Genomic DNA, 115,038 nt, shown 5'->3' on the forward strand with positions numbered 1-115,038 from the left:
GCTGTCTGCTCACCTTCACCATCCGTGCCGCGGGGAGCGCACATGCCCAATGACGAGAACGTGCGGGGATCCGGTCAACTGACCATCCTCTACCTCGGATCGCCGTCCGTCGGAGACGACGCGACGGATGAGACGGTGGCCCGGCTGGAGGCCGAGGCACGACACCGGGCGGCCGCGTTTCGCCTGCGGCTCCTGACGAGGACCGCGCGCACGGAGAGTGAAGCGGACGCGTTGCTCGTGGAGCACCCGGACGCGGCGCTCATGGTCCACCCCGGTGAGGAGCCGCCGGTGCCTCGCCCGGAAGCCGACGCGGCTCTGTGGAATCTCCTGCGCACCGGGGCGGTGCTGCGCCGCTGCGACGCCGGGAGCGTGCCCGCCGACGGCGGGGAGCGGCCCCGCCCACCGTCGTCCGGCTCCCTTCCGGCCTTCCTGGTGGTCGACTTGATGGGTCGGGCCACATCCGGGCTGCGCCGTTCCCGCCGCGACCGGCGGCGTGAGGCGGACTGCCGCGCCTTCGCGGCGGCACGCGGTCTGGACGTCCTGGGCGTACTCACCGGCGACCACGCCACCTGGGACGCGGCCGGCCTGGCCACCACCGGGAACCCCCGTTGGTCCAGGCCCCCGTTCTACATCGTGGTTCACCCCGACATCACGGCCCCGGACCCGGACACCCCGGACGGCCTGTTGTGGCGGTGGCTCGGACAGGGCCGGACGATCCACTCGGGGCGCCCGGGGTTCTGGGGTCCCGGACGGGCTGCCACCGAGGCACCTGGAGGCGAGGGACTGGCTGCGCTGCGCCATCCGGAAGGGTTCCGGATCGGGGAAACCCTGGGGCTGAGCATGCCAGAGGCGGGCTCGGAATTGTCGAGCCCGCCACCGCCGGCCTCGACATTGCCGGGCGCGCCACCGCGGGCCTCCCTTGGCGGGGGCGCCGTGGGCCGGGGCATCGTGGGCTCTGCCGCGGCGGGCCGCGGCAGAAAAGCCACCGGTACGGACGCCCGCGAGCTGCGCAAAACCGGGAACCGGATCAGCAACGGCACCTTCCCCGGCAACGTGATCCAGGCAGGATCCATCGGCTCCCTGAGCTTCCACGCGACCCCGGGCGGCCCCCTCCGCCCTCCCCGCGACACCACCCAGCCCCTCCCCCACGACGGCCTCTTCATCCGGCGCAACAACGCCTTCGGCACCCGCTCCGCACTCGGTGTGAAGGACCTCATCGAGCAGGGCGTCATCGTCGGCCAGGAACAGATCAGGTTCGACGACTTCGTGGCGGCACGGACCGACCAGGTGCCCGGTCCCGGCGCCGGTGAGGCCATCGCCGTGAGCCACGGACTCGCCGCCGTACAGGGCGAGTTCAAGGCGAACGAAGCCACGACCCACTTCGTGGAGATCACCCTCAAGGCGGGCGACGCCCACCCGGTGGACTCCGCCACCGCCGAGCCGCTCCCCGTGAACTTCGTCTTCGTGGTGGACGTCAGCATCTCCATGGAGGGCGAGAAGCTCGACAGTGTCAGAGCCGCCCTGCGGGCCATCCACGGCGAACTGCGCCCCGCCGACTGCCTGGGCATCATCACCTTCAACCACGGTGTGCGCACCGTCCTGTCGGCCGTCGCCAAGAAAGACCTGTCCCCCAGCCAGTTCGCGGACGTCGTGGACGGACTCACCGCCGAGGGCGGGACCGACATCAATCGGGGTGTGCAGTTCGGAATCGACGAGATCGGCCGGAACTCCGTGGACGGCCGCACGGTCAACTGCCTCTATCTCTTCTCGGACGGCGACCCGACCTCCGGCGAACGGGACTGGATCACGATCCGTACGAACATCGCGGCCAAGCTGCGCGGCGACCTCACCCTGTCCTGTTTCGGTTTCGGCTCCGACGCCCGGATGCCGGAACTGGCGGCGCTCGCGGGACTGGCCGGTGGACATGCGGCCTTCGTGACCCACCCGGGGCAGGTCACCGCGGACCTGCTCGGTGACCTGAGCAGGCGCGACCACCTGGCCGCCATCGACATCCAGCTCAAACTCGACATCGACCCCGCGGTGGAGATCCGGCACCTGTACGGACACGACCTGGTCACCGACCCCCGCGCACGCGCCGCGGTACTCCGCGAGGCACGACAGGCCGGTGAACAGGCCCGCGAGGACTACGGAGCCGAGCCGCTGCCCGACATCGTCACCGAGGAGAAGGGCATCCGGATCTTCGCGCCCGACCTCGCCTTCGAGGAGACGTACTGGGTCGTCCTGGAGGTCCGGGTGCCACCGGGCCGTGAGCTGTCGGGGCTGGGCACGGCCACCGTGCAGTACGTCGACACCGTGGCCCGCGAGAGCCGACGGCACGAGATCGACCTGTCCGCGGCGCACACGCTCGCCGAGGAGACCGTCACCGTGCACGCGGTCGGCCTCTGGACCAGCGAGGTCACCTTCTACGCGCTGGACGACCTGTACGACCGTGACAGGGACGCGGCGACGAACCGGCTCACGCACCACATCAAGATCCTGAAGGCCGCCCACAGCAGCGTCCCCGCCAAGGAGTTCCGCGACGACCAGGTCACCTTGCGGAAGCTGATCACGCTCGCCGGAACCCTGGGCTCCGCGGTCTCCTTCAGCGACATTTCCCACGGCTCCGGCTTCGCCTCCGCGACGACGGCGATGAACGACTTCGGCAGGGTCCGGTCGGGTTTCTGGCCCCGCTACTGAAACGGGCCTGGCCACTGACACGGTGTCACCGCACGCGGAAGACCGGCCCCCGCGCGGTGAACGGCAGCGATGAGCCCTGCGGGATCAGGTAGGCGTGCTCGCGCCGGACCCGCAGGACATCGCACCAGCCGTCCGTGATGACCAGGACCGGGGCGCTCGGCGGGAAGTCCTCGGCGCGGTGCAGCAGGTCGATGCCGGGCTGGAGGATGGTGCCGCCGCGACCGTGGACGCGTACCCGGCCCGCGATCTCCGTGACGGGGAGGAAGCCCGCGTCGTGCGGGGCCGCGTCGCAGAAGACGACCCGGGCGGCCGGTACGTCCCGGGCCTCGGCGTACGAGGCGATCGCGCCCAGGGCCTTGCCCAGGAGGGTGCGGTCCATGGAGCCGGACGTGTCCAGGACGACACCGAAGGTGCAGCGGGCGATCTCCTCGGGCGGGAAGTAGCGTCCGGCGCGCGGGATGTCAGGCGTGGCCGCCTGGCGGCGGGCGGGGCGCGCGTACGTCCGTACCGGCTCGGGGCGGGGTACGAACTCGTCGAACCAGCGGGCGAGTTGGGCGTCCCAGGGCAGGGGCGGGTGGTTGAGCGCGCGGATCTCCTCCACCAGTCCGCCGGGCAGGAAGCCGCGGCTCTGCTGCTGGTGCAGGTCGAGGCCCTGGCCGAGGCCGCGGCGGTAGAACTCGTCGAGGTCCACGTAGTCGCGCGGCGAGCCGAGCGGGCCGCCGAGGATGTCGCCGACGCCCTTGCCGCGCAGGGTGGCGAGCCGTCGCATGCGGCGCAGGTCGGTGGCGATCCGGTCGTAGACCTCCTCGGCGGAGAGGTCCTTCAACTCCTGGTCGTACAGCAGCCCTTCGGGCATCGTGCCGACCTGCATCTCGACCAGCCAGGCGTTGATGACGTAGTCGCAGGCGACGTTGAAGAGGTACGGGTCGCGGGCGCCGCAGCGGTCGCCGTGGCGCAGCGCGGCGTGCAGCATCTCGTGGGCGAGGACGAACCGCCATTCCTCGTCGTCGAGTTGGCGCAGCGGGTTGACGTAGATCTCGGCCGCCCCCGCGTCGACCGCGGCGACGGAGATGTCGTGCGCGCGGGCGAGTTCGGCGTCCGCGACGATCGTGATGCCCGCCGCGATGCCGCCGAGGAGGGGGTAGGAGGAGACGAACCAGCTCAGCGCCCGCTCCCAGGGCTGAAGCGGGGTGCGACCGCCGCGCATCGAGTCCCGGCGGCCGCCCGCCATGTCCAGCGCGACGGACACCGTGCGGGTCAGCTCGTGCGCGAAGGCGAGCTGCCAGTCCGGCGGCCGGCCGCCGAGCCAGCTGTCCCACGGCACCAGCATCTGGTCCGGCTCGCCGCCCGCCGTGCCGCAGCGCTCGTACGCGGCCGGGATGCCGTCGCGGCGCCAGCGCGCGGCGAGCCGCTCCTCGTCGCCGTCGGGGTACGTCATCGGCAGGTCCGCGGGGGTCTGGCCGATCGGGAAGCCGAGCAGGAAGCGGTTGACGACGACGCAGCGGGCGGCGAGGTCGAACCGGTCGGGCTGGACACGCGCGCCGGTCGCCGCCGTGACGTGGCCGAAGCCGAGGTGCAGGGCGCCGTGCGCGACTGCCCAGGCCCACTCGACGGGGGCGGCCCAACTCTTGGGGTGGACGTGCAGCACGCCGTCGGAGTCGACGCGGACGAGTCCGTCGCGCGGCGACTGCTCGCAGTCCTCCTGGCGGCAGGTGCTGAACCCGATCGCGGCCAGCGCGCGGTTGGCCCGCACCATCCGCATCCCCTCGGCGAACGCCTCCGCGGCCAGGTCCTTCTTCTCGGGCTGCCCCTGATGACGCGTACGGCTCATCGCGCAATCCCCTCCCGGCCGGCGGACGCGGCGGACACCAACGTGAGGCGGCAGGGCGAGGGTCGCGCCGGGCCGGACCGACCGGCCGTCGCCGCCTCGCCGGGCCCGGCGACAGCCGCCTGCTCGCGCGAGGTGCTCCTGGCCTGGCGCGAAGTGCTCCCGGCCTGGCGCGAAGTGCTTCCGGCCTCGCGCGGGGTACTCGCCGTCCCGCGCGGAGTGCTCACCGTCGTGCCTCCACCAGGCGGGGCATGTCGCGGGCCGCCTCCACCAGGAACCACGCGGGCAGGACGGGGTTGCCGTCCTCGTCCGAGGCGATGACGCTCTGGGCGACCTCGACGGAGATCTCGGCGAGCTGCACCAGCAGGGACTTCGCGCGGTACGCGGTCTGGCGGCCGTTCGCCGAGGCGTGTTCCTTGACGGCGGGGAGTTCCTTGACGAGACGGCCCCGGAAGGACTCCGCGAGGTAGTAGAGGAGGTCGCGGTCCTCAAGGCCGCTCGGCCAGCGGGCCTCGCCCTTCAGGATGGCCTCGATGCCGAACCGGCTGCGGACGATCTTCACGTAGCCGCAGAAGGCGACCGCGTGCGCGGGCGTCAGCGTGCCGTGCGCGATCACCTTCAGCGTCGGCTCGTCGAGCGTCGGGCCGAAGGAGTGCAGCGCGTCGGAGAGCATGTGCCAGGAGCGGGGCGTCGAGAAGGGCTCCTCGGTCTTCGGCGGCTTGGACCACAGGTGGTCGGGACGGTCGACGAGGTGGTCGAGCACCCACGGGTGGATGCCGTTCGCGCCGGCCCACACCAGCCAGTCCTTCGGGGACGCCTCAAGGTGCACATGCGCGAGGCGGTTGACCAGCGCCGACGCGATCGGGCGCGCGAGCGCGTTGTCCGTCGAACGGTTGCCCGCGCCGATCACGATCGAGCCCGCCGGCAGTTCGTAGTTGCCGATGCGCCGCTCAAGGATCAGCGAGTAGAACGCCTTCTGGACGTCCGGCGTCGCCGCGTTCAGCTCGTCCAGGAACAGGCAGTACGGCTCGTCGCGGGCGATCGCCTCGGGCGGGCAGAAGACCGAGCGGCCGTCGCGGATCTGCGGTACGCCGATCAGGTCCTCCGGCGCCAGTTGCGTACCCAGCAGACTCACGCACTCAAGTCCCAGTGACTCGGCGAACTCCCTTACCAGGGAGGACTTTCCGATGCCTGGGGCGCCCCAGATGAAGACCGGCCGCACGGTCGCGAGACCGAGCAGCAGTTCCGGTATACGGGCGGGAGTGACGGTGACGGCTGCCTGCACGCAGTGGCTCCTGGGCTGTGATCGAGCGGGGCGCGCCGGTGCGCGATGTTCGATGTGTGTGATGTCCGACGTGTGTGATGTCCGACGTGTGTGATGTCCGATACGAACAGTGTGGGCGGTTCGCACACAGGACCGCAGCCCATTTTCCTCAGGCGGCCCGCCGCTGCGGGCCGGTCTCGATGGGGACCTGCGGGCCGTCGCACTCCCGCAGCCAGCGCCGCAGTACGCGGTGCACCTGCTCGGCACCGACCAGGACCTCCCCCTCCTCTCCGTCCTCTCCCTCCTCTCCGTCCTCTCCCTCCTCTCCGTCCTCCGCGTTCTCGACGGGCGCGGAGAGCGTGAGGGGCGACATCAGGAAGGGCCGCCCCTGCGCTCCGCCGAGGCCGCCGTGCGAGCCGATCTGCTCCTCGAACGCGAGGACCTCGCCCTCCTGGGGGTCGTACCAGGAGTTGACCATGATGTCCGCGGTGTGCGGGAACGCGTGCGTGCGGCGTACGGCGTCGGCGGCGCCCGGGCCGAAATCGGCGAGCGGGCCCGGGTTCTCGTCCAGTTCGGACAGGGGGATCTCGGTGCCGTGCGCGCCGAGCACGAGCCCGCCGTGCTCCTCGCTGCGCACGAGGACGAAGCCGATGCCGGGGTGGTTGGCGAGCGTGGTCAGCAGGGCCGGGTGCCGGGCGTCGATCTCCTCGCGGCTCATCCGGTGCGGTACGTCCGGGAAGGACACGAGGCCCAGGTTGCCGGAGGCCAGCACGAGCGGCTCCGAGTGGCGGCGGGACGGGCGGTACTCCTCGCGGCCCTCCTCGACGGGCCTGTGCAGCGCGGCCAGCACGGCGGCCTTGGCCTCGGCGCCGCTGTGGGTGCGCCGCGCCTTGCGGGGCACGGGCAGCCCGCAGCCGGCCCGGACCAGCTCGCCGAGGCCGAGTCCGTAGCGGGCGCGGAACGTCTCGCCGGGGCTCTGGCCGTGGTCGGACAGCAGGACTATGCGGTACGCGCGCGGGGCGTGCTCGGCGACCTGCGCGATCAGGGCCAGCGAGCGGTCCAGGCGGTTCAGGACCTTCTCGGTGTCGCGGCTGCGCGGGCCCGAGTGGTGCGCCACCTCGTCGTACGCCACCAGGTCCGCGTAGACCGAGGCGCGCCCGGCGAGCATGTCCCCGATCACCGCGGCGACGACGACGTCCCGCTCGATGACGGTCGCGAAGGCGCGGATGAACGGGTAGAGGCCGCCGCGACCGACGCGGGGGCGCCGCTTCTTGAGGCGGGCCCGGGTGGACTCGCCGACCTCGCGGCCGACCTCCGCGACGAAGGACATGGCGGTACGGACGGCGTTTGCGGGGTCGCAGAAGTACGCGAAGTAGCCGGCCCGGGAGCGGTTCTTCCGGCCCCTTCTGGCGGCCACGGAGAGCACCAGGGCGAGCTGGTCGGCGCCGCCGCTGAAGAGGTTGCCCCGGCTGGCGCCGTCCACGGTGAGCAGGCCGCCGTCGCCGGTGCGTGCGACGGCGCGGCGCTGGAGTTCGGCGGCGCTGGTGGGGCGGTTGCAGACCATGACCTCCCGGGTGTCCTTCTCGTACCAGCGGAAGGCGGGGATGTCGTGGTTGGAGCCGTGCAGGATGCCCAGCTGGCTGGCGCCGGTCTGGCTGGACCAGTCGGTGCGCCAGGGGGTGAGCCGGTGGGTGGTGCGGTGCGTGGTGCGGGTCCCGGGGCCCTCACCGAGCCAGACGGCGACGGTGGGCATCAGACCGCGTCGGACCGCCTCCAGGAGTACGTCGTGACCGACGCCGTCGAGCTGGAGGAAGACCGCGCCGGGGGTGGAGGGTCCCGCTCCCGGCAATGGGCCGGCCCGTCGGCGGCGGTCGGAGAGCCGGTACAGCCTGCGCCGGTACGCGTCGTCGTCGCGGACGGCGAGGGCACCGCCGGTGGCCGAGGCGACGGCCGACATCACCGCGGCGACCACCACGGCGGTCTCCGGGGCGGCCTCGCTCTCGCCCGACGGGATGATGCGCAGCGCGAGGAGCAGGAGCGAGCCGTTGAGGAAGAAGACGAGCAGGCCCAGGACGAGGGCGGGGACGAGAAGCATGGCCCTGACGAGGAGCGGCCACACCACGGCGGAGAGCACGCCGAACGCTCCGGCGCCGAGTGCGGCCGTGATGGCGATACGGGTGGCGCTGTCCCCGTCGGCGGACTGGATTCTGAAGTCCGGCAGGATCCCGGCGAGCACGAGCATGGTGACCGTGGACACGGCCCACACGGCGATACTCCGCCAGACCGCGCTCACCAGGCTCCGCCATCGTCCCTTGCCCACGTCCCGCCCGCCTCACGTCCACGCCCGCCCTCCCACTGACGGACCCGTGCCCCAACCCTGTCACAAGAGGGCAATCCACTTCGGCGGCGCACAAGGGCACGACGACGGCCCGGGACAGGGGGGTGGGGGCAGGGGTCGGGGTCGAGGTCGGGGGCCGGAGCCAGGTGTCAGCGGCCGTCGTAGCCCGCCGTCGGCATCGACAGGCGGCGGTGGACCTGGGCCTTCATCTGGGCGTCGTACGCGGGCTCCGCGTGGCCGACCGTCTCGACGCCTACGCCGCGCCGGGCGCACTCGGCGGTGAACTCGTCGACGGAGGCGAGCGCCCGCTCCAGGACCCGGCGGCTGGGCGCCACGAACAGGTCCACGAGGCCCGCCTCGACGTCCTCCCAGAGCGCGCAGTGGTCGGGCCGCAGCCCTCGTACGAGCAGCTCGCGGGTGACGACGTAGCCGCGCTCGGCCGCCCAGCGCGCGCACATGGCGTGCTGGCTGCGCGAGTCCACCAGGAAGGGGTCCGCCTCCAGCTCCTCCAACGGCGTCAGACTCGCGATCGTCGTCACGCGAAGCATGCCGGAGGCACGGCGTGTGTCTCCCATGGCGTCCCCCCTCACCTCCGGGTTTCGTCGCCGACCCTACTCCTGCCCGTAGGCTCGGGGGGAGTCGCGCGAGGGAGGCAAAGGAGTGCCGGTGGAGATCACTTGGTGGGGTCACGCCACTTGCACCGTCGAGGACTCGGGTGCACGCGTGCTCACGGACCCGCTCTTCGCGCGCCGGCTCGCGCATCTGCACAGGCGCCGGGGGGCGCCGCCCGCGCCCGAGGCGGCGGTGGCGGATGTGGCCCTGGTGTCCCATCTGCACGCCGACCATCTGCACGTCCCCTCGCTGGCGCGGCTCGCCCCGGGCACCCGGCTGCTGGTGCCGAAGGGGGCCGCGCGGGCCGTTCCCACGCTGCGCAGACTCGGCCATCTGCGGATCACCGAGGTGGTGCCCGGCGACCGGACGCGCGTCGGTGACCTGGAGGTACGGGCCGTTCCCGCACGGCACGACGGGCGGCGGCTGCCGGTCGGGCCGCACCGCGCGCCCGCCCTCGGCTATGTGATCGAGGGCGAGGCACGGACGTACTTCGCCGGGGACACGGGCCTCTTCGAGGCGATGGCCAAGGAGGTCGGACCGGTCGACGTGGCACTGCTGCCGGTCGGCGGCTGGGGACCGTACCTCGGCGAGGGGCACCTGGACGCCGGGCGGGCCGCCGAGGCGCTGGCCCGCTTGCAGCCGGGGAGCGCGGTGCCAGTGCACTACGGCACGTACTGGCCAATCGGGCTGGACGCCGTGCGCCCCCATGAATTCCATGCGCCCGGCGAGGAGTTCGTGCGCCTGGCCGCCGAGCGTGCGCCCGCGGTGGCGGTGCACCGGCTGGAACACGGACAGAGTGTGCGGCCCCAGGTCGCGGGGTACCCGTCATCCCCTGGGGACGCGCCGGCCGGCCGGGGCGACGACGAGCGGGAGGGCGAAGCCCGGTGAGACATGTGCTCGCCGCCGCGGTCACGACCGTGCCGCCCGAGTCCACCCAGCAGGCGATCGGCTATCCGTCGCTGTTCCTGCTGGTGCTGATCGGGGCGCTGGTGCCCGTCGTGCCGACGGGTGCCTTGGTGAGTTCGGCGGCGGTGGTGGCCTTTCACCAGACGGCGCCGTTCTCGATGGTGCTGGTCTTCGTGGTGGCGGCGTTCGCGGCGTTCCTGGGGGATGTCGCGCTGTACTGGCTCGGGCGCCGGGGCATGGACTCGAAGAACGGTTCGCGTTGGCTGGCCGCGATCCGGGACCGGGCGCCGGAGGACCGGCTGGCGCAGGCGCAGGAGAAGCTCGCGGGGCACGGGGTGACGGTGCTGGTGCTGTCCCGGCTGATGCCGGCGGGGCGGATTCCGGTGATGCTGGCTTGTCTGATGGCGAAGTGGCCGTTGCGGCGGTTTGCGCGGGGGGATGTTCCCGCGTGTCTGGCCTGGGCGGCGACGTATCAGCTGATCGGGGTGCTTGGGGGTTCGCTGTTCAAGGAGCCGTGGGAGGGCGTTGTGGCGGCGGTTGTGCTGACCCTGGTGATCAGTGTGGCGCCCAGTGTTTGGCGCCGGATGCGCAGCGCTCCGCGGTGAGCGGGGAAGGTGAGACTGCCGTCTGATGGCTGCGGGTGGTTTGTGGCTGGTCGCGCCCCGCGGCGGAGCCGCATGTCGATACAGCCCCGCGCCCCTTAAAAGCGGCGGTTGCCCGTGCCCTGAGTACAACCGTTCCGCGCGCCCCCAAAGACCGTTCCGCGCGCCCGCAAAGAGAAGGGCGCTTCAGTTGAGCACCTTTGAAGCGCCTACCGGCAGGTCCCACAGGTTTTCCCTCGCCAGGCCCGCCTTCTCCCATGCCGTTCGTACTCGCGTGAGGGGTTCCAGGACCGGCTCCGCCGAGAGGACGAACGTGCCCCAGTGCATGGGGGCCATGCGGCGGGCGCCCAGGTCCTGGGTGGCGCGGACCGCCTCCTCCGGGTCGCAGTGGACGTCGCTGAGCCACCAGCGTGGGTTGTACGCGCCGATGGGGAGGAGTGCGAGGTCGATGCCGGGGTAGCGGGCGCCGATGTGGGAGAACCAGTGGCCGTATCCCGTGTCGCCCGCGAAGTAGACGCGTCGGCCGTCGGCCGCGGTCAGCACCCAACCGCCCCACAGGGTGCGGCAGGTGTCGTGCAGGCTGCGCTTGGACCAGTGGTGGGCCGGTACGAAGTCCAGGCGGACTCCCGCCCGTCGCCCGCCACCACCCTCAACCGAGGCGCCTGCGGCGCCGCCCCTCGGATGCAGTTCGGCCGCCTCCCACCAGTCCAGCTCGGTGACGTGCGAGAAGCGGCGGCGCCGGAACCAGCGGCCGAGCCCGGCCGGGACGAACACCGGGGTGTCGCGCGGGAGTCGGCGCAGTGTCGGCGCGTCCAGGTGGTCGTAGTGGTTGTGGCTGATGACGACCGCGTCGATGCGCGGCAGAGCGCTCCAGGCCACGCCGACCGGTGTGACCCGGGCGGGAGTTCCGAGGATCTTGCGGGACCACACCGGGTCGGTGAGCACGGTGAGACCGCCGATCCGGACCACCCAACTGGCGTGCCCCGCCCAGGAGACGGCGACCGTGCGCGCGTCCACCCGGGGCAACGGGCCCGGCTCGTACGGCAGTCGGGGAATGTCGGCGAGCCCCTCGGGACCGGGCCGCAGCGCGCCCTCGCGGGCGAACCGGGCGAAGCCCCGCAGGCCCGGCAGCGGGGCGGTCAGCCGGTCCGCGAACGAGCGGGGCCAGACGCGCCGTTCACCGAGCGGGCGCGGTTCGGCGAGAGGGGTTCCGGCGCCGGGTACGAACGTGGGTGAGGACAGAGAGGAGGACAGAGGTGAGAACGGCGCCGGGTCTTCGGCGCCCGTGGACGTGGTGGTCGTGGTCGACTCGGACTGCTGCGTCATCGAGGGGACTCCCGTCGCCGAGCGTCATCGTCATCGCGGAGATCGGCGAAGGCCGACCCCAGCAGACTCAACGCACGTTCCACATGCGCCAATTCCAGAGGTTCCGGTGACGTGAGAGACGCCATTCGCTCCTCGTGGGTTGTGCCGAGGAACGGTCCGGTGGCCAGGCGTACGCGCAGCGCGCCCAGGTCGTCGCCGAAGCGGTGGCCGCCGGGCGTAGGCATGCCGAGGCGGTCGGTGAGGAAGTCCTCCAGTTCCTGGGCGTCGCCGACACCGCGCGCGGTGAGCGCGGAGCGCAGCGGGCCGAGGTCCACGTACAGATGGCGGCCCGCGCGCGGGGGCCGGGCGAGGGCGCCCGCGTCCACGACGATCCGGTGCGCGGCGGTGGCCACGCGCGCGTGCAGGCGTACCGACGCGGCGAGGCGGTGCGTGATGTCGTCGGGCTCGGCGAGCGCGTAGGCGGCTGCCGCGGCGGACGGAGCCGCGATCCGGGCGTCGAGCGCCGTCAGTACGTCGAGGACGCGGTCGCGCAGCCCGGTGCCGGTGTCGTTGGCGGGGAAGCGGGCGATCGCGGCGGGCCAGCCGGGCGGCAGGAAGGGTCCGGCGAGGTCGGTCAGGACCGTGACGTGCTCCGGCAGCATCTCGGCGGGGCTCAGCAGCACGGTGTCGTGCGGTTCGTGCAGGGTGTCGCGCCAGGTCTCGTCGCTGACCAGGTGCAGCCCCTCGCCCACGGCAGCCTCGATCGTCTCGTGAACCACCTCGGGCGGCGCGACGGTGGCGGTGGGGTCGTCGGCCACGGACAGGACGAGCAGCCTCGGGTCGCCGCCCTCGGCGCGCACGCGGCGCACGGTCTCCAGGAGGGCGTACGGGTCCGGGACGCCGCCGCACTCGGCGGGTGTCCCCACGTGGAAGACCGAGCTGCCCAGCAGGCGTGCCTGCGGCGCCCACCAGGCCGCGCAGGGGCGCGGCACCAGGACGTCGCCACCGAGCGCGGCGGTCAGCGCGAGGAGCAGTACAGGGGCGCCGGGCGCCGCGGCCGTCCGGTCACGGTCGGCGGGCAGTCCACGCCGGGCCCAGTAGGCGCGGGCCGCGTCCAGGAGCGCGGGTCCCCCGCCGGTGGGTTCGGTGTGCGCGCCCGTCGCGGCGACGGTGAGTCCGGGCGGCACCGGCAGGCCCTGGCCGGGGAGCGGTGGGCCGTAGCGGACAGGTCCGTGGCCCTCCGGATCGGTCCGCCGCATGCGTGCCTCCGCGCAGTGATCCGTGGACCGTCGTGGTGCCCACGGTGCCTGTCGTGCCCCTGTGCTCCGATTACCCAGGGCTCTGCGTACCCAGGGCTCTGCGTACTCGGTGGATCGCCTCGCCGGCTCAGCCGTTCGAGGACGACTCCCGGCGCCGCAGTCGGTGGACGGCTGCGCCGACCGCGCCCGCGATGAGGACACCGCCCGTGACCAGGGCGATGGTGGAGTCGGTGAAGGCGCCGCCCTCGCCCGCGCGCACCCCGCGCAGGACCTCACCAGTGTGGGAACCGTCTTCGGAACCCCCGCGGGACACCGTGAAGGAGGCGCTCCACTGCTTTCCCTGGCCGCCGGGCGCGGTCGGGCAGGTCCCGTCGACGCTCCACTCGGATTCACCGGCGACCACGGCGTGGTCCTTGCCGGCCGCGCTGTCGTTGCCGACGGCTTCGTCGTCCTTGCCGACCGCGCCGTCCGTACCGACCGTTTCGCCGTCCTTGCCGACCACGCCGTCCGTACCGACCGTTTCGCCGTCCTTGCCGACCACGCCGTCCGTACCGACCGTTTCGCCGTCCTTGCCGACCACGCCGTCCGTACCGACCGTTTCGCCGTCCTTGCCAACCGCGGTGTCGTCCTTGCCGACCGCGCCGTCGCTACCGACCACTGTGTCCGGCGTGTCCGGCGTGCCCTCCTCGAAGTTCGCGGCGGGTGCGATGCGGGCGGTGCCGCTGTAGGCCGTGCCGCCCGCGGCGTTCTCCTTGTCCGTGGCCTTGTGCAGTTGGACGGTGCCGTGCTCGAAGGCCTTCGAGGTGGCGTCGATGGTCGCGGGCGCCGCCCCGCCCGTCGGTTCGCAGGAAACGGAGACGGTGGCCGTGCCGCCGGGGGCCACCGTGCGGGGGCTGACCTCCGCCGTCGAGTTCGCGGCGGCGGCCGCCACGGTGGTGCCCAGGACGGCGGCGGTGAATGCGGTGGCGGACAGGACGCGGACGGTACGGCGCATGGGCATGGGCTCGGGCTCCTTCGGCCGGTGGCTGGGGACCCCCACGCCCGTGGACGGAGGCAGAGGCGGGGCACGACCGACATGCCCCGCAGCCCATCAGAGCCCGGCCGCCGCCCGGGCGCGCGCGGCCGGACACCATTCGTGCCACGCGGACGCCCGAGCGGGTGAAGCCACCGTCAGTTCGACAGGGAGACCAGTTCCTGTTCCAGTCCGCGGCCCCGTGACTCCACGAGCGCCGAGGCGACCTCGGACAGTTTGCGGTTGGTGTCCTGCGAGATGCGGCGCAGGACCGCGAAGGCCGCGTCCGCGTCGCAGGCCAGTACGTGCATGACGATGCCGCACGCCTGGTCGACGACGGGGCGGGTGCGCAGCGCGGTGCCGAGCTGGTCGAGTTCGGTGAGCGCGGCGCGGTAGGAGCGGTCACGCACGAGACAGGTCGCGGCGAGGTCGCCGAGGGCCCGGGCGGGTCCGTGCGGGGCGTCCCCCAAGCTGCCCGGACGGAAGCTGTACAGGCTGAGCGTGACCGTCAGGCCCGACCGGCGGAAGGGGATGGTGACGCTGGAGCGTACGCCCGAGTGGAGCGCCATGGCCCGGTACCGCGGCCAGCGCTCCTCGCGCAGCAGGTCGCCGGACTCGACGGGCTCACCTCGCTCCAGTGCGGCGGGGATCGGCCCGTCTCCGGAGCTGAGCTGCATCGAGACGAGTGCCGCGAGATCCGGGTGGGTCACCGCGGCGGGCCGCTCCGCGCCGCCGTCGGAGACCGTGGTGCCCGCGCCGCAGCAGTCGGTGGTGCAGCGGACGGCCTGCTCTGCGAGCTCGGACAGCCGCCGACCCGGAAGTGCGGACTCCGGGGATTCCGTCCCCCGAGGGCCAAGACGTTCGGTTTCCGGCATGCTTCACGCCTCCTCATTCTTCTCCGCCTTCCCGCTCACCTGCGGAGAAAACGAGTGGGAGGGGTTCCGCCCCCGGCCTCCCCGGGCACGCTGGTGAGGAGCTACGTTCGTCGCATGGCGCAGACGGAAGAATTCGGTGAGGAACTTGCGGATTTCGTGCGTCGTGTCGCGGAGTTGAAGACGGCGCGGTCCGTGCCGCCCGACGAACTGACCACCGTGCTGGACGCGGCGATCTTCGAACTCGACCATGTGGCCGGTCAGTTGTGGCCGTGGTACGAGCGACTGACGGCCACCGGCACCACGAACACGTCCTCCGCCGACCGCCAGGAGCAGCAGCTCCTGAAGTCGATCTTCCAGCGGCTGCCGCTGCCCGTCGCGCTGATCGACCGCGAGACGGTGGTCCGCAGGCTGAACTTCGCGGGCACCAACTTCACGGGGGTCAGGGCGGGTTACGCGACGGGCCGCCCGCTGTCCGGCTTCCTCGCGCACGCGGACCGGGCGGCGTTCCGCTCGCAGACCGCGGCGGTGGCGCGCGGTGACGGCGACCGCAGTCTCACGGTCCATCTTCAGCAGCGCCCGTCCGTTCCCGTGCACGCGACGCTTACCGCACTGCGGCCCAGTGGCGAGCCGCGGCCGGCCGTACTCGTGGTGCTCCAGCCCGCCGGGGCGCGGGTGCCGTCGGCCCAGGGCGGGCCCGGCCCCGTACCGGACCTGGGCGAGACGACCCGGCACGCGGCGCTGATGGACCTGCTGGACGGGATGACCACGGCACTGCTGAGCGAGCCCACCAAGACCCGGGCCGCCGTGCTGGAACGGGCGGCCCGGGTGCTGCACGGGCGGTTCGCCGACTGGGTGGTGGCCGACGAGGGGGCCGCGCGCCTGCGCCGTACGACCGCCCTCGGACCGGCGGACGACCAACAGGACATACGGCCCGGGGACCTTGAGGCGCAGGACCCTGCCGCGTGTCCTCTCGTCGTCGAGGCGGCACGCGGCGGTTCCACGGCTCTCCAGGTACGCCCGGAGGACCCGGAGGCCTTCGGCCGCGACGCCTCGGACGCTCCCGTCCTGGTCCGCGCGAACGTCACGTCCCTGCTCTGCGTCCCCCTCACCGCCGACGGCACGGTCCAGGGCGTCCTCACCCTCTTCCGTACGGGTCCCCGCGTGGCCTTCTCCATGGCAGAGGCCCAGGCCATGGACATGATGTCCCGTCACATAGCTTTGGCGCTGGCCGACTTGGGCCGGCGGTAGCCCGCCCACAGGGCTACGCGACGTCTTGCAGAACCTGGTCCCGCAAGCGATCGCAACACCGGCTGATGAGCCGGGAAACGTGCATCTGCGAGATCCCGAGCTGCTCGGCGATCCGGCTCTGCGTCATGTCGCCGAAGAACCGCATGTACAGGATGGCCCGTTCGCGCTCGGGCAGCGCCCGCAGCCGCGGTTTGACGGCCTCGCGGTCGATCACGACGTCGAGCGCCGGATCCGCCGAGCCGAGCGAATCGCTCAGGGAGTATCCGTCCTCGCTGCCCGGGAGTTCGGCGTCGAGCGAGAGCGCCGTGAAGCTCTCCAGAGCCTCCAGACCGGCGCGTACGTCGTCTTCGCTCATCTGCGCGTACTCGGCGATCTCGGCGACCGTGGGCTGTCGGCCCGGGATGGTCTGGGCCAGGTCCCGGCCGGCGAATCGGACGCGGTTGCGCAGGTCCTGGACCCGGCGCGGCACGTGCAGGGTCCACATGTGGTCACGGAAGTGACGCTTGATCTCTCCCGTGACGGTCGGTACGGCATAGCTCTCGAAGGCGTTGCCGCGCTCGGGGTCGTAGCGGTCGACGGCCTTGACCAGGCCGAGGGCCGCGACCTGGCGCAGGTCGTCGTAGCTCTCGCCACGGTTGCGGAAACGTCCGGCCAGCCGGTCCGCCATGGGCAGCCAGACCTCGATGATCCGGTCGCGGAGGGAGTCGCGCAGCTGGCCCTCAGGCAGCGAAGCGAGCCTGCGGAAGTCCTCCGCGGTGTCGGGGGCGTCGTCGTGGGGATGGTGCCTGGCGCTCACGTGAGTTCGCATGGTGCGTGCAACTCCCTTGAGTGGTGCCTTGGTTGGACGGTTCAACCGTGGGAGCGCACCCGAGCCGGACGGGCACACCCGTGGTGGGAAAGACACCGCTCCCACGGACGTGCCTCCTGTCCGAAGCACTGTGTCTTCGCCTGCCCCTCGACATGCCCGGCAAACACACGCGGTTTCCCCGGGGGCGGGCGGAGGCGCCCGAAGGGGCCGCGTGGGACGCATGGCGCGCCGTCTCAGGGGTACTGCGGCAGACGTCACGCCGCAGTACCCGTACCCCTTCGCCGGGGAACGCAGGAAAGGCCCACAGCCATGGCTGTTTTCGTGAGGGAAGTCATGACGCCAGGCGTCGTCGCGGTCCGCCCGGACGCCTCGCTCGTCGAAGCCGCCCAGCTCATGCGCGCCCAGGACATCGGCGATGTCCTGGTGGCGGGCGACCACGACCTCATCGGCGTCCTGACGGACCGCGACATCGCGCTGCGCGCGGTCGCGGACGGTGTCGACCCGCTGACGGTGAGCGCCCGGTCGGTGTGCACGCCCCACCCGGTGGTGGTCGGCCCCGACGACGCGGTGTCGGCGGCGGTCACACTGATGCGCGACCACGCCGTCCGCCGACTCCCGGTCGTCGAAAACGGCCAGGCCGTCGGCATGGTCAGCCTGGGCGACCTGGCCATCTCGGAGAACCCGGATTCGGCCCTCGCGGAAATCAGCCGCGCCACACCGGACGGCCACCAGGCGTGACAGGACTGACCAGGGGCGAAACCCTCAGGAGCCCTCGGGAGGGAGCCCTCAGGAGCCCTCAGGGACTCCGAGGAGTTCTCACCTGGTCACGTCCGGCTGTCTCTCCCGCGCTCCCGCCCGCGTCCTGCCCAGGTCGACCGGGCGGCGCGGGTTTCTGCGCAGGTATTCGCCCTCCAGTTCCGCCATCCGGACGTTGTGCGTGCGCAGCGCGTCGTTCGAACCGTGCAGCAGCGTGTCGTGGCGGGTGCGGTGGATCGTCTCCAGCTCTTTCATCAGCTGCTGATCGTCCAGGAGGTTCGGGTCGACTCCGGTCATGGCGCTACCCCGATCGTCGTGTCTCCCTCCACTCTACGAACATCCCGCGTCATGGCGCCCTGCAAGGGGCGCGGGGAACTGCGCGCTCAGCCCCAACGAACTCGCACCCGACAAAACACACCGCAGCCCACCCAGCGGAGAGCTACCGAACCCGCTCCACCCGCCGCTCGTCCCACACCGGCTCCGCCGACTCCCGCACACGACCGTCGCTGCCGAACACCAGATAGCGATCGAACGAACGTGCGAACCACCGGTCGTGCGTCACGGCGAGCACCGTGCCCTGGAAGGCCTCCAGGCCCTCCTGAAGGGCCTCGGCAGACTCCAGGTCGAGGTTGTCCGTGGGCTCGTCGAGGAGCAGGGCCGTGCAGCCCTCCAGCTCCAGGAGGAGGATCTGGAAGCGGGCCTGCTGGCCACCCGAGAGCCGGTCGAACCGCTGCTCGGCCTGGGCCGTCAGCTCGTACCGCCGCAGCCGCGACATCGCCGCCCCACGGTCCTGGGAGTGCTCGGTCCACAGGATGTCGAGCAGGGGACGCCCTTCCAGCTCGGGGTGGGCGTGGGTCTGCGCGAAGTGGCCGGGCACGACGCGCGCGCCGAGCTTCCACTCCCCCGTGTGCCCGACGTCGCCGCCGGCGAGGAGCCGCAGGAAGTGCGACTTGCCGGAGCCGTTCGAGCCGAGCACGGCGACGCGCTCGCCGTAGAAGACCTCCAGGTCGAAGGGTTTCATCAGGCCGGTGAGTTCGAGTCCCTTGCAGGTCACGGCCCGTACGCCGGTACGGCCGCCGTGCAGGCGCATCGTGATGTCCTGCTCGCGCGGCGGCTCCGGCGGCGGTCCCGCCTCCTCGAACTTGCGGAGCCTGGTCTGCGCGGCCTGGTAGCGGGAGGCCAGCTCATGGCTGATGGAGGCCGCCTGCCGCAGGTTGAGCACCAGTTTCTTCAGCTGGGCGTGCTTCTCGTCCCAGCGCCGCCGCAGTTCCTCGAAGCGCGCGAAGCGTTCGCGCCGCGCCTCGTGGTACGTGGCGAAGCCGGCGCCGTGCACCCAGGCGTCGGCTCCGGCGGGCCCTGGCTCCACGCTCACGATCTTCTCGGCGGAGCGGGCGAGCAACTCCCGGTCGTGGGAGACGAACAGGACCGTCTTACGGGTCTCCCGCAGCCGCTCCTCCAGCCAGCGCTTGCCGGGGACGTCGAGGTAGTTGTCCGGCTCGTCGAGCAGCAGCACCTCGTCGCTCCCGCGCAGCAGCGCCTCCAGTACGAGCCGCTTCTGCTCACCGCCGGAGAGCGTGCGCACCTCGCGGAACTGCGCCTTGTCGTACGGGACGCCGAGCGCGGCCGTGGTGCAGATGTCCCAGAGGGTCTCGGCCTCGTACCCCTGGACCTCCGCCCAGTCGGAGAGCGCCTGTGCGTAACTCATCTGGGCGGCCTCGTCGTCGACGGTCATGATGGCGTGCTCGGCGCGGTCGACGGCCTCGGCGGCCTCCCGGATCCGCGGCTGGGCGACCGACACGAGCAGGTCGCGTACGGTCGACTCGTCCCGTACGGATCCCACGAACTGGCGCATCACGCCGAGCCCGCCGCTCACCGTGACGGTGCCGCCGTGCGGCTTCAGTTCGCCGGAGATCAGCCGCAGCAGTGTCGTCTTCCCGGCTCCGTTGGGCCCGACCAGGGCGACCACGGCCCCTTCGCCCACCCGGAAGGACACATCGCCGAGCAGCGCCCTCCCGTCGGGGAGGTAGTACTCCAGGTGCGCGGCTTCCAGATGTCCCATGGTTGCGCATTGTCCGGGGCGAGCGGGCCACGCGGCAAACGGGTTACCCGGCGGGCGGCGCGCAGCGGGTGCCAGGCGGTCCGGACGGGAGCCCGCCCTCCGCGGACGGAGCGGCACCAGACGCATCGCACGAGCAGCCGGGCAAGGCCGCGTCGCACAAGCGGCCGACGGCCAGCGGCCGCCGCGGCCTACGAGCGGCCGACGTCCACTGGCAGCCCGCAGCGCACAAGCAGCCAGCGGCCGCCACGTCGTACGAGCGGTCTGCGGCAGCCGCGTCGTACGAGCCGTCTGCGGTAGCCGCAGCGCACAAGCGGCCGACGGCAGACGCCTCGCGCTAGCAGCCGGCGGCAGCCCGAATGCGCGATCCGGGCCCGCCCGGGTACACGATGGTGCATGACCGCAGACCTGGACCTCACCGTCACCGAACCCGGCCACGCCCTGCGCGACCGGCTGCTGGCGCTCGACTACCGCATCTTCGAGGCCGTGGCGGCCCGGCACTGGCCGGGCGCCGACCCGCTGTTGCCGAAGCTGAGCCGCAGTGCGAACCACGGCCTGCTGTGGTTCGGCGCGGCGGCGGCGTTCGCGGCCACGCGCTCGCCGCGGGCCCGTCGCGCGGCCGTCCGCGGTGTCGCCTCGCTGGCGCTGGCCTCGGCCACCATCAACACCCTCGGCAAACGTTCGGTGCGCCGCCAGCGCCCCCTGCTGGACTCGGTGCCACTGGTCCGGCAGCTGAAGCGGCAGCCGATCACCACGTCGTTCCCGTCGGGGCACTCCGCGTCGGCGGCGGCCTTCGCGACGGGCGTCGCGCTGGAGTCCCGCCCCCTGGGCGCGGTGGTGGCCCCGGTGGCCGCGGCGGTGGCGCTCTCCCGGATCTACACGGGGGCGCACTTCCCGAGCGACGTGCTCGTGGGGGCGGCGTTCGGCGCGGGCGCCGCCTTCGCCGTACGCGGCCTCGTGCCGACCCGCGACCAGCTGCCGCCGCCCGGCCGGCCGCGCGCGGACGCGCCGGCGCTGCCGGACGGGGAGGGCCTGGTCATGGTGGTCAACAAGGCCGCGGGCAGCTCGGACCGTGTCCGCGCCCTCGGTGACGCCCTGCCGCACGCCGAGCTCGTGGAGTGCGAACCGGCCGATCTGCGGGCCGAGTTGGAGAAGGCGGCGGCCCGCGCCGAGGTACTGGGCGTCTGCGGCGGCGACGGCACGGTGAACGCGGCCGCCACGGTGGCGCTGCGGCACCGCCTCCCGCTCGCCGTGCTGCCCGGCGGCACGCTCAACCACTTCGCGCAGGACCTGGGCGTGGAGGACGTACGCGACCTGAGCCGGGCCCTGCGGGCGGGCGATGCCGTACGCGTCGACGTGGGCAGTTTCTCCTCCGGCGACACCGAGGGCTGCTTCCTCAACACGTGCAGTCTGGGCGTCTATCCGGAGCTGGTGCGTGAGCGGGACCGCTGGTCGAAGCGGATCGGCGGCTGGCCCGCGGGCGTGGTCGCGACCCTGCGCGTGCTGCGCGCCGACCGGCACCCCCTGCGGGCCGAACTCAGCGGTGAGGAGCGCCCGTTGTGGCTCCTGTTCGCCGGCAACGGCATGTACCACCGGATGGGCCCGGTGCCCGCCCGCCGCTACGACCTCGCGGACGGCCGCCTGGACGTCCGGGTGGTGCACGGGGGCCGCTTCCCGGCCGTACGCCTCTTCGCCGCGGCCGTCGCCGGTCCGCTGACCCGCTCCCCGGTGCACGCCGCGGTCCAGGTCGGCGCACTCCGCGTGGACGGCGTCGAGCCCGGCACCCCGCTGGCGTACGACGGTGAAGTCACCACGGTGGACGGCGAGGTGACACTGCGAAAGCTGCCCGAGGCCCTGACGGTGTACCGGCCGCTGCGGCACCACTGATCGCCCACCCCTGATCACCCACCGCCATTCACTCGTCAGTCCACATGGCAAGACGCGGGTCTCATCATTCGGCATGGCGGCGTACGGTGACAGGTATCGCTCGCGGAGCGGCTCCGCAGGCCCGGCCCGGTCGAGGGTCACGAGTCGAGGTTACGAAGGGATGGGGACGCCATGTCGAAGGAGACCGCCGTCTACACGCACGGCCACCACGAGTCCGTGCTGCGCTCGCACACCTGGCGCACGGCCGCCAACTCGGCGGCCTACCTCCTGCCCTCGCTGAAGCCGCACATGAAGATCCTGGACATCGGATGCGGGCCCGGGACCATCACCGCCGACCTGGCGGAACTGGTCCCGGACGGACACGTCACCGCCGTCGACCACGCACCCGGCATCCTGGACCAGGCCCGGTCCACGGCGGCCGAACGCGGCCTGGAGAACGTCGAGTTCGCGGTCGCGGACGTCCACGCGCTGGAGTACCCGGACGACACCTTCTGCATCGTCCACGCGCACCAGGTGCTCCAGCACGTGGGCGACCCGGTGCAGGCGCTGCGCGAGATGTACCGGGTCACGAAGCCGGGCGGCTTCGTGGCCGTCCGCGACGGGGACTACGCGGCGATGACCTGGTACCCGCCATCGCCGGGCATGGACGACTGGCTGGACCTCTACCGGCGCGTGGCCCGCGCGAACGGCGGTGAGCCGGACGCCGGGCGGCGTCTCAAGTCCTGGGCGCTGACGGCCGGTTTCACCGACGTCACCGCCTCGTCGAGCACCTGGTGCTACGCCACCGCCGACGAACGCGCCTGGTGGAGCGGCCTGTGGGCGGACCGTACGGTCGCCTCCGCGTACGCGGACCGCGCCACGGAGGGCGGTCACGCGACGGCGGAGCAGTTGGACGCGGTCTCGGAGGCGTGGCGGGCGTGGGGGCGGCAGGAGGACGGGTGGTTCTCGGTCCTGCACGGGGAAATTCTCTGCCGGAAACCGGTCTGATTTCCGCGCTCCGGGAAACCTTCTGCGTGAACCGGGGCCCGCCGAGCCCGTCTCCGGCCGGTGCACCTCGACCGCGCGCCGACCGGCCCGCACGGACCGTGTACCGGCCATGGTCACTCCTTCCGGGCCTGCGGTGCGGCGCGGGTCAGCGCACGACCGCGTGTTCCACCAGCAGCTTCGCCGAGGCCGCGATCGACTCGGCGTCGATGCCGACGGCGTGCAACTGCTCGTCGGGCGTGGCCGAGCCGGGCATCGTACGCACGGCGAGGCGGACCAGGCGGGGCGTGGGGCGGCCGTCGATGAAGGCGTCGAGGACCGCGTCGCCGAGGCCGCCCTCCTCGTGGTGGTCCTCCACGGTCAGCAGGCAGCCGGTGTGCTCGGCGGCCTCGCGCAGGGCGAGCCGGTCGACGGGCTTGACCGAGTACAGGTCGATGACCTGCACGGAGATGCCGTCGGCGGCCAGCGCGTCCGCGGCCTTCAGCGCCTCGTGCACGCTCACTCCGGCGGCGACGACGGTCAGCCGGTCCTGCGGGGAGACCCGCAGCACCTTGCTGCCGCCGACCGGGAACTCCTCGTTCGGGCCGTACAGGACCGGCATCTCGCCACGCGAGGTCCGCAGATAGCGGACGCCCTCGCAGCCCGCCATCGTGGCGACGAGCTTGGCCGTCTGGTTGGCGTCGCACGGATACAGCACGGTCGAGCCGTGCACCGCCCGGAACATCGCCAGGTCCTCAAGACCCATCTGCGAGGGCCCGTCCTGGCCGATCGCGACACCCGCGTGAGAGCCGACGAGGTTGATACCGGCCCCGCTGACGGACGCCATCCGGACGAAGTCGTGGGCGCGCGTGAGGAACGCGGCGAAGGTCGACACGTACGGCACCCAGCCGCGCGCGGCGAGCCCCACCGCCGCCGCGACGAGCTGCTGTTCGGCGATGTAGCACTCGAAGAACCGGTCGGGGTGCTCCTTCGCGAAGAACTCGGCGCGCGTCGAGTCGCTCACCTCGCCGTCGAGAGCGACGACGTCCCCGCGCGCGGTGCCGAGCGCGGCGAGTGCCTGCCCGTACGCGTCACGGGTGGCGACCGAGTCGCCGGTCTCGTAGCGCGGCAGTTCCAGGTGTCCGGCGCGTACGGCGTGCAGCATCCGGGCAGGGGGCGGCGGCTGGACCTCGACGCGGAGGTCGCGCACCCCGCCGAGTTCCTCGATGGCCTCGTCGGCGTCGGGCAGCGGCTTGCCGTGCAGGCCCTCGCGGTCCTGGACGGATGCGACGCCCTTGCCCTTGAGGGTGCGGGCGAGGATCGCGGTGGGCTGTCCGACGGTGGAGGCCGCCTCGCCGTACGCGCGGTCGATCGCGTCCACGTCATGGCCGTCGACCTCGATGGTGTGCCAGCCGAAGGCATGGAAGCGGCGGGCGTACGCGTCGAGGTCGTGGCCGTGCCGGGTGGGGCCGCGCTGGCCGAGCCGGTTGACGTCCACGATCGCGGTGAGGTTGTCGAGGTGCTCGTATCCGGCGTGCTCGGCCGCCTCCCACACGGACCCCTCGGCCAGCTCGCTGTCGCCGCACAGCACCCACACGCGATAGCCGACCCGGTCGAGCCGCTTGCCGGACAGCGCGATGCCCACGCCGACGGGGAGCCCCTGCCCGAGCGACCCGGTAGCCGTCTCCACCCACGGCAGCCGGCGCGGTGTCGGGTGCCCTTCGAGGCGGCTGCCGAGCTTGCGGAACGTCATCAGCTCGGTGTCGTTGAGCGCCCCGGCCGCCTTGTACGCGGCGTACAGCAGCGGTGAGGCGTGGCCCTTGGAGAGGATGAAGCGGTCGTTGCCGGGGTGGGCGGGACGGTCGAAGTCGTAGCGCAGATGGTGGGCGAACAGGACCGCCAGGAGGTCGGCGGCGGACATCGAGGACGTGGGGTGCCCGGATCCCGCCGCGGCGGCGGCCCGCACACTGTCCACACGCAACTGCTGCCCCAGTTCGGTGAGTTGACGGGTGTTCATGACTCTCCTTCCACGGGGCTGCGGCAGGGCCGCGAGGCGTCGGGCTGCCAGGGGCCGCGCCCGCCTGCCCGGGGCGAGCGCCTCCGGCGGAGTCGATCGTTCGGGGGCTTTCCGCGTCCCCCTGGCCGGGACGCCCAAACGTCGGTGTCCCCACCGACGACGTTTCGCACCGGGCGACCACTCGGCGGGCCAGTGGTCGGTGGTCACGGGGACCGGTCGGGCGCGGTTCCGGCCGCGCGGTTCCGCGGCCGGGTGATCCGTGCCCGGACCGGCGTCTCCTCCCCAATTGTCCGGGGCGCGGCCCGTCACCGCATCCCCCGCGACGGAGGCGCACCGGTTGGGTACGCCTCCGCGGGTCGGCGGGGCCGGTGCTACGCCTCCCCGGGGCACCCCGCTCACACCCACTAGGCTCGTCCGCATGGACATTCTGGGAGCCACGCTGCGCATCTGCGTCGACGACCTGGAGACTGCGGTCCCCTTCTACGAGAAGCTGGCGGGCGGACCGGCGCTCCGCTTCGAGCGAGGCGGCGTCTCCGTCGCCGCCGTCGGCTGCTTCTTGCTGATGAGCGGACCGGAGTCGGAGCTGGAGGTGCTCCGCAAGGTCTCGGCGACCATCGCCGTGAAGGACGTCGACGAAGCCCACCGGGTCCTCACCGACTCGGGAGCCCGCGTCCTGGCGGGCCCGGTGGCAACCCCCGTCGGCCGCAACCTGATCGCGATGCACCCGGACGGCTACGTGTACGAGTACGTGGACCGCCGCGCGGCCGAGTAGGCCACCCGGCGCCCACGCCCAAGTCACCCCGCGCTGTCGGCGCCGGGCGGTCGCATCCGGAAGTCGTAGCGCTCGGGCAGCGGTTCGTCGGTGATCCGGGACCAGAGCAGCCCGATCGCCTCGGCTCCTTCACGCAGGTCGGCCACCTCGAAGCCCGCGTCGAAGACGGCCCGTGCCGCGTCCTTGTCACCCTCGGCGAGCAGCAACTCCGCCTCGATCAGCTTGAACCGGCCGCGAATGGGGGTACCTCCCACGCCCTTAAGGCAGTGGGGGAGGGTCACCGGGCGCAGCCGCTCCCACACGGAGCGCGCGTCCGCCGTGCGCCGCACCGCGAGGAGCGCGGCGATCGTCTCCCGCCCGAGCGCGGCCGTGGCGGCCGTCCAGGCCTCCCCGTCGTCGCGCCGCTCCCGGCACAGGTCGTCGAAGGCGTCCGCGTACCGGTCGGCGGCCCGCTCCCGGTTGCCCGCCTCCTGGTCGGCGACGGCGAGACAGCGCAGCAACGGCCAGAGGGACGGGGCGAGTTCAAGCGCCCGCTCCCAGCTGCGTACGGCCTGCGCCCGGTCACCGGAGTGCCACTGGGCGACCCCCAGGTGGTACTCGGCGAGCGGCTTCGCGGGCGCCGTCTCCAGCATGTCCCGCCAGTGCCGGGCGACGAGCGTCTCCCCGGGCGGTGCCACCCGGCGCGGCTCCGGGAAGGCCCCGGACCGGAGCAACTCAGCCCAGGGTGCCTGCGCGTCCCCGAGCGTGGCCTCCTCGAAGGGCGTACCGGGCAACTTCAGTGCACCGCACAGGACTTCGAGCGCGCCCCAGCCCGATCCGACGGCGAGGACCTCACCGGGTTCGGTGTCGGCGGACGCCCGCCAGTTCTCGTACGCGGTCTCGAACTCCCCGCGCGGCAGCACCTGTTGGAGCCGGTCGGCGACACCGGAACGCGCTGCGGCCCAGTCGGTGCCGTGCACGGTCTCGGCGTCGGCCGTCAGCGGGCCGTACGCCTCCAGCCACGCCACCTCGCTCTCCGCTTCGAGGCGGCCGTGTTCCAACTGGGTGCGGGCGAGCCCGGCCTGGATCTCGCAGTAGCCGCCGGTGCCGGGCTCGGTGAGCCACTCCTGCCAGCGCCGCCCGCCGGTACCGGACCCCCACACGAAGAGCTTGCGTCCGCGGAGCACGTCGGTGGACGTCTGCACGAGCCCCTGCCCGGTCTCGTCCAGGGCGGCGATCCAGCGCCGCTGCCCATCGGGCACCTCGTAGAAGTAGTCGGCCGGGTACTCGCCGCGCGGCGGATACGTCCGGTCGACACCCGCGTACGCCGGAACCGGCACCCGGCGCAGCCGTCGCTCGTAGCCGAAGTGCCAGGCCTCCTCGGCGGGTACGAGGACCCGGCGTTCCTCGGGGACGGCGGTGTTGGACCACCAGTACAGCGGCGCGGCCTTCTCGTGCGGATTGCGGACGCGTACGCCGACGTACAGGAAGTCGGAGCCCTCCGGCAGCCACAGGTCGACCTGGAACGGCAGGTCGCGCAGCCGTTCCCACTCCCACAGGCGCAGCATCTCGCCGCCGTCGGGCGCGGTGACGCGGGCCGCGTGCAGGGGTGCGCAGGCGAGGGTCGAGTGGCCGGTGGCGCCGATGTTCCATTCGATGCCGCCGGAGAACCAGGCGCCGTTGAGCGCGAAGTCGGCGGGCTGCAACACCGGGTTGCGATAGAGGAGTTCGCGGTCGGACGGCTTGTGGAAGAGGGAGACGACACGGCCGCCGTAGCCGGGCAGCACGGTCGCGCGCAGCCGGTCGTTCTGGATGACGAGCGCCTCGACCTCACGCGGAGCTCGCGTTCTCCCGTATCCGTCCCGGACGCGCTCGGGCAGGAGGCTGCGCAGCGGCTCGTAGCCGATCTGGCGGGCCATGTCGCGGGGCAGGCCCTCGCGTTCCCGCTCGTCCACGTGGTGTGTCTCGTCGAGCGGACGCAGTGGAGGGAGTGGGTTGCTGGGGCCCAACTCCGCGACCGGAAGCGTCAGTACGTCACGTCGGATGGTCGTCACGTCGACCATGGAACAGGGTGGACGGCGAGCCGACCAGGGGCACTCCCGGTCAGGATTGCGCAAAGGCCGCGACGACGATGTCGGCGAGCAGGGCGCCCGCGCTCCCGTCCGGGTCCAGGTCGGGGTCGGGGTCGGGGTCGTAGATGGTGACGGTGAAGCCCACGCAGTGCGGGGAGTTCACCAACGGCCGCAGCAGCGCGGTCAGTTCGTCGGGCAGCAGTCCGCCGGGGTCGGGGCTGTCGACGGCGGGCATCACGGTCGGGTCGAGCACGTCGGCGTCGAGGTGGACCCAGAAGCCGTCCAGTTCCGGCACGTCGAAGGCCTGGGCGGTGGCCCGCGCCAGGGCGTCGGCGCCCCACTCGCGCACCTCGCCGACGGTCACCGTGGGGATCTTCAGCGCGGCGAGTTCGGCCCGGTCCTCCTCGAAGGCGTCGCGGATGCCGAAGAACCGGACGTCCTCGTCCCGCAGATCCGCTGCTCGCGCAGAGCGCCCGCGAGCTTGTAGCAGCCGGGGACGGTGCCCGGGGCCGGCGGGCGAAGGCCCAGGTTCGACGGGGCGTCCAGGACGACGAGGTTCCGCATGGGACTCACGTTCGAATCATATCGGCGGTGATGGCCCAGCGTTCGTGGTCCCGCCAGGCCCCGTCGATGAAGAGGAACTCCGGCGAGAAGCCTTCGAGACGGAAGCCGCAGTGGCGGGCCAGGGCGATCGAGGCGGCGTTGTCCGGCTGGACGTTGATCTCCAGCCGGTGCAGTCCGAGCCTGCCGAACGCGTACCGCACCACCAGGTCGAGCCCCTCCCCCATCAGCCCGCGTCCGGCCGCGTGCGCGAAGGCCCCGTACCCGAGCGCCCCGCACTGGAAGGCGCCCTCCACGATGTTGTTGATGTTGATGAACCCGGCGATCCCCCCGCCGTCCTTCTCGCAGACGAGGAACCCGGCCTTCGTCGGATCCTCGGTCAGCCGTCCCGCGTACGAGGCGTAGGCGACAGCGCTGACCGGCGGGAACAGCCAGGGCTGGTGCAGCCCCTTGCTCTCGCGCACCCGGGCGACGAACTCGGCGCAGTCCTCGTGGGTGTAGTGGCGTACACCCACGCGGGAGCCTTCGGCGAGGTATTCGGTGGAGCCATGCATCCCGCCACGGTAGCGCTCCGCTGGGAGCGTGGTGATGTGTCCGCGGGTCCGGTGGGGGCTGAGCGCGCCCACGCGGCGGAGCCGCATATCGATACAGCCCCGCGCCCCTTGAGGGGGCGCGCCCCCTCAAGGGGCGCCCCGGCCGCTCAGCTTCGGCGCCTAATGAAATACGCCCCGCACAGCGAGCCGATCACCGCCGTGGCGAGCAGGGCCATCCACAGGGGCATGGTGACCTCGGGGATCAGGAGGCGGATCTTGGTGGCGCGGGTGTTCTCGAAGATGAAGACCAGCCCCAGCACGGCCAGGGCGATGACCGACACCCGCCCGGGCGTCATCAGGTTCCGGCCGCCGGCCTTGCCGCCGCCACCACTGCTCTCCGAGATCTTCGGGCTCATGCGATCAGCATGGGCTCGGGAGTGCGGGGAGCGCGCGGTGAGGGGTTCCTCCGGGTGAGGGAGGGGGTGGACGAAGCGACCCCGGAAGAACCCCTCAGGCGTCAGACCAACGCCGGCACGTCCAGCGTCAGCGTCCCCGCCCCGGCGTCCAGTTCCCCCGGCACCCCGAACGGCAGCGTCAGTGCCCCCTCACAGTGGCCGAAGCCGAACTCCTCGGCGATCGGCACGCCGAGCCCGCCGAGCCGGTCGAGGACGAGCGCCCTGATCCGGTCGTACGGGTCGCACCGCTCCCAGGAGCCGAGCAGGACCCCGGTGACGCCGTCGAGCCACCCGGCGCGCAGGAGCTGCGTGAGGTAGCGGTCCAGGCGGTACGTCTCCTCGCCCACGTCCTCCAGGCAGAGGAGGCCGCCGCGTGCCGAGGGCCGCGCGTGGGGTGTGCCGAGGTCGGCGGCGAGCAGGCTCAGGCAGCCGCCGAGGAGGACGCCCCTGGCCCGCCCCGGCACCAGCGCGCGCCCGGCCGAGGTGAGGGTCCGTACCGACTCGGGCTCGAAGAGGGTCGCCCGCAGGTGCTCCTGGGCCCGCGCGTTCTTGATGAAGTCGATGCCCGCGGCCATCGGCCCGTGCAGCGTCACGAGCCCCAGCCGGGTCGCGAAGGCCTCGTGCAGCGCCGTGATGTCGCTGAAGCCGAGGAGCACCTTGGGTCCCGCGGCCCGCAGAGCGTCCCAGTCGAGCAGTTCGACCATGCGCTGCACGCCGTAGCCGCCGCGGGCGCACAGCACGGCGTCCACGGTCGGGTCGCACCAGGCGGACTGGAGGTCGGCGGCCCGGTCTGCGTCGGTGCCCGCCAGGTAGGCGAACGTCCCGTGCCGGTCGAGGACATGGGGCGCCACGACCGGCTCCAGGTCCCAGCCGCGCAGGATGTCGAGGCCTGACTGGAGCCGCTCCTCGGGCACCGGGCCGCTCGGCGCGACGACGACGACACGGGCGCCGGGAGTCAGCCGCCGGGGTCGTGCGAGTTCCTTCACTTGGCGAGCTCCAGGGTGGGGATGCCGGGCGGATTCAGGCCGAACACCTGGGCGTACAGGGAGAGTTCGGACTCCAGGGCCCGCACCATCGTGTCGGCCCGCCGGAAGCCGTGCCCCTCGCCCTCGAAGGCGATGTACGCGTGCGGCAGCGGCCGGGCCCGCTCCGCCAGCCTGGCCAGGAACCGCTCGCACTGCGTGGGCGGGCAGACGGCGTCGTCGAGGCCCTGGAGGAGCAGGAAGGGCGCGGTGACGCGGTCGGCGTGCTCGGTGGGCGAGCGCTCGGCGTACCGGCCGGGGACCTCGGCGAGCGGTCCGACGAGCGTCTCCAGGTACTGGGACTCGAAGTCGTGGGTCTCGCTCTCACCCCAGCCCACCAGGTCGAGGACGGGGTAGAGGATTGTCCCGCAGGCGTACACATCGGTGCTCACCAGGGACGCGGCCGTGGTCCAGCCGCCCGCGCTGCCGCCGCGGATGGCGAGCCGGCCGCGGTCGGCGGTGCCCTCCTCGGCGAGGGCGAGCGCGACGGCCGCGCAGTCCTCGACGTCCACGACACCCCACTGCTCGCGCAGCCGGTTGCGGTACTCGCGGCCGTACCCGGTGGATCCGCCGTAGTTGACCTCGGCGACTCCGATGCCGCGCGAGGTGAAGTACGCGATCTGCAGGTCGAGGACGAGCGGGGAGCGGGCGGTGGGGCCGCCGTGCGCCCAGAGGACGTACGGCGGGAGTTCGTCGCCGGGGGCGACCTGGCCGGGGTGGTGCGGCGGGTAGATGTGCGCGTGGATCTCACGCCCGGCGGGCCCGCTGAACGTACGGATCTGCGGTTCCGGGTAGTACGCGGGGTCGACCGGGTCGTCGTGCGGGGCGCCGACGACCCGCGCCCGGCCCGTGCGGGCGTCCAGTTCGACGACCTCGTAGGCGCTGCGCGGGCTGGCCGCGACGGCCGCGACCCGGCTGCCGTCGGTGGCGAGCGTGGCCGCGTACTCCGTCCAGGGTCCGGCCGCGTCGACGACCTCGCCGGTCTCCGGGTCGAGGATGCCGAGCGCGCCCGCGCCCCGCCCGTGCACGACGGCGATCAGCCCGCTCTCCAGCGGCGCGAACCAGCGCAGCCCGACCTTCCACAGCGGCCCGCCGAACTCCTCCTCGCGCGTACAGAGGGCCTTGCCGCCGCGAACGTCTCGGCCATCGCGGTCGTCGTCTCGGCCGTCGTCTCGGCCGTCGCCACTGTCCCGGTCATCGCGGTCGTCGCGGTAGAGGTTCCACCAGCCGGTGCGGTCGCTCGCGTAGAGCAGGGTGCCGTCGGCGGACCAGTCGGCCTGGGCGATCGACTCGTCCGGGCCGCCGGCGGCCTTCCGGGCCTGCCGCAGCGTCCCGTCGGGGCCGACGTCGGCCACCATCAGTTCGGTCCCGTCCCACGGCATCCGCGGATGGTCCCAGACCAGCCAGGCCGCGCGCCGCCCGTCCGGCGAGACACGCGGCCCGGTGACGAACCGGTGCTGCCCGTCGGTGAGTTCACGTACCGCGTCCTGGTCCTGCGCGGCCGAGCCGTCCAGCGGCACCGCGGCGACGACCCGGCGCACGTCGGTCGGCCCGTCGCCGGTGAACTCCTCCAGTACGCACCAGACTTCGCCGAGTTCGACGCGCAACCGCGGGTCCACCCAGCGCAGTCCGCCGCCCACCGGCGACACGGGCGTCAGGGGGCGCGGCCCCTTGTCCGGGTCGCCGGGCTCGTACGCGTACAGCCGCTGGTCGGCAAAGTCGACGAAGACCACCAGCGGGCCGTCGTCGCCGACCACCCCGGTCCAGGGCTGTCCGCCGTACTCCATGACGCGGCTGCGCACGTTCCACGGGGCGGGCAGCACCGACTCCTCGGTGCCGTCGGCGCGACGGCGCACCAGGGTGCGGCGGCCACCCTCGGCGGGCCGGGGCTCGGTCCACCAGACCTCGTCGCCGACGAAGCCGACGAAGTCGGGGTGGCCGTCGTGCGCGGCGGCGAGCGACGCGTCGATGGGCGAGGGCCAGGAACCGTAGGCCAGGGTCTGCACGATGTCCCCCATTTTTCCCTAGGCCGTGCGCAGAAAGCGGTCGAGTACCCGGACGCCGAAGTGCAGCGCCTCGACGGGCACGCGCTCGTCGACACCGTGGAAGAGGGCCTGGTAGTCGAAGCCCGGCGGGAGCTTCAGCGGCGCGAACCCGTATCCGGTGATGCCGAGGCGCGAGAACTGCTTGGCGTCCGTGCCGCCGGACATGCAGTACGGCACGACATGCCCGCCGGGCGCGAACTCCTCAACGGCGGCACGCATGTTGGCGTACGTCGTCGAGTCCACCGGCGCCTGGAGGGCCACCTCACGGTGGTGGAACTCCCACTCCACGTCCGGCCCGGTGAGCTGGTCAAGGGTCACGCGGAACTCGTCCTCGGTGCCGGGCAGATAGCGTCCGTCGACGTACGCGACGGCCTCCCCCGGAATGACGTTCACCTTGTAACCGGCGTTCAGCATGGTGGGGTTGGCGCTGTTGCGCACGGTGGCCTCGACGAGCGAGGCGGCAGGCCCGAGCTTGTGCAGCAGGGCGTCGATGTCGTCGAAATCGGGCTCGATGCCGTACACCGCGGCCATTTCGGTGAGCGCGGCGCGGACCGTCGGGGTGATCCGTACGGGCCACTCGTGGGCGCCGATCCGCGCGATGGCGGCGGCGAGACGGGTCACCGCGTTCTCCCGGTTCACCTTGGAGCCGTGGCCGGCCCGGCCGTGTGCGGTGAGCTTCAGCCAGCCGGTGCCGCGCTCGCCCGCCGCGACGGGATACAGCTCGCGGCCGGAGCCGTCGTGGAAGGTGAAGGCCCCGGACTCGCTGATGCCCTCGGTGCACCCCTCGAAGAGCCCCGGGTGCTCGTCGGCGAGGAAGCCCGAGCCGTCCTCGGCACTCGCCTCCTCGTCGGCGGTGAAGGCGATCACGAGGTCGCGCCGGGAGCGCACGCCCGCGCGTGCCCACTGCCGTACGACCGCGAGGATCATCGCGTCCATGTTCTTCATGTCGACCGCGCCCCGGCCCCAGACGACCCCGTCGCGGACCTCCCCGGAGAACGGGTGCACGCTCCAGTCCTCCGCCTGCGCCGGTACGACGTCCAGGTGACCGTGGACGAGCAGCGCGTCGGCGGACGGGTCGGTGCCCTCCAGGCGCGCGACGACGTTCGCCCGCCCCTTCGTGCGCTCCAGGAGCGTCGGCTCCAGGCCCGCCTCGGCGAGCAGCGCGGCCGCGTACTCGGCGGCCGGCCGCTCCTGGCAGTCCCCGCCGCCGCGGTTGGTCGTGTCTATCCGGATGAGGTCGGAGGTGAACCGGACGACCTCGTCGAGGGCCTGCCCGTCGACCGTCCCTTCCCGCACCGCCTGATCCTTGGCCGTCCCCTTCTTGGCGGCCTGGTCCTTGGCCACCTGATCCTTGGCCGTCCGGTCGTCGTCCGTGCTCCGGTCAGCCATAGCTCTCCTCCACGGCGGCCGAGACGATCGTGGTGACCGCCTTGAAGGTACGAATCCCCTCGTACATGGTCGGGCTGGTGTACGCGACCTTCCGCTCTCCGGCGCGCTCGACGCCCGGGACGACGGTGCCCGCCATCGCGAGGTGTTCGGCGTCGAACTCCAGGGCCACGGTGAACGGGCCGCCGTCCACGGGCTCGTGCCGCACCGCGAGCCGCGTGGCCTCCTTGGCGGCGGCCCGGATGTCCGACGCCGTACGCGCCGGTGTGCGGCACACGGCCGCGTACCGCGAGACATGGTCCTTGACGGCGACCTTCAGCGCCTCTGGGGCGTAGCCGAGCGCATCCTCACAGGCCACGTCGTCGCCGGTGACGAGGACGACGGGGACGCCGTACTCGGCTACGACATGCGCGTTGAGCAGGCCCTCGCTGGCGCGTACGTCGTTGATCCAGACGCCGGTGATCGAGTTGGCGAGGTAGGTGTGGGCGAGGACGCCCTCCATGCCCGCTCCCGCGTGGTAGCCGACGAACGCGATGCCGTCGATGTCGCCGTGCTGCACGCCCTCCACCATGGACAGCGACTTGTGCCGCCCGGTGAGCATCTGCGCCCGTTCGTCCAGCTGCTCCAGGAGCAGGTTGCGCATGGTCCAGTGGGCCTCGTTGATGAGGACCTCGTCGGCGCCGCCGTCGAGGAAGCCGAGGACAGCCGCGTTCACGTCCGAGGTGAACATCGACCGGCACCGCTCCCACTGCGGTGTGCCCGGCAGCACGTCGGCCGGCCAGGTCACCCCGGTGGCGCCCTCCATGTCGGCGCTGATGAGGATCTTTACCATGCTCCAGTTGTATCGCAGTCGGGAGGAGCCCCACAGGGGAGGCCACTCAGCCGGACGAACCATCGAAGCCTTCACTCGGCCGCCCACAGCCCCCGTACGTGTCCGAGGTGACGGGTCATGACGGCCCGTACGGCTTCTTCGTCGCGGGCGATGAGCGCGTCGAGGATGTCCAGGTGCTCCGCCGCGGACGCCTCCAGGCGGCCCGCCTCGACCAGTGCGTGCAGGCCGTAGAGGCGGGAGCGCTTGCGGAGGTCGCGGACCACGTCGACCAGGTGGTCGTTGCCCGCGAGGGCCAGGAGTCCGAGGTGGAAGCGCATGTCCGCCTCGACATGTGCGATGAGGTCACCGGTCGCGGCGGCCGTGACGCTCTCCTCCGCGGCCGGACGCAGTGCCTCCAGCGCGGCCGGGTCGGCGCCGACGGCGAGGGACACCGTCGTGGGGATCTCGATGAGCGAGCGGATGTGCGTGTACTCGTCGAGCTGCTTCTCGGACACGGCGGTGACCCGGAAGCCCTTGTTCGGCACGGTGTCGACCAGGCCCTCCTTGGCGAGGTCGAGCATGGCCTCGCGGACGGGTGTGGCGGAGACACCGAAGCGGGCGGCGAGGGCCGGCGCGGAGTACACCTCGCCCGGCCGCAGTTCCCCGGCGATGAGGGCGGCCCGCAGCGCGTCCGCGACACGCTCGCGGTAACTGGGCTTCTTGCCGCCCAGCGTGGGCAGGACGGGGGCGGTGGCGCGCTGGACGGGCATCCGGGATTTCCTTGTCGTGTTCGTGTTCGTGGTCGTGGTCGTGATCGTGGGCCTCAGAGGACGAAGCCCGCCGGGAACGGGTCGCTGGGGTCGAGCAGATACTGGGCGGTGCCGGTCACCCAGGCGCGCCCGGTGAAGCTCGGCAGGACCGCCGGGATCCCGGCGACCTCGGTGGTGCCGAGGAGCCGGCCGGTGAAGTGGGTTCCGATGAAGGACTCGTTCACGAACTCGGTGTTCAGGGGGAGTTCGCCGCGCGCGTGCAGCTGCGCCATGCGTGCGGAGGTGCCCGTACCGCAGGGCGAGCGGTCGAACCAGCCGGGGTGGATGGCCATGGCGTGCCGCGAATGCCGGGCAGTCGAGCCCGGGGCGGTGAGCTGCACATGATGACAACCCCGGATGGACGGGTCCTCGGGATGAACGGGCTCCCCCTCGGCGTTGACGGCGTCCATCAGCGAGAGCCCGGCCGCGAGAATGTCGTCCTTGCGGGCCCGGTCGAAGGGCAGCCCGAACTGGTCGAGCGGCAGGATCGCGTAGAAGTTGCCGCCGTACGCCAGGTCGTAGGTCACCGTCCGCCCGTCGGCGAGCCGGATCTTGCGGTCGAGGGCGACGGAGAAGGACGGCACGTTCTTGAGCGTGACCGCCCTGGCGGCGCCGTCCTCCACCGCCACCTCGGCGACGACGAGCCCGGCCGGGGTGTCGAGGCGGATCGTGGTCACCGGCTCGACGACCTCGACCATGCCGGTCTCCACGAGGACGGTCGCGACCCCGATGGTCCCGTGCCCGCACATCGGGAGATAGCCCGACACCTCGATGTAGATGACGCCGTAGTCGCAGTCGGGACGGGTCGGCGGCTGGAGGATGGCGCCGCTCATCGCCGCGTGCCCGCGCGGCTCGTTCATCAGCAACTGCTTGATGTCGTCGCGGTGTTCACGGAAGTACAGCCGCCGCTCGTTCATGGTCGAGCCCGGGACCGTGCCGATGCCTCCGGTGATCACGCGGGTCGGCATGCCCTCGGTGTGCGAGTCGACGGCGTGCAGGACGAGTTTGCTGCGCATGGGTCTCCCTGAGGGGTGAGGTCTCCCGCGAGTTCGCGATCGCCGGTGTACCGCCGGTGTTTCGCCGATGCGGTGGGACGGACTCAGGCGAGCCCTGCGGCGACGGCCCGCTCGGTGGCCTCGCGCACGGCCTGCTCCTGCTCGGGAAGAAGCGGCACGCGCGGCGCCCGTACGGGACCGCCGTGCCGCCCCACGATGTCCATCGACAACTTGATGGCCTGTACGAACTCGGTCTGCGAGTCCCAGCGCAGCAGCGGATGCAGCTGGCGGTAGAGCTTGCCCGCGGTGTCCAGGTCGCCCGCGACGGCGGCGCGGTACAGCGCGACGGACGCGGCGGGCAACGCGTTCGGGTAACCGGCCACCCAGCCCTTGGCTCCCGCGACAGCCAGCTCAAGCAGCACATCGTCGGCGCCGATCAACAGGTCGAGTTCCGGGGCGAGTTCGGCGATGCGATAGGCACGGCGCACGTCACCGGAGAACTCCTTGACCCCCTGGATGTGCCCCTCGCCGTGCAGCTTCGCGAGCAGTTCGGGCACGAGGTCGACCTTGGTGTCGATGGGGTTGTTGTACGCCACGATCGGCACGCCCGCCTCGGCGACCTCCGCGTAGTGGGCGAGGACCGAGCGCTCGTCGGCGCGGTAGGCGTTCGGGGGCAGCAGCATCACGGAGGCGCAGCCCGCGTCGCGTGCCTGCTCGGCCCAGCGACGTGCCTCGGCGGAGCCGTACGCGGCGACTCCGGGCATCACGCGCTGCCCGCCGATCGCGGCCACCGCGGTCTCGACGACCTTGGCCCGCTCCTCCGGGGTGAGCACCTGGTACTCGCCGAGCGAGCCGTTCGGTACGACCCCGTCACAGCCGTTCTCGACGAGCCAGGCGCAATGGTCGGCGTACGCGGCGTAGTTGACGGAGAGATCGTCGTTCAACGGGAGGGCGGTGGCGACGAGGACGCCGCGCCAGGGCCGATGGTCGGTGACGTCGCTGTCGGTGACGTTGTTGTCAGTCATGAGGGGTCCCATCCAGTGGTAGAGGGTGACGTGTCATGAGGTTCACCAGGCTCACGCGCGAGCACCCCGAGGGGCACCGGCCGCGCGAACGGCCGTCGAGAGGGTGTCTCCGGACAGCGCGCGAGCCCCGCCACCGCCGGACCGCACATCCGCCCCTGGCACCAGCCCATCCCGGCCCGGGTCAGCAGTTTCACGGTGCGTACGTCCCCGGCGCCGAGCTCGTCGACGGCCTCCCGGACCGCGGAGGCGGTCACCTCCTCGCACCGGCACACGACGGTGTCGTCGGTGACGTGCTCGGCCCAACGAGCGGGCGGGACACAGACGGTATCGACGGCGGCGAAGAACTCCCGCATCCCAGCACGCGCCTTGGCAGCAGAGGCGTAAGAACTCCTGTCAGGAATACGGGAGTTGAGCCGAGCCGCGATCGAAACCCCGGCGATCCCGCCCTCGGCACCCGCGAGGGCCGCGCCGCCGATTCCCGTGGTCTCACCGGCGGCCCAGACGCCGGGCACGTCGGTGCGCTGTTCGTCGTCCACGGCGACGTCAACGCCGTCGAGACGGCAACCGAGCGCTTCCGCGAGATCGGTGTGCGGGAGCATGCCGTGACCGACGGCGAGGGTGTCGCAGGGGATGCGCCGTTCGGTTCCCGGCCGGACCCGTCCGTCCCCGTCGAGGGCGGCGACGGTCACGGCTTCGAGCCGACCGGTGCCGTGTGCGGCGACGACCGTGTGACGAACCCGGGTCCGGACTCGGTACCGCGCCAACTCGGCCGCGTACCAGGCACCTTCGGCGAGTTTCGCGGGATGGGCGGCGAGCACGCGGGCATGCCGGACGAAGGCCCTGGGGTCGGCGGACTCCACGAGGGCCGCGACCTTCGCCCCGGCCGAGGCGAGCCCGACGGCCACGGGCAGCAGCAACGGCCCGGTCCCGGCCACCACGGCGGTACGCCCCGGCAGCACGAGCCCGCCCTTGAGCATGGCCTGCGCCCCACCCGCGGTCACCACTCCGGGAAGGGTCCAGCCGGGAAAGGGGAGGACCTTCTCGTACCCACCGGTGGCGAGCAGCACGGCGTCGGCGTGGACGGTGACGGGCTCCTCCTGCTCGGGTCCGAGCAGAGCGTGGACGGTGAAGGAAGCGGGGGCTCCGCCGGTGGTGCCGGACTGCCGCTCCACGAACCACACATGATGATCCGTCAGACTCGTAACCCGACCCGCGGCGACATGCCCCGCGAGTCCGTCACGGAGCCGTTCCCAGGTACGCCACTGGTGGTGCAGGGCCTGGGGGCGTCGGGCTCCGAGCCCCGGGGCGGTCTGGCGGTAGAACTGCCCACCGGCCTGGGCGGCGGAGTCGACGAGGGTCACCCGCACACCGCGCGCGGCAGCGGCGAGGGCGGCCGTGAGCCCGGCGGGACCCGCGCCGATCACGGCGAGGTGGGGTCGGCCGTCCGTTCGGTCAGTCATGGTGACCGGTCCCTTTCTGCGTGCGGATCACGTCCCCGGCCTCGGCGGGTACCAGACAAGCCCGTTGGTTCACCCGCCCGTTGACGCTCACCAGACAGTCGAAGCACACCCCGATGCCACAGAAGACACCGCGCGGCTCACCGCTCCCCCGGGTCGTACGCCAGGACGTGATGCCCGCCGACCAGAGTGCGGCGGCGATCGTCTGACCGGGCAGGACGGTGATCTCCCGGCCGTCGAAGGTGACGGTGAAGGCGGGGCCGCGCCGGGCGTCGACCAGGTCGAGCGGAGTGCGGGGCGTCATGGAGCCTCCTCGGTCACGGGATCCGGAAAGCGGTCGGGGCGGAATGGCGCGAGGTCCAGGTCGGGGGCCTTCGCCGCCAGCACCTGCGCGATCAAGTGGCCCGTCCCGGTGGCGAGTCCGATGCCCGCGCCCTCGTGCCCGCACGCGTGGAAGAGCCCGGGCACGCGCGCGTCCGGCCCGATGGCGGGCAGGTGGTCGGGCAGGTACGGACGGAAGCCGAGGTAGGCGCGCATGGCCTTGACCCCCGCCAGGAAGGGGAACAGCCGAGTGGCCCCCGCCGCGAGCGCCCGGGCGACGGGCAGGGAGAAGGAGCGGTCGAAGCCGACCCGTTCCCGGCTCGCCCCGATCAGTACCGGTCCCGCCGCCGTGCCCTCGACCACGGGGGAGGTCTGCAGCGCGGCCGAGTCGCTGGCCACGTCGGCCACGTAGTCGGCGGCGTACACCTTGTGCCGCACCCGGCGGGGCAGCGGCTCGGTGACGAGGACGAAGCCGCGCCTGGGCAGCACGGGCAGGGACACCCCGGCCAGCGTGGCCACCTCCCCGCCCCAGGTCCCGGCGGCGTTGACGACGGCGGGCGCGTGGACGTCTCCGTGCGAGGTGCGGACTCCACGCACCGCCCCCGCCGCCGTGCGCAGCACCTCCGTGACCGTCCAGCCGGTCCGCAGGGAGGCACCGGCCGCACGGGCGAGCCGTACGAGATGGGCGGCGGCCAGCGTCGGCATCACCTGGGCGTCCTGCGGATAGCGGACGCCGCCCGCGAGCCCCTTCGCCAAGTAGGGCTCCAGATCATGGAGTTCACCGGCGGCGACGGACACGGCCGCCACTCCGGCGGAGCGCTGCCCGGCGGCGAGGCCCTCCAGAGCCGCGAGCCCCTCCGGCGCGGACGCCACGACGAGCCCGCCCTTGACCTCGTACTCGACGGCCGCGGCCACTCCGGTTTCGGCAGCCAGATCGGCCCACAACCGCCCGGAGAGCAGAGCAAGTTCGAGTTCGGGCCCGGGTTCCTTGTCCGAGACGAGCAGATTGCCTTCACCCGCGCCGGTAGTACCCCCGGCCACCGGCCCCCGGTCCACCAGAACGACACTCAGCCCTGCCCGAACCGCGTACAGAGCACTAGCGGCCCCGACCATCCCGGCTCCAACAACGACAACATCGCAGGTCAGCGACTTGGTCACGCCAGTACTATGTCACATACCTCTGTACGGGCCAAGGGTGCCGTGGGGCTGCTCTGAGGCGAACGGCACCGATCAAACCCCGGTCACAGCCCCGCCCAGGGGCGCGGGGCTGTGACATTGTGCGGCTCCTCCCCCACCGTGGGCGCGACCAGCCCCCAGCCACCCGCACCCAACACTCAACGTTCAATCCCCATCCCCAACTGAGGATCACGCGAAATCTCAGACCCGCCCCACAACAACCCACTTCGACGGCAACTCGATCCGCGTACCGTCCGCCAAATACTCCGTCGTGACAAGCGGCAGCTCCCCACTCGCCAGAACAACAAGCCCAGCGGCCCGCAGATATTCCGGCACGGCGGCATCAGCCACCTCCCCCGGCGCAATGCCATGCCGAAACACGGGCGCCAGCTTGGCCGGCGGCCCCCCGGGCCCCTGGGCGAGACCTCGCAACAGCGGCCCCGCCGCCTCGGCAAGCTCAACAACAAAGGCACGCCCCCGGTCACCCACAAGCGTGGCGAGCCCATCCACCAGCGGCTGCCGATCATCCGGCTCGCACTGATGCAGAACTCCCCGCATATACACGTTCACGTCCCCGAGCTCTGCGTGCAGCGTCTCCGCCTCGACCTTCTCGGCCGCGTCGAACAGCCGGTAGGAGGCCTGCCCCGCCGGGTCCGCGAGCCGGGCGTGATCGAGGGCCGCAGCCGAAAGGTCGGCACCGACGACCCGCGGATAGCGGTCGGCGAGGAACCGCGTCTGGGTCCCGTTGCCGCACCCGAGATCCACGAGAGGCAGGCCGGGAGCCGCCAAGTGCGGTTCGAACAAACCGAGATGGACCCCGGCCGTGACCGAGGGCTCGGCGTCCCAGAAGACGGCCCCCTGCTCGCCGGGGGCCTCACGCCAGAAGCCCTCCCAGGCCTCTCTGTACCGAGTCGTCACACTCATGCCAGCTCCCCAGGACGCGACAGCGGACCGCCGAAAAGCGACGGGCAGTCCGGTTTATCGCGCCCGGAGTGAAGCGACAAGCACGCGGCGCACACCTTCACCGCTCATTCGGCAGCCGCACGCCGATGTGCGCCCCTCGTGCCCCTCGCTCCCCAAGATCCGGTCAGCGAGGCATGGCCGAGCTGAACTGAGCTGAGCTGAGCTGACAGGCCTAACGGCCCGGGATGGTCAATTCGAACCACACCGTCTTGCCGGAACTCGTCCGACTGGTCCCCCACTCCCGCGCCAGCGCGCTGACCACACGCATCCCGCGCCCGAACTCGTCGAGCCGGCGCGCACTGAGCAACGTCGGCAGGGTGTGGTCGTCGTCATCCACCTCGCACACCAGCGTCTCGCCTCGCACGAGCCGCAGCTCGATCGGGCGGCTGTGGGAGTGCCGTACGGCATTGGTGACCAGCTCGCTGACCATCAACTCGGCGTTGTCGACAAGGGAGTTCAGGCCCCACACGTGGAGCTGTTCGCGGACCACGGCACGTGACCTGCTGACCTCCATCGGGTCGTGGCCGATCCGCCACCGGGCGACGTCCTCGGGCTCGATGCCGTTGAGCCGTGCCATCAGGAGCGCCACGTCGTCCTTGCGTCCGCCGCGGGTGTTGAGGGCGCGGATGATGGTGTCGCAGGCGTCGTCCATGGAAGCGGCCGGGTGCGCGGCGGACTCGCAGAGCGTGGCGAGTCCGACCCCGATGTCCTCACCGCGGACCTCGACCAGGCCGTCGGTGCACATCACGAGCCGGTCGCCGGGCGCCACCCGGACCGCTACGGACTCGAAGGGCACCCCGCCGACGCCGATGGGCGCACCCGTGGGCAGGTCGAGCAGATCACTGCGGCCGTCCTCCGCGCGTACCAACACCGGTGGGATATGGCCCGCGTTGGCAATCTGCAGCTCGCTCGCGATGGGGTCGTACACCGCGTACAGGCAGGTGGCGAGGTAGTGCTCGCCGAGGCGCTGCGCCAAGTCGTCGAGGTTGCGCAGGAGTTGGGCGGGCGGCAGGTCGAGGGCGGCCATGGTCTGGACGGCGGTGCGCATCTGCCCCATCATCGCTGCGGAGTTGAGGCCGTGACCCATCACATCGCCGACGACGAGCGCGGTCCGCGAACCAGGCAGCTTGACCGAGTCGAACCAGTCACCGCCGACCCGCCCCAGCAACGTACCCGGCAGATAGCGGGTCGCGATGTCGCAGCCCGCCATGCGCGGGGCGATGTGCGGCAGCATGCTGTCCTGGAGGGTCTCGGCGACGCTCTCCTGGTACGTGTACATGCGGGCGTTGTCGAGGACGAGCCCGGCGCGGGCGGCGAGTTCGGCGCCGGTGACGCGGTCCATGTCGTTGAACTCGACGCGCTCGGGGTGGCGGAGCAGGATCATGAAGCCGAGAACCACGTTGCGGGCCTTGAGGGGCACGACGAGCATGGAGCGGCCCGTGATGAGGGGCCGGATGTCGCGCTTCTCGAACTGCGCGGCGATCATGTGCCCCATCTGCTCGCTGATGCGCGGCACGAGCACGGGATCGCCGGTGGTCATGCACTGGAAGAACGGGGTGTGCGCGGGGAACGGCATGGCCTCGCCGACCGGTACGACGTCGTCCCAGCGGCCTGGTTCGTCCGTGTGCTCCACGGCGACCCGGTGCCACATGGTGGTCGTGTCGGGCACGCCTTCGGGGAAGCCCTCGCCTGCGACGACCTGTTCGCGCAGATAGGTCCCGGCCACGTCCGTGAAGCGCGGGACGACGGCCCGGCTGACCTCGACGATGGTGCGGGACAGGTCGAGCGAGGTGCCGATCCGCCCGCTGACCTCGTTCAGGAATTCCAGGCGCTCGCGCACGGCGGCGTATTCGAGGTCCTCGCCCTCGTCGTCCGCGGCCTGCGGCAGGGGCGCGCCGGAGGCCGCCGCCGCGGCGGCCCGCTCCTGGCGCGCCTTGCGCTCGGCGCGCCGCGGCACGCCCCAGTCGGGGGTGACGGGCACACGGTCGTTCTGGCTGAACTCCAGGACGGGATAGCCCAGTTCGAGGACCTGGGCGACGATGCGGGCGCCCTCGCCGACGCTCATGCTGGGGAGGATCTCGGGCAGCCTGCGGGCCAGTTCCTCGGCGCCGGGGAAGTCGGTGTGCAGCGCGAACCCGGGCGCGATGCGCTCCACGCCCACGCCCACGCCCACGCCGGTGTCCTCGTGGTGCAGTCCGCCCGCGTCGGCGGCGAGCACGAGCAGCCGCTCGGGTCCTGGCCCGACCAGCGGATACGCCCACCACAGCACGTCGATCCGGTCATGGTCACGGTCGCTGTCGGACGCCGACAACCGCGCGCGTCCCGCCGCCGGATAGGACAGCCGCCCGTCGAGGGAGGACTCCAGGTCGGGCCCGAGCCCGTCGTACGCCGAGTAGGCCCCGTAGGGGGCGGTCTCGTCGTCGTCGGGCAGAGCGCCGGAAACGGGCAGCAGATCGACGGCGGGCCGCCCGACCGCGTCCTCCTTGGCCGCGCCGAAGAGCCGCCGGGCGCCCCGGCTCCAGTGCGAAACAAGACCATCACGGTCGACGAGCACGACGGCCAACGGAATCCGACCCGCCGCGACCCCGTTAGCGACCGCACGGCCATGAGCTGTGCCCATCTCGGTGCCACGGTCCATGGCCCAGGCCCTCTCTCCCCACGGTCCGCAAGATCTGTACCGCCACAACCACGGTACGTCCGCGCCTGGTTGCCATGTGTGGCATTGAGGGAATTGACTCCGGCGCACACCAGCGCCCCGATAGGGGCGCGGGGCTGTGACATTGAGCGGCTCCGCCGCGTGGGCGCGACAAGCCCCCATAGCCCCGCATCCAACAACGCCCCCTCATCCCTCAGTCTTCATGCCCCAACTGAAGATCCCGCTCGGTCCGCCCACCCCCGGCCACCTGCAAAACGGTAGCCACCGGCGGGTACCCCGCAGCGATCACCGTGTACTCGCCCGAAGAAAGATCAACAAACCGGAACGTTCCCTCACCCCCGGTGGTCAACGTGTCCACCACATTCCCCGCCGCGTCAAGCAGCGTCACCCGCGCATCCTCGACCGGCCGCCCCCCACTGGCCCGCACGGTCCCCCGCAGCACCGCCCCGCCCGCGAGCTCGACATCCTGCCGAGTCTCCCTGGCGGCCTGCACGCTCACCGGCAGCGCGGCGGGACGGAAGGCCGGCGCGCTCCCCGCCAGCGTGTACTCCCCCGCCACCAACTCCGTGATGACGTAACCCCCTTCACGCCCACTGCGCGTCGCGGCGACCACCTCACCGTGCACATTGGTGAGCGTGACGGTCGCGTCCCGCACGGGCGTCCCGTCCGCCGTCACCACGCTCCCGGCCAGCCGTCCGGCACCGCCGAGCACGACGTCCAGCTCGACCGCCCGCTCCCCGACGGTGACGCTGACGGCCTGCGGCTGATGCCCGCCGGCCGCGGCGATGAGGACGTACGACCCCGCCCCGGGCGTCGACAGGGCGTACCGTCCGTCGTCCCCGCTCGCGCCCCGCCCGATCTGCTGTCCCGCGACGTCGATGAGGGTGAGCGCGGCGCGGGGCACGACGGTGCCGTCGGGGTGCTGGACGGTGCCGCAGACGGGCACCCCGGCGGCGTACGTCGAACGGGCCTGCGGGACGGCGGTGTTGAAGGGCGCGGCGGTCTCGGGGGCGGCGGGGGTGTAGTGGGACACCAGCGGTTTCTCCTTGAGGAAGAAGGCGACGAGCAGGCCCAGAACGAGCACCGGCACGAGGTAGAGGAAGATCCGCGGCATGGCGTCGGCGTACGCCGCGATGTAACCGTCGCGAAGCTCGGCGGGCAGTGCGTGGACGAGCTGCGGGGTGATGGACTCGGGGTCGGGCAGGCCCGCCCCGGCGGGCAGCCGGTCGGCGAGGGAGTCGGCGAGCCGGTCGGCGAAGAGCGTGCCGAAGATCGCGGCGCCGACGCTGCCGCCGATCTGCCGGAAGTAGTTGTTGGCACTGGTCGCGGTGCCGAGGTCGCGGGGCTCCACGGAGTTCTGCACGGCGAGGATCAGTACGGGCATGATCAGGCCGATCCCGGCGCCGAGGACGGCCATCCAGACGCTGTAGTGCAGCCGGGGCGTGCCGGCTTCGAGCCGCGACAGGAGCCACATGCCGAGGACGGACAGGGCGCCGCCGAGGATCGGGTAGATCTTGTAGTGGCCGCTGCGGCTGATGAGTTGGCCCGAGACGACCGAGGCGCCGACGATGCCGGCCATCATCGGGAGCATGAGGAGTCCGGACTCGGTGGCGGTGGCGCCGTCGACCATCTGCAGGTACGTGGGCAGATAGCTGGCCGCTCCGAAGAGGGCGACCCCGACGATCACGCCCACCAGAGCGGTGACGTTGAAGACCCCGTCGCGGAACAGCCGCAGGGGGATGAGGGGTTCGACCGCGAAGTGCTCGACGACGAGGAACAGGGCCGTCGAGGCGACGGCTCCGACGCCGAGCCCGAGGATGACCCGCGAGTCCCACGCGTACTCGGTTCCGCCCCAACTGGTCAGCAGGACCAGGCAGGTCGAGGCGGCGGCGAGCAGCAGGGCGCCGAGGACGTCGAGGCGAGGCCGGGGGGTCGGCTTCGGCAGTTTGAGCACGACGGCGACGACGGCGAGGGTGACCAGGCCGAAGGGCACGTTGATGTAGAAGCACCAGCGCCAGGACAGGTGGTCGGTGAAGTAGCCGCCGAGCAGGGGCCCCGCGACCGACGCGAGGCCGAAGGCCGCGCCGATCAGGCCCATGAAGCGGCCGCGTTCCCGGGGCGGCACGATGTCCGCGATGATCGCCTGCACGCCGATCATGAGTCCGCCGGCGCCGACGCCCTGGAGTGCGCGGAAGGCGATCAACTGGTCCATGGTGCGCGACCAGCCGGCCAGCGCGGAGCCGATCACGAAGACGACGATCGCGAACTGGAAGACGCCCTTGCGGCCGTAGAGGTCGCCGAACTTGCCGTAGACGGGCAGTCCGACGGTGGCCGTGAGCAGGTACGCGGTGATGGCCCAGGACATCCGGTCCAGGCCGTGCAGCTCCCCGACGATCTTCGGGAGCGCGGTGGCGACGATCATCTGCTCCAGCGCGGCGAGCAGCAGCGCCAGCATCAGCGCGAAGAACACCATCCGTACGCGGCCCGGGCTGAGCGCATCGAACTGCGGTGGTTCCGGCGGCCCTTGGGGTGTGTCAGGGACAGGAACCGAAACGCCGCGCTCGCCCGTCGCCAGAGTCGTCCCGCCCACGTGCTGCTCCCCTCGTCGCGCCTGCGCGGCCCATTTCTCGCATTACGCGACAACTGGGAGCAAGCGCGACGAGTCGCACGTCAGTGGGGCTCAACGGACGTAACCGCCGGTGGGAGCCCTACGGCGGACGGCGGAGCCATACCGAAAACCACTCGAAACGGTGAGCGTGAGAATCGCCCGGCCGAGCGTCTCCGCACACCCACGGCGACCGCCCGAAGGGTCACTTCTCCACGGCGACCGCCCGGAGGGCTACTTCTCCACCTTGAGCGCCCGGAGGGCTACTTCTCCACCTCGGTGGCGAGCTTCGCCAGCACCTCGTCGTAGATCCGCCCGAGGCCCTTGGGCGCGAAGGTCTTCTCGAAGAAGCCGCCGATGCCGCCGGCGCCGTTCCAGACGGTGGTCACGACGACCCGGGACTTGCCCTCGCCGGCCGGGGTGACCCGCCAGGTGGTCACCATCGTGGAGTTGCGGTCCTTCTCGACGAGCTCGCCGTCGGTGGGCTCGCTCACTTCGAGCAGGCAGTCGCGGACGCGCTTGCTCGTGGCCTGGAGCTTCCAGTGGACGAGGCTGCCCTCGCCGTCACCGCCCTCGCGCACCTCGTACTCGCTGAAGTGCCCGCTCAGGAGCTTCGCACGCGTGCCGGTGTAGTCGGCCAGCGCATCGAACACGTCATCCGGCTGAGCCGCTACGACTCGCTCCGTGGTGGCCTCGACCTGCGCCATTGCGTTCCTCCAGCACTCGGGATCTCGGGGGTCAGCGCTCAGCCAACCATCAGGCGGGCGAGCCGCCCAAATCGGGGTCCCCTCAGGGGCCCGGAGCCCCGGACGCCACGCCGATCGAAAATGAGTTCGCACGATCAAGGGAACATGTGTTCTATTCTGTACCCAGTGCTATCGAGGAGGCCTCATGCGCTGGGAGAACCTCACAGTGGAGTCCGGCGGGAACCCGCCGAGGGATGCCGCGCTGTTCGGCGCGGACGCGGTGACGACACGTACGTTCGACACCCCGGAGTTCCGTGGAATCACGTTCCACGAGATCCGGGCCAAGTCGATCGTGAACCGGGTGCCGGGCGCCTCGCGCATGCCCTTCGAGTGGACGGTCAACCCCTATCGGGGGTGCACGCACGCGTGTGTCTACTGTTTCGCCCGCAAGACCCACAGCTATCTGGACCTCGACACGGGGCTCGGCTTCGACAGCCAGATCGTGGTGAAGGTGAACGCCCCGGAGCTGCTCCGACGGCATCTCGGTTCGCGGCGCTGGCTCGGCGACCACATAGCGATGGGCACGAACGTGGACTGCTACCAGCGCGCCGAGGGCCGCTACCAGCTGATGCCCGGCATCATCGCGGCCCTGCGCGACCACGCGAACCCCTTCTCGATCCTCACCAAGGGCACGCTGATCCTGCGTGACCTCGACCTCCTGAAGCAGGCAGCCGCGGTCACCGAGGTCGGGATCTCCGTCTCCGTGGGCTTCACCGACCGCGAGCTGTGGCGGACCGTGGAGCCGGGCACGCCCGCCCCCGAGCGCCGCCTCGACGCCGTCCGCACGCTCAGCGACCACGGCATCGACTGCGGGGTCCTGATGGCCCCGGTGATCCCCTTCCTTGGCGACGACCCGTCCCAACTGCGCGCCACGGTACGGGCGATCGCGGCATCCGGCGCGACCTCGGTCACCCCGCTCGTGCTGCATCTGCGGCCGGGGGCACGCGAGTGGTTCATGGACTGGCTGCGGCACCACCACCCGTATCTGGTGCGCCGCTACGAGCGGCTGTACGCGGAGGGGGCCTACGCCCCGAAGTGGTACCAGCGCCGGATCACCCGTCAGGTCCACGAACTGGCCGAGGAGTACGGGATAGGCCCCACGCGCGCGGGGATGCCCCGCAGGATCCCGGCACTCGAACCGGCCGTTCCGGAGCCCACCCAACTCACGTTCCTCTGACCGGAGCGCCTACCTCTGACCAGCCCCCTGCCCCCGACCGGCACCCCCACCTCGTCTGACCAGCGCGTCTCTTCGGCATCCGGGCGCATCACGCGATCCGATCGGGTCAAACTCTTGCCAGAATCGGTCCTTCCGGGCGCCCGCTCCGGGACGATACGGCGAAGGCCGTGACACGTGCACGGCCCGATCCCTCCGTCCTGGGAGGTCCCATGCCGCATCTCCCCGGGGGGCAACCCCCGGACCCCCGGCCCGAGGAACAGGCCGGAATCCCTGCCCGGAACATCCATGCGAGGCGATTCACCGTGAACCGACGCGCAGCCGCTCTGTGCGGTGCCGCCGCTGTGGTGGCCGGAATGATCACCGCGGTCCCGGCCGGCGCGAGCGCGGGCTCCACGACCGCGACAGCGACCGCTCCGCGCACCACGCTCTCCGCCGACTCGGCGAAGCTCACCTGGAAGAAGTGCGGCACCACCAGCTATCCGACGCTCCAGTGCGCGTCCCTGAAGGTGCCGCTCGACCACGCGAACCCGCGCGGCGAGCGCATCACCCTCGCGCTGTCCCGGGTCCCGCACACCGCGAAGAAGTCCCAGGGGCCGCTCCTGGTGAACCCGGGCGGCCCCGGCGGCAGCGGTCTCACGCTCGCCGGGTTCGTCGCGGCCTCGCTGCCGAAGGCGGTGGCGTCGCAGTACGACGTCATCGGCTTCGATCCGCGCGGCGTCGGCGCGAGCAGGCCGGCCCCGAACTGCAAGCCCGGGCACTTCGCGCCCGTACGCCCCGACTCGGTGCCGAACACCCCCGCCCTGGAGAAGGCCAACCTCGACCGGGTCGAGGCCTTCGCGAAGGCCTGCGGCACGAAGTACGGGAAGCTGCTTCCGTACCTCGACACCGTGAGCGCGGTCCAGGACATGGACGCGATCCGGCACGCGCTCGGCGCCAAGAAGATCAACTACTTCGGGTACTCGTACGGCACCTACCTGGGCGCGGTCTACGCGAAGCTCTACCCGGATCGCGTACGGCGCATGGTGCTCGACTCCATCGTCGACCCCACCGGGGTGTGGTACGACGACAACCTCGCGCAGGACTACGCCTTCAACGACCGTCACCAGGCCTTCATGGCGTGGGTCGCCAAGCACAACGCGACGTACAAGCTCGGCACCGATCCGGAGAAGATCGAGGCCAAGTGGTACGCGATGAGGGCGGCGCTGGCGAAGAGGCCCGCGGACAAGACGGTGGGCGCCTCCGAACTGGAGGACACGTTCGTGCCCGGCGGCTACTTCAACGGCTTCTGGCCGTATCTCGCGGAGGCGTTCGCGGCGTTCGTGAACGACAAGAACGACGATCCGCTGGTCGAGGCGTACGAGAACTTCGGTGCCGTCGACGCCGCGGGCGACAACAGCTACAGCATCTACACCTCGGTGCAGTGCCGTGACGCGTCCTGGCCGCGCGACTGGGAGCAGTGGCGCGAGGACAACTGGAAGGTCCACGAGAAGGCGCCCTTCATGACGTGGAGCAACGCCTGGTACAACGCGCCGTGCGCGTTCTGGCCGACGGACTCCCTGGAGCCCGTGGACGTCTCCAACGACTCGGTGCCGCCGGTGCTGCTGTTCCAGGCGACGGACGACGCGGCCACTCCGTACGAGGGTGGCGTCACCGTCCACCACCTCCTGCGCGGCTCCAGCCTGGTGGTCGAGCAGGGAGGCGGCAACCACGGCATCACGCTGAGCGGGAACGCCTGTCTGGACAAGCATCTGGCCACGTATCTGACCAACGGCAAGGTGCCCCGCGGTGGCGGCGCGATCGACGCGGTGTGCAAGAAGCTGCCCGATCCGTCACCGATGAGCACGAAGGCGTCGCCCTCGCGCGGCGCGACTCTGCACGGGCTGCTCGGCTTCCGGGGCTGAGCCCCGGAAGCCGAGCGGAGGTGAGCGGCGGTTGTCCGTCGGGGGCGTTGTCAGTGCCGTGGTGCAGGATTGATCCATGGCCGAACTGACGCGCATCACAGCCCCCGACGGGGTCGCCCCCGCCGCCGCGTACACACACGTCGTCATGGGCTCGGGCCGCTTCGTGGCGATCTCGGGCCAGCTCGCGCTCGACGAGGACGGCAAGCTCGTCGGCGAGGACGACCCGGCGGCCCAGGCCCGCCAGATCTTCGAAAACCTGCGACGCTGCCTGGCCTCGGCCGGAGCCACTTTCGCAGACGTGGTCAAACTGACCTTCTTCGTCACGGACATGGCCCACATGCCGGCCATCCGCGCGGCCAGAGACACACACATACCCCCGACCCACCTCCCAGCCGCCTCGGCCGTCCAGGTCACGGCCCTGGTGAGCCCAGAGTTCCTGATGGAAATCGAGGCGTACGCGGTGCTGCCCGAGTGATCGACAGGTCCGCCGAAATTGGCGGGCTCCCTGGCCCGCGGCCTCCTAGGGTGCCGCCATGGACGACCGCCCCCGCAGCCCCTCCCCCTTCCTCTCCCCCTCCCCCGCCCTTCGCGTCCGCGAGATGGCCCTGGCCGACTGTCCCCGCGTGGCCGGGATCCGCGTACGCGGCTGGCAGACCGCGTACAAGGGATTGATGCCGCAGGCCTACCTCGACGGGCTCGACGTGGCGGACGAGGTCGTGCGTCGGCGGAGCCACTTCGAGCAGGCCGGTGAGGGTGTGGTGAACCTAGTCGCGGAGTGGGACGGCGACATCGTCGGCTGGGCCTGCCACGGGCCGTACAGGGAGGGTGAACTCCGCACCCCGGACGCCGAGTTGTACGCGATCTATGTGGACCCCGACCGGCTCGCGCGCGGGGTGGGACGCGCCCTGTTGCGGGAGTCCGCGGCCCGCTGCACCGCCGCGGGGCACGGCCGGATGCTGCTGTGGGTCCTCCAGGAGAACGCGAACGCGCGTCGCTTCTACGAGAAGGCCGGTTTCGTACGGGACGGAGTCGAGGAACCCTTCGAGGTGGACGGAGTCGAGGTGCCCGAGGTGCGGTATGCCCGTGTGCTGGGCGGCTGCTGAGGGAGGCTCACGGGCTGGGGCTCGTGCCCTTGGGGCCTGTGTGCTGGGGACTCGTGCCCTTGGGGCCTGTGGCCTGGGGCAGGGTCACGCAGAAGATGGCGCCGTTCGGGTGGCCGGGCTCGTACCAGGCGTCGCCGCCATTCGCGCGGGCCAGGCTGCGGGCGATCCACAGACCCAGCCCTGTGCCCTCGGTGGCCGCCGCCGTGGCGGGGTCGCGGCGGTAGCGCTCGAAGAGGTGCGGCACGAACGCCCCGGGGACACCGGGGCCGTGGTCCGCGACGCGCAGCTCGACGCGTCCGCCGGTGGCATGCGCCGTGATCTCCACGGGCTCCCGACCGTAGGCGAGGGCGTTCTCCAGGTAGTTGGTGAAGATCTCGGCGAGGCCCACCCGGTCGACCTGTGCCACCAGGTGCGGTGAAACGGCCAGTCGCAGATCACGGCCGCGGGCCGCGGACTCGGCGAGCCGATCCCGGATGAAGTCCAGCACCTCCACCGCTTCCGGCACACCCTGCTGCCAGGCCCCGTCGATACGGGCCGCGGTGAGCAGCTTGCGGACGAGCGACTGAAGACGGGCCGTGCGCTCGGCGATCCGCTCGACCAGTTCCGCCCGCCGCTCGTCCGTCAGATCGGGCGGGGGTTCCTTCAGTACGTGGACCAGGGCGCCCAAAGCGGCGAGCGGGTTGTGCAGTTGGTGCGCGGCCACCGCGACGACCACGCTCTGGTGTTCCAGGGCGGCCTGGAGGACGTGGTCGGCCTGACTGCGGCGGGTCCCGTCGCGCAGCGCGGCCACGTACAGCCGGCGCTCGTCGAGCCGGGCCAGGGTGACCCGCATCTCGACGACCTTGCTGCGGCCGTTCGGCAGGACCAGTGTGACCTCGGTGGCCTCCCCGTGCACGAGTGGAAAGCCGAATACTGAGCCGATCAGCTCGTCCGCGGGCCGCTCCAGCAGTGCCGCCGCGGCCGGGTTGCAGGCTCGTACGCATCCGTCGGCGTCCACCGCGACGATGCCGTCCGGCGCGGCCAGCATCATGGCCTCGTACAGATCCCGCGGCCCGTCGTCCGTCATGGTGATCGCCCCCGCCGCCCCTACCCTTTCCCGTCCCTTACTCGGGGGCTCCGCCCCCGAACCCCCGCTCCTCAAACGCCGGAGGGGCTGATGATTTCGCAGCCCAGGCCGACAAGCGGGGGCCTGGGGGCGCAGCCCCCAGAAAGGGACGGGAATGGGAAGGGGCGGCGGGGGCGAAAAACTACGTCTCCAGCCCCAACTCTGGACCGTGACAACGGCGTTGGGCCAGACACAGGGCACACAATTCCGCGTACGGCCGGGTCCCGACGGAGTCGTACGGCACTACGCTCGAAAGCACATCGCCACCACCGGCCCGGAGAAAGCCGGCCATCCGGAGGGGGAGGATCCGGGATGATCCGCGTGCTCGTGGTCGAGGACCAGCGCGCGCTGGCCGACGCCCTGGCCATCGCCATCGCGGCGCAGCCCGACCTGGACTGCGGTGCCGCGGTGGGCACGGTCGACGAGGCGTTGCGGGAGGCGGCCCGTCGGCCGCCCTCCGTGGTGCTCATGGACATCCATCTGCCGGGCAGCAAGGACGGTATCGAGGGCACGCGGCTGCTGAAGGCCGCTCATCCCTCGACGCGGGTGGTCGTCCTCACCGCGGACGCGACCCCCGGCCAGCTGGCGCGGGCGGTGACCGCGGGCGCCTCGGCCTTCCTCGCCAAACACAGCGCCTTCGGGGACATCCTCACCGCGATCCGGACGACGGCCGACGGCAAGCTCCTGGTGGAGGAGTCCACGCTGGCGGCCCGGCTGCCCGAGCAGCAGTGGGAGCGGAGCGGGCTGACCCGCCGGGAGCACGAGGTGCTGGCCCTGCTCGCTCAGGGCCACGGCCTCAAGACGATCGCGGACCTGCTCGTCCTCAGCCGGCACACGGTACGCGGGCATGTGAAGAGCGTCCTGGTGAAGCTGGGCGCCCACAGCCAGCTGGAGGCTGTGGTCACGGCAACGCGCCTGGGCATCCTGCCGCGCCCGACCACGTAGCACGGCCCAACGCCTAGCACCGCCGGACCACAAAACACTAACCATGAACCTCTTCCAGAAGCACGTGTGTCACGTATGGATAGGCACATCCGCCGACATCCGCCACATATGCCCATCCGCCCCTACTCCCGCGGCGCCCGCTGCGCCGGCAGCCTCTTCAGCGCACCGGCCGCCGCCTGCGCCAGCGTCGGATGGGCGAGGGCCTCGTTCAGGACGGGGCGGGCACGTTCGTCACCCAGCACCCCGAGCCCCTCCACACACGCGACGGCGACACGCCTGTACGGGTCGTGCGGGCGGAACCTGCGGGCGAGGGTCGTGATCAGCGCGGGTACGGACTCGGGGGCGCGCAGCTCGACCAGAAGTCGTACCGGATGGAGCGCGTAGGCGACGCGCAGTTCGTTGGTGGCCAGGGCCGCCGCCGCACGGGCGGTGCGCGGGTCGCCGAGCCGGGCCAGGGCGTGCGCGGCGGACGCGCAGCGCTGCGGGTCACGGTGGTTGAGGAGCAGGACGAGCGCCTCGAAGGACCGCCGGTCTCCGGCCAGTCCGAGCCGGAAGGCGGCCAACTCCCGTGCCCAGAGCTGCTGTTCGGGGGCGACGAGCACGTCGGCCAGTTCGTCGAGGTCGCCGGTCGAGACCAGCCGTTCGTACGAGAACGACGCCGCCGCGCCCGCCTCGTGCCGTAAGCGCTGGGTGAGCGATCGCAACTCTTCGTCCATATCGCCCAAGCCTATCGGCGACGTACGTCACATTCACCAGGGACTGGCGCGCTCGTTACCCGCAAGTTAAGCTCAATCGAGCGAGTTACCCACTCGTGGACTTGCCCGAGGTGGCCTGGTGACGCAGCCGCCGCGGGTGCTGGTCGGTTCGGTACTTCGTGTACCTCAGTGTGCAGTTCAGTACGACACGGCTCCGGGACAGGGCCGGTCGGGTCTTCCTCACCATTTCGCGGGCCGGTGTTCCGGTCCGCTTCGGCACCGGGCGTGTGCGCGTTCGTAGCCCGGTATCACCCGCAAACACCGCACCGCGTGCGCCCGTTGGCGTATCCGGACGCGTCCCTCAGTCGTCACTCATTCCTGGAGTCCCGCGATGGCCACTCCCGTGTCCGACCCCTCCCTGTCCGGCTCTTCCCTGCCCACCCCCTCCTCCTTGCCCTCTCCGTCGCCCTCCGCGTCCCCCCTCAAGACCGTCGCCGTCGTCGGCCTCGGCACGATGGGGACCGGTATCGCCGAGATCCTGGCCAAGGCCGGCCGCGAGGTCGTGGGCATCGACATCGACGAGGCCGCCGCCGTGCGGGCCGCCGCCGCCCTGGAGTCCTCGACAGCTCGCGCCGTGCGGCGCGGGCGCCTCACCGAGCAGGAGCGCGACGACACCCTCGCCCGCTTCCGTACGTCCACGGACCTGCGAACCGCGGCCGACGCCGATCTGGTCATCGAGGTGGCGCCTGAGTCGTACGACATCAAGCACCAGATCTTCCGCGAACTGGACGGCATCGTGCGCCCGGAGACGATCCTGGCGACCGGCACCAACGCCCTGTCCGTCACGCGTCTCGCCGCCGACTCGGCCCGCCCGGAGCGGGTCCTTGGCCTGCACTTCTTCAACCCGGCCCCGGCGATGAAGCTCGTCGAGGTCGTGTCGTCCGTGCTGACCGCGCCGACCGCCGTCGCCGCCGTCACGGACCTCGCCCTCGAACTCGGCAAGGAGCCCGTCGCGGTCGGCGACCGCCCCGGTTTCGTCGCCGACGGACTGCTCTTCGGCTACCTCAACCAGGCCGCCGCGATGTACGAGGCGAAGTACGCGAGCCGCGAGGACATCGACGCCGCGATGCGACTGGGCTGCGGCCTGCCCATGGGCCCGCTCGCCCTGCTCGACCTGATCGGCGTCGACACCGCGCGTACGGTCCTGGAGGCCATGTACGCCGAGTCCCACGACCGGCTGCACGCGCCCTCCCCCATCCTCAAACAGCTCAGCGAGGCGGGCCTGACCGGCCGCAAGGCGGGGCGCGGCTTCTACACGTACGACGCGCCGGGCGGCTCGACCGTCGTGCGGGACGCGCTGACGCCCCTGGAGGACGCGTCGTCGGCGCCCGGCCGTACCGTGCGCTCGGTCGGCGTCGCGGGCTCCGGCACCATGGCGTCCGGCATCGCCGAGGTCTTCGCGAAGGCCGGGTACGAGGTGGTGCTGGCCGCGCGCAGCGAGGAGAAGGCACAGGCCGCCAGGGCCCGTATCGGCAAGTCGCTCTCGCGCTCTGTCGACAAGGGCCGGATGACCGCGGAGGCCGCCGCCGAGACGCTGGAGCGGATCACTCCGGCGGGTTCGTACGACGCCTTCGCGGACGTCGACCTGGCCCTGGAGGCCGTCGCCGAGGACCTGGAGATCAAGCGGCAGCTGTTCGCGACCTTCGACAAGGTCTGCAAGCCCGGCGCGATCCTCGCCACCACCACCTCCTCGCTGCCCGTCGTCGCCTGCGCCCGCGCCACCTCGCGGCCCCAGGACGTGGTCGGCATGCACTTCTTCAACCCGGCCCCGGCGATGAAGCTGGTCGAGGTCGTGCGTACGGTCCTGACGGCCGACGACGTGCACGCCACGGTCCGGGAGGTCTGCGCGAAGGTCCGCAAGCACCCGGTGGACTGCGGCGACCGGGCCGGTTTCATCGTGAACGCACTGCTGTTCCCGTACCTGAACAACGCGATCAAGATGGTCGAGGAGCACTACGCCACGCTCGACGACATCGACGCCGCGATGAGGCTCGGCGGCGGCTACCCGATGGGCCCCTTCGAGCTCCTCGACGTGGTCGGTCTGGACGTCTCGCTGGCCATCGAGAAGGTCCTGCACCGCGAGTTCCGCGACCCGGGCCTCGCCCCTGCGCCCCTCCTGGAGCACCTGGTGGCCGCGGGCTGCCTCGGCCGCAAGACGGGCCGCGGCTTCCGCGAATATGCACGGCGCTGAGCCACGCGACCTCCGGGCCGACCTCCAGGCCGACCTCCGGCCCGGAGACGGCCCCGCGGGCTGGGGCGGGCTGCTCGATCCTGCTGCCGCTCCCGCCCCGGTCCCGGACGGTGAAAGACCCGGTCATGAGCACTCCGATGCGTCCATGCAGTACGTTCGGGGCATGTCCCAGCCCGCCAAGTCCTCCCGTACACCAGCCACGTCCGACGTTCCGGAGAGTGCCGCGGGCAGCCGTGCGGCCGCGCAACGGCTCAAGATGCGCCGAGAACTGGCGGCCGCCGCGATGGAGCTCTTCGCGACGAAGGGGTACGAGGCGACGACCGTCGACGAGATCGCGGCCGCGGCCGGGGTCGCCCGGCGCACCTTCTTCCGGCACTTCCGCTCCAAGGAAGAGGCGATCTTCCCGGACCACGACGACACGTTGATCCGGGCCGAGGCGGTGCTCAACGCGGCGCCGGCGCACGAGCATCCGCTCGACACGGTGTGCCGCGGCATCAAGGAAGTCATGAAGATGTACGCGGCCCAGCCGGAGATCTCGGTGTCGCGCTACAAGCTCACCCGCGAGGTACCGACCCTGCGGGAGGCGGAGATCGCGTCCGTGGCGCGGTACGAGCGGCTGTTCACCCGCTATCTGCTGGGGCACTTCGACGAGCACGCCCACGACGACGACGCCAACGACGACCCGCTGCTCGCGGAGGTCGCCGCGTCCGCCGTGGTCACGGCCCACAACCACGTCCTGCGGCGCTGGCTGCGGGCGGGCGCCCAGGGTGATGTCGAAAGGCAGCTGGATCACGCCTTCGCGATCGTCCGGAAGACCTTCGGTACGGGGATCGGGGCCGGACGGGAGACGCCTCGGTCGGCACCGGCGTCCGCCGCATCGGTCGAGGGCGAGGTGCTGGTGACCGTGGCCCGCGTGGACGCTCCGCTGGACCAGGTGATGCGCACGATCGAGCAGGCGCTCAAGGAACGGCCGTAGCAGCACTCCGCGAAACCGCGGCCGAGCCGCTGTCCTCGCCAATCGCCGGACGAGCTCAATGTGAGCGCGTCCGGCACCTTTTTGCCCACATTCAGGCGTTTCCGGGCCCAGCTTGATCGATCATCGCTCACTTGTTACGTAAAGATTTCACCTGAGCGCAACTTCTGGCACTCCGTGCCTTGCGACATGACACGGCGTGCCATACGTTGAAGTAGTCCGGGCGGCCGGCGTGCAGAGACCCCTCGTACGCCGGCTGTCCCCGCAAGCCAATGGCCTGCGCGCCCGGACGCCTGCGTCACAGGCAACCTTCCGCGCCACCACGCGCTGCCGAGCCCCACCCTCCGCCGAACCGACGGCACACCTCACACCAGCAGCACCCACGCCGACGTAACCCTCAGCGTTCCCCTCAGACGCTCATCGCCGGAGGCACCATCGTGAAGGAAATCCTGGACGCGATTCAGTCGCGGACGGCCACGTCCGCCGACTTCGCCGCGCTGCCGCTCCCCGAGTCGTACCGCGCGATCACCGTGCACAAGGACGAGACGGAGATGTTCGCCGGGCTCACCACCCGCGACAAGGACCCCCGCAAGTCGATCCACCTGGACGACGTGCCGGTGCCGGAGCTCGGCCCCGGCGAGGCCCTGGTGGCCGTGATGGCCTCCTCGGTCAACTACAACTCGGTGTGGACCTCGATCTTCGAGCCCATGGCGACCTTCGGGTTCCTGGAGCGCTACGGCAAGCTCAGCGACCTCACCAAGCGCCACGACCTGCCGTACCACATCATCGGTTCCGACCTGGCGGGCGTCGTGCTGCGCACCGGCCCGGGCGTGAACGCCTGGCGGCCCGGTGACGAGGTCGTCGCGCACTGCCTGTCCGTCGAGCTGGAGTCCAGCGACGGGCACAACGACACCATGCTCGACCCCGAGCAGCGCATCTGGGGCTTCGAGACGAACTTCGGCGGACTGGCAGAGCTCGCACTTGTGAAGTCCAACCAGCTGATGCCCAAGCCGGATCACCTCAGCTGGGAGGAGGCCGCCGCTCCCGGTCTGGTGAACTCCACCGCGTACCGGCAGCTGGTCTCCCGCAACGGCGCCGGCATGAAGCAGGGCGACAACGTCCTCATCTGGGGCGCGAGCGGCGGACTCGGCTCGTACGCCACGCAGTTCGCGCTCGCCGGCGGCGCCAACCCCATCTGTGTGGTCTCCAGCCCGCAGAAGGCGGACATCTGCCGTGCGATGGGCGCCGAGGCGATCATCGACCGCAACGCCGAGGACTACCGGTTCTGGAAGGACGAGCACCACCAGGACCCGAAGGAGTGGAAGCGCTTCGGCAAGCGCATCCGCGAGCTCACCGGCGGCGAGGACGTCGACATCGTCTTCGAACACCCGGGCCGCGAGACCTTCGGCGCGTCCGTCTACGTCACGCGCAAGGGCGGCACGATCGTCACCTGCGCCTCGACCTCCGGGTACAACCACGAGTACGACAACCGCTACCTGTGGATGTCCCTGAAGCGGATCATCGGCTCGCACTTCGCCAACTACCGCGAGGCCTGGGAGGCCAACCGGCTGATCGCGAAGGGCAAGATCCACCCGACGCTCTCCAGGGTGTACTCGCTGGAGGAGACCGGTCAGGCCGCGTACGACGTGCACCGCAACCTCCACCAGGGCAAGGTCGGCGTCCTCGCACTGGCGCCCGCCGAGGGCCTCGGCGTGCGCGACGAGGAGAAGCGCGCCCAGCACGTCGACGCCATCAACCGCTTCCGGAACGTCTGAGGGCCACCCATGACTGAGCGCCAGAAGGACCGGCCGTGGCTCATGCGCACGTACGCCGGTCACTCCACGGCCGAGGCGTCCAACGAGCTGTACCGGCGCAACCTCGCCAAGGGCCAGACGGGTCTGTCGGTCGCCTTCGACCTGCCGACGCAGACCGGCTACGACCCCGACCACATCCTCGCCCGCGGCGAGGTCGGCCGGGTCGGCGTGCCCGTCTCGCACGTCGGTGACATGCGCCGGCTGTTCCAGGACATCCCCCTGGAGCAGATGAACACCTCGATGACCATCAACGCCACCGCCATGTGGCTGCTGGCGCTCTACCAGGTCGTCGCCGAGGAGCACGGTGCCGACATCACCGAGCTCCAGGGGACGACCCAGAACGACATCGTGAAGGAGTACCTGTCGCGGGGGACGCACGTCTTCCCGCCGGTGCCCTCGCTCCGTCTGACGACGGACATGATCTGCTACACGGTCAACAACATCCCCAAGTGGAACCCGATCAACATCTGCAGCTACCACCTCCAGGAGGCGGGAGCCACCCCGGTCCAGGAGATCGCGTACGCGATGTCGACCGCGATCGCCGTCCTGGACGCGGTGTTCGCGTCCGGGCAGATCGCCGAGGACCGCAGGGGTGACGTCGTCGCACGCATCTCCTTCTTCGTGAACGCGGGCGTCCGCTTCGTCGAGGAGATGTGCAAGATGCGGGCGTTCGGCCGCATCTGGGACAGGATCACGCGCGAGCGGTACGGGATCGAGAACCCCAAGCACCGCCGCTTCCGGTACGGGGTCCAGGTCAACTCGCTCGGCCTGACCGAGGCCCAGCCCGAGAACAACATCCAGCGGATCGTGCTGGAGATGCTGGCCGTGACCCTCTCGAAGGACGCACGCGCGCGTGCCGTCCAACTGCCCGCCTGGAACGAGGCGTTGGGCCTGCCCCGCCCCTGGGACCAGCAGTGGTCCCTGCGCATGCAGCAGGTGCTCGCGTACGAGAGCGACCTGCTGGAGTACGCGGACATCTTCGACGGCTCGCACGTCATCGAGGCCAAGGTCTCCCAGCTGGTCGAGGACTCGTTCGCCGAGATCGACCGGATCCAGGAGATGGGCGGCGCGATGGCGGCCGTCGAGTCGGGCTATCTGAAGTCTCAGCTCGTCTCGTCGCACGCCGAGCGCCGGGCCCGTATCGAGTCCGGTGACGAGAAGATCGTCGGCGTCAACATCTTCGAGTCGACCGAGCCGAACCCGCTCACCGCCGACCTGGACGCCGCGATCCAGACGGTCGACCCGGCGGTCGAGGCCAGGGTCGTCGCCGCCCTCAAGGACTGGCGCGACACCCGCTACCAGCCCCCCTTCAACCACCCGCGCCCCTGTAAGGCGCTGGACCGGCTGAAGGAGGCCGCGAAGGGCACCGACAACCTCATGGAGGCCACCCTGGAGTGCGCCCGTGCGGGGGCCACGACCGGCGAGTGGGCCGGTGCCCTGCGCGAGGTGTTCGGTGAGTTCCGCGCCCCCACCGGTGTCTCGTCAGCGCCCGTCGCGGTGACCGCCGAGGAGGGTACGGCGATGGCCCTGGTCCGCCGCAAGGTGGAGCTGACCGCGAAGGAGATGGGCGTCGGCAAGCTCCGCTTCCTGGTGGGCAAGCCGGGCCTGGACGGGCACTCCAACGGCGCCGAGCAGATCGCCGTACGGGCCCGGGACGCCGGGTTCGAGGTGGTCTACCAGGGCATCCGGCTCACGCCCGAGCAGATCGTGGACGCGGCCGTCGCCGAGGACGTACACGGCGTCGGGCTCTCCATCCTGTCCGGCTCGCACGCGCGGCTGGTGCCGGATGTGCTGGAGCGGCTGCGCGAGGCCGGTGCGGCCGACATCCCGGTGATCGCGGGCGGGATCATCCCGAACACGGACGCCGAGCAGCTCAGGGCCGCCGGAGTGGCCGCGGTCTTCACCCCGAAGGACTTCGACATCACGGGGATCATCGGCCGTATCGTCGACGAGATCCGGAAAGCGAACAAGCTCGACCCACTGGAGGTCACCGCATGACCAGCCCTGTCAACCGTCTGCGTCCGCGTCGCTCCTGCCTCGCGGTGCCGGGCAGCAACCCCCGCTTTCTGGAGAAGGCGCAGGGCCTCCCGGCCGACCAGGTCTTCCTGGACCTGGAGGACGCGTGCGCGCCGCTGGCCAAGCCCGAGGCGCGGCACACCATCGTCAAGTTCCTCAACGAGGGCGACTGGACGGGCAAGACGCGGGTCGTGCGGGTCAACGACTGGACGACCGAGTGGACGTACCGCGATGTCGTCACCGTCGTCGAGGGTGCGGGCCCCAATCTCGACTGCATCATGCTGCCGAAGGTGCAGGACGCCCAGCAGGTGGTCGCGCTGGATCTGCTCCTGACGCAGATCGAGAAGACGATGGGCTTCGAGGTCGGCAAGATCGGTATTGAGGCGCAGATCGAGAACGCCCAGGGCCTCAACAACGTCAATGAGATCGCGTCTGCCAGTCAACGTGTCGAGACGATCATCTTCGGCCCGGCCGACTTCATGGCGTCGATCAACATGAAGTCGCTGGTCGTGGGCGAGCAGCCGCCCGGCTACCCGGCGGACGCCTACCACTACATCCTGATGAAGATCCTGATGGCCGCCCGCGCCAACAACCTCCAGGCGATCGACGGCCCCTACCTCCAGATCCGCAACGTCGACGGCTACCGCGAGGTCGCCGGCCGTGCCGCGGCTCTCGGTTTCGACGGCAAGTGGGTTCTGCACCCGGGCCAGGTCGAGGCGTCCAACGAGATCTTCTCGCCCTCCCAGGACGACTTCGACCACGCCGAGCTGATCCTGGACGCGTACGACTACTACACGTCCGAGGCGGGCGGCAAGAAGGGCTCCGCGATGCTCGGCGACGAGATGATCGACGAGGCCAGCCGCAAGATGGCCCTGGTCATCTCGGGCAAGGGCCGGGCCGCCGGCATGGAGCGCACCAGCAAGTTCGAAGCCCCGGAGGCCTGAGCACCATGCAGTTCGGACGCACCTACGAGGAGTTCGAGGTCGGCGCGGTCTACAAGCACTGGCCCGGGAAAACGGTCACGGAGTACGACGACCACCTCTTCTGTCTCCTGACGATGAACCACCACCCGCTCCACATGGACGCCAACTACGCCGAGAACACGACGGACTTCGGCAAGAACGTGGTGGTCGGCAACTACATCTACTCGCTCCTGCTGGGCATGTCCGTGCCGGACGTGTCGGGCAAGGCGATCGCCAACCTGGAGGTCGAGTCGCTGAAGCACGTGGCGCCGACCTTCCACGGCGACACGATCTACGGCGAGACCACGGTCCTCGACAAGACCCCGTCGAAGTCGAAGAACGACCGCGGGATCGTCCACGTCGAGACCAAGGGCTACAAGCAGGACGGCACGCTGGTCTGTGTGTTCCGCCGCAAGGTGATGGTCCCCACCGAGACGTACATCAAGGAGCGCGGCGGCGAGCAGCCCGGCCGCCCGCCCGTCTCCCACCATCACCCTCAAACGACGCCCCTGCGGGGCGATACCCCTGATTCACAGCTCAAGGAACAGGTGAAGTAGCCATGGCGCGACTCGCCCAGACCGCAGGTCTGACCGACGTCCAGCGGGAGATCCTCTCCACTGTCCGGGACTTCGTGGACAAGGAGATCATCCCGGTCGCGACCGAACTGGAGCACCGCGACGAGTATCCGCAGCAAATCGTCGACGGGCTCAAGGAGTTGGGCCTGTTCGGCCTGATGATCCCCGAGGAGTACGGGGGTCTGGGCGAGTCCCTGCTGACGTACGCGCTGTGTGTCGAGGAGATCGCCCGGGGCTGGATGTCCGTCTCCGGGATCATCAACACGCACTTCATCGTGGCGTACATGCTCAAGCAGCACGGCACGCAGGAGCAGCGGGAGTACTTCCTGCCGCGGATGGCGGCAGGCGAGGTGCGCGGCGCGTTCTCCATGTCGGAGCCGGCACTCGGCTCGGACGTTTCGGCGATCACGTCGAAGGCGGTGAAGGACGGCGAAGAGTATGTCCTGAACGGTCAGAAGATGTGGCTGACGAATGGCGGTACGTCGACGCTCGTGGCCGTTCTGGTGAAGAGTGACGAAGGCCACCCCGAGGGCACGGCGCCCCACAAGTCGATGACGACCTTCCTGGTGGAGAAGGAGCCCGGTTTCGGTGAGGTCCGCCCCGGCCTGACCATCCCGGGGAAGATCGACAAGATGGGCTACAAGGGCGTCGACACCACCGAGCTCATCATGGACGACCTGCGCATTCCGGCCAATCGCGTGCTCGGCGGGACCACCGGCCGAGGGTTTTACCAAATGATGGACGGAGTCGAGGTCGGCCGCGTCAATGTGGCGGCACGTGGCTGCGGTGTCGCTCAGCGTGCATTTGAGCTGGGTGTCTCCTATGCCCAGCAGCGTCACACTTTCGGCAAACAGATCGCCCAGCACCAGGCCATCCAGTTCAAGCTGGCCGAGATGGCTACCAAGGTCGAGGCCGCCCATGCCATGATGGTGAACGCGGCACGCAAAAAGGACTCCGGGGAGCGAAACGACCTCGAGGCAGGGATGGCGAAGTACCTCGCCTCCGAATACTGCAAAGAGGTGGTGGAAGACGCCTTCCGAATCCACGGCGGCTACGGCTTCTCCAAGGAGTACGAGATCGAGCGCCTCTACCGCGAGGCACCGATGCTGCTCATCGGCGAAGGTACCGCCGAGATCCAGAAAATGATCATCGGACGCAGGTTGCTCGAAGAGTATCGGCTCCAGGGCTAGATATACCGATTCGGGGTGCTTTCATCGAGAAGAACATCACACCCCGTCAACGCTCTTCGGACGCCGACTCGGCTTCTCGGCTTGCCCAGTTGTGGCCCGCGACCGGTACGATCCCGGGAAAGCCGCCGTCCCCCGTTGCAGCGCGGCATCATCCGCTACGAAGGTCATCCATGCCCCACAGCCAAACCTCTGCACCACGCGACAGCCTGGCAGGCGTACGTATTGCGCGCGGAGCATCGCCGTGGCTCCTGCCGACCGTCGCCACCGCAGCCCTCAGCCTGGTACGCGCGCGCAAGTCCGGCGCCGCCAAGGCCGTCGCCGTGCCCGCCACCGCACTGGCGGCGGGCATGCTGTGGTTCTTCCGCGACCCCGAGCGCGAGATCGCCCCGGGCCGGGTGATCTCCCCGGCCGACGGTGTGGTGCAGAGCATCATGCCGTGGAAGGACGGTCGCACCCGCGTCGCGATCTTCATGAGCCCGCTGAACGTCCACGTCAACCGTGCGCCTCTCGCCGGCACGGTGACGTCGGTCGAGCACGTCCCCGGCGGGTTCGTTCCGGCGTTCAACAAGGAGAGCGAGAACAACGAGCGCGTTGTCTGGCACTTCGACACCGAGCTCGGCGACATCGAGATGATCCAGATCGCCGGTGCGGTCGCGCGGCGTATCGTGCCGTACATCCCTCAGGGCACGAAGGTCGAGCAGGGCGACCGGATCGGGCTGATCCGTTTCGGGTCGCGCGTCGACATCTACCTCCCCGAGGGTGTCGAGGTCGACGTGGAGGTCGGTCAGAAGACCGTGGCTGGGGTGACTCGAATTGACCGTGATTGATCCCGAGACACAGGCCGGGTGGGTGCCCGAGGCAGACGAGGTGGACGACGAGGAGGAGATGCCCCTCTCTCTCCGCCTCTCGATAGCGGACACCCTCACACTCGGTAACGCCACCTGCGGCTTCATGGCGGTGTACTTCACCACCACCGGCATCCTGATCCCGCACCTCACGGGCAGCCAGGAGACGGGCATGGCGCGGCACAGCGCAGCCACCGCCGTGATCCTGATGCTCTGCGCCGCGGTCTTCGACCTGTTCGACGGACTGGTCGCCCGCAAGCTGCGCTCCTCCCCCATGGGCGCGGAGCTGGACAACCTCTCCGACCTGATCAGCTTCGGTCTGGCTCCCGCGTACTTCGTGCTGGTCTACGGCATGGTCGCCGACGACGCACACCAGCGGGTGGCGGCGGTGGGGGCCATCGTGGTCCTGCTGGCTGTCGTGCTCCGGCTCGCGAGATTCTCCTGCGTGACGGTCAAGGACGGCACGTTCCAGGGCATGCCGTCGCCGTTCGGCGCGCTGACCGTCGTCTCCATCGTGCTGCTCGAGCTGCCGTTCGTCGCCACGCTCATGGCGATCATCGGCACCGCGTGGCTGATGGTGAGCCGGGTCGAGTACCCGAAGCCGCGGGGGCGACTCGCCGTGGCGATGCTCTCGTGGATCGTCACGAGCATGGCGCTGCTGGCGGCCTGGGCCTTCGACGCGCCCGGTGGGCAGCTTCTGCTTCAGACGGGCTGTGCGCTGCAGCTGGTGACCGCTGCGGTGATTCCCCTCTTCGCTACCGCTCGGAGGGTGAACAATTTTCGTGACAATCGGCGGGAGGCGCGGGCTGCGCAGCTGCCGTAGGTGTTTTTTGGTGTGACTCGAAGGGCCCCGAACCTGTTGGTTCGGGGCCCTTCGTGTGGGGTGACTTCGGGTGCGTGTGCGGGTGCGGGTCGGTGGGGGCTTGTCGCGCCCACGGTGGGGGTCCCCCCGCTCGAGCGAAGCCGAGAGTGGGGGAGGAGCCGCAAAATGTCACAGCCCCGCGCCCCTGAAAGCCAACAGCCAGGGCCGTCTCTTAGGTACCCGGTGTGTACTTCGCCGCCACGTCCGACGCCTCCGCGTCCCTGACCACCTTCATGCCGCCTGTCACCGTTTTGTCGGGCTGGAGGATGACGCTCTGTTTGGAGGAGGGGGCATTGGGGTCGGTGAAGTCCTGGGGGATGCCGAAGCCCGTGTCGAGGGAGTTGATCGTGAGGAGGGCCTTGTCCACGCCCTCGCGGGTCAGGTCCTTGGACTCGCAGGCCTTCTTGAGTGCCTCGCCGAAGGCGGAGACCGCCGTCCAGCCGGCGACGACGCCGTTGTCGAGGGCGTCCTTCGGGTACGCCGCCTTGTAGTCGGCCACCAGCTTCTGCGCCTCCGGGGTGTCCGCGCCGATGGGCAGCGAGGGCGAGGCCACGTAGTAGTTCTTCATCAGGGCCGGGCCCGCCTGGGTCGCCAGGAGCTGCGGGGCGAAGGCCGAGTTGTTGCCGATGATCGGGACGCCGAAGCCGCCGGCCGCGGCGACGCCGACCAGTGAGGCCGCCTGGCGCGGGCCCGCGCTGATCACGACCGCCTTGACGCCTGCCTTCTTCAGGGCGGCGACCTGGGCGGTCATGTCGTTGTCGGTCGGCTTGATCTTCTGCTCGACGACGGTCAGCCCGGCCTCCTTCGCGATGTGCTTCGAGCCGACCAGCGCGCTCTCCCCGTAGTCGCCCTCGAAGTAGACGTGCCCGATCTTGTCGCCCTTCTTGATGCCCTTCTCCTTCATCAGGAAGTCGACGGCGTTGATCGTCTCGATGTCGTACGTGGATCCGATGACCCGGATGTACGGGCTGCCGAGCAGGGTGGCCGACCAGGCCTGCGGCAGGACCAGGCCCTTGTCCTGGCTGTCGATGCGCTGCTTGACCGAGGCGACGAACGGCGAGCCGATGAACTGCGTGAAGCCGAGCACCTTCGGCTCCAGCTCGGTGTACCCGGCGAGGGCCTTCTGCGGGTCGTAACCGTGGTCACGGACGGTGAGGGCGACCTTGTAGCCGCAGACACCGCCGTCGGCGTTCAACTGCTTCACATACAGCTGCTGGGCCTGGGTGACGCTCTTGCCGAGGGTCGCGTACACGCCGGTCATGTCGGTGAGGACGCCTAGCGTGATGGTCTTGCCGGAGATGCCGTCGCCGGTCTTCACCTCGCCCGCGGCCGTCCCCTTGTCCTTGCTGTCGTTGTCGGTGTCCTTGGCCTTGGAGCTGCACCCGGCCAGCACGAGCAGCGCGGCGAGCGCGCCTGCGGTCACCCGGGCGGCGTATGTCGTCCTCATCGTTCCTCCCCTGGGATGGAGCGTGAACCGGTCCTGACGCGACGCCCGGCAGCCGTCCTGACCAGGCCGCCGGGCAGGAAGAGCACCACCGCGACGACGGCGGCGCCGTAGAGGTAGCGGGATGCCTCGCCCGGTGCGATCCCGCCCGTGCCGGGGGCGGAGACCAGGGGCAGCGCATCGCTGTAGCGGGTCAGCAGCTGCGGCAGCAGGGAGACGAACGCGGCCCCGACCACTGCCCCCGAGACCGAACCGAGCCCGCCGATGACGATCATGGCGAGGTATTCGAGCGACAGCGTGATGCCGAAGTAGTCCGGCACCGTCCGCTGGAAGACCAGGGCGAGCAGGACGCCCGCGAGGCCCGCGTACATCGATGACAGGACGAAGACCGCGGCGCGGTAGCGGGCGACGGGGACGCCGATGACGCCGGCCGCGATGCGATGGTCACGGATCGCGTTCATGGCGCGTCCGGGGCGGCCGCGCAGCACCCCGCGGGCGAAGAGCGCGCAGCCGAGGAGGAGGACGAGTCCCGCGTACCAGAGCTTCTCCGCCGAGCCGAACGGCACGGCGGCGACGACGAGTTCGCGGTCGTCGAAGGTGAGTCCGAAGAGGCTCAGGGGCGGTACGTCGCGGCCGTTGAAGCCGCCGGTGAGGTCGCGGGCGTTGAACAGCACGTGCTGGCCGATGAAGATCAGCGCGAGTGTGGCGATGCCCAGGTAGGCGCCGCGCAGCCGTCCCGCGATGGGGCTGAACAGGCCGCCCGCCAGGCCCGCGACGAGGACCGCGAGGACGGCCGCGAGCCAGGTCGGCAGGCCGAGGCCGGTCAGCCCGTCACCACCCTCCGCGGCGAACACGCAGTAGCCGTACGCGCCGACCGCGAGGAAGAAGGCGTGGCCCATGGAGAGTTGGCCCGTGGAGCCGGTGAGGAGGTTGATGCCGATCGCCCCGATCGCGGCGGCCATCGCGAACAGCCCGGCCTGGAGCCAGAACCGGTCCAGGTAGAAGGGCAGGGCGAGCAGGAGGATCGCTCCGGCGGCCCAGAGGTACGTACGGGTGCGGGCAGCGGATCGCAGCGGTCTCACGAGGGCCTCAGACACGGGCGAGCTCCTTCGTGCCGAACAGCCCGGCGGGCCGGATGAGCAGGATCACCGTCATCACGAGGTACGGAGCCAGATCGCCCAACCCCCGCCCCAGAAAGGTCAGTTCACTCTGGTAGCCGGTGGCCAGGGACTCGGTGACGCCGACGAGCAGTCCGCCGACGAGCGCGCCCGTCGTGGAGTCGAGGCCGCCGAGTATCGCGGCGGGGAAGGCCTTGAGGGCGGCGAGCGAAGTGGCTCTCTCCAGGCCGGGTGTCGGGAAGACGGTCAGGAACAGCGCGGCCACGGCCGCAAGGGCGCCGGCCACGGCCCACGCCCCGAGCGACACCCTGCCGAGCCGTACGCCCATCAGCGCGGCCGTCTCGGGGCTCTCGGCGGCGGCCCGCATCGCGACGCCCCAGGAGGTGTAGCGGAACGCGAGCAGGAAGACGGTGATGAGCAGTGCCGCGGCCACGAAGGCGGCGATGCGCGTGTGGGCCAGGGAGATGGGGCCGAGGGTGAGTACGGCGTCGCCCCACGGGTCGCCGAGGGGCAGGACGTCCGTGCCGATGCGGCGGGTCAGTTCGGTGGTGAGCAGGATGTCGACGCCGATCGTGACGATGGCGAGGACGCTGTGGTCGGACCCCCGGTAGCGGCGCATCACCAGGAACTCCACGGCCGCGCCGACCACAGCGGCCCCGGCGATCCCGACCAGCAGCGCGGGCCAGAAGCCGATGTCGTCGTGGAGGGTCGCGGTGACGTACCCGCCCGCCAACAACAGAGACGCATGGGCGAAGTTGACGACCTCGGTGGCCCGGAAGATGACCACGAAGCCGAGGGCGATGAGGGCGTAGACCGACCCCATCGACACGCCGTTGAGGAGGAGTTCGGCGAAGGTGCTCACGAGGCGTTCTCCTCTCCCCTGAGTCCGTCGGGGTGTTCGGGTCCCCCGGGTCCTGCCGACCTCCCGGACCTCTCGGGTCCCCCGGACCCCTCGGGTCGCTCTCCCAGGTAGGCGCGTACGACCGCCGGATCGTTCTGTACGTCGCTGGGGGCGCCGTCCGCGATCAGGCGCCCGAAGTCGAGTACGGTCACCGCGTCCGCGAGCCGCATCACCACCCCCATGTCGTGTTCCACCAGGACGATCGAGATGCCGAGGCTGTCGCGAACTCCCGCTATCACGGCGGCTGTTCGGCGGCGTTCGTCGGCGGTCATGCCCGCGACCGGCTCGTCCAGGAGCAGCAGTCGCGGCTCCATGCAGAGGGCACGGGCGAGTTCGGCGAGCTTCTGCTGCCCGTACGGGAGGGAGCCCGCCGGGCGGCCGAGGTAGGGCGAGATGCCGACGAACTCGGCGATCTCACGTACGCGTTCACGGTGCCGGTGCTCCTCGCGGGCCGCCGAGGGAAGGCGAAGTCCCGCTGCCAGGAAGCCGGTTCGGGTGATCCGGTGACGTCCGAGGAGCAGGCTGTCCTCGACCGTGGCGAGCGGGGGCAGCGCGAGGTTCTGGAAGATACGGGCGACGCCCAGATCGGCGATGCGGTGCGGAGGCATGCCGGTCAGTTCGTGCTCGCCGAAGAGGACGCTGCCGCCGCTGGCGCGGTAGACACCGGACAGGACGTTGAAACAGGTGGACTTTCCGGCGCCGTTGGGGCCGATGAGGGCGTGGACGGTGCCGGGGTTGACGGTGAAGCTGACGGCGTCCAGGGCGGTGAGCCCGGCGAAGCGGACGGTCAACTCCCTTACGTGGAGCGGCGGGACGTCCGGGGCGTGCGGCGTGGGTCTCTGGGGGGCGGGGCCGGGCTCGTCGCCGCTCGGACTGGCATCGCTCGGCCCCGCATCGCTCGGCCCCGCGTCGCTCGGACTGGCATCGCTGGGACTGGCACCGTTGGGTGTGGCACCGCTGGGACTGGCACCGTTGGGTGTGGCGTCGCTCGGCATCCGGCGCTCACCCCTTCCAGCGGGTCAGCGCTGGATGCGTGGTGCGGGCCCGCTCGGCGTCGGCCGCCGCGTCCTCGTCGACGACGCCCAGGTAGCGGCGGCGCACCTCGTCGGAGGCGGCCAGTTCGTCCGCGGGCCCCGACAGGGTGACTTCGCCGACTTCGAGGACGTACGCGCGGGAGGCGAGCCGCAGGGCGAGGGCGGCGTTCTGTTCGACGAGCAGGATCGAGGTGCCCTGGGTGTTGATCTCCCGTACGGTGTCGGCGATCCGCTCGGCCATCAACGGGGCGAGTCCGAGGGACGGTTCGTCGAGCAGCATCATGCGCGGGGCGGCCATCAGGCCGCGGCCGACCGCGAGCATCTGCTGTTCTCCGCCCGACAGCAGGCCCGCGCGCTGCTGGGCGCGGTCGGCGAGGACGGGGAACAGTTCGTGGACGCGGCGCAGGGCGGCGGCTCGTCCGGCGCGACCGCCGGTGGCGCCCAGTGCGCCGGCACGCAGGTTGTCGGCGACGGTCATCCGGGCAAACACCCGCCGCCCTTCCGGGATTTGGGACACTCCGGCGGCGACGACACGGTCCGGCGACAGCCCGTCGAGACGGCGGCCGTTCAGGGTCACCGTGCCACCGGTGACCGCGCCGCCGTGGAAGGACAGCGTGCGGCAGACCGCCCGGAGCAGGGTCGACTTGCCCGCGCCGTTGCCGCCTAGGACGGTGACCACGGCACCTTCGGGTACCTCCAGGGACACCTGGCGGAGTGCGCGTACGGGACCGTATCCGACCGACAGGTCACGAACGACGAGCCCGGAACCACCCGTACCACCTGAACCACCTGAACCACCCGAAGAACCTCCTGAGCCTCCCGAACTGCGTGAACCGCCCGAACCGCCCATCGAACTCCCCTTGTTCTCGCCCCGTGTGGCGCTCACCACAGCACCGGCCGAGGCCGCCCGTCCACGGGGCGCGGGCGAATCGCTGCGGGTGACCAGCGGGCGCGGCCGTGTGTTGTGCGCGCGCACAACACCGCGTGTCAGGGGCCTGTTCGGGGTGGCTCACCGGTGACATCCTCCGGCCATGGGAGCCCGCAGAAGGCGTACCGGTCATGATTGGAAGCTGCTCGCCGAATCCTGCACAGCGCTACTGGAACGACTGCCGGAGCTCGTCGACGAGCACATGCGGCAGCTTGCCGAACACTCCCCCGTCTACGGGGAGTTCCTGCCGTACGACCAGCAGTGGCGGGAGGCCGAGGAGGCGATGCGGATCGGGATCCAGACGATGTCCGCGCCCCGGGACTCGCCCCGCCGTGACCTGGAGTACGCGGAGGAGGCGGGGCGGCGGCGGGCCCAGCAGGGGTTGCCGCTGGAGTTACTGGTGCACGCGTACCGCGCCGCGGGGTATCTGGTGTGGGACGCGTTGATGGAGGGGGTGGCCGGGCAGGAGCCTGAGCGGCTGGCGGTGCTGATGCGTTCGGCGACCATGGTGTGGTCGGCCGTGGACGCGCAGGCCGCCGTGGCGACCGAGGCGTACCGGGCGACCGAGATGGAGCTTCGCCGACGCACCGACGAGCGGCTTCAGGCATTGCTCGACGCGCTTCTCGAAGGGCAGGAGGCGCCCGGGCTTGCGGCTCGGGCAGCCGCCGGGCTCGATCTTCCCGAGCGGGGTCCGTATGCCGTGGTCGTGCTGCGTTCCGAACGGCGGGAACGGGAGTCGTATCGGCGGCCCGTGGAGGGGGAGGGATTCCGGTTCATCTGGCGGATGCGGGCCGACTGTGAGGTGGGGGTGGTGGCCCTTGCGGACGGGCAGGGGCTCGACGGGGTCGCGCGGGCGTTGGACGGCCGTTGTTCGGGTCCCGGCGGGATCAGTCCGGTCGTGGCCGGGCTCGCCGAGCTGGGGCGGGCGCGGCGGCTGGCCGAGCTCGCGCTCCGGACGTGTCCGCCGGACGCGACGGCCGTTGTGCGGCTCGATCAGCGGATGCCGACGGCGCTCGTCGTGAGCCAGCCGGAATTGGCGGGGCGGCTTGTGTCGGACGTGTTCGGGTCACTGCTGGAGCTCGAACCGGGGGATCGGGCTGTGTTGTTGGAGACGTTGGATGTGTGGCTCTCGTGCGAGGGGTCTGCCGGGCGGGCGGCCGGGCGTCTGTACTGCCACCGGAACACGGTGTTCAACCGGCTGCGACGGTTGGAACAGCTGACGTCCCGGTCGTTGGCGCGGCCGCGGGATCTGATCGAGATGACGTTGGCGCTGGATGCGTATCGGTTGGGGTAGGGGTTTTCGCCCCCGCCGCCCCATCCCCCTCAGCTCAGCTCAGCTCAGAAAATCCTCGCCGATCCGTTCCCCCACGTCCTCCAGGATCGGGCCCGCCTCGGCGATGCAGCGCGCCACGTCCGGCTCGGCGTCCGTCAGCGGGTAGGCGCGACGGATACCCGCCCTGCCGAGCGCCTCCGGCGGGAGCGCGAGGCGCCCGCACACGGCGATGACCTCCTTGCCGGCGGCACGCGCGGCAGCCGCGACCCCGGCGGGAGCCTTGCCGTGCAGGGTCTGCTCGTCGAGGGAACCCTCGCCGGTGATCACCAGCGTGGCCCGCTCAACCGCGGGCGCGAAGCCGAGCACGTCGAGCATGACCTCGATACCGGGGCGGAAACTCGCACCCAGGCCCACCAGAGCCCCGTACCCGATACCCCCCGCCGCCCCGGCCCCAGGCGCGATCGCGTATTCCGCAGCCTTCGACCCGATCGTCTTCTCCAGCACCGCGGCGAAGTGCGCGAGCCCCTCGTCCAGCGCCGCCACGTCGTCGGGCGAGGCCCCCTTCTGGGGCCCGTACACCGCCGGCGCCCCCTTGGGCCCGGTCAGCGGATTGTCCACGTCACTCGCGAGGACGACATCGACGGAGGAGAGGCGGGGGTCGAGGCCGGACAGGTCCGCCGTCGCGAGCTGCACCAGAGAGCCTCCCCCGGGCGGCACCGGCTCGCCCTCCTCGTCGAGGAACCGCGCCCCGAGCGCCGCCAGCATCCCGGCCCCGCCGTCCGTCGTGGCGCTGCCGCCGACGCCGAACACGATCGTCCGCGCCCCGGCGTCCAGCGCGGCCCGGAGCAGTTCCCCGGACCCGTACGTGGACGACGTGAGCGGTGCGAAGGTCCCGGCGGGCAGCCGCTGGAGCCCGCTGGCCTCGGCCATCTCCACGACCGCGGTGTCGCCGCGCAGCGCGAACGCGGCGGCGATCTCGTCTCCGAGGGGCCCGGCGACCCGTACCTCACGCCGCTCGAACCCGGCGGCGACCGCCGCGTCGACCGTGCCGTCACCGCCGTCGGCGACCGGCAGCGCCTCGACCTCGACGTGCGGTGCGACCCTGCGCAGTCCGGCCGTCACCCGCTCGGCCACCTGCACGGCCGTGAGCGAGCCCTTGAACTTGTCCGCGGCGATGAGCACCCGCTGGGTCTGGCTCCGGGTCCGATTCACTGCAGCGTCAGCCACCTTTGCATTCCCCTTGCTCTTCGGGCCTTGCACACGTCAAGGCAGTCGCGCCGCTGCGACCCTAACCGGAGGAGGCGGCCGCTGCCCAGCGCGGTTCTCACGTCCCGGACAGCGGCGGCCGGTCAGCCGGCGTCGGCGCCGCGTGAGTCGTACAGCTGATGCGTCAGCGTCCCGCTGCCTCCGAACGGCACGCTGATGTGCTCCAGGATGTCCTCCATGGCATCGACGTCCCCGGTCCGCACACCGATGTCCCCGGTGTTCACCAGAGGCTCGGCGGGCGCCGCCTGCGCGGGCGCCGCACCGGTGACGGACAGGACGGCGACGACTGCGGCGGCGGCACCGGCCGCCAGGACGGTCGTACGGCTCATCGACTTCATGGATCTCCCAGTTCATGGGGCACCGGATTCCGGGACCCCCAACCGCAATACGACTAAAACCCGACGAGCCTCTCATGTGGCGTAGTGCCGGATTTACGTACACCGGGCGGGACCGGCCGGAATTCGGTACACCGGGTGTATGACCCCTGTGGACGTTGACGATCTCGCGGACCGCGTCCTCGGCGGCTGGCTGGGCCGGATCGCGGGCAACATGCTCGGCAAACCGGTGGAGCAGGGCGACCACTGGACGCGGGACCGCATCGACCGCTACCTGCGGCAGGCCGACGCCTTGCCCCTGACGGACTACCTGCCGGAGCCGGCCGGTCAGAGCGACGAGTTCGTGCTGCGTCCGGAGTGGCGGAGCTGCGTACGCGGCAGGATCCACGGCAGCTGCCGGGACGACGACGTCGACTACGCGATCCTCGGGCTGCACCTCCTGGAGACGCACGGCTTCGGCTTCAGTACGGAGCAGGTGGGCGACCTGTGGCTGCTGCGGCTGCCGTATCTGCAGACGTTCACGGCGGAGCGCGCCGCGTACCGGAACCTCGCGAACGGGCTGAGGCCGCCGCTGACGGCGACCTACGACAACCCGTACCAGGAGTGGATCGGTGCCCTCATCCGCGCCGACGTCCATGGCTGGACCAGTCCGGGCCTGCCCCGGCGCGCGGCCTCGCTGGCCCGCCGGGACGCGGTTCTGTCCCATACCGGGAACGGTGTGTACGGGGCGATGTGGGCGGCGGCGCTGGTGGCCGCCGCGTTCACCGCGCCGACCGTACGGGACGCCCTGGACACCGCGCTCACGGTGATCCCGCCGAGCAGCCGCCTGGCGCGTACCGTGCGCCGGGTGTTGACGCTGCACGAGGCCCGGCTGGACTGGGAGGACACACTCGACACACTGGCGAAGGAGACTGCGGGTCTCGGCTGGATCCACACGATTCCGAACGCCGCCGTCCTGACGGCCGGACTCCTGTACGGCGAGGGCGACTTCACCCGCTCCATCGCCCTCACGGTCCGCGGCGGCCTGGACACCGACTCGAACGGCGCGACCGCGGGTTCCGTCGCGGGCGTCCTGCGCGGAGCCGCCGCGATCCCCTCGCAGTGGACGGTCCCGCTGGAAGACACCGTGCACAGCGCGGTGTTCGGTTTCGACGGTGTACGGATCAGTGAACTGGCGGAGCGGACAGTGCGGTTGGCGGTGCGTGCCGACCTGCCCACCGGGGCGGTGACCTCGTAAGGATTACTCCCGGGTGATCTTTCCCGACCGCCGCACCGGCCTCGTTACGCTTGACGAATGACGACTTCTGACTACGCCACGTACATCGCGGGGCTCCCCCGTGTCCTCGTCGGTGCCGCCTCGCTCATCCGTGACACCGAGGGCCGGGTGCTCCTTGTCGAGCCCAACTACCGCGAGGGCTGGGCGCTGCCCGGCGGGACCGTCGAGTCCGACGACGGCGAGACCCCGCGACAGGGCGCCCGCCGGGAGACGCTGGAGGAGATCGGCCTGGACCTGGAGGTCGGCCGGCTGCTCGCGGTGGACTGGGTGCCCGGCACGACGCGACCACCGATCGTGGCGTACCTGTACGACGGAGGCGTGCTGTCGGAGGACCAGTTCAAGGCGATCCGCCTCCAGGAGGAGGAGCTGCTGTCCTGGCGCCTCGTGTCGCGCGAGGAGCTCTCCGAGTACCTGTCGGGCTCCCTGGGCCTGCGCGTACTCGCCGGGCTGAACGTGCTGGCGGAGGGCGCGGGGACGCTGGAACTGGAGAACGGACATCCCGTGACCTGAGCCTCCGGGTTCCTCACGACCCTCCCTGCCCAGGCGCGACGCGTGCTCTCGGGAGGCGCCGATATCCGCTCGCCCCACGTGGACACGCGTCCTACCCTCAGCCTCATGAACAAGCCTCTCGTCGCGCTCCTCAGTGGCGCGGGCGTCTCCACCGATTCCGGGATCCCCGACTATCGCGGTCCGAACGGGCTGTGGCGGCGGGATCCGGAAGCGCAGAGGCTCGTGACGTACGAGTACTACATGGGCGATCCGGAGATCCGGCGTCGGTCCTGGCAGCTGCGGCGGCAGAACCGCACCCTTCAGGCGGAGCCGAACGCCGCGCACCGGGCCGTGGCCGACCTGGAGCGGACCGGGGTACCGGTCCGGGTGATCACGCAGAACGTGGACGGGCTGCACCAGCTGGCCGGAATGCCCGCGCGCAAGGTGCTCGAACTGCACGGCACGGCGCAGAGTGTCGTGTGCACGAAGTGCCACGCGCGGGGGCCGATGGAGGACGCCCTCGCCCGGGCCGAGGCCGGGGAGGCGGATCCGCCGTGCCTGGAGTGCGGCGGGATCCTGAAGTCGGCGACCGTCATGTTCGGGGAGCGGCTCGACCCGGTGGTGCTCGGCGAGGCGGTCGCGATCGCCAAGGCCTGCCAGGTGTTCGTCGCCGTCGGCACCAGCCTTCAGGTACAGCCCGCCGCGGGCCTCGCCGGGGTCGCCGCCGACCACGGCGCCCGCCTGATCATCGTCAACGCCGACCCGACCCCGTACGACGACAGGGCCGACGAGGTCGTCCGGGAGCCGATCGGCACCGCCCTGCCCAAGCTGCTGCGGGAGTTGGCCGACTGAGCGGGAGCCGGGCCGCGGAGCGGAACGGGGCGGTCGCCCGTTTCAGAGGTCAGAACAGGGCCGGGTCCGCCTCGCCCCGTTCGAAGTCCAGCAGTTGCCGCTTGCGCTCCAGGCCGCCGCCGTAGCCCGTCAGGCTGCCGTTCGCGCCGACGACCCGATGACAGGGCACGATGATCCCCAGCGGGTTCTTGCCGTTGGCGAGGCCGACCGCGCGGGATGCGGCCGGATTGCCGAGGGCGTCGGCGAGTTCGCCGTACGAACGGGTCTCGCCGTACGGGATCTTCTGGAGCTGTTCCCAGACGGAGCGTTGGAACGGGGTGCCGTCCAGGTGGAGTTCGACGGTGAACTCCTTCAACTCGCCCGCGAAATAGGCGCGTAGTTCGTCGATGGCCTCGGTGAAGGGCGTGTCGTCCGGTTCGCCGAAGGTCTCCTCGGGTGGTCGGTGTCGTTGGTCGGTCATGTAGAGCCCGGACAGTACGCCGTCGGTGGCGACGAGGGTGAGCAGGCCGTACGGGCTGTCGATGACAGTGTGCTGTTTCACTGGGCGTCCTTGGGTCTTCTGGGGGTCTTCTGGGGGTCTTCCGGCTTACGCGGGAAGGAAGTTGATGGGGTGGCTGTCGGTCGCCCACAGGTACTGGACGGCGTAGGCGCGCCAGGGCCGCCAGTTGGCGGCGCGTGCCGTGAGCGCGGCGGGGGTGGACGGCAGGCCCAACTCCTGGGCGGCGCGCCGGACTCCGAGGTCGGTGGGCAGGAAGGCGTCGGGATCGCCGAGGGCGCGCATGGCGATGACGTCGACGGTCCACGGTCCGAAGCCGGGCAGTGCGAGCAGCCGGGCCCTGCTCTCCGCCCAGTCGCTCTCCACGCCCAAGTGGAGGGTGCCGTCGGCCAGTTGGTGGACGAGTGTGGTGAGGGTGGCCCGGCGGGTGGCCGGCATGGCGAGGGCCTCGGGGTCGAGGGCCGCCAGCGACTCGGCGGACGGGAAGAGGTGCGTGAGCCCGCCCTCGGGGTCGTCGACCGCTTCGCCGTGCGCCGTGACCAGCCGGGCCGCGTGCGTACGGGCCGCCGCCGTGGAGACCTGCTGGCCGAGCACGGCCCGTACGGCGAACTCGGCCTCGTCGACCGTACGCGGCACGCGGCGGCCCGGCGCCTTGTCGACGAGCGGCGCCAGCAGGGGGTCCGTACGCAGTTGGTCGTCGACCGCGACCGGGTCGGCGTCCAGGTCGAGCATGCGGCGGCAGCGGCTGATGGCGACGGTCAGGTCGCGCATGTCGGTGAGGGTGAGCCGGCAGCCGATGTGGTCGGCCGTCGGGGTGAGTGCGACGACGCCGTGGCCGTAGGGCAGACGCAGGGTGCGCCGGTACGCGCCGTCGCGCCACTCCTCGACGCCGGGTACGGCGGTGGCGGCGAGGTGGCCGAAGAGGTTGTCGGGGTTGAGCGGGGACCGAAAGGGCAGCCGGAGGCTCAACACCCCTGGCGCGCCCGACGAGTTGGTGCTGCTCGCCCGGTTCCTCGGCGCCCTGGTGCGCAGCTCGCTCGGGGCGAGGGCGAAGACCTCGCGGACCGTGTCGTTGAAGGTGCGGATGGAGGAGAAGCCCGCCGCGAAGGCGATGTCGGCCATCGGGAGCGGGGTCGTCTCGATGAGCAGCCGTGCCGTCTGGGCGCGCTGGGCGCGGGCGAGGGCGAGCGGTCCTGCGCCCAGTTCGGCGAGGAGCTGGCGTTCGATCTGCCGGGTGCTGTAGCCGAGCCGTGTCGCGAGGCCCGGCACGCCCTCGCGGTCCACGATCCCGTCGCTGATGAGCCGCATCGCGCGGGCCACGAGGTCGGCGCGCTGGTTCCACTCGGGCGAGCCGGGGCTGGTGTCGGGGCGGCACCGCTTGCAGGCTCGGAATCCGGCTTGCTGGCAGGCTGCGGCGCTCGGGTAGAACGTCATGTTCTCCGGCTTCGGCGGCACGACGGGGCAACTCGGCCGGCAGTAGATCCGCGTGGTCAGCACCGCGGTGAAGAACCAGCCGTCGAAGCGGGCGTCCTTCGACTGGACGGCGCGCACGCAGCGCTCGGTGTCGGTGTGCATCCCGTTCTGCATACCTCCCAGCATCGGCCATGGTCATGGCACTGGCTGGCGAGAATCCGACATCTACCTGGGGGTGCCCCCGTCCGCATGGGGCTACCTGGGGGTGCCCCCATCCGCATGGGAACACCCTTCCAGCCGGTCCTTCCGATCCTGCCCCGGGCCCCGCGCCGCGCCGCACCGTGCCCTGCCGCACTACCCGGAGAACTCCCCCGCCGTGGGCCGCCGCGAGGCCGTCGTCGCCGAGTCGACGTCGGTCAGCGGACGCAGCCGGTAGGTGTAGGAGTAGTCGCGGTTGGCGAACAGCTTGTACTCGTCGTGCGTGTGCGCGCCCCAGCTCGTGTCGCCGCCCACTCCCATCTGCCGGTGGTTCAGGCGGAGTACGACCTCGTCCCTCGGGGTCAGCTGGTAGTCGTGGCGCGTCCCGACCGACAGGTCCTCCGGGGTGAAGTGCGAGGCGTTGACCTCAAGGAGCGGTTCGCCGGAGACGAGCAGCCCGGCGCCACCGCGGTCGGTCAGCGCGGCCCAGCGGACGTCGGTCTTGTTGCCGTTCTCCTGCGGGCGGATGTAGGGCGTCCACTGCCCGGAGACGGTCCCGGAGTACAGCCCCACGTCGGTGCCGTCGTTGCGGTCCCAGTGGTTCTCCTCGGGGCCGCGCCCGTAGTAGTGCAGGCGCTCCAGCCGGCCCGGCAGGAACAGCAGGGTGCCGACCTCCGGGATGTAGGGCAGGCCGGCCGCACCCGGGTGCAGCGTGTTGTCGACCTTGATCTCACCGTTGCCGAAGACCGTGTACGTGGTGGTGTACGTCGATTCGGTGGTCGTGGGCAGCCTCCCGGCGACCTTGATCTCGACGGCCCGGTCGCGCAGGGCGCGCACGCCCACGTCCGTCACCTTCCGCCGGGCGCCGGCGTCGCGCCAGGTCTGGTTGCGGAGGTGCTGGCCGTTGCCCCGGTCGTTGTCGGTCGGTGCCCGCCAGAAGTTCGGCACGGGCCCGGAGGTGATCAGCCGGGTGCCACGGGCCTCGTACGACGTGATGACGCCGGTGGTCTTGTCGACGGTGACGGAGAAGCCCTTGCCCGTGACGGTGACGGACGCGTCCCCGTCCTTGAGGCGCAGTGCGGGCACGCGCTCCAGCGGGACCGGCCGCACGGCCGGGCTGCCCGCGTCGACCGCGAGTTGGTGCCTGGCCACCTCGAAGCCGGCCTTCGCCCACTTGGTGCGTTCCTTGGTGGTGAAGGACAGGTGCAGGAAGTACTCCGCGCCGGGCGCCGGGTCGGCCGGCAGCCTGAAGGGCACGGTGATGTCCTTGCCGCTGAGCGGCGGAACGTCCAGCTGGGCGCGGCTCAGTCTGCCGCGCCGCACGATCTCACCGTCGGCGACGAGGGCCCAGCTCCCGTCGAACTCACGGAGGTTGGTGAAGAGGTTCTCGTTGGTGAGGGTGACCGCGGCGCCGACGGCGAGGGAGTCGCCGGACGCCGGTGCGGCGTTGATGGTCTGGTAGACCCGCTTGACCTCCGCGGCCTTGCCGGTGTGTCCGCGGTCGGCGGTGACGATGCCGTCCGCGACGAACGCCCCGTCGTTGGGGTGGTCCCCCCAGTCGCCGCCGTACGCGAAAAACGTGCGCTCCTTGGGCCGCTTCTCGGTGACCTTGACGGTGGCCGCGTCGAACCAGAACCGCACCCCGTCGTCGCCGGGTCCGCGTCCGTCCGACGCGAGCTCGGCCGCGGACAGGGCGCGGGCGTAGACGTGCGCCCGCCGGATCGTGCCGCTGAACTCCCGGGTCGGGTTGTCGACGTCGGTGGCGAGTGAGAGCGGTGCGGTGTTGTTGGCGGGCCGCCGGGTGGTGGTCCGGGTGGCCTTCACCGCGCCGTCGACGTAGAGGGTCAGCGTGCCCGCCTCCGCGTCGAAGACGCCCGCGACGTGGTGTTCCCTGCCGGTCCAGTCTTCCGGCAGCGCCCAGCTCGCGGTGGCCCACTGGCCGCCGCCGTGGATGAAGAACTCCAGAGTCCTGTTCGACTGCTTCAGGGCGTACTGGGTGTCGCCCTTGGCGAGAAGAGGCTGGTCGTAGCCGATCACGGAAGGGGTGACCCAGGCCTCCAGCGTCAGAGAGCCGGTGATGTCGAGGCCGGTGTCGCGGGCGAAGACGGTGCTGCCCGACACGCCCTTCTCGCGGTCGAAGGTCGCGCTGCCGGCCTGGATCTCACCGCACACCGCGCCGGGCCCCGCCTCGGTGAACACCGCGCGCGTCGGGGTCGGCCAGCTCAGGGACTGGTCGACGAAGTCCCAGATCCAGCCGCCCTGCAGCACGTCGTGGCGGCGGATCACGTCCCAGTACTTCGCGAAGTTGCCGGTCGAGTTCCCCATCGAGTGGGAGTACTCGATCATGACGTACGGGCGGGTGTCGGCGGTGTCCTTCGCCCGCTGCTCGATGCGCGCGGGGCTCTCGTACATCTTCGATCGGATGTCGCTGATCCCCGGGCGGTCGTCGCCCTCGTACTGGATGACCCGGGTGGAGTCGTAGGAGCGGATCCAGTCGTGCATGGCGACGAACGTGCTGCCGCTGCCGGCCTCGTTGCCGAGCGACCAGATCACGACGGAGGCGTGGTTCTTGTCGCGGTGGACCATGTTCTGGGCGCGGGACACGCACGCCCTGCTCCAGTCGGCGTGGTTGCCCGGGTACTCGTCACGGATGCCGTGGGTTTCGAGGTTGGTCTCGCCCACGAGGTACAGGCCGTACTCGTCGGCGAGCTCGTACCAGAGCGTGTTGTTGGGGTAGTGCGAGGTGCGGACGGTGTTGATGTTCATCCGTTTGACGATCTCGATGTCCCGGACGATGTCCGCGCGGGTGAGCGCGGTGCCTCGGTCGGGGTGCATCTCGTGCCGGTTCGTGCCGCGGAAGGAGACGGGCTTGCCGTTGATGCGCATCAGTCCGTCCTTGAGCGCGAACTCGCGCAGGCCGACCCGGTGCGAGAGCGTCTCGACGACCTTGCCGGCGGGGTCGCGCAGCCGCAGTACGGCCGTGTAGAGGTACGGGTGCTCGGCCGACCACAGCTTCGGCGCGGGTACGGCCCTCGCGGCCTGTACGGTCACGTCGTCGGCGACCGGGGCGGCGCCGAGGTCGACCGGCTGGAGCAGCGGACGGGGCCAGACGGCGTGCCCGCTCGCGTCGTAGAGCTGGGTCTCGACGGAGTACCGCCCGCTGCCGTTGCCCTTGCCGTCTCCGTAGGCGCGCACGCTCGCGGTGACGGACAGTTCGGCGGCTTTGTAGGCGTCGCTCAGCGGGGTGTCCAGCTTGAAGTCGCGCAGGTGCACGGCCGGTGTGGAGTACAGGTGGACCGAGCGGAAGATGCCGCTCAGCCGGATCATGTCCTGGTCCTCCAGCCAGTCGCCGTCGGAGTAGCGGTACACCTCCACCGCGATCTGGTTGGTGCCGGGCTTGAGGTGCGGGGTGATGTCGTACTCGGCGGGGACGTAGGAGTCCTCGCTGTAGCCCGCCAACTCGCCGTTGATCCACACGTAGTGGGCGGACTTCACGCCCTCGAAGTGCAGGAACGTCCGCCGCCCTGCCCATCCCTCGGGGACGGTGAAGGTGCGCCGGTACTGGCCCACGGGGTTGTAGCGGGTCGGGGCGGCCGGCGGCTGCGGTTCCTCGCCCAGGCCGTTGGGGCCCCAGTAGGGATACGTGATGTTGATGTAGATCGGGAAGTCGTAGCCCTGCATCTGCCAGACGGAGGGGACGGGGATGGTGTCCCAGGAGCTGTCGTCCACGTCCGTGCGGTAGAAGTCGGTGTCCCGGTCGTCGGGACGGTCGGCGTAGGCGAACTTCCACTTCCCGTCGAGGCTCATCCGGTACGGCGAGCGCGTGCGGTCGCCGACCAGCGCCTGTCTGACGTCCGCGTACGGCGTGAGTGTGGTGTGGGGCGGTTCCGTCCCCACCTGGAAGACGTCGATGGCGCCGTTCCACTCCGGGGAGCCGTCCACAGCGTCGGGCCGGTCGGCCGCGTACGTCGGGGCGGATGACGCGGGCAGGGCGAGCGCACCGAGGACGGCGGCTCCGCCCTCGAGAAGTCGACGGCGGCTGACGGGAGGCACGTGCGGGTGCGGGTGCGGCATGGCTGTGGCCTTCCTCGGTGCGACAGTGGGGGTGCGCGAACTGAGGGAGCGTCAGATCCAGTCGAAACTGGCTTAAACCGTCAAAAGCAGTTGGCGGGCGGAAGTTGATGCCAGGACAGAATGCAACTGCTGAGGACAAAGACACCTGCTGAGCCACAGAAAACAGTAGGACCCGAACACAATCGGAGCAATAATCCTGTCGGACTTTGTGTGTTCCTGAGGGCTGACCGGTCAGCCGTCCGATCAGCCGGTCAGTCGGCCCGCGCGGCGAACACCTCGTACGCCCGCTCGTCGAAGAGGACGAACCTGACCTCGGCAACCGCCGTCTCCGTGTCCCGCACCGTGCCGATCGCGAGGCGGGCGGCGTCCTCCAGCGGCCAGCCGTAGATTCCGGCCGAGACGGCCGGGAACGCGACGGTCCGCGCGCCCAGTTCGTCGGCGACCCGCAGGGACTCCCGGTAGCAGGAGGCCAGCAGCTCCGAGCGGTCCTCGCTCCGGCTGAAGACGGGGCCCACCGTGTGGATCACCCAGCGCGCGTCCAGCCTGCCCGCCGTGGTGGCGACGGCCTGGCCTGTCCGGAGGCCCTTGCCATAGTGCGAGGCGCGAAGTGCGCGGCACTCGGCGAGGATCTCGGGGCCGCCGCGCCGGTGGATGGCGCCGTCCACGCCTCCGCCGCCAAGCAGGGAGGAGTTCGCGGCGTTGACGATCGCGTCCACGCTCTGCCGAGTGATGTCGCCCTGGACGAGCTCGATGGTGGTCATGCCGAGTTGGACGCGCGGGCCGACTGACGCAGTCTCTTCCACACGGCCTTGGCCGCGTTGTGCCCCGACATGCCGTGCACGCCCGCGCCCGGCGGGGTGGCCGAGGAGCAGATGAACACCGCGGGGTGCGGGGTGCTGTACGGGAACAGGGACAGCTTGGGGCGCAGCATCAGCTGGAGGCCGGAGGCCGCTCCGCAGGCGATGTCACCGCCCACGTAGTTGGCGTTGCGCGCGGCGAGTTCGGGCGGGCCCGCCGTGGCGCGGGCGAGGACGCGGTCCCGGAAACCGGGCGCGAACCGCTCCAACTGGCGCTCCATCGCGTCCGTGAGGTCCCCGGTCCAGCCGTTCGGCACGTGGCCGTACGCCCAGAACACCTGCTTTCCGGCCGGGGCCCTGGACGGGTCGACGACGCTCGGCTGCACCGTGATCAGGAACGGCACGTCGGGGGCCCGCCCCTCCTGGGACGCCGCACGCAGCGCCGTTCCGATCTCCTTGCTGCTCGCGCCGATCTGCACCGTGCCGGCGGTGCGGGCTTCCTTCGCGGTCCACGGCACCGGTCCGTCGAGGGCGTAGTCGACCTTGAAGACGCCCGCCCCGTACCGGAACCGCTCGTAGTACCGCCCGAAGCCCGCGATGCGGCTCAGCGCGGTGGGCGAGGTGTCGAAGACGTACGCGCGCGCGGGCGGCAGGTCGTCGAGCCGCTTGACCTCGTAGTCGGTGTGGACGGCGCCGCCGAGGTCCTTGAGGTACGCGGTGAGCGCGTCGGAGATCGACTGGGAGCCGCCGCGGGCGACGGGCCAGCCGCGGGCGTGCGCGGCCAGCGCGAAGACGAGGCCGACGGCGCCGGTCGCGAAGCCGCCCAGCGGGGCGACGACGTGCGCGACGAGTCCGGCGAACAGCGCCCTGGCCCGGTCGTCCCGGAACCTGCGCATCAGCCACGTCGAGGGCGGCAGTCCGGCCAGGCCGAAACGGGCGAGGGTGACCGGGTCGCGCGGGAGCGCGGTGAGCGGCAGGGACATGAAGTCCCGCGCCAGGGTGTCCCAGGTGTGGGTGAAGGGCTCGACGAGCCTGCGGTACGCGCCCGCGTCGCGCGGTCCGAACGAGGCCGCCGTCTCGGCCACGGAGCGCGACAGCACGGCCGCCGTGCCGTCCGGGAAGGGGTGCGCCATGGGCAGTTCGGGCTGCAGCCACTCCAGGCCGTACCTCGCCAGCGGCATCGCCCGGAACGCGGGCGAGTTGATGGCCAGGGGGTGTGCGGCGGAGCACGGGTCGTGGCGGAAGCCGGGCAGGGTCAGCTCCTCGGTGCGGGCGCCGCCCCCGACCGTGTCGCGCGCCTCGAAAACGGCCACGGAGAAGCCTCGGCGGGCCAGCTCCACGGCAGCCGTCAGTCCGTTCGGCCCCGCACCCACCACGACGGCATCGAGCATCGACGGCACCTTCGGACTCCTTTGTCAGCCGACGGCCACTGGGGATCAGGATATGCCGGGCCTCCGACAGTCCTGTCCCGGCCCGCCCCAGCCTCGGCCACCTTCAGCTCTGGCCCGCCTCAGCCCCGGTCGGTCTCAGCCCTGGCTCATCTCAGCCCTGGCGGTCTCGGCCACGGCCCGCCTCAGCCCGGACCCGCCTCAGTGACGACTCGCCTCAGCCCGGACCCGCCTCAGTCACGGCCCACCTCAGCCCTGGCCCGCCTCGGTACCGGCCCGTTGCGGGTCAGGCTCCGCCCGACAGCAGCCCGAGGATCCGGCGAGCCGTGGCCTCGTCCCGTGCCGCCGTGAACGGGAGCGTGTTGCCGCCGGTTATGCGGAAGGGCTCCCCCGCGAGCGTCAGGTGCGTGCCGCCCGCCTCCTCGACGAGCAGGAGCCCCGCCGCGTGGTCCCAGGCGGCTTCCCAGGAGAACGCCGTGGCGTCCAACTCGCCCCGGGCGACGGCTAGATACTCGAGCCCGGCCGAGCCGCACGCGCGCGGCACGACGCCTGCCGTGCGCAGGCCGAGGAGCGCGCGCTTCTGGTCGTCCGTCGTGTAGTCCGGGTGGGACGTGGCCACTTCGAGGTCACGGCCGGGGGCGGGCGAGCCGGCGCGGAGGGGTTCGCCGTCGAGGAGAGCCCCCTGCCCTCGCACGGCGACCGCGAGTTCGTCGCGGGCCGGTGCGTACGTCCAGGAGGCCCGCAGGACTCCGCCCTGTGCGAGCGCGACCAGGGTGCAGAAGCCCGGGTCGCCGTGGACGAACTGGCGGGTGCCGTCCACCGGGTCGACGATCCAGACGGGCGCCTCGCCACGGATCGCCTCGTACGACGCCGGGTTGGCGTGGACCGCCTCCTCGCCGACCACGACCGAGCCGGGCAGCAGCTTGACGAGCACCTCCGTGAGGTACTCCTCGGCCTTGCGGTCGGCGTCCGTGACCAGGTCGTGCGGGCCGGTCTTCTCGTCTATCTCGTGTGCCGCGAGCTGCCGGAAGCGCGGCATGATCTCGGCGGCGGCAGCCTCGCGGACGGCCTCTTCCACGTCGGCGGTGCGGTGTGCGAGAAACTCCTCGATGGTTTCGATGTGTCCGATCATGGCTCCATGAGAGCACGCGCCACTGACAATCCCCACCCGCCCGGTGCATCACGGGTGGAATCGCCGTGAACAACCGATGTTCGGAGATCGGCGCCGTGTGAGCCGGGCCGAGGTGGCCCCGTGGCCGATCCGAGCGGGCCGCGCGGCCTGACCTGGCGGGCCCCACGGCCGATCCGGTCGGGACCTCCGGCCGGGAGGGCATCAGCGCCCGACCGCGTACCCCTGCATCCCGCGCGGATTCGCCGCCGCCGACAGCACCCCGGTCCGCGGGTCCCGTGCCACCGCGCACAGCCGTCCCTCGGACCAGGCGTCGCCGACCTGGACGTCGTGGCCGCGCCGACGCAGCTCCGCCACCACCTCCGGGTCCGTGCGGGACTCGACGGTCACGCTGCCGGGGCGCATGCCGCGCGGGTAGAAGGAACCGGGGAAGCTGTCGTTGTGCCAGTTCGGGGCGTCGATGGCGCCCTGGAGGTCCAGGCCGCCGCGTACCTCCGAGCGCAGGGCGACGGCCAGGAAGAAGTGCAGCTGCCACTGGTCCTGCTGGTCGCCACCGGGCGTACCGAAGGCCATGACCGGCACCCCGTCCCGCAGCGCGAGCGAGGGCGTGAGCGTCGTACGCGGACGACGGCCCGGCGTGAGGGAGTTGGGCAGCCCCTCCTCCAGCCAGGCCATCTGGAGCCGGGTGCCGAGCGGAAAGCCCAGCTCGGGCACGACCGGGTTGGACTGCAGCCAGCCGCCGCTGGGCGTGGCCGCGACCATGTTGCCCCAGCGGTCGACGATGTCGAGGTGGCAGGTGTCTCCCCGGGTGGCGCCGTCCGTCGAGACGTCGGGCTCTCCGGGCACGGGCGAGGTCGGCTGCTCGGCAACGGCGGGCTCTCCCACGCCCGCCGTGCGCGCGCCCGCACCCGTGCCCGTATCCACGCCGGTTACGCCCAAGCCAGTTGTGTCCAAGCCGGTTGCGCCCGCGCTGGTTGTGCCCGAGCCCCCGGCGCCCACCGCCCCTGGCACCCCGACGCCCGTCGCGCCGCCGTCACCAGCCCCGGCTCCGGCCCGCGCCACCGTGGGCTCCCCCGCCCCCGGCACCCCGAGCGCGTCGAACCCGTACTCCTCCCCCGCGGCCACCACGCGCGCGTGCCCGCTGAGCCGCGGTGCCCGCCCGCCGGGGCTGCCCGGCCGCAGCTCGTAGGAGGCCTTCTCGCCGACCAGCGCCCGCCGCCCGGCGTTGTACTCCTCCGACAGCAGCTCCGTCAGGGGGACCTCACCCGCGTCCCCGTACCACGCCTCCCGGTCGGCCATCGCGAGCTTGCAGCCCTCGATCAGCAGGTGCACGTACTCGGCGGAGCCGTACCGCGGCAGCTCCGGCGGCAGCAGGGCCAGCTGCTGGAGGAGCGCCGGGCCCTGGCTCCAGGGACCGGCCTTGCACAGGGTCCAGCCCCGCCACTCGTACGTGGCCGGGGCCTCGTAGGACGCGGACCAGCCGGCCAGGTCGGCCGCCGTCAGCGTGCCGGTGTGACGCTCCCCGCTGGTGTCCTTCGTGGGCCGGGCCGCCTGCCGTACCAGGGCCTCCGCGATGAAGCCCTCGCGCCAGATCCGCCGCGCGGCCTCGATCTCGGCGACCCGGTCGCCACCAACCTGGACGGCTTCGGCCTGCTGGACGGTTTCGGACTCCTCGACGGCGTTGGTCTCCTGGCCGGACTCGGCCTCCTGGGCAGTCTTCGCTTCCCGGACGGCCTCGGCTTCCCGAGCGGCCTCCGCGACCAGCCGCTTCCACGTCGCGGCCAGCGTGGGGTTCCGGAACAGCTCGCCCGGCCGCGGAGGCCGCCCGTCCGGCAGGTACACCTCGGCCGACGACGTCCACTCGGTCTCGAAGAGCTCCCGTACCGTCTCGACGGTCTCGCCGACGCGCTCCACGGGCGCGTGCCCGTCCTCCGCGTACCCGATGGCGTACTTCAGGACGTCCGCCAGGGACTTCGTGCCGTGGTCGCGCAGGAGCAGCATCCACGCGTCGAAGGCCCCGGGCACCGCGGCCGCGAGGGGCCCGGTACCGGGTACGAGATCCAAACCGAGTCCCCTGTAGTGGGCGATCGTGGCCCCGGCAGGTGCCACGCCCTGCCCGCACAGCACGCGCACCTCCCCGTCCGCCGGGGCGAGCACGATCGGCACCTCTCCGGCGGGGCCGTTGAGGTGCGGCTCGACGACGTGCAGCACGAATCCGGCGGCGACGGCCGCGTCGTACGCGTTGCCGCCGTCCTCCAGCACGGCCATCGCCGACTGCGAGGCGAGCCAGTGCGTGGAGGACACCATCCCGAAGGTGCCCTGGAGCGTGGGTCGGGTCGTGAACACGGGGAACTCCTCACTGTGGCGCGGGCATCCGGACCGCGAGCGGGCGCCCGGCAGACGTCCGGCGATCGTACGCAGCCTGCCGCCCCCCTAACCCCGAGGGCTACCCCGAGGGCTACCCCGAGGGCAGCTCGGAGGGCTACGCCGAGGGCTGCCAGGCCGTCGTCCCCAGGATGTTCTCGGGGCCGATGTCGAGTGGATTCGGAGGCCGGACGGTCACGGTGTCGTCCCCCTTCTCCGGGGCGACGCGGAGGTACACGCCGTCCTGGTTGTGCATCCGCCAGTACAGGGCCGCGTGCGCGGTCTCGCCGGGGTCGAGGGTCACCTGTCGGGGTCCGGGATCCTCCGGTGCCATGGACACCTCGTCCGTGCCCTGGACAGTCCGTACGCCGGGGAAGGGGTCGCCCGACTCGTCGAGGACCGTGACGGACGGGTAGCCGTTCAACGTGTACCGGCGGTCACCGCAGTTGGTGACGTCGAGGCCCATGGCGCGCAGGCCCATGGCCGCGTCGCCCGCGTCGGCCCGAAAACGCAGGCCGGACGGCGGGCAGCCCTGCTCCTCCTGGACGGGTACGGACGGAGAGTGCGTGGGGATCCCGGACGGGGACGGATTCGCGGCCCGGGTCGGTATCTCCACGGTCAGCGTCTGCGTCGGTGTGGGCTTGCGCTCGGGGTTGCCCTCCCGGTCGAGCTCGGCGGAGAGCCCGCAGCCGCTCACCCCCAGCGCCAGCAGGCAGACGAGGGCGACGCTGAGGATCGATCTCGGGCGTATCGCGATCACGCGCCGATCATCACACGGGACCTGGCCGGAAGCCGTCGCTCCGCTCCCTGTTGCCAGTCACGCACCCGTTGCCATTCACGCACCCGTTGCCAGTCACTCCACCCGTTGCCATTCACTCCACCTGCCCGCGTGCCGCGACCAGCCCCGACTCGTAGGCGAAGACGACCAGTTGGGCGCGGTCCCGGGCGCCGAGCTTGGTCATCGCGCGGCTCACATGGGTCTTGGCCGTGAAGGGGCTGATGACCATGTGGGCGGCGATCTCCTCGTTGGTCAGGCCGCGGGCGGCGAGCGCGGTGACCTCGCGTTCGCGGCGGGTGAGGCACTCCAGTCCTGGGCAGCCGGCCCGGTCCGGCGGCCGGGCCACGAACTCGCCGATCAGCGTGCGGGTGACGGACGGCGACAGCAGGGCCTCGCCGCCCGCGACGATCTCGATGGCCTTCAGCAGGTCGGCGGGCTCGGTGTCCTTGAGCAGGAACCCGCTGGCACCGGCCCGCAGCGCCTCGAAGACGTACTCGTCCAGGCCGTAGTTGGTCAGCATCACCACGCGTACGCCGGACAGTTGCGGGTCGGCGGCGATGCGACGGGTCGCCTCGATGCCCGTCATCACCGGCATCTGGACGTCGACGAGGGCGATGTCCGGGACATGTGCGCGCACCAGCGCCAGACCCTGTTCCCCGTCGGCGGCCTCGCCGACCACCTCGATGCCGTCCTCGGCCTCCAGGAGGGCCCGGAACCCGGCCCGCATCAGGGCCTGGTCGTCGACCAGCGCGACCCTGATCAAGCCGCTCACGGCAGTTCCAGCGGCACGCGGGCCCGTACCGAGAAGCCGCCCTCCGCGCGCGGGGCGGCGTGCAGGCTGCCGCCGAGGGCCGTGACGCGTTCGCGCATGCCGGTGAGGCCGATGCCCTCGGCAGGCGGCCGGGAGGGTTCGGCGGCGCCGTCGTCGTCAACGCGTATCGTCAACTCACGTTCCTCGTACTCCAGTTGGACGGCGACCTTGGCGGGCCCGGCGTGCCGGGCGGCGTTCGTCAGGGCCTCCTGGACGATGCGGTACGCGGCACGGTCCACGGTCGCCGCCAGCGGGCGCTCGTGGCCGGTCACGGTCAGGTCGACGGCGAGGCCGGCGGCCCTGGCGCGCTCCACGAGCAGGGCCGGGGTGCCGGTCGGCTCGTCGGTGCGCAGCACGTCGAGCGTGGCGCGCAGTTCCCGCATGGCCTCGCCGCCGGCCTCCTGGATGGCGAGCAGGGCCGGGGGTATCTCCTCGCCGCGCTTGCGTGCGAGGTGGACGGCGACTCCCGCCTGGAGCTTGACGATCGAGATGCTGTGGGTGAGCGAGTCGTGCAACTCGCGGGCGATGCGCAGGCGTTCCTCGCCCGCCCGGCGCAGGGCCGCCTCCTCGCGGGTGCGTTCGGCCTCCAGGGCGCGCTGCTCGGTCTGGCGCAGATACGCCTGCCAGTTGCGGCCCGCGAGACCGGTGACGACGGCACACAGGAACCAGCCCGCCAGCAGCGCGGTCCGCTCGACCGTGTCGTGGGAGGTGGGTCCCGTCGCGAGACACGCCCCGAGGAACACCCCGCCCGCGGCCGCGCCCGCGGCCCGGTGCCCGGCCTGTGCCGCCGTGTGGACGGCGGCCACCACCGGGAGGGCGGCCACCGGCCCGGGCTCGGCGTGCAGCACATAGCCGGCCAGCGCGGCCGTGGTGACGACGAGCACCGCGCGAGGCGCCGTCCGGTACGCGGCCAGCGCGAGCGAACCGATCACGATCAGCGCGTAGTCGACCGGCGCCGTGTCCTCGCCGAAGGCCGCCGCGCACACCACGATCGCGCCGATCACAACAGCGAGCGCCACGTCGGCGAGCCGCTTGAGGGTGACCTGGTCCGCGTTCATGTCCGTACGGTAGACCGCCGCGCCGACAACGGCGTCAGCCCTGTGGACGGACCCGTGACTACTCCCGGCGCAGTAGTCCGGCGGCCGGGGCGGTCGCGTCGGCGCACCGCCAACTGCCTTCGGCCGTACGACGCCTGGAGGCGTCCTCGGGAGCGAGGGTTCTCGGCATGACCACACCCTTCAGCTACCCCTTCGCGACCACGCCCTTTCGCTACACCGAGCCTCCGCCGCCCAGGTCCGCCACCGGCCGGACCGCCGACGTCTACCGGCAGCTCTCCGAGGACTTCGGCATCGACGGTCCCGCCACCTTCGTCGTCCTGTCCTCCGCGCCCGAACTGCTCGCCGCCACCTGGGCCCTGATGCGTGAGTCGCTCCTCGCGGGCGAAGGCAGCCGCACCGGCAAGGAGTTGACCGCCCTCGGGGTGTCGCGCGCCAACAGGTGCCCGTTCTGCGTGGACGCGCACACCGTCCTGCTGCACGCCACCGGCGACCACGCCCTCGCGGAGCGCCTGGCCCGCGGCGAGACCCCGGAGAACGAGGCGCACGCGCGCCTGCTCGCCTGGGGCGAGGCAACTCGCGTCCCGGGCAGCCCTGCCCTCGCCCCGCTGCCCTTCTTCGCCCAGCACACCGCCGCGTACGTCGGCACCGCCCTGTCCTTCCACTTCATCAATCGGATCGTCTCCGCCCTGCTGACCGAGAACCTGCTGCCGGGCAACGCCCAGCGCCTCAGGCCGGTCCGCAGCCTGGTGGGCCGTTCCGTGGCGAAGACGGTGCGCCGTCGCCTCACCCCGGGAGCGAGCCTCGCCCTCCTCGACGGCGGCCCGGGCCCCGGCCCCTCCTGGGCGGCCGGAACGACGGTCGGCCCGGCCTACGCGGCGCTGCGGTCGGCGGCCACGTCGGGCGCGGGCCTGCTGACCGAGGCCGACCAGGCCCTCGTACGAGATGTCGTCGCGGCGTGGGACGGTACGCACCAGCCGCTGGTGTGGGACGCCCTGCCGGACCGGGCGGACCGGCCCGGGGCCCGGCTGGCGATGCTGGCCGCGCTGGCTCCGTACCGGATCACCGACGAGGACGTGGCGGCATGGAAGCGGCCGCCGTACACGGACCACTGTCTGGTGCATCTCGTCGCATACGGGGCGTTCGCCGCCGTCGACCGCATCGAACGGGCGCTCCCCCTCGACGCGCTAATATCGCACGGGGTCACGGGCCGTCAAGGGTGAGTACCTGTCACCGCGCGGCCACGGAGTGAGTTTGGCACTACCGTCCCACAGGCAGGCATGTGACACTGGCGTCCCGTCCGCTGTGCGGACTCTCCGCACCGTCCCCCACGAAATGTGCGCCGTGCGTTCTCTTCCACTCGCTCTCACCGCGCGTCTGCTGCCGGTCGTCGTGCTCGCCGCGGCAGGTTGGTCCCTGTCGTCCGGGCCGTTCGCCGAGACCTCGGCCGCGGAGAAGAAGGCGACCCCCGACAGCGGACCGTCACCGTCCGCACCGTCGACCGCGGCGGCGAGCCGCACCTACCGCAGTTCGCCCGTGCCCTGCAAGGGCGTGTCGGCGAAGACGGTTACCTCTCTGGTGCCGGGCGCCAAGACGGCCGGCAAGGAGATCCCGTCGACCGACGAGTCGCTGCGCCGCACCTGCTCGTGGAACGCGCTCAAGGGCTTCGACTACCGCTGGCTCGACATTTCGTACGAAGTCAAGAAATCGGACCAGGCCGCCCAGACCGCGTACAAGCAGCGCACCACGGAGAAGAGCGGCGGAGGGCCGGTCCCCGGCCTCGGTGACGCGGCCTACTCGGTGGTGAATCTCACCACCCAGGACAAGCAGCAGACGCGCGAGGGCCAGGTGTTCGTCCAGGCGTCCAACGCCATGGTGGTCGTCACGTACAACGGCAGTGACTTCGAGTCGAAGAAGGCGCCCAGTACGGACGAGATCAACAAGGGCGCCATCAAGGCCGCCAAGGAGGCGATGGCCGCGCTGGTGGCCGCTCAGTAGAGCCGGCTCCGGGCGCGGCCCGCCGTCGTCAGGCGGTCTTGTCCGCGGACTCCGCGGACTCCTCCCTCTCGGTCCGTGTCAACGGCGCCATCAGCACCACGTACAGGACGAGCGCCGAGGCGAGGCCGACCGCCCATCCGTAGTCCGCGAGCGGCTTGAGGAACGGGATGAGTCCGTCCGTCGGGAAGGGGCCGAGCTTCTCACCCTTCGCATCGAGGTTCGAGTACGAGCCGCCGACCGCCAGGACGCCGCCGACCGCGAAGGCAAGCACCGCGCGCCAGTTCCAGCCGTTCGTGTACCAGTAGCGTCCGCCGGGTGTGTAGAGGTCGGCGAGGTGCAGGACCGTCCGGCGGATGATCCAGTAGTCGGCGATCAGGATGCCCGCGACCGTACCGAGCAGACCGCCGACCACCCCGAGCCAGGTGAAGATGTAGAACTCGGGTGTGGAGATCAGCTTCCACGGGAAGATCAGGATGCCGATGACACCCGTGATCAGCGCGCCCGTACGGAAGTTGATGAACTTCGGGGCCAGGTTGGACAGGTCGTACGCCGGGGAGACCACGTTCGCCGCGATGTTCACGGAGATCGTGGCGATCAGCACGATGAAGAGCGCGAAGAGCAGGCCGAAGGCGTTGTCCGTCTTGGCCGCGAGGGCGACCGGGTCCCAGATCGCCTCGCCGTAGACGGCCTCGGAGCCGGAGGTGACCAGCACGGCGAGGACCGCGAAGAGCGTCATCGTCGTGGGCAGCCCCAGGGACTGGCCCCAGGTCTGCGCCTTCTGGCTGGCACCGAAGCGGGTGAAGTCGGGGATGTTGAGGGACAGGGTCGCCCAGAAGCCGATCATGCCCATCAGGGACGGGAAGAAGACCGGCCAGAAGTCGGCGCCCCAGCCGAGCTTCGAGGGCTGGTCGAGCAGCGCGCCGAAGCCGTCCGCCTTGACGGCGATCCAGATGAGCAGCGCGAACGCGCCGACGATCACGACGGGCGCGGCCCAGTTCTCGAAGTGCCGCAGGAAGTCCATACCGCGGTAGATGATCGCGATCTGCAGCGCCCAGAAGAGCAGGAAGCAGAGCCACAGCGGCCACGGGTTGCCCGCGATCTTGCCCGCGTTCTCCCACTCACCGCCGGTCAGCTTGGAGCCCAGGGCGAAGATGCCGCTGCCGCCGATCCAGGTCTGGATGCCGAACCAGCCGCAGGCCACGGCGGCGCGGATCAGCGCGGGAATGTTGGCGCCGCGAAGACCGAACGAAGCGCGGGCGAGTACGGGGAACGGGATGCCGTACTTGGGTCCCGCGTGACCGGTGGCCAGCATCGGCAGCAGCACGATGATGTTGGCCAGCGCGATCGTGAAGACGGCCTGCTTCCAGTCCATGCCGAGGGCGACCAGGCCGGAGGCCAGGGTCCAGCTGGGAATGCAGTGGGCCATGGAGATCCACAGCGCCGCGAAGTTGTACGTCGTCCACTTGCGTTCGGCGACCGGGACGGGACGCAGGTCCTCGTTGGCGAAGGGGCTGTCGTCGGGGAAGGCCCCGGGGCTGAGTTCGATCCGGCCGTCGGCGTCGGCGGACTGCGATATCGGCGGCCCCGTGGGGACGGTTTCGGTCATGAGCAGGCCAATCAATGAGGCGGGACGGGAAAGGCCGTGCGGGTGGCGTCGTGGGGGGTGGTGCGTGTCGGGTGGTGCGGTCCCCTCCCCGGGGTGGCGGGAAGGGGATGACTTGAGTGGGTGGAACAGATGGACAGGTGGAGCGGATGCCGTCAATGGTTGATGGATGGGTCGACCATCAACCACCGACACCAGCCATCAACTGCTGACACCGGCCATCAACTGCTGACACCGGCCATCAACCATCGAGACCGGCCATCAACTGCTGAAGTTGACCATCAACCGTTGACGGCAGGAATGACCGTTGATCCATACGCCTCAATGACCGCCTCTTGAGCGTCATGCATGTCGTACAGAGCGAACTGGTCGACGCCCAGCGCGCGCAGCGCGGTCAGCTTCTCGATGTGTTTGTCGACCGGGCCGATCAGACAGAACCGGTCGACGATCTCGTCGGGCACGAACTGGGTGTCGGGGTTGTCGCTGCGTCCGTGGTGCGAGTAGTCGTAGCCCTCACGGGCCTTGATGTAGTCGGTGAGTTCGTCGGGTACCGCGGCGGAGTGCTCACCGTACTTGGAGACGAGGTCGGCGACGTGGTTGCCGACCATCCCGCCGAACCAGCGGCACTGGTCGCGTGCGTGGGCGAGCGCCTCGGGCGAGTCGTCCTCGGTGACGTAGGCGGGCGCGGCCACGCAGATCTTGACGTCGGCGGGGTCGCGTCCGGCCTCGGCCGCCGCGGTCTTCACGGCCTTGACCATGTACTCGGTGAGGTACAGATCGGCGAGCTGGAGGATGAAGCCGTCGGCCTCCTCGCCGGTCATCTTCAGCGCCTTGGGCCCGTACGCGGCCATCCAGACCGGGAGTTCGGCGCCGGGCTTGATCCACGGGAACTTGATCACGGTGCCGCCGAGGTCTGCCTCGTCACCGCGTCCCAGCGCCCGGATGACCTTCATGGCCTCGCTGATCCGGGCGAGTGTGTTGGGCTTGCGGCCGGCCACGCGCATCGCCGAGTCGCCGCGCCCGATGCCGCAGACCGTGCGGTTGCCGAACATGTCGTTGAGCGTGGCGAAGGTCGAGGCGGTGACTTCCCAGGTGCGGGTGCCCGGGTTGGTCACCATCGTGCCGACCTTCAGCTTCGAGGTGTTGGAGAGGATCTGGCTGTAGATCACGAACGGTTCCTGCCACAGCACGGCGGAGTCGAAGGTCCAGCCGTACGTGAAGCCGTTGCGCTCGGCCCGCTTCATCAGGCTGATGACGCGGGAGGCAGGGGGGTCGGTCTGCAGGACAAGTCCGAAGTCCATGGCGCCACTCCTAGTCGTTCAGAGAAGGTACTGACAGGTGGAGCGGGGGGTGTACACGCCGTGCCCGGCACGGCCGGTGAACTCCCGCTCGGTGATGACGAGTTCGCCCCGCGAGAGGACCGTCTCGACGCGGCCGGTGGTGCGCTTGCCCTCGTACGCCGAGTAGTCGACGTTCATGTGGTGTGTCTCGGCGGACATGACCTGCTCGGCATGCGGGTCGTAGATGACCACGTCCGCGTCGGCGCCCGGCGCGATCGTGCCCTTCTTCGGGTACAGGCCGAACATCCTGGCCGGGGTGGCGCAGGCGATCTCGATCCAGCGGCGGCGCGAGATGTGTCCGTCGACGACGGCCTGGTGGAGCAGGTCCATGCGGTTCTCGACGCCCGGCAGACCGTTGGGGATCTTCGAGAAGTCGCCGCGGCCCAGCTCCTTCTGGCCGACGAAGCAGAAGGGGCAGTGGTCGGTGGAGACGACCTGGAGGTCGTTGGTGCGCAGGCCCCGCCACAGGGCGGCCTGGTGCTCCTTGGGCCGCAGCGGCGTCGAGCACACGTACTTGGCGCCCTCGAAGTCGGGCTCCGCGAGGTTGTCGGTCGACAGGAACAGGTACTGCGGGCAGGTCTCGCCGAAGACGTTCAGGCCCTCGTCGCGCGCGCGTGCCAGCTCGGCGACCGCCTGCTGCGCCGAGACGTGCACGACATACAGCGGGGCCCCGGCCACCTGGGCGAGCTTGATGGCGCGATGGGTGGCCTCGGCCTCCAGCAGCGCCTTGCGGACCTCACCGTGATAGCGCGGGTCGGTCTCGCCGCGTGCCAGCGCCTGCTCCACCAGGACGTCGATCGCGATGCCGTTCTCCGCGTGCATCATGATCAGGCCGCCGTTCTCGGCGGAGCGTTGCATGGCGCGCAGGATCTGGCCGTCGTCGCTGTAGAAGACGCCGGGGTAGGCCATGAACTGCTTGAAGGAGGTGACGCCCTCCTCGATCAGCAGGTCCATCTCCTTGAGCGTCTCCTGGTTCACGTCGGAGACGATCATGTGGAAGGCGTAGTCGATGGCGCACTTGCCGTCGGCCTTGGCGTTCCAGGCGTCGAGGCCCTCGCGCAGCGTGTGGCCGACGCTCTGCACCGCGAAGTCGACGATCGTGGTCGTGCCGCCCCAGGCCGCGGCCCGGGTGCCGGTCTCGAAGGAGTCGGAGGCGAAGGTGCCGCCGAACGGCAGCTCCATGTGGGTGTGGGCGTCGACGCCGCCCGGGATCACGTACTTCCCGGTGGCGTCGATGGTCCGCTCGGCCGTCCAGGCCTCGGCGGCGGGGGTGCCGCTCGCGGCGAGGGCGGCGATGCGGCCGTCCTCTACCAGGACGTCCGCGTGGAGTTCGTCCGACGCGGTGATGACTAGGCCACCGCGGATGACGGTACGGCTGCTCATGTTTTCCTCTCCTGTCGTGGGCACCCCGGTGGAATGCGGCCGTTGGGTACGTGCGGGTGCGTCGTGGCTGGTCGCGCCCACGCGGCGGAGCCGCATGATGTACGCAGCCCCGCGCCCCTAAAAAACCGGGGCGCGGGAACCTCCGACGTGATCCGCGCTCAGGGAGACGTCAGTGGCTCGTACGCGTCCGGGCGGCGGTCGCGGTAGAACTGCCAGCGGTCGCGGACCGTTCGGAGCTTGGCCATGTCCAGGTCGCGGACGACGAGTTCGGTCTCCTTGTCGCTCGCCACCTCCCCGACGAACTGGGCTTCCGGGTCCACGAAGTACGAGGTGCCGTAGAAGTCGTTGGAGCCCAGCTCCTCCACGCCCACGCGGTTGATGGCGCCCACGAAGTACTCGTTGGCGACGGCCGCGGCCGGCTGCTCCAACTGCCAGAGGTAGGCGGACAGTCCGCGCGAGGTGGCCGACGGGTTGAAGACGATCTCGGCCCCGGCTAGACCGAGCGCGCGCCAGCCCTCCGGGAAGTGCCGGTCGTAGCAGATGTAGACGCCGATCTTGCCGACCGCGGTGTCGAAGATCGGCCAACCGGCGTTGCCGGGGCGGAAGTAGAACTTCTCCCAGAAGCCCTCGACCTGCGGGATGTGGTGCTTGCGGTACTTGCCGAGGTACGAGCCGTCGGCGTCGATCACCGCCGCGGTGTTGTAGAGGACGCCGGGCTGCTCCTCTTCGTACATCGGCAGCACGAGGACGAGGCCCAGTTCCCTGGCGAGTGCCTGGAAGCGCTGGACGATCGGGCCCTCGGGGATCTGTTCGGCGTACTCGTAGAACGCCTTGTCCTGGACCTGGCAGAAATAGGGCCCGTAGAACAGCTCCTGGAAGCACAGGACCTGAGCACCCTGTGCGGCCGCGTCGCGGGCCGCCTGCTCGTGGACCTGGATCATCGATTCCTTGTCGCCCGTCCATGCGGTCTGGAAGACGGCGGCGCGAATCACTCTGCTCATCGGGACCTCCGGTCGCTCGGTGTGCGGCGAGCTTAGGAAGTCCCCAGGGCTGCTTTGAGTTGCAGCGTGTCACGTCTGTGGGCGTGTGGCGTTCCACGGTGTCACCCTTGCGAAGGCCCATGTTTCACCACCGTTTTCCCAGGTCTTCCTATGTTTCGGAGCTGTTGCGCGGAGAGAGTCTCAGCCTTGTTGCGCGTCGTGTGCGAGGAGGGCGATGTGCACGGAGGCGGCCTGTTCGAAGTCGTCGAGGTCGACGCCGAGCCGCGCCTCTATCGCCTCCAGCCGCCGGTACAGCGCGGGCCGGGAGACATGGTGGAGCTGCGCCGTACGCGACTTGTTGCGGCCGCTGGCGAGATACGTCCGCAGCACGGGCAGCAGCTCCGACTCCGCGTCGGCCCCGCACAGCAGTCCGTCCAGCTCCCGCTCGGCGAAGGACTGGACGTGCGGGTCGTCCCGCAGCAGCCGGACCAGCCCGCGCAGATGTACGTCCCGCAGCCGCACCACGACCGGCAGGTCGAGTCCGGCGGGGCTCTCGGCGACGGCGTCGGCCACGTGCTGGGCCTCGCGCAGCCCGGAGGGTACGTCGTCCCACCCGGTCCGCGCGTCCGCCGCCGCGACGACGACGGCCTTGCAGCCGTCGGCCGTGCCGCCACCGGATTCCATACGCAGCCGGGTGGCGAAGCGCACCGCGAGGGCCTCGGCGTCCTGGTCCCTGGCCAGGCTCAGCAGGACGGCGGTGGCCCCGTCGGCCAGCTCGGCGACGAGTCCGGGGAGTCCCAACAGTCGCAGTACGCGGTCGAGTTGGGCCGCCTCTCCGTCCCGTACGACCAGGGGCACGAACGTCCGGCGGTTGACCGGCAGTCCGGCCGCCCGGGCCCGGGGCAGAAGCTGCCGGGCCGGTACGACGCCGGAGACGAGGTCGGTGAGCAGGCTCTGCGCGGACTGCTCCTCCCAGGAGGAGTGCGCGGTGCCGCCGAGCATGCGGTGCAGCACCAGGGCCTCGGCGGCGCGGTCGGCGAGCAGCCGTCCGGTGGCGGCGTCGCCGCGGTAGCCGCACAGCACGATGCGGCCCCAGCGCTCGCCGCGCCCGCCCAGTTCGGCACGGACCCAGCCGTCGCCCTCACTGCCGCCGGCCTGCCGCGCGATGCGCTCCCAGTCGCGCAGCACGTCGTCGACCGCGGACCGCTCCCCCGCCGTGGCGAGGACGCGGTGGGCGAGGTTGGTGACGACGACGGGGCACGCGCTGTGCGAGGTGATCTCGTCGAGCATCCGTTGCAGCGGGGCGCCCGCCGTGATGAGCCCGGTCAGCGCCGTCCGGACGGACTCGGACAGGCTGACGGCCGCGAACTTCCTTCGTACAAGCCTGGATTGGACCTCTTCGGTCAACTCCGCGAAGGGGAACGGGCGGTGCAGGACCACCATGGGCAGCCCACACCGCTCGGCCGCCCGGCACATCACCTCGGGCGGTGTGGGGAAGGCCCGGCCGAGTCCGAGGACGACGGCCGCGGCCTCCGCCCGGTGCAGGGAGCGGATGTACTCGGCCTGGGCCTCCGGGTCGCCCGCGAGCAGCACCCCGGTGGTGAGGACCATCTCGCCGCCGCTGAGCATCACGCCGACGTCGGCGGCCTCGGCGACGTGCACCCAGCGCACGGGCCGGTCGAGCTGGCCGGCGCCGGCCACCACCTCGGGTTCCCCGGCGAGCACCCGCTCCAGCGCGAGGACCTGCCGGACCGACAGGGCGGGTTCCAAGGCGGTGGTCATGCGGCGAACCTTCAATCTTGCGTTGCTGAACGCTCCTCGGAACTGACTGCTCCCCAGAACTGGCGGCTCGTCAGAACCGAGTGCCCCTCAGAACCGAGTAACTCAGAACTGAGTACTCCGCAGAGCGCGTTCCAGGATCGCGGCGCCCTCCTCGGCCTCCGCGACGGTGAGCGACAGCGGTGGGGCGAGGCGCAGGACGCTGGTGTTGTGCCCGCCGCCCTTGCCGATCAACAGGCCTTCCTCGCGGGCCGCTTCGAGCACGGCGGCGGCCCCGTCCGGGTCGGCCTCATCCGTGCCGGGCTTCACCAGCTCGATGCCGATCATGAGACCGCGGCCCCGGACCTCCCGTACGCCCGGCAGTTGCGCCGCGATGGCCCTCAGCCGCTCGATGAGCAGGCCTCCGACGCGGCGGGCGTTGCCCTGGAGATCGTGTTCCAGGAGGTACGTGAGGTTGGCGAGGCCCGCGGCCATGGTGATCTGGGTGCCGCCGAACGTCGAGATGGAGTTGGAGTCCAGGCAGTTCATGATCTCGGCGCGGGCGACGACGCCGCCGATGGACATGCCGTTGCCGATGCCCTTGGCGAAGGTGAGTATGTCCGGCGGACCGTTCTGGCCGTGCGCCTGCCAGCCCCAGAAGTTGTCGCCGGTCCTGCCCCAGCCGGTCTGCACCTCGTCGGCGATCCAGAGGATGCCGCGCTCCTGGAGGACCTCGCGGAACGCCGCGTACAGACCGTCCGGCGGTGCGGTGAAGCCGCCGACGCCCTGGATGGGTTCGGCGATCAGGGCCGCGGGCGAGCGGACATGGCCGAGCAGGTCCTCCAGGTCGGCGACGCAGGCCGCGATGAAGGCGGTGTCGTCGAGCTCGGCGTACGGGCCGCGGGTGCGGACGCCGCCGTGCACGTACAGCGTCTGGAGGGGCGAGAGGCTGGTCGGCGACCAGCCCTTGTTTCCGGTGATGCCGACCGCGCTGAACGAACGGCCGTGGTAGCTGTTGCGCATCGCCAGGATCTGGTTGCTGCGGCGGTACGCGGTGGCGAGGAGCAGGGCGGTGTCGTTGGCCTCCGTGCCCGAGGTCGTGAAGAACACGCGCGCGTCGGGGATGCCCGACAGCTTGGCGATCCGCTCGGCGAGGTCGACCATCGGCCGGTTGAGGTACAGCGTGGAGGAGTGGATGATCCGGCCGGCCTGCTCGCTGACGGCCTTCGTCACCTCGGGCAGGGCGTGCGCGGTCATCGTGGTGAGGATGCCGCCGAAGAAGTCGAGGTACTTGTTGCCCTCGGCGTCCCAGACGTGGCGGCCCTCGCCGTGGGTGAGCTCGATCGGGTCGGCGTAGTAGACGGCGAGCCAGTCGGGGAGAACGGACTGGTGGCGCTGGTACAGGTGCTTGGCCGAGGTGTGGGCTTGGCTCTGGGAGGCGTCTGTCGTCACGGCTGCACCAGTCCTTCGTAGGCGTCGGGGCGGCGGTCCCGGTAGAAGGCCCACTGCTGTCGGACCTCCTCGACCAGGTCGAAGTCGAGGTCGCGGACGACGAGCTCCTCGTTCTTGTCGCTCGCGGTCTCGCCGACGAACTGGCCGCGCGGGTCGACGAAGTACGACGTCCCGTAGAAGTCGTTGTCCCCGTACTCCTCCTCGCCGACACGGTTGATGGCGGCGATGAAGTACTCGTTGGCGACGGCGGCGGCCGGCTGTTCCAGCTGCCAGAGGTGGGCGGACAGGCCCCGGGAGGTCGCCGACGGGTTGTAGACGAGCTGCGCGCCGTTCAGACCGAGCTGGCGCCAGCCCTCCGGGAAGTGCCGGTCGTAGCAGATGTAGACACCGACCTTGCCGACCGCGGTGTCGAAGACGGGCCAGCCGAGGTTGCCCGGTTTGAAGTAGTACTTCTCCCAGAAGCCCTTGACCTGGGGGATGTGGTGCTTGCGGTACTTGCCGAGGTAGGTGCCGTCGGCGTCGATCACCGCTGCCGTGTTGAAGTAGAAGCCGGACTGCTCGACCTCGAAGACCGGGACGACGACGACCATGCCGGTCTCTCGGGCCAGTTCCCGCATACGGGTGACGGTGGGGCCGTCCGGTACCGGTTCTGCCCAGCGGTAGTGCTCCGGCTCCTGGACCTGGCAGAAGTAGGGGGCGTTGAAGACTTCCTGGAATCCGATGATCTTCGCGCCCTGACGGGCCGCCTCGCGGGCGTGCTCCTCGTGCTTGGCGACCATGGATGCGGTGTCGCCGGTCCAGGTGGCCTGGACCAGAGCGGCGCGTACGACGTTGGCCATGAGCTGCTCCTTCGACGGGACGTCAGAGAGCCTCTACGCCCGTAGATGATGGACGTAGAGCCCCGAAAGTAGGCGGCGGCGCGGCGCTGGGCAAGACCATCGTCGTTAACCGGCGGAGTCGATCATGTTTCCTACCCTCGTGGGTTAGCGGTTGGCCTCCGGCGGTTTGGCGGGGCGCCTACGCGAGGTGGTGGGGTCCGGTGTGTCGGCGGGTGCGGGTAGTCGTGGGCTGGTCGCGCGCACGCGGCGGAGTCGCACGATGTCACAGCCCCGCGCCCCTGGTGGGTGGGCCTGAGCTTGGAAGGTGACCTTCCCTGGGCGCGCCGCAAACACACATCCCGGCCGGCCCGGCACCGGCTCACCTCACGCCGTGTAGCCCGCCACCCTCAGGGCGTGGGTCAGGTCCCAGTGGCGTTGTTGCGAGACGTGGCGGGACGCTTCGAGGAGGAGGGGGATGAGGCGGGGCGGGTCGGCCTCGACGCTGCGGGCGGCGTCTTCGGGCGTACGGATGCGGACGTACGCGTCGAGGAGGGCGCGCACCTCGCGGTGGCGGCCCTCGTCGGCGAGGGCCAGGACGGCCTCGCTGATCTCGGAGGCGGGGCGTGCGACCCCCTGGCGCAGCATCTGCTGGCCGTCGGCCGTGCGGCCGGCCGCGACGAGCGCGTCGGCCGCGGCGACCATGCGGTCGGCGGGCAGGGAGGCGGCCTCCCAGAGGAGGGTGGCCCAGTCGGCGCCCAGTCCCGCGCGGTGGAGTTCGGCGGCGAGGAGCGGGAAGCGGGCCGCGGGCCAGTACGCGGCCTCGACCAGTACGGCGTGCGCCTCGCCGGTGTGGCCCTCGCGCCGCAGTCGGACGAGCGTGGTGACGGTCTCGACGGTGACCTGCCGGGCCTCGTCGCCCAGGGCTTCGCGTCGCGGCTTCGACCCCTCGCGCTCCTTGTCACCTCCGGCGAAGCGTGCCCCGCGCAGCGTGCGCTCGGCGCCGGGCGGCACGGGCATGGCGGGTAGGGCTGCGGCGTCCTCCTCCGTCACGCCGGCGAACCGTGCGCTGCCGCGCGGACGGCGCTTCGAGCGCTGCTTGGGGACGCGGGCCGCCTTGGCGGACTCGGGGGCTGCCGCCTCGTCCGCCGAGTCGGCGGGTACGGATGCGGATTCCGGCTCGGATTCGGCCTCGGGGGCGGCTGTGGGGCGCGGTGTGGCGTCGAAGACGGCGGCCGCGGCCTGCCAGGCGGCCTGCTCAGCGGCCGGTTCAGCGGTCCCTCCGGCGGCCTGGCCGGTCTGCTGTCCATCGGTCCGGTCCGCCGACGCGTCGCGCCAGACGTCGGGCCAGTCGTCCGGCCAGTCGTCATTCTCCGGCGCGGAACGCTGTCTGCCCACGCGTCCGGTGGACGGCCGATCGGAGCCGCCATCGCTCCGGTCGCCCTGGGGCTCCTCGACCCAGAAGACGTCGCCGCCGCTGTCGCCGGGCGGGATGGTCAGTGCTCCCCGCGCGTGACCGCCCAGCGCGCGCCGGTCCAGCTCCTCCATGCGGGAACGGAGTTCGGCGCAGCGGGCCGTCGCACGGTCATAGTCGTCGCGGGCCCAGGCCAGGTCGATGCGGAGCAGCTCGGCCTCGTCCTGGTTGGCGGCCGTACGGAGTGAACTGCCCAGCTCCGAGAGCCGTTCGGCGGCGTAGCGCTGTTCGCGGAGCGTGACGTCGAGGCGGTCGCTGAGGGCGTCGCGGCCACCGGGCCGCGCGTCGTACGCGGCGAGCGACGCGCCGTGCAACGCCCGCGCCCGCTCGGTCTCCTGGGCGGCGGCCCGGTCGCCGTACTCCGCGGCGACATCCTGGAGGACCGCCCCCACGATGTCCCAGGGCGGCACCTCCGTGCCGTCCAGACAGGCACGCATCCCCTCCGGGTCGCGCTGCCAGAACACACCGCACCAGCCGCCGCCCTGGTCGAGCCGGGACAGCAAGCCCTTGAGATACTGCGCGAACTCCCGCACCTGGCCCGGGAGTTGTTCCACCGCCATTGCATTCACCCCACGCCAGACTGGAGTATTCCGGTTCGATAGAAAACACCGTTCGTATTACGGAACAGCTACAACCAGTTTGCGACCCGGACGCAGAGTGCGGTTAACCACCCGGAACGTGATGTGAGGGACCCTGGACGTGACACGGCGTCATCCTCACGTCATCCCAGCGTAAACGCCGGGGCAAGTGCGCAACTGCCGGCGATCTCGTCCATCGAGAGACCCAGCACGCGCGCCAGCGCCGCCACCGTGAAGAAGGCGGGAGTCGGCGCCCGCCCCGTCTCGATCTTACGGAGGGTCTCGGCGGAGAGGCCCGCGCTCGCGGCGACCTCCACCATGCTGCGGCCACCACGGGCCTCGCGCAGCAGCTTCCCGAGCCGCTCGCCGCGCTCTCGCTCTTCAGGGGTCAGCGGGGTTCGTACCATGCGCCCACCCTAGTACCGGCGACCGTTATTTGAATAGGCGGGCGGAGACCACCGCACAAGCCTCGACCGGTATAGTAATTGGCATGGTGGAACTCAAGACGGACACGTCTGTCGACGCGATGTACGAAGCGGGCCAGGTCGTGGCCCGGGGCCTCACGGCGGTGCGTGAGGCCGCCGACGTCGGTGTCTCGCTCCTGGAGCTGGACGAGGTCGCGCACCAGGTCCTGCGGGACGCGGGCGCGGGCTCCCCGTTCCTCGGCTATCGGCCCTCCTTCGCCCCTGTGCCCTTCCCGGCCGTCATCTGCGCCTCCGTGAACGACGCGATCGTGCACGGCATCCCGACCGGCTACCGCCTGCGCGACGGCGACCTGGTCTCGATCGACTTCGGCGCCGAACTCGACGGCTGGGCGGGCGACTCGGCGCTCAGTTTCGTGGTCGGCGCGCCGCGCCCCGCCGACCTGCGCCTCGTCGAGACCGCCGAGCGCGCCCTCGCGGCGGGCATCGAGGCGGCCGTCGTCGGCAACCGCATCGGCGACATCGCGCACGCGATCGGCACGGTGTGCCGCACGGCGGGGTACGGCATCCCGGACGGCTTCGGCGGCCACGGCATCGGCCGCCGCATGCACGAGGACCCGGCCGTCCCGAACGAGGGCCGGCCCGGCCGCGGCCTCCCGCTGCGCCACGGCATGGTCCTCGCCATCGAGCCCATGCTCATCGCCGGCGGCACCGACGCGTACCACGCCGCCCCCGACGGCTGGACCCTCCGCACGAACGACGGCACCCGAGCGGCCCACGCGGAGCACACCGTGGCCATCACGGACGCGGGGCCGCGCATCCTGACGGCCCGCTGACAGGCCGCCGACATCCTGCCGGCGCGCTGTCAGCGTCCTGCCGACCCCGTACGGATCCGACGGCCCCCGGCCTACGACGCCGGCCGCACCACCATCGCCGAGCCGCCGCCCCGGCGTACGGTCTCCGCCGCCGCCAGCCACCTGCCGTTGGGGAGGCGCTGGACGCCGGTCGCCGCGCCGATCTCCGGGTTCTGCCGGAATCCGTGGCCGAGAGCCTCCAGCTGAGTCCTCAACGGGCTGTTCCACAGGCCCGGTTCGAGCTCGGTGGTCGTCTGGTTGCGCTGGCTGGCACGCGGCGCGGCGATCGCGTCGACCAGCGGCAGTCCTCGGTCGACGAACCCGGTCAGCGTCTGCAGGACCGTCGTGATGATGGTCGCGCCGCCGGGCGAGCCCAGCGCCACCACCGGCTTGGCATGCCCGTCCAGGACGATCGTCGGCGAGATCGACGAGCGCGGGCGCTTGCCCGGCCCCGGCAGGTTCGGGTCGTGCACGGCCGGGCTCGCCGGCGCGAAGGAGAAGTCCGTCAGCTCGTTGTTGAGGATGAAACCGCGGCCGGGAACGGTGATCCCGCTGCCGCCGGTCTGCTCGATGGTGAGGGTGTACGCGACGACGTTGCCCCACTTGTCGGCGGCCGTCAGATGGGTCGTGTTCTCGCCCTCGTACGTCGTCGGCGCGGCCGTGCCACCGGCCGCGCACGCCGCCGGATCGCGCGGATCGCCGGGTGCCAGCGGGCTCGTCAGCACCGCGTCGTCCTTGATGAGGCACTCGCGCGAGTCGGCGTACTTCTGCGAGAGGAGTTCCTTCGTCGGTACGTCCTCGAAGGCCGGGTCGCCCACCCAGCGCCCCCGGTCCGCGAAGGCGATCCGGCTCGCCTCGATGTAGCGGTGCAGGTACTGGACGTCCGTGGCCTTCGAGAGGTCGGTGTTCTCAAGGATGTTGAGGGCCTCGCCGACCGAGGTGCCGCCGGAGGACGAGGGCGCGATCGAGTAGACGCCCAGCCCGCGGTACGAGGTCTTCGTGGGCGCCTGCCGCTTCGCCTCGTACGCCGCGAGGTCCTTCAGCGACAGCTCGCCGGGGCGCGCGTTGTAGCCGGAGGCCGGGTCCACCGGCGGCTTGTTCACCGTGGCGACGATGTCCTTGGCCAGCTGCCCGCGATAGAGCGCGCCCACGCCCTTGCGGCCCAGCTCCTCGTACGTACGGGCCAGGTCGGGGTTCTTGAACGTCGAGCCGACCACCGGCAGCGCACCGCCCGGCAGGAACAGCTCGGCCGTGTCGGGGAAGTTCCGGAACCGCGCCTCGTTGGACTCGGTCTGCGAGCGGAACGTGGCGTCGACGGTGAACCCGTCGCGCGCGAGCCGCTCCGCGGGCTTCAGCAGCGAACCGAGCCGCTGGCTGCCCCAGCTGTCCAGCGCCTTCTGCCAGGTGGCGGGCGTCCCGGGCGTGCCCACGCCCAGTCCGCTGGTCACCGCGTCGGCGAACGGGATCGGCTGGCCGTTCTCCAGGAAGAGCCCCGAGTCGGCCGTCAGGGGCGCGGTCTCACGGCCGTCGATCGTCCGCACCGTACGGGACTTGGCGTCGTAGTAGACGAAGTAGCCGCCCCCGCCGATGCCGGAGGAGTACGGCTCGGTGACGCCGAGCGCGGCCGCCGTGGCGACGGCCGCGTCCACCGCGTTGCCGCCCTTGCGGAGGATCTCGATGCCGGCCGCCGAGGCGTCCGCGTCCACGCTCGCGACGGCCCCGCCGTATCCGACGGCGACCGGCACCTTCGCCGGGCCTGAGCCGCCCCCCGAAGACCCTGAGGACGGAGGCGCCGCCGCCCCCACCGACACCACCGCGGCCGAAACCGCCACCACAGCCAGACTCCGCGCGACCGAACGCCCCATCCGTACCTCCAGTAAACGAACGTCTGCGCAGCGTAACCGCCTGGGCATGGCCGCGTCAGGCCCCTCTCGAACACCGGTACACCTGCCCGCTAGCATGCGCGCCCATGAATGACGACGTACGCAACATCGTCCTCGGCGTGGTCGCGGCCGGCCTCAGCGCCGCGCTCGGCTGGCTCGCCCGTACGTATCTGTGGAAGCGCAAGCTGCGCCGCAAGCAGGCATTCTTCGGCCTGCCCGACAACTCCGAGTCGCTCCTCGTGGTCAACCGCGAGGCCGGTGGCCCGGAACTCACGGTGATGCGCTACGACGTCTTCGCGCTGCTCGAACTCGCCGCCCTGATCAAGGACTGCGGCGCCCACGCCCAGGTCGTCGCGCACGACGCGGCGCAGCAGGGCTTCGGGGAGCGCACGGAGTTCTGCGTGGGCGGCCCCTCGTCGAACCGTCGCATGGCCGCGCATCTGCACTCGCTGCTGCCGGGCATCGGCGTCAACGTCGACCCCGAACCGGGCCCGGACCGCGGCGCGTTCCAGATCGGCAGCGAGCGCTACCGGCTGGAGCCCGGCAAGGGCGAGTACGTGATCCTGGCCCGGCTCACCGCGGGCAACACGGCACGGCCCGTCTTCCTCTTCTGCGGCCAGCGCGCGATCACCAACCAGGCGGCGACCCGCTATGTCGCCCGCAATCACGAACGGCTGGCCCGCAAGCACGGCAAGAACTCCTTCGTACTCCTCCTGAAGGTCGTGAACTCCCAGGCGTACGGGCCGGATGTCGTCGAGCTCGTCGCGGACGTCACCCGCGCCGCGCAGACTCCGCTACCTGCGGTTGCCACACGCAACAGCCATCGCGCCTCCTAGGTTTCAGCACATTTCAACAATCGTTACTCGCGCGTAACTTACCGACGGGTTACTTGCGGTAAGTCGGCGCGGTTACCGTCGAGTCACTTTGGCACTTACACGCGTGAGGAGTGACTTGTGGGAAACCCGCGCAAGACCCTGCGCACCACCGCCATAGGAGCCGTTTCAGCGACCCTGATCGCCGGCACCGCCCTCGGGCTCGCCCCCGCCGCACAGGCGGCCCCCGCCGCCGTCCGGTTCGTCGACATCACCGGGGACGGCGGCACGGTCCTCAAGGCCAACGTCGTCCTGCCCGCGAACGCCGACACCTCCCGCGCCTACCCGCTCATCGTGCTGCCCACGAGCTGGGGCCTGCCCCAGATCCAGTACCTCGCCCAGGCCCAGAAACTCGCCGACTCCGGCTACGTCGTGGTCAGTTACAACGTCCGCGGCTTCTGGCAGTCGGGCGGAGAGATCGAAGTCGCGGGCCCGCCCGACATCGCCGACGCCTCCAAGGTGATCGACTGGGCCCTCGCCAACACCCCGTCCGACGCCGGGCACATCGGCATGGCGGGCGTCTCGTACGGTGCCGGCATCAGCCTGCTCGCCGCCGCGCACGACCCGCGGATCAAGGCGGTTGCCACCCTCAGTCTCTCAACTCCAGGCAGGAAACGCCCACTTGCCCTGATAGAGTTTGGTTCGTCCGGTGGCGACAACCAAGCCGTTGGACGACATGGGTAGCTCTCGCAGCTACCTCGGTGGCCGGGAGGGCCGTCGCCAGACGGACGCAAGCGCCGTCCAACTCCCCGGAGCGATCCAGGGGAGAGTCTCCCGCCCATGCGGGAGAGAACTCCAATCGGGCCGCACCCAGCACTGGGCCCACGCAGTGATCGGGGCCCGGACCTAGTCCGGGCCCCCAGCGTTCCGCCCGGCGATCACGCCACCGCCGAGGCGACCGGCCTGTTCGGACTCCCCAACGACGTGTGGACGGACACGAGCCGCTGGTTCGACCACTACCTCAAGGGCGTGGACAACGGCATCGACCGCGAGCAGGCGGTCCAGCTCAAGTCCCGTTCCACGGGCGGCTACGAGGGCTACCCGGACTGGCAGTCGGTCGGCGCGACGCGGAAGAAGATCACCCTCGCGGGTTCCACCACGATCCGCGCGAACGTCAACTCGGGCGCGGACGGCGGGATCATCTTCCTCTCCAGCATCCTCGACCAGCTCACCCGGCTGCCGCCGGTGGCGTCGATCCCGCTGCTGCCGCGCCGGTACGCCGCGGTCTGGCAGTCGGAGAGGTACGCGAGCGCCCAACGGGTGCGCGGCACCACGAAATTGCACACAACCCTCACGAGTACCAAGGCGAGCGGCACCCTCGTCGCGTACCTCTACGACGTGGGCCCGCTCGGCCTCGGCAAGCTGGTCAGCAACGCGCCGTACACCTTCCACGGGCAGACGCCCGGAATGCCGTTCGGCGTGGACCTGGAACTGTTCTCCACGGCCTACGACGTCCCGGCAGGACATCGACTCGCCCTGGTCGTCGACACGGTGGACCCGCTCTACATCGAGCACAACCCGACCGGCGCGCAGCTGACCTTCTCCTCGCCCGCGGCCGACCTGTCGTACGTGTCGGTACCGCTGCGCGAGCAGTGATCTCCGGCTGCTGCCGGGCGGGTCATTGCCCCTCGCTACCGCGTGCCCGGCAGCAGCGTCCCTGGTTCGGCCGGGGTGGTGTCCACGGCCTCCGTCCCCATCACCACGGGAGTGAACGGCATATCGTAGTCGAGGTTCGGCGCGGTCGGCCCGTCGGCATGGAGCAACTCCCCACCGCAGTCGGGGGCCTTCGTCAACTCCGCGCCGGGGGCGTGGAGTTGAGCCGACAACGAAAGTGAAATCGGGGGTGTGGTCATGGTCGCGCCCCCGCTCAGTGCTTGAGGATCTTCGAGAGGAAGTCCTTGGCGCGGTCGCTGCGCGGGTTGGTGAAGAACTCCTCGGGGGTGCGGTCCTCGACGATGCGGCCGTCGGACATGAAGACGACGCGGTTCGCGGCCGAGCGCGCGAAGCCCATCTCGTGGGTGACGACCATCATCGTCATGCCCTCGCGCGCGAGCTGCTGCATGACCTCCAGGACCTCGTTGATCATCTCCGGGTCGAGTGCCGAGGTCGGCTCGTCGAAGAGGAGCGCCTTGGGGTCCATGGCGAGGGCGCGGGCGATGGCCACGCGCTGCTGCTGGCCGCCCGAGAGCTGGGCCGGGTACTTCGGCGCCTGCGAGACGAGGCCCACGCGGTCGAGGAGTTCGAGCGAGCGCTTGTCGGCCTGCTGCTTCTTACGGCCGCGGACCTTGATCTGACCGAGCGAGACGTTCTGCAGGACCGTCTTGTGCGCGAAGAGGTTGAACGACTGGAAGACCATCCCGACCTCGGCGCGGAGCCTGGCGAGGTCCTTGCCCTCCTCCGGCAGCAGCTTCCCGTCGAGCTTGATCTCCCCGGAACGGATCGTCTCCAGCCTGTTGATGGCCCTGCACAGAGTCGATTTTCCCGACCCCGAAGGGCCGATGACCACGACCACCTCCCCCTTGCCGACGGTGAGGTTGATGTCCTGTAGGACATGCAGCTCCCCGAAGTACTTGTTGACGTCACGCAGCTCGATCAACGGATCGACGGCCATCCTCAGCCCTACCCACTCTCAGCTGTGTCGCGATTCCCGCAAGCTATCCACATAAGAGTGGAGTCAGCACCCGACACGCACTTTTCGGGCATTAGCCGTATTTAAGGCATCAGTCCAGGCCAGGGTCTTACGCTTCCGCCACCTCGGCGTACAGCTGCGAGAGCTCGGGGGCACCGCTGGCCGCCCAGTCGTGGCCCACGGAGACCACGTCGAACTCACGGCCGGAGGCCAGTCGTACGACCGGCTCGCCGCCCGGCCAGATGTCCCAGACAGCGCCGGGGACCGTGCGCACGATGACCGTGCCGAGGTAGAGGCCGGCGTCGTTGCCGAGCCAGGGCAGGCTCTCCTCGTCGTCGCGCCAGCGCGGCACCAGCTGGTCCAGCGCCTCCAACGAGGCGGCGGAGTCGTCGAGTTCGACCCCCGCCTGATGTGCCTGGGAGCGCAGCAGTTCGCACTCGGAGAGCAGTTCGGCCACCCCCTCGCGGTCGCTCTCAGTGTCGGAGAAGACCGCAACTCCTCCGGCAGGGCCCCGCTTCTTGCGCCAGTTGCCCAGGAAAGGGATGTTCATACTCCCAGCCTGTCATCCCTGTCGCCCGGCGCACCACAGGGCACGCGGTACGCCTGTTCCCAGGGAGTTCGCGCCGAGTTCGCGCCCGGCTCATTGACGCTTGTCTGCCACCTCCTTAGCTTCACGGTGCATCTGTCACACCTCGTCAGCAAGCTGTCAGTAGTCCGTGAGTGATCTGTACGTGATCTGCGACCGGGAGGAGTCGGTGTGCGCCGACGTGTGTGGGGTAGGACCGTCGTTCTCGCTCTGCTCGTGGTGACGGTGTCGGTGCCCGCGACTGCCGCGTCGCCGGCGTTGCCCGCACCGCCCGGGTTGCCCGCGTTGCCCGCGGCGCCCGCCAAGAAGGGGCCGCTGCCTCTGGAGCGGCTCTTCGACAACACCGCCGTCAGCGACGACGCGCGGCCCGCGGAGGCGGACTTCGACGGCTCGGGCAACTCCCTGTCGGCGCAGGACCTGACCGCCGCGGGCTGGACGCCCGGACGCTCTCTGACGGTCCAGGGCGCCCGGCTGAAGTGGCCCCGCCGGACGGCGGGCGAGCCCGACAACGTACGCGCCGACGGCCAGTCCGTACAGATCGGTGGTCGCGGTGACGCACTCGCCTTCCTCGTGGCGGGCACCGGCGGCGACCGCGGAGACGCAGGGGCGCGTCGGTGCCGGGACCACGAGCGCGCGGAGGCCCGAAGGGTTGAGCACGGTCGTGGTCCCGGCACCGACTGGAGCGCCCCGGAGGCGAAGCAATGTGCCGCCGCGAGTGGTACGGGTGTGGTGCGGTACGCGGACGGCTCGCTCTCCTCGTACCGGCTGACCGCGTCCGACTGGCGCGGCGGCCCGCTCGCCACCAAGGCCGTGGCGCTGCCGCACATCAACACGCCCGGTGGTCAACTCGCCCAGAAAGCACGGCTGTACGTCGTGACCGTGCCGCTCGCCGCAGGGCGCGAGGTGGCCTCGGTGGAGCTGCCGCGCAATGGCGACCTGCATGTGTTCGCGCTCTCGGTGCGCGCCGACTCCCTTGACTGGACCGGGAGTTGGGCCGCATCGACCTCGGGCTACCCGGCGGTCGGGCCGTGGACGGACCGGACGCTGCGGCTCGTGGTGCACACCTCGGCGGGCGGGCCTCGGGTACGGATCCGGCTCGACAACACCTTCGCTGCCGCGCCCGTACGGATCGGCAGCGCGACGGTGGCCGTCCAGGCGTCCGGCGCGAGTCCGCGGAGCACGCCCGTGCCGCTGTCGTTCCAGGGCGCGGCGGGCACCGAGATCCCGGCAGGAGCACAGGCGTTCAGCGATCCGCTGGGCTTCGACGTGCCCGCGGACGCCAATCTGCTCGTGAGCTTCCATCTGCCCGGGACGGTGACGGCGGCGCCCGTGCACAGCCTGGCCGTCCAGCAGTCGTACGTCAGCACGCCGGGCGACCATGCCGGGGACGGCACCCCGGACGCGTACACCTCGACGATCGGCACGTGGCCGCTGCTGAGCGGTGTCGACGTGGGCGGCGGGCCCGGATCCGTCGTCCTGCTCGGCGACTCGATCACGGACGGCGAGAAGTCCACCCGGGACGCCAACCGGCGCTGGCCCAATGTGCTCGCGACACGGCTGCTGAATCAGAGTGTGGTCCCGCGCTATGGGGTCCTCAACCATGGGATTTCGGCGAACCGTGTGGTGAGCGACCGCTACACGGGTGATGGTGTCTCCACGGACACAGGTGGGGTGAGCGCGCTCCATCGGCTCGACCGGGACGTCCTCGCCCAGACGTCGGCACGTACCGTCGTCGTCTTCCAGGGAGTCAACGACGTCCGCTGGGGAGCGAAGGCGGAGCAGGTCGTGGCCGGGCTGGTGGAGATCGCCGAGCGGGCCCGTGCGCGGGGGCTGAGGGTGCTGGTGGCGACGATCGCGCCCTGCGAGGGGGAAGCGCGATGCACCGCCGCGGTTGATGCCGAGCGGGTCGGTGTGAACCAGTGGATCCGGGGTGGGGCCGGGTTCGACGGGGTGCTCGACTTCGATGTGGTGTTGCGGGATCCTTCGCATCCCGCGCGGATGCTTCCCGCCTATGACAGCGGGGATCATCTGCATCCTGGGGATGCGGGGCTTGCTGCGCTGGCTGAGTCGGTGGACCTGAGGCTGTTGTAGGCGCGGGCTCTTCTTGGTGGGGTCTCGCTTCGACTGCCGGTTCGTCGTGGCTGGGCGCGCCCACGCGGCGGAGCCGCATATGTCACAGCCCCGCGCCCCTACAGGGCGTTCGACTGCGGGTCCGTCGTGGAGTTCCCTGCGCCCCTTGAGGGCTATACGTCCAGGTCGACTACCACGGGGGCGTGGTCCGAGGCGCCCTTGCCCTTGCGTTCCTCTCGGTCCACGTAGGCGTCGGTGACCGCCTTGGCGAAGGGCTCGTTGCCGTAGACGAGGTCGATGCGCATGCCGCGGTTCTTGGGGAAGGCGAGCTGGCGGTAGTCCCAGTACGTGTACGGGTGGTCGTACTTGAGGGGGCGCGGGACGACGTCCGCGAGGCCCGCCTCACGCAGGGAGGTGAGGGCGGCGCGCTCGGCCGGGGTGACGTGGGTGAGGCCCTCGAAGGCGGCCACGTCGTAGACGTCGTCGTCCGTCGGTGCCACGTTGTAGTCGCCCAGCACCGCGAAGGGGCGGCTGCCGACCGCGTCGCCCGCGACCGCCGCCTTGAGGGCCTCGAACCACTGGAGCTTGTACGCGTAGTGGGCGTGGTCCACCTCGCGGCCGTTCGGCACGTAGACCGACCAGACGCGGACCGGGCCGCAGGTCGCGGAGACGGCCCGGGGCTCCTCTGCGCCGTCGTAACCGGGATCGCCGGGCAGGCCCTTGACGACGTCTTCGAGGCCTACGCGGGAGATCACCGCGACGCCGTTCCACCGCCCGGTCGCGTGGACCGCCGCCTCGTAGCCCAGCTCGCGCAGCTCGGTGACCGGGAACTTCTCGGCCGCGACCTTGGCCTCCTGGAGGCACAGCACGTCCGTGCCGCTGCTCTCCAGCCAGGCCAGCAGCCTCGGGAGACGGGCGGTGATCGAGTTCACGTTCCAGGTGGCGATACGCATGCCACACAACCTACCGGGCGGGTCTGACACTCAGAGGTCGGCGGTCTCGCCCGGGGCCAGCCGCAGGTGCTCGGAGCCGCCCAAGGCGCCGATCTGACGGTCGTAGATGGGGCGCGCGAGGTCGGTCAGCAGGGCGTCGTGGATGTCGTACGCGCGCTGCGGCTTGACCTCGCGGACGTAGTCGATGACCTCGGAGATCTTGCTCCAGGGGGCCATGACGGGGAGCATCAGCGTCTCGACCGGGTGTTCGGGGACGGTGAGGGCGTCGCCGGGGTGGAAGACCCGGCCGCCGTCGACGAGGTAGCCGACGTTCGTGACGCGCGGGATGTCCGGGTGGATCACGGCGTGCAGTTCGCCGTGGACCTGAACGTCGAAGCCCGCGGCGGAGAACGTGTCGCCGTGGCCGACGGTGTGCACCCGGCCCGGGAACGCGGCCGAGATCTGGTCCGCGACGGATTTCAGCGTCCAGATCTCCGCGTCCGGGTTGGCCTCCAGGCCCGCCCGCAGGTGCCCCTCGCTGAAGTGGTCGGCGTGCTCGTGCGTGACGAGGATCGCGTCCGCGCCGATCGCGGCGTTCTCCTCGCTGAAGGCGCCGGGGTCGATGACGAGTGTGCGGCCGTCCTTCTCCAGACGGACGCAGGCGTGCGACTTCTTGGTGAGCTTCATGGTGCCCATCCTGCCTCGCACAGCGGCGTACGGGTGGCGCGGCCCGGTGGTGGCGCCACCCGTCCGT

General features: G+C 71.1%; 93 protein-coding genes and 4 pseudogenes. 33 read left to right on the forward strand and 64 right to left on the reverse strand.

The window, feature by feature from the left end; all coding sequences use genetic code 11:
- Positions 1-42 precede the first annotated feature (42 nt).
- The gene (locus OHA11_RS07240; protein ID WP_266493146.1) at positions 43-2,697 is read left to right on the forward strand and encodes a VWA domain-containing protein; all 2,655 of its coding nucleotides are present in this window, start codon (positions 43-45) and stop codon (positions 2,695-2,697) included.
- A 25-nt stretch (positions 2,698-2,722) separates the two neighbouring features.
- On the opposite strand, the gene OHA11_RS07245 is transcribed toward OHA11_RS07240, so the two are convergent.
- The 4 genes from OHA11_RS07245 to OHA11_RS07260 all read right to left on the reverse strand — a co-directional run bounded on the left by OHA11_RS07245 (position 2,723) and on the right by OHA11_RS07260 (position 8,702).
- Positions 2,723-4,528: a hypothetical protein gene (locus OHA11_RS07245; protein ID WP_266493147.1), complete on the reverse strand. Its 1,806-nt coding sequence runs from the start codon at positions 4,526-4,528 to the stop codon at positions 2,723-2,725.
- A gap of 220 nt (positions 4,529-4,748) precedes the next feature.
- Positions 4,749-5,810 (reverse strand): ATP-binding protein, encoded by a 1,062-nt coding sequence (locus OHA11_RS07250; RefSeq protein WP_266493149.1) that lies wholly within the window; start codon positions 5,808-5,810, stop codon positions 4,749-4,751.
- A gap of 148 nt (positions 5,811-5,958) precedes the next feature.
- The gene (locus OHA11_RS07255) at positions 5,959-8,109 is read right to left on the reverse strand and encodes a phage holin family protein (RefSeq protein WP_266493151.1); all 2,151 of its coding nucleotides are present in this window, start codon (positions 8,107-8,109) and stop codon (positions 5,959-5,961) included.
- 167 nt (positions 8,110-8,276) lie between these two features.
- Positions 8,277-8,702, reverse strand: coding sequence for a hypothetical protein (locus tag OHA11_RS07260; RefSeq protein WP_266493153.1), 426 nt, complete (start codon positions 8,700-8,702; stop codon positions 8,277-8,279).
- An 85-nt stretch (positions 8,703-8,787) separates the two neighbouring features.
- On the opposite strand from OHA11_RS07260, the pseudogene OHA11_RS07265 reads away from it, so the two are divergent.
- Both OHA11_RS07265 and OHA11_RS07270 read left to right on the forward strand, forming a co-directional pair.
- A pseudogene (locus OHA11_RS07265) lies at positions 8,788-9,555 on the forward strand (MBL fold metallo-hydrolase); the annotation flags it as partial.
- Positions 9,556-9,632: 77 nt separating this feature from the next.
- On the forward strand, positions 9,633-10,250 hold the full coding sequence (locus OHA11_RS07270; protein ID WP_266493155.1) for a DedA family protein: 618 nt from the start codon (positions 9,633-9,635) through the stop codon (positions 10,248-10,250).
- Between the two features lie 183 nt (positions 10,251-10,433).
- On the opposite strand, the gene OHA11_RS07275 is transcribed toward OHA11_RS07270, so the two are convergent.
- The 4 genes from OHA11_RS07275 to OHA11_RS07290 form a co-directional block, all read right to left on the reverse strand.
- Positions 10,434-11,573 (reverse strand): MBL fold metallo-hydrolase, encoded by a 1,140-nt coding sequence (locus OHA11_RS07275; protein ID WP_266493157.1) that lies wholly within the window; start codon positions 11,571-11,573, stop codon positions 10,434-10,436.
- Positions 11,570-12,811 carry an aminotransferase class I/II-fold pyridoxal phosphate-dependent enzyme gene (locus OHA11_RS07280; protein WP_266493159.1) on the reverse strand — a complete coding sequence of 414 codons (1,242 nt, stop codon included), beginning with the start codon at positions 12,809-12,811 and terminating at the stop codon, positions 11,570-11,572. The genes OHA11_RS07275 and OHA11_RS07280 overlap by 4 nt, the downstream gene beginning before the upstream one ends.
- Before the next feature lie 127 nt (positions 12,812-12,938).
- Complete coding sequence (locus OHA11_RS07285) at positions 12,939-13,811, reverse strand: hypothetical protein (protein WP_266493161.1); 873 nt, start codon at positions 13,809-13,811, stop codon at positions 12,939-12,941.
- 170 nt (positions 13,812-13,981) lie between these two features.
- Positions 13,982-14,698: an ANTAR domain-containing response regulator gene (locus OHA11_RS07290; RefSeq protein ID WP_266493163.1), complete on the reverse strand. Its 717-nt coding sequence runs from the start codon at positions 14,696-14,698 to the stop codon at positions 13,982-13,984.
- Between the two features lie 114 nt (positions 14,699-14,812).
- Between OHA11_RS07290 and OHA11_RS07295 the strand changes: the two genes are divergently transcribed.
- Complete coding sequence (locus OHA11_RS07295) at positions 14,813-15,946, forward strand: GAF domain-containing protein (protein WP_266493164.1); 1,134 nt, start codon at positions 14,813-14,815, stop codon at positions 15,944-15,946.
- Between the two features lie 13 nt (positions 15,947-15,959).
- Here the strand turns inward: OHA11_RS07295 and OHA11_RS07300 are convergent, their stop codons facing one another.
- Entirely contained in the window at positions 15,960-16,754 is a 795-nt protein-coding gene (locus OHA11_RS07300) for an RNA polymerase sigma factor SigF (RefSeq protein ID WP_266493166.1), read from the reverse strand.
- A 309-nt stretch (positions 16,755-17,063) separates the two neighbouring features.
- Here OHA11_RS07300 and OHA11_RS07305 point away from each other — a divergent pair, with 309 nt between their 5' ends.
- Positions 17,064-17,492 (forward strand): CBS domain-containing protein, encoded by a 429-nt coding sequence (locus OHA11_RS07305; protein ID WP_266493168.1) that lies wholly within the window; start codon positions 17,064-17,066, stop codon positions 17,490-17,492.
- Between the two features lie 78 nt (positions 17,493-17,570).
- Here OHA11_RS07305 and OHA11_RS07310 read toward each other — a convergent pair whose 3' ends face one another.
- Positions 17,571-17,807, reverse strand: a complete 237-nt coding sequence (locus OHA11_RS07310; RefSeq protein WP_266493169.1) for a DUF6158 family protein — start codon at positions 17,805-17,807, stop codon at positions 17,571-17,573.
- Between the two features lie 142 nt (positions 17,808-17,949).
- Positions 17,950-19,569, reverse strand: coding sequence for an ABC-F family ATP-binding cassette domain-containing protein (locus OHA11_RS07315; RefSeq protein ID WP_266493170.1), 1,620 nt, complete (start codon positions 19,567-19,569; stop codon positions 17,950-17,952).
- Positions 19,570-19,962: 393 nt separating this feature from the next.
- On the opposite strand from OHA11_RS07315, the gene OHA11_RS07320 reads away from it, so the two are divergent.
- Both OHA11_RS07320 and OHA11_RS07325 read left to right on the forward strand, forming a co-directional pair.
- Positions 19,963-21,453, forward strand: a complete 1,491-nt coding sequence (locus OHA11_RS07320; RefSeq protein WP_266493172.1) for a bifunctional phosphatase PAP2/diacylglycerol kinase family protein — start codon at positions 19,963-19,965, stop codon at positions 21,451-21,453.
- 171 nt (positions 21,454-21,624) lie between these two features.
- Entirely contained in the window at positions 21,625-22,440 is an 816-nt protein-coding gene (locus OHA11_RS07325) for a class I SAM-dependent methyltransferase (protein WP_266493174.1), read from the forward strand.
- Positions 22,441-22,585: 145 nt separating this feature from the next.
- On the opposite strand, the gene OHA11_RS07330 is transcribed toward OHA11_RS07325, so the two are convergent.
- Positions 22,586-24,433 carry a transketolase gene (locus OHA11_RS07330; RefSeq protein ID WP_266493176.1) on the reverse strand — a complete coding sequence of 616 codons (1,848 nt, stop codon included), beginning with the start codon at positions 24,431-24,433 and terminating at the stop codon, positions 22,586-22,588.
- A gap of 418 nt (positions 24,434-24,851) precedes the next feature.
- Between OHA11_RS07330 and OHA11_RS07335 the strand changes: the two genes are divergently transcribed.
- Positions 24,852-25,205, forward strand: coding sequence for a VOC family protein (locus OHA11_RS07335; protein WP_266493178.1), 354 nt, complete (start codon positions 24,852-24,854; stop codon positions 25,203-25,205).
- A gap of 23 nt (positions 25,206-25,228) precedes the next feature.
- On the opposite strand, the gene OHA11_RS07340 is transcribed toward OHA11_RS07335, so the two are convergent.
- From OHA11_RS07340 to OHA11_RS07425, 18 genes and pseudogenes are all read right to left on the reverse strand, one after another.
- Positions 25,229-27,247, reverse strand: coding sequence for a DUF5107 domain-containing protein (locus OHA11_RS07340; RefSeq protein ID WP_266493180.1), 2,019 nt, complete (start codon positions 27,245-27,247; stop codon positions 25,229-25,231).
- Between the two features lie 40 nt (positions 27,248-27,287).
- A pseudogene (locus OHA11_RS07345) lies at positions 27,288-27,820 on the reverse strand (arginase family protein).
- 5 nt (positions 27,821-27,825) lie between these two features.
- Positions 27,826-28,371, reverse strand: a complete 546-nt coding sequence (locus OHA11_RS07350; RefSeq protein ID WP_266493182.1) for a GNAT family N-acetyltransferase — start codon at positions 28,369-28,371, stop codon at positions 27,826-27,828.
- A 146-nt stretch (positions 28,372-28,517) separates the two neighbouring features.
- Positions 28,518-28,766, reverse strand: coding sequence for a DUF1049 domain-containing protein (locus OHA11_RS07355; RefSeq protein WP_266493183.1), 249 nt, complete (start codon positions 28,764-28,766; stop codon positions 28,518-28,520).
- A 101-nt stretch (positions 28,767-28,867) separates the two neighbouring features.
- Positions 28,868-29,791, reverse strand: coding sequence for an LD-carboxypeptidase (locus OHA11_RS07360; RefSeq protein ID WP_266493184.1), 924 nt, complete (start codon positions 29,789-29,791; stop codon positions 28,868-28,870).
- Positions 29,788-31,845 (reverse strand): prolyl oligopeptidase family serine peptidase, encoded by a 2,058-nt coding sequence (locus OHA11_RS07365; protein WP_266493186.1) that lies wholly within the window; start codon positions 31,843-31,845, stop codon positions 29,788-29,790. Before OHA11_RS07365 ends, OHA11_RS07360 begins: the two co-directional genes overlap by 4 nt.
- Positions 31,846-31,851: 6 nt before the next feature.
- On the reverse strand, positions 31,852-33,261 hold the full coding sequence (locus OHA11_RS07370; protein WP_266493188.1) for a M20/M25/M40 family metallo-hydrolase: 1,410 nt from the start codon (positions 33,259-33,261) through the stop codon (positions 31,852-31,854).
- Positions 33,254-34,090, reverse strand: coding sequence for a M55 family metallopeptidase (locus tag OHA11_RS07375; protein ID WP_266493190.1), 837 nt, complete (start codon positions 34,088-34,090; stop codon positions 33,254-33,256). The genes OHA11_RS07370 and OHA11_RS07375 overlap by 8 nt, the downstream gene beginning before the upstream one ends.
- 71 nt (positions 34,091-34,161) lie before the next feature.
- Positions 34,162-34,839, reverse strand: a complete 678-nt coding sequence (locus OHA11_RS07380) for a GntR family transcriptional regulator (protein WP_266493192.1) — start codon at positions 34,837-34,839, stop codon at positions 34,162-34,164.
- 53 nt (positions 34,840-34,892) lie between these two features.
- Entirely contained in the window at positions 34,893-35,894 is a 1,002-nt protein-coding gene (locus OHA11_RS07385) for a proline racemase family protein (RefSeq protein WP_266493194.1), read from the reverse strand.
- Positions 35,895-35,977: 83 nt separating this feature from the next.
- Positions 35,978-36,898, reverse strand: a complete 921-nt coding sequence (locus tag OHA11_RS07390) for a dihydrodipicolinate synthase family protein (protein ID WP_266493200.1) — start codon at positions 36,896-36,898, stop codon at positions 35,978-35,980.
- Positions 36,895-38,358 (reverse strand): NAD(P)/FAD-dependent oxidoreductase, encoded by a 1,464-nt coding sequence (locus OHA11_RS07395; protein ID WP_266493206.1) that lies wholly within the window; start codon positions 38,356-38,358, stop codon positions 36,895-36,897. Before OHA11_RS07395 ends, OHA11_RS07390 begins: the two co-directional genes overlap by 4 nt.
- Positions 38,351-38,659 carry a (2Fe-2S)-binding protein gene (locus OHA11_RS07400; protein WP_266493209.1) on the reverse strand — a complete coding sequence of 103 codons (309 nt, stop codon included), beginning with the start codon at positions 38,657-38,659 and terminating at the stop codon, positions 38,351-38,353. Before OHA11_RS07400 ends, OHA11_RS07395 begins: the two co-directional genes overlap by 8 nt.
- The gene (locus OHA11_RS07405) at positions 38,656-39,834 is read right to left on the reverse strand and encodes an FAD-binding oxidoreductase (protein ID WP_266493210.1); all 1,179 of its coding nucleotides are present in this window, start codon (positions 39,832-39,834) and stop codon (positions 38,656-38,658) included. The genes OHA11_RS07400 and OHA11_RS07405 overlap by 4 nt, the downstream gene beginning before the upstream one ends.
- 219 nt (positions 39,835-40,053) lie before the next feature.
- Positions 40,054-40,776, reverse strand: coding sequence for a class I SAM-dependent methyltransferase (locus OHA11_RS07410; RefSeq protein ID WP_266493211.1), 723 nt, complete (start codon positions 40,774-40,776; stop codon positions 40,054-40,056).
- Between the two features lie 211 nt (positions 40,777-40,987).
- On the reverse strand, positions 40,988-43,453 hold the full coding sequence (locus OHA11_RS07415) for a SpoIIE family protein phosphatase (protein WP_266493214.1): 2,466 nt from the start codon (positions 43,451-43,453) through the stop codon (positions 40,988-40,990).
- 211 nt (positions 43,454-43,664) lie between these two features.
- Entirely contained in the window at positions 43,665-46,061 is a 2,397-nt protein-coding gene (locus tag OHA11_RS07420; RefSeq protein ID WP_266493215.1) for an MFS transporter, read from the reverse strand.
- A gap of 278 nt (positions 46,062-46,339) precedes the next feature.
- On the reverse strand, positions 46,340-46,783 hold the full coding sequence (locus OHA11_RS07425; RefSeq protein WP_266493217.1) for an SRPBCC family protein: 444 nt from the start codon (positions 46,781-46,783) through the stop codon (positions 46,340-46,342).
- A gap of 184 nt (positions 46,784-46,967) precedes the next feature.
- On the opposite strand from OHA11_RS07425, the gene OHA11_RS07430 reads away from it, so the two are divergent.
- From OHA11_RS07430 to OHA11_RS07445, 4 genes are all read left to right on the forward strand, one after another.
- Positions 46,968-47,999, forward strand: coding sequence for an Rv2578c family radical SAM protein (locus OHA11_RS07430; RefSeq protein ID WP_266493219.1), 1,032 nt, complete (start codon positions 46,968-46,970; stop codon positions 47,997-47,999).
- A gap of 302 nt (positions 48,000-48,301) precedes the next feature.
- The gene (locus OHA11_RS07435; RefSeq protein ID WP_266493220.1) at positions 48,302-49,900 is read left to right on the forward strand and encodes an alpha/beta hydrolase; all 1,599 of its coding nucleotides are present in this window, start codon (positions 48,302-48,304) and stop codon (positions 49,898-49,900) included.
- Between the two features lie 76 nt (positions 49,901-49,976).
- On the forward strand, positions 49,977-50,375 hold the full coding sequence (locus tag OHA11_RS07440) for a RidA family protein (RefSeq protein WP_266493221.1): 399 nt from the start codon (positions 49,977-49,979) through the stop codon (positions 50,373-50,375).
- A 58-nt stretch (positions 50,376-50,433) separates the two neighbouring features.
- Entirely contained in the window at positions 50,434-51,003 is a 570-nt protein-coding gene (locus tag OHA11_RS07445; protein WP_266493223.1) for a GNAT family N-acetyltransferase, read from the forward strand.
- Between the two features lie 7 nt (positions 51,004-51,010).
- Here the strand turns inward: OHA11_RS07445 and OHA11_RS07450 are convergent, their stop codons facing one another.
- Positions 51,011-52,069, reverse strand: a complete 1,059-nt coding sequence (locus tag OHA11_RS07450; RefSeq protein ID WP_266493225.1) for an ATP-binding protein — start codon at positions 52,067-52,069, stop codon at positions 51,011-51,013.
- 351 nt (positions 52,070-52,420) lie between these two features.
- Here OHA11_RS07450 and OHA11_RS07455 point away from each other — a divergent pair, with 351 nt between their 5' ends.
- Positions 52,421-53,053, forward strand: coding sequence for a response regulator transcription factor (locus OHA11_RS07455; RefSeq protein WP_266493226.1), 633 nt, complete (start codon positions 52,421-52,423; stop codon positions 53,051-53,053).
- Positions 53,054-53,175: 122 nt separating this feature from the next.
- Here OHA11_RS07455 and OHA11_RS07460 read toward each other — a convergent pair whose 3' ends face one another.
- Positions 53,176-53,769, reverse strand: coding sequence for an adenylosuccinate lyase (locus OHA11_RS07460; RefSeq protein ID WP_266493227.1), 594 nt, complete (start codon positions 53,767-53,769; stop codon positions 53,176-53,178).
- 370 nt (positions 53,770-54,139) lie between these two features.
- Between OHA11_RS07460 and OHA11_RS07465 the strand changes: the two genes are divergently transcribed.
- The 9 genes from OHA11_RS07465 to pssA all read left to right on the forward strand — a co-directional run bounded on the left by OHA11_RS07465 (position 54,140) and on the right by pssA (position 65,197).
- Positions 54,140-55,999 carry a 3-hydroxyacyl-CoA dehydrogenase family protein gene (locus OHA11_RS07465; protein ID WP_266493228.1) on the forward strand — a complete coding sequence of 620 codons (1,860 nt, stop codon included), beginning with the start codon at positions 54,140-54,142 and terminating at the stop codon, positions 55,997-55,999.
- A 163-nt stretch (positions 56,000-56,162) separates the two neighbouring features.
- The gene (locus OHA11_RS07470; protein WP_266493230.1) at positions 56,163-56,975 is read left to right on the forward strand and encodes a TetR family transcriptional regulator; all 813 of its coding nucleotides are present in this window, start codon (positions 56,163-56,165) and stop codon (positions 56,973-56,975) included.
- A gap of 434 nt (positions 56,976-57,409) precedes the next feature.
- A complete protein-coding gene (gene ccrA / locus OHA11_RS07475) occupies positions 57,410-58,747 on the forward strand; it encodes a crotonyl-CoA carboxylase/reductase (protein ID WP_266493233.1) in 1,338 nt (445 codons plus the stop codon).
- 9 nt (positions 58,748-58,756) lie between these two features.
- The gene (locus OHA11_RS07480) at positions 58,757-60,784 is read left to right on the forward strand and encodes a protein meaA (protein ID WP_266493234.1); all 2,028 of its coding nucleotides are present in this window, start codon (positions 58,757-58,759) and stop codon (positions 60,782-60,784) included.
- The gene (locus OHA11_RS07485; RefSeq protein WP_266493237.1) at positions 60,781-61,746 is read left to right on the forward strand and encodes a CoA ester lyase; all 966 of its coding nucleotides are present in this window, start codon (positions 60,781-60,783) and stop codon (positions 61,744-61,746) included. Before OHA11_RS07480 ends, OHA11_RS07485 begins: the two co-directional genes overlap by 4 nt.
- A gap of 5 nt (positions 61,747-61,751) precedes the next feature.
- A complete protein-coding gene (locus OHA11_RS07490) occupies positions 61,752-62,321 on the forward strand; it encodes a MaoC family dehydratase (protein WP_266493238.1) in 570 nt (189 codons plus the stop codon).
- Between the two features lie 2 nt (positions 62,322-62,323).
- Positions 62,324-63,529, forward strand: a complete 1,206-nt coding sequence (locus OHA11_RS07495; protein ID WP_266493241.1) for an acyl-CoA dehydrogenase family protein — start codon at positions 62,324-62,326, stop codon at positions 63,527-63,529.
- Between the two features lie 170 nt (positions 63,530-63,699).
- Complete coding sequence (locus OHA11_RS07500) at positions 63,700-64,356, forward strand: phosphatidylserine decarboxylase (RefSeq protein WP_266493243.1); 657 nt, start codon at positions 63,700-63,702, stop codon at positions 64,354-64,356.
- A 22-nt stretch (positions 64,357-64,378) separates the two neighbouring features.
- Entirely contained in the window at positions 64,379-65,197 is an 819-nt protein-coding gene (pssA, locus tag OHA11_RS07505; protein ID WP_266507022.1) for a CDP-diacylglycerol--serine O-phosphatidyltransferase, read from the forward strand.
- 211 nt (positions 65,198-65,408) lie between these two features.
- On the opposite strand, the gene OHA11_RS07510 is transcribed toward pssA, so the two are convergent.
- From OHA11_RS07510 to OHA11_RS07530, 5 genes are all read right to left on the reverse strand, one after another.
- Complete coding sequence (locus tag OHA11_RS07510; RefSeq protein WP_266493245.1) at positions 65,409-66,683, reverse strand: ABC transporter substrate-binding protein; 1,275 nt, start codon at positions 66,681-66,683, stop codon at positions 65,409-65,411.
- The gene (locus tag OHA11_RS07515) at positions 66,680-67,777 is read right to left on the reverse strand and encodes a branched-chain amino acid ABC transporter permease (RefSeq protein WP_266493248.1); all 1,098 of its coding nucleotides are present in this window, start codon (positions 67,775-67,777) and stop codon (positions 66,680-66,682) included. Before OHA11_RS07515 ends, OHA11_RS07510 begins: the two co-directional genes overlap by 4 nt.
- Complete coding sequence (locus tag OHA11_RS07520) at positions 67,770-68,660, reverse strand: branched-chain amino acid ABC transporter permease (protein WP_266493250.1); 891 nt, start codon at positions 68,658-68,660, stop codon at positions 67,770-67,772. Before OHA11_RS07520 ends, OHA11_RS07515 begins: the two co-directional genes overlap by 8 nt.
- Entirely contained in the window at positions 68,657-69,490 is an 834-nt protein-coding gene (locus OHA11_RS07525; RefSeq protein ID WP_266493252.1) for an ABC transporter ATP-binding protein, read from the reverse strand. The genes OHA11_RS07520 and OHA11_RS07525 overlap by 4 nt, the downstream gene beginning before the upstream one ends.
- 211 nt (positions 69,491-69,701) lie before the next feature.
- Positions 69,702-70,478 carry an ABC transporter ATP-binding protein gene (locus OHA11_RS07530; protein WP_266507024.1) on the reverse strand — a complete coding sequence of 259 codons (777 nt, stop codon included), beginning with the start codon at positions 70,476-70,478 and terminating at the stop codon, positions 69,702-69,704.
- Positions 70,479-70,764: 286 nt separating this feature from the next.
- Between OHA11_RS07530 and OHA11_RS07535 the strand changes: the two genes are divergently transcribed.
- Positions 70,765-71,955 carry a CdaR family transcriptional regulator gene (locus tag OHA11_RS07535; RefSeq protein ID WP_266493255.1) on the forward strand — a complete coding sequence of 397 codons (1,191 nt, stop codon included), beginning with the start codon at positions 70,765-70,767 and terminating at the stop codon, positions 71,953-71,955.
- Positions 71,956-71,994: 39 nt separating this feature from the next.
- Here OHA11_RS07535 and OHA11_RS07540 read toward each other — a convergent pair whose 3' ends face one another.
- Together OHA11_RS07540 and OHA11_RS07545 are read right to left on the reverse strand one after the other, a co-directional pair.
- A complete protein-coding gene (locus OHA11_RS07540) occupies positions 71,995-73,116 on the reverse strand; it encodes a glycerate kinase (RefSeq protein ID WP_266507026.1) in 1,122 nt (373 codons plus the stop codon).
- Positions 73,117-73,283: 167 nt separating this feature from the next.
- Positions 73,284-73,538 carry a hypothetical protein gene (locus OHA11_RS07545; RefSeq protein ID WP_266493257.1) on the reverse strand — a complete coding sequence of 85 codons (255 nt, stop codon included), beginning with the start codon at positions 73,536-73,538 and terminating at the stop codon, positions 73,284-73,286.
- 139 nt (positions 73,539-73,677) lie between these two features.
- Here OHA11_RS07545 and OHA11_RS07550 point away from each other — a divergent pair, with 139 nt between their 5' ends.
- The 3 genes from OHA11_RS07550 (at position 73,678) to OHA11_RS07560 (ending at position 76,152) form a co-directional block, all read left to right on the forward strand.
- Complete coding sequence (locus OHA11_RS07550) at positions 73,678-74,772, forward strand: ADP-ribosylglycohydrolase family protein (RefSeq protein ID WP_266493259.1); 1,095 nt, start codon at positions 73,678-73,680, stop codon at positions 74,770-74,772.
- A gap of 57 nt (positions 74,773-74,829) precedes the next feature.
- Positions 74,830-75,321 (forward strand): NUDIX hydrolase, encoded by a 492-nt coding sequence (locus tag OHA11_RS07555; protein ID WP_266493260.1) that lies wholly within the window; start codon positions 74,830-74,832, stop codon positions 75,319-75,321.
- 105 nt (positions 75,322-75,426) lie between these two features.
- Entirely contained in the window at positions 75,427-76,152 is a 726-nt protein-coding gene (locus tag OHA11_RS07560; protein ID WP_266493261.1) for a Sir2 family NAD-dependent protein deacetylase, read from the forward strand.
- Positions 76,153-76,201: 49 nt separating this feature from the next.
- On the opposite strand, the gene OHA11_RS07565 is transcribed toward OHA11_RS07560, so the two are convergent.
- The 10 genes from OHA11_RS07565 to OHA11_RS07610 all read right to left on the reverse strand — a co-directional run bounded on the left by OHA11_RS07565 (position 76,202) and on the right by OHA11_RS07610 (position 90,658).
- Positions 76,202-76,693: a methylated-DNA--[protein]-cysteine S-methyltransferase gene (locus OHA11_RS07565; protein ID WP_266493264.1), complete on the reverse strand. Its 492-nt coding sequence runs from the start codon at positions 76,691-76,693 to the stop codon at positions 76,202-76,204.
- A gap of 45 nt (positions 76,694-76,738) precedes the next feature.
- Positions 76,739-78,235 (reverse strand): AlkA N-terminal domain-containing protein, encoded by a 1,497-nt coding sequence (locus OHA11_RS07570; protein WP_323186536.1) that lies wholly within the window; start codon positions 78,233-78,235, stop codon positions 76,739-76,741.
- Positions 78,236-78,415: 180 nt separating this feature from the next.
- A complete protein-coding gene (locus OHA11_RS07575) occupies positions 78,416-82,333 on the reverse strand; it encodes a glycoside hydrolase family 2 TIM barrel-domain containing protein (protein ID WP_266493265.1) in 3,918 nt (1,305 codons plus the stop codon).
- Positions 82,334-82,584: 251 nt separating this feature from the next.
- A complete protein-coding gene (locus OHA11_RS07580) occupies positions 82,585-83,094 on the reverse strand; it encodes an O-acetyl-ADP-ribose deacetylase (RefSeq protein ID WP_266493267.1) in 510 nt (169 codons plus the stop codon).
- The gene (locus OHA11_RS07585; protein ID WP_266507030.1) at positions 83,091-84,521 is read right to left on the reverse strand and encodes an NAD(P)/FAD-dependent oxidoreductase; all 1,431 of its coding nucleotides are present in this window, start codon (positions 84,519-84,521) and stop codon (positions 83,091-83,093) included. The genes OHA11_RS07580 and OHA11_RS07585 overlap by 4 nt, the downstream gene beginning before the upstream one ends.
- 283 nt (positions 84,522-84,804) lie before the next feature.
- Positions 84,805-85,650: an inositol monophosphatase family protein gene (locus OHA11_RS07590; protein WP_266493269.1), complete on the reverse strand. Its 846-nt coding sequence runs from the start codon at positions 85,648-85,650 to the stop codon at positions 84,805-84,807.
- A gap of 201 nt (positions 85,651-85,851) precedes the next feature.
- On the reverse strand, positions 85,852-87,993 hold the full coding sequence (locus tag OHA11_RS07595) for a gamma-glutamyltransferase family protein (RefSeq protein ID WP_266493270.1): 2,142 nt from the start codon (positions 87,991-87,993) through the stop codon (positions 85,852-85,854).
- A 136-nt stretch (positions 87,994-88,129) separates the two neighbouring features.
- The gene (locus OHA11_RS07600) at positions 88,130-88,771 is read right to left on the reverse strand and encodes a DUF4232 domain-containing protein (protein ID WP_266493272.1); all 642 of its coding nucleotides are present in this window, start codon (positions 88,769-88,771) and stop codon (positions 88,130-88,132) included.
- 112 nt (positions 88,772-88,883) lie between these two features.
- Positions 88,884-89,552, reverse strand: a complete 669-nt coding sequence (locus OHA11_RS07605) for a response regulator transcription factor (protein WP_266507031.1) — start codon at positions 89,550-89,552, stop codon at positions 88,884-88,886.
- A gap of 5 nt (positions 89,553-89,557) precedes the next feature.
- On the reverse strand, positions 89,558-90,658 hold the full coding sequence (locus OHA11_RS07610) for a sensor histidine kinase (protein ID WP_266493274.1): 1,101 nt from the start codon (positions 90,656-90,658) through the stop codon (positions 89,558-89,560).
- A gap of 167 nt (positions 90,659-90,825) precedes the next feature.
- On the opposite strand from OHA11_RS07610, the gene OHA11_RS07615 reads away from it, so the two are divergent.
- Together OHA11_RS07615 and OHA11_RS07620 are read left to right on the forward strand one after the other, a co-directional pair.
- Entirely contained in the window at positions 90,826-91,878 is a 1,053-nt protein-coding gene (locus OHA11_RS07615) for a carboxymuconolactone decarboxylase family protein (RefSeq protein ID WP_266493277.1), read from the forward strand.
- A 112-nt stretch (positions 91,879-91,990) separates the two neighbouring features.
- The gene (locus tag OHA11_RS07620) at positions 91,991-92,653 is read left to right on the forward strand and encodes a hypothetical protein (RefSeq protein ID WP_266493280.1); all 663 of its coding nucleotides are present in this window, start codon (positions 91,991-91,993) and stop codon (positions 92,651-92,653) included.
- A gap of 28 nt (positions 92,654-92,681) precedes the next feature.
- On the opposite strand, the gene OHA11_RS07625 is transcribed toward OHA11_RS07620, so the two are convergent.
- The 9 genes from OHA11_RS07625 to OHA11_RS07665 all read right to left on the reverse strand — a co-directional run bounded on the left by OHA11_RS07625 (position 92,682) and on the right by OHA11_RS07665 (position 104,443).
- The gene (locus OHA11_RS07625; RefSeq protein WP_266493282.1) at positions 92,682-94,259 is read right to left on the reverse strand and encodes an NCS1 family nucleobase:cation symporter-1; all 1,578 of its coding nucleotides are present in this window, start codon (positions 94,257-94,259) and stop codon (positions 92,682-92,684) included.
- A 278-nt stretch (positions 94,260-94,537) separates the two neighbouring features.
- Positions 94,538-95,557 (reverse strand): TIGR03842 family LLM class F420-dependent oxidoreductase, encoded by a 1,020-nt coding sequence (locus OHA11_RS07630; RefSeq protein WP_266493285.1) that lies wholly within the window; start codon positions 95,555-95,557, stop codon positions 94,538-94,540.
- Between the two features lie 18 nt (positions 95,558-95,575).
- Entirely contained in the window at positions 95,576-96,979 is a 1,404-nt protein-coding gene (gene hydA, locus OHA11_RS07635) for a dihydropyrimidinase (protein ID WP_266493287.1), read from the reverse strand.
- 158 nt (positions 96,980-97,137) lie between these two features.
- Positions 97,138-97,980 carry a nitrilase-related carbon-nitrogen hydrolase gene (locus OHA11_RS07640; protein WP_266493288.1) on the reverse strand — a complete coding sequence of 281 codons (843 nt, stop codon included), beginning with the start codon at positions 97,978-97,980 and terminating at the stop codon, positions 97,138-97,140.
- A gap of 180 nt (positions 97,981-98,160) precedes the next feature.
- On the reverse strand, positions 98,161-99,741 hold the full coding sequence (locus tag OHA11_RS07645; protein WP_266493290.1) for a PucR family transcriptional regulator: 1,581 nt from the start codon (positions 99,739-99,741) through the stop codon (positions 98,161-98,163).
- Positions 99,742-99,843: 102 nt separating this feature from the next.
- Positions 99,844-101,169, reverse strand: coding sequence for an aspartate aminotransferase family protein (locus tag OHA11_RS07650; RefSeq protein WP_266493293.1), 1,326 nt, complete (start codon positions 101,167-101,169; stop codon positions 99,844-99,846).
- Entirely contained in the window at positions 101,166-102,008 is an 843-nt protein-coding gene (locus tag OHA11_RS07655; protein ID WP_266493295.1) for a nitrilase-related carbon-nitrogen hydrolase, read from the reverse strand. Before OHA11_RS07655 ends, OHA11_RS07650 begins: the two co-directional genes overlap by 4 nt.
- Positions 102,009-102,371: 363 nt before the next feature.
- Positions 102,372-104,018, reverse strand: a complete 1,647-nt coding sequence (locus OHA11_RS07660) for a hypothetical protein (protein ID WP_266493296.1) — start codon at positions 104,016-104,018, stop codon at positions 102,372-102,374.
- A gap of 161 nt (positions 104,019-104,179) precedes the next feature.
- Positions 104,180-104,443, reverse strand: coding sequence for a helix-turn-helix domain-containing protein (locus OHA11_RS07665; RefSeq protein WP_266493297.1), 264 nt, complete (start codon positions 104,441-104,443; stop codon positions 104,180-104,182).
- 83 nt (positions 104,444-104,526) lie between these two features.
- Here OHA11_RS07665 and map point away from each other — a divergent pair, with 83 nt between their 5' ends.
- Positions 104,527-105,294, forward strand: coding sequence for a type I methionyl aminopeptidase (gene map / locus OHA11_RS07670; RefSeq protein ID WP_266493298.1), 768 nt, complete (start codon positions 104,527-104,529; stop codon positions 105,292-105,294).
- Positions 105,295-105,365: 71 nt separating this feature from the next.
- On the opposite strand, the gene ggt is transcribed toward map, so the two are convergent.
- Positions 105,366-107,177 carry a gamma-glutamyltransferase gene (gene ggt / locus OHA11_RS07675; protein ID WP_266493300.1) on the reverse strand — a complete coding sequence of 604 codons (1,812 nt, stop codon included), beginning with the start codon at positions 107,175-107,177 and terminating at the stop codon, positions 105,366-105,368.
- A gap of 104 nt (positions 107,178-107,281) precedes the next feature.
- Between ggt and OHA11_RS07680 the strand changes: the two genes are divergently transcribed.
- From OHA11_RS07680 to OHA11_RS07690, 3 genes and pseudogenes are all read left to right on the forward strand, one after another.
- Positions 107,282-108,031, forward strand: coding sequence for a hypothetical protein (locus OHA11_RS07680; RefSeq protein WP_266493303.1), 750 nt, complete (start codon positions 107,282-107,284; stop codon positions 108,029-108,031).
- Between the two features lie 117 nt (positions 108,032-108,148).
- Positions 108,149-108,661 (forward strand): annotated as a pseudogene (locus OHA11_RS07685) (alpha/beta fold hydrolase); the annotation flags it as partial.
- 276 nt (positions 108,662-108,937) lie between these two features.
- Positions 108,938-109,663, forward strand: a pseudogene (locus OHA11_RS07690) (CocE/NonD family hydrolase C-terminal non-catalytic domain-containing protein); the annotation flags it as partial.
- Positions 109,664-109,698: 35 nt separating this feature from the next.
- Here the strand turns inward: OHA11_RS07690 and OHA11_RS07695 are convergent.
- The 3 genes from OHA11_RS07695 to OHA11_RS07705 form a co-directional block, all read right to left on the reverse strand.
- Positions 109,699-109,920 (reverse strand): hypothetical protein, encoded by a 222-nt coding sequence (locus tag OHA11_RS07695; protein ID WP_266493305.1) that lies wholly within the window; start codon positions 109,918-109,920, stop codon positions 109,699-109,701.
- A 14-nt stretch (positions 109,921-109,934) separates the two neighbouring features.
- Positions 109,935-110,678 carry an amino acid ABC transporter ATP-binding protein gene (locus OHA11_RS07700; RefSeq protein ID WP_266493308.1) on the reverse strand — a complete coding sequence of 248 codons (744 nt, stop codon included), beginning with the start codon at positions 110,676-110,678 and terminating at the stop codon, positions 109,935-109,937.
- A gap of 127 nt (positions 110,679-110,805) precedes the next feature.
- Positions 110,806-111,246: a DUF6278 family protein gene (locus tag OHA11_RS07705; protein ID WP_266493310.1), complete on the reverse strand. Its 441-nt coding sequence runs from the start codon at positions 111,244-111,246 to the stop codon at positions 110,806-110,808.
- Between the two features lie 207 nt (positions 111,247-111,453).
- Here OHA11_RS07705 and OHA11_RS07710 point away from each other — a divergent pair, with 207 nt between their 5' ends.
- Positions 111,454-113,373, forward strand: coding sequence for an SGNH/GDSL hydrolase family protein (locus tag OHA11_RS07710; RefSeq protein ID WP_266493312.1), 1,920 nt, complete (start codon positions 111,454-111,456; stop codon positions 113,371-113,373).
- 152 nt (positions 113,374-113,525) lie between these two features.
- Here OHA11_RS07710 and OHA11_RS07715 read toward each other — a convergent pair whose 3' ends face one another.
- Complete coding sequence (locus OHA11_RS07715) at positions 113,526-114,305, reverse strand: exodeoxyribonuclease III (RefSeq protein ID WP_266493314.1); 780 nt, start codon at positions 114,303-114,305, stop codon at positions 113,526-113,528.
- 30 nt (positions 114,306-114,335) lie between these two features.
- Positions 114,336-114,971 (reverse strand): MBL fold metallo-hydrolase, encoded by a 636-nt coding sequence (locus OHA11_RS07720; protein WP_266493315.1) that lies wholly within the window; start codon positions 114,969-114,971, stop codon positions 114,336-114,338.
- Positions 114,972-115,038: the final 67 nt, after the last annotated feature.

Origin of the sequence: Streptomyces sp. NBC_00878 (assembly GCF_026341515.1) — a bacterium.
In the GTDB taxonomy this organism is placed as follows: Bacteria; Actinomycetota; Actinomycetes; order Streptomycetales; family Streptomycetaceae; genus Streptomyces.

Excerpts from the sequence above, each read along its gene's own strand:
- OHA11_RS07350 (WP_266493182.1), bottom strand. The coding sequence starts at position 28,371 with ATGCATGGCTCCACCGAATACCTCGCCGAAGGCTCCCGCGTGGGTGTA.
- OHA11_RS07590 (WP_266493269.1), bottom strand. The coding sequence starts at position 85,650 with ATGATCGGACACATCGAAACCATCGAGGAGTTTCTCGCACACCGCACC.
- OHA11_RS07695 (WP_266493305.1), bottom strand. The coding sequence starts at position 109,920 with ATGACCACACCCCCGATTTCACTTTCGTTGTCGGCTCAACTCCACGCC.
- OHA11_RS07610 (WP_266493274.1), bottom strand. The coding sequence starts at position 90,658 with ATGAACGCGGACCAGGTCACCCTCAAGCGGCTCGCCGACGTGGCGCTC.
- OHA11_RS07385 (WP_266493194.1), bottom strand. The coding sequence starts at position 35,894 with ATGCGCAGCAAACTCGTCCTGCACGCCGTCGACTCGCACACCGAGGGC.
- OHA11_RS07245 (WP_266493147.1), bottom strand. The coding sequence starts at position 4,528 with ATGAGCCGTACGCGTCATCAGGGGCAGCCCGAGAAGAAGGACCTGGCC.
- map (WP_266493298.1), top strand. The coding sequence starts at position 104,527 with ATGGTGGAACTCAAGACGGACACGTCTGTCGACGCGATGTACGAAGCG.
- OHA11_RS07580 (WP_266493267.1), bottom strand. The coding sequence starts at position 83,094 with ATGACCACCATCGAGCTCGTCCAGGGCGACATCACTCGGCAGAGCGTG.
- OHA11_RS07340 (WP_266493180.1), bottom strand. The coding sequence starts at position 27,247 with ATGGTCGACGTGACGACCATCCGACGTGACGTACTGACGCTTCCGGTC.
- OHA11_RS07355 (WP_266493183.1), bottom strand. The coding sequence starts at position 28,766 with ATGAGCCCGAAGATCTCGGAGAGCAGTGGTGGCGGCGGCAAGGCCGGC.
- OHA11_RS07570 (WP_323186536.1), bottom strand. The coding sequence starts at position 78,235 with ATGCAGAACGGGATGCACACCGACACCGAGCGCTGCGTGCGCGCCGTC.
- OHA11_RS07305 (WP_266493168.1), top strand. The coding sequence starts at position 17,064 with ATGGCTGTTTTCGTGAGGGAAGTCATGACGCCAGGCGTCGTCGCGGTC.
- OHA11_RS07705 (WP_266493310.1), bottom strand. The coding sequence starts at position 111,246 with ATGAACATCCCTTTCCTGGGCAACTGGCGCAAGAAGCGGGGCCCTGCC.
- OHA11_RS07550 (WP_266493259.1), top strand. The coding sequence starts at position 73,678 with ATGACCCCTGTGGACGTTGACGATCTCGCGGACCGCGTCCTCGGCGGC.
- OHA11_RS07560 (WP_266493261.1), top strand. The coding sequence starts at position 75,427 with ATGAACAAGCCTCTCGTCGCGCTCCTCAGTGGCGCGGGCGTCTCCACC.
- OHA11_RS07430 (WP_266493219.1), top strand. The coding sequence starts at position 46,968 with ATGCGCTGGGAGAACCTCACAGTGGAGTCCGGCGGGAACCCGCCGAGG.
- OHA11_RS07380 (WP_266493192.1), bottom strand. The coding sequence starts at position 34,839 with ATGCCCGTCCAGCGCGCCACCGCCCCCGTCCTGCCCACGCTGGGCGGC.
- OHA11_RS07470 (WP_266493230.1), top strand. The coding sequence starts at position 56,163 with ATGTCCCAGCCCGCCAAGTCCTCCCGTACACCAGCCACGTCCGACGTT.
- OHA11_RS07680 (WP_266493303.1), top strand. The coding sequence starts at position 107,282 with ATGAATGACGACGTACGCAACATCGTCCTCGGCGTGGTCGCGGCCGGC.
- OHA11_RS07665 (WP_266493297.1), bottom strand. The coding sequence starts at position 104,443 with ATGGTACGAACCCCGCTGACCCCTGAAGAGCGAGAGCGCGGCGAGCGG.
- OHA11_RS07640 (WP_266493288.1), bottom strand. The coding sequence starts at position 97,980 with ATGAGCAGAGTGATTCGCGCCGCCGTCTTCCAGACCGCATGGACGGGC.
- OHA11_RS07445 (WP_266493223.1), top strand. The coding sequence starts at position 50,434 with ATGGACGACCGCCCCCGCAGCCCCTCCCCCTTCCTCTCCCCCTCCCCC.
- OHA11_RS07645 (WP_266493290.1), bottom strand. The coding sequence starts at position 99,741 with ATGACCACCGCCTTGGAACCCGCCCTGTCGGTCCGGCAGGTCCTCGCG.
- OHA11_RS07415 (WP_266493214.1), bottom strand. The coding sequence starts at position 43,453 with ATGGACCGTGGCACCGAGATGGGCACAGCTCATGGCCGTGCGGTCGCT.
- OHA11_RS07295 (WP_266493164.1), top strand. The coding sequence starts at position 14,813 with ATGGCGCAGACGGAAGAATTCGGTGAGGAACTTGCGGATTTCGTGCGT.
- OHA11_RS07460 (WP_266493227.1), bottom strand. The coding sequence starts at position 53,769 with ATGGACGAAGAGTTGCGATCGCTCACCCAGCGCTTACGGCACGAGGCG.
- OHA11_RS07425 (WP_266493217.1), bottom strand. The coding sequence starts at position 46,783 with ATGGCGCAGGTCGAGGCCACCACGGAGCGAGTCGTAGCGGCTCAGCCG.
- OHA11_RS07620 (WP_266493280.1), top strand. The coding sequence starts at position 91,991 with ATGTGCGCCGTGCGTTCTCTTCCACTCGCTCTCACCGCGCGTCTGCTG.
- OHA11_RS07630 (WP_266493285.1), bottom strand. The coding sequence starts at position 95,557 with ATGGACTTCGGACTTGTCCTGCAGACCGACCCCCCTGCCTCCCGCGTC.
- OHA11_RS07300 (WP_266493166.1), bottom strand. The coding sequence starts at position 16,754 with ATGCGAACTCACGTGAGCGCCAGGCACCATCCCCACGACGACGCCCCC.
- OHA11_RS07455 (WP_266493226.1), top strand. The coding sequence starts at position 52,421 with ATGATCCGCGTGCTCGTGGTCGAGGACCAGCGCGCGCTGGCCGACGCC.
- OHA11_RS07585 (WP_266507030.1), bottom strand. The coding sequence starts at position 84,521 with ATGCTCGATGCCGTCGTGGTGGGTGCGGGGCCGAACGGACTGACGGCT.
- OHA11_RS07325 (WP_266493174.1), top strand. The coding sequence starts at position 21,625 with ATGTCGAAGGAGACCGCCGTCTACACGCACGGCCACCACGAGTCCGTG.
- OHA11_RS07625 (WP_266493282.1), bottom strand. The coding sequence starts at position 94,259 with ATGACCGAAACCGTCCCCACGGGGCCGCCGATATCGCAGTCCGCCGAC.
- OHA11_RS07335 (WP_266493178.1), top strand. The coding sequence starts at position 24,852 with ATGGACATTCTGGGAGCCACGCTGCGCATCTGCGTCGACGACCTGGAG.
- OHA11_RS07400 (WP_266493209.1), bottom strand. The coding sequence starts at position 38,659 with ATGACGCCCCGCACTCCGCTCGACCTGGTCGACGCCCGGCGCGGCCCC.
- OHA11_RS07700 (WP_266493308.1), bottom strand. The coding sequence starts at position 110,678 with ATGGCCGTCGATCCGTTGATCGAGCTGCGTGACGTCAACAAGTACTTC.
- OHA11_RS07395 (WP_266493206.1), bottom strand. The coding sequence starts at position 38,358 with ATGACTGACCGAACGGACGGCCGACCCCACCTCGCCGTGATCGGCGCG.
- OHA11_RS07260 (WP_266493153.1), bottom strand. The coding sequence starts at position 8,702 with ATGGGAGACACACGCCGTGCCTCCGGCATGCTTCGCGTGACGACGATC.
- hydA (WP_266493287.1), bottom strand. The coding sequence starts at position 96,979 with ATGAGCAGCCGTACCGTCATCCGCGGTGGCCTAGTCATCACCGCGTCG.
- OHA11_RS07375 (WP_266493190.1), bottom strand. The coding sequence starts at position 34,090 with ATGGTAAAGATCCTCATCAGCGCCGACATGGAGGGCGCCACCGGGGTG.
- OHA11_RS07450 (WP_266493225.1), bottom strand. The coding sequence starts at position 52,069 with ATGACGGACGACGGGCCGCGGGATCTGTACGAGGCCATGATGCTGGCC.
- OHA11_RS07545 (WP_266493257.1), bottom strand. The coding sequence starts at position 73,538 with ATGAAGTCGATGAGCCGTACGACCGTCCTGGCGGCCGGTGCCGCCGCC.
- OHA11_RS07330 (WP_266493176.1), bottom strand. The coding sequence starts at position 24,433 with ATGAACACCCGTCAACTCACCGAACTGGGGCAGCAGTTGCGTGTGGAC.
- OHA11_RS07410 (WP_266493211.1), bottom strand. The coding sequence starts at position 40,776 with ATGAGTGTGACGACTCGGTACAGAGAGGCCTGGGAGGGCTTCTGGCGT.
- OHA11_RS07240 (WP_266493146.1), top strand. The coding sequence starts at position 43 with ATGCCCAATGACGAGAACGTGCGGGGATCCGGTCAACTGACCATCCTC.
- OHA11_RS07390 (WP_266493200.1), bottom strand. The coding sequence starts at position 36,898 with ATGACTGACAACAACGTCACCGACAGCGACGTCACCGACCATCGGCCC.
- OHA11_RS07615 (WP_266493277.1), top strand. The coding sequence starts at position 90,826 with ATGACCACACCCTTCAGCTACCCCTTCGCGACCACGCCCTTTCGCTAC.
- OHA11_RS07500 (WP_266493243.1), top strand. The coding sequence starts at position 63,700 with ATGCCCCACAGCCAAACCTCTGCACCACGCGACAGCCTGGCAGGCGTA.
- ggt (WP_266493300.1), bottom strand. The coding sequence starts at position 107,177 with ATGGGGCGTTCGGTCGCGCGGAGTCTGGCTGTGGTGGCGGTTTCGGCC.
- OHA11_RS07310 (WP_266493169.1), bottom strand. The coding sequence starts at position 17,807 with ATGACCGGAGTCGACCCGAACCTCCTGGACGATCAGCAGCTGATGAAA.
- OHA11_RS07480 (WP_266493234.1), top strand. The coding sequence starts at position 58,757 with ATGACTGAGCGCCAGAAGGACCGGCCGTGGCTCATGCGCACGTACGCC.
- OHA11_RS07275 (WP_266493157.1), bottom strand. The coding sequence starts at position 11,573 with ATGACGCAGCAGTCCGAGTCGACCACGACCACCACGTCCACGGGCGCC.
- OHA11_RS07370 (WP_266493188.1), bottom strand. The coding sequence starts at position 33,261 with ATGGCTGACCGGAGCACGGACGACGACCGGACGGCCAAGGATCAGGTG.
- OHA11_RS07365 (WP_266493186.1), bottom strand. The coding sequence starts at position 31,845 with ATGGGGGACATCGTGCAGACCCTGGCCTACGGTTCCTGGCCCTCGCCC.
- OHA11_RS07315 (WP_266493170.1), bottom strand. The coding sequence starts at position 19,569 with ATGGGACATCTGGAAGCCGCGCACCTGGAGTACTACCTCCCCGACGGG.
- OHA11_RS07510 (WP_266493245.1), bottom strand. The coding sequence starts at position 66,683 with ATGAGGACGACATACGCCGCCCGGGTGACCGCAGGCGCGCTCGCCGCG.
- OHA11_RS07465 (WP_266493228.1), top strand. The coding sequence starts at position 54,140 with ATGGCCACTCCCGTGTCCGACCCCTCCCTGTCCGGCTCTTCCCTGCCC.
- OHA11_RS07280 (WP_266493159.1), bottom strand. The coding sequence starts at position 12,811 with ATGCGGCGGACCGATCCGGAGGGCCACGGACCTGTCCGCTACGGCCCA.
- OHA11_RS07575 (WP_266493265.1), bottom strand. The coding sequence starts at position 82,333 with ATGCCGCACCCGCACCCGCACGTGCCTCCCGTCAGCCGCCGTCGACTT.
- OHA11_RS07715 (WP_266493314.1), bottom strand. The coding sequence starts at position 114,305 with ATGCGTATCGCCACCTGGAACGTGAACTCGATCACCGCCCGTCTCCCG.
- OHA11_RS07660 (WP_266493296.1), bottom strand. The coding sequence starts at position 104,018 with ATGGCGGTGGAACAACTCCCGGGCCAGGTGCGGGAGTTCGCGCAGTAT.
- OHA11_RS07440 (WP_266493221.1), top strand. The coding sequence starts at position 49,977 with ATGGCCGAACTGACGCGCATCACAGCCCCCGACGGGGTCGCCCCCGCC.
- OHA11_RS07490 (WP_266493238.1), top strand. The coding sequence starts at position 61,752 with ATGCAGTTCGGACGCACCTACGAGGAGTTCGAGGTCGGCGCGGTCTAC.
- OHA11_RS07495 (WP_266493241.1), top strand. The coding sequence starts at position 62,324 with ATGGCGCGACTCGCCCAGACCGCAGGTCTGACCGACGTCCAGCGGGAG.
- OHA11_RS07720 (WP_266493315.1), bottom strand. The coding sequence starts at position 114,971 with ATGAAGCTCACCAAGAAGTCGCACGCCTGCGTCCGTCTGGAGAAGGAC.
- OHA11_RS07485 (WP_266493237.1), top strand. The coding sequence starts at position 60,781 with ATGACCAGCCCTGTCAACCGTCTGCGTCCGCGTCGCTCCTGCCTCGCG.
- OHA11_RS07535 (WP_266493255.1), top strand. The coding sequence starts at position 70,765 with ATGGGAGCCCGCAGAAGGCGTACCGGTCATGATTGGAAGCTGCTCGCC.
- OHA11_RS07555 (WP_266493260.1), top strand. The coding sequence starts at position 74,830 with ATGACGACTTCTGACTACGCCACGTACATCGCGGGGCTCCCCCGTGTC.
- OHA11_RS07320 (WP_266493172.1), top strand. The coding sequence starts at position 19,963 with ATGACCGCAGACCTGGACCTCACCGTCACCGAACCCGGCCACGCCCTG.
- OHA11_RS07290 (WP_266493163.1), bottom strand. The coding sequence starts at position 14,698 with ATGCCGGAAACCGAACGTCTTGGCCCTCGGGGGACGGAATCCCCGGAG.
- OHA11_RS07285 (WP_266493161.1), bottom strand. The coding sequence starts at position 13,811 with ATGCCCATGCGCCGTACCGTCCGCGTCCTGTCCGCCACCGCATTCACC.
- OHA11_RS07655 (WP_266493295.1), bottom strand. The coding sequence starts at position 102,008 with ATGGCCAACGTCGTACGCGCCGCTCTGGTCCAGGCCACCTGGACCGGC.